Genomic DNA, 115,343 nt, shown 5'->3' with positions numbered 1-115,343 from the left:
GATTTTTTGAATGTGTACCGCTTCAGCTACAAAAAGCATCAAACATCCCGCAATCCCCACAATAATACTGAGATAGATTTTAGGATTTGCTTCAATAATGCGGGTTAAATTGAGGAAAAACTCTTTTTTCATTACGCTGACGTCCAAACAACCTTCAACAAAAAAGCCACCCATCGGTGGCTTTAAAGAATGGCTTATACCTTGAAGGCACTAAGCTTAACACAATTCAAGTCATTACTTTTGTACCTAATTAACTCGAATCGCCAGTGCTCGTTGTACTGCAGGGCGTGCTTGAATACGCTCCATATAAGCTTTGACATTAGGATAATCATTTAAATCAATTTGTTGCCATTCATAACGCAAAATCCATGGGAAAATCGCCATGTCTGCAATTGAATACTCTCCTGCCACATAATCTTGCCCAAAAAGTTGCTTGTCTAATACAGCATATAGACGTTTGGTTTCATTAACATAGCGTTCAGTTGCATAGGCAATACGTTCAGGAGCAAATTTACTAAAATGATGGTTCTGTCCAAGCATAGGGCCAAAACCACCCATTTGCCACATTAACCATTGCTCAACTTCAACACGGAACTGCTCATCCCGTGGATAAAACTGCCCTGTTTTACGCCCTAAATACTGCAGAATTGCTCCTGACTCAAACACCGAAATAGCTTCACCTTTGGGGCCATCTTGATCCACAATAGCAGGAATTTTATTGTTAGGTGAAATACGAAGAAAATCAGGTTGAAATTGGTCATTTTCTAAAATATTAATGGGAAAGACTTGATACTCCAAGCCCATTTCTTCTAATGCGATGCTAATTTTATGTCCGTTGGGTGTTCCCCAATAGTACAAATCAATCATTCTTATTTCCTAAGTTTATTCGCTTATTTTGGATACACGATATCATAATTAAACGTGATTATTTTTATGTAATTTTATATATTATTTAGCACATATTTGAATAAAAACCACCCAACAAAATGAATAAAATCATTGATATTCCAAGCCCGATCAATTTAAAAGACCCGCTTGAAGCGACTCAATGGGCAAAAGAAGCGAATATTAAACGTCCTTACCGGTTGGAGTTCTTCAAACACTATATTTCACAAATTCTAAGTCACCCAAAGCCTGATGTTCGTATTTTAGAACTAGGTTCAGGGCCAGGTTTCTTGGCGTATGAACTTCTAGATAGACGCCCCAATATCAATTATACCGCCGTCGATTTTTCAGTAGCCATGCATAGCTTAGCCAAACAACGTTTAGCTACTATTGCTTATACGTCTGTAGATTTCATCATCGCTGATTTTAAACAGCAGGACTGGTATACCGCCCTTCTTAATCAACGCTTCGATTATGTTGTCATTCATCAGGCTTTACATGAACTTCGCCATAAAGCATATACCAACGATTTTCATAAAAGCATTGCGCAACATGTAATTCAGCCTAATGGTACATATTTCATCACTGACCATCTTGCTGAACCCGATGGACAGATGGGTAATCGAGAATTATATATGAATAAACATGAACACATTGAGAGCCTAAAGAATAGTGGCTTTGGTAATGTTGAAATTGCACTTGAAATAGATGGCTTATGTACTTTTCAAGTTACTTTATAGCTAGATTAGATGCAGTTTATTAAAAATGGTTCATCGTTAGGTAATAAAAAAGCACTGCATAGGCAGTGCTTTTTTTAATCAATAGATTATTACTTTTTCTTTTTAGGACCAAGCAACATACCCATTTGACGACCTTCCATTTTCGGTGCTTGTTCTACAACACCCACTTCAACCACATCTGCTTCAACTTTTTGTAATTGAGCCAAACCAAGTTGTTGGTGTGCCATTTCACGACCACGGAAACGAAGGGTAATTTTTACTTTGTTGCCTTCTTCAAGGAACTTAGTGATTGCACGTAGTTTTACGTTGTAATCACCAACATCAGTACCCGGGCGGAGTTTGATTTCTTTCACCTGTACTTGATGCTGTTTTTTCTTCGCTTCTTTCTGCTTTTGCTTTAGATCAAACAAATGCTTGTTGAAGTCCATGATTTTACAAACAGGCGGTTCAGCGTTGGCTACGATCTCAACAAGATCAAGCTCAACACTTTCAGCAGCGCGTAATGCTTCTGCCAAGCTAACAATACCTTTTTGCTCACCATTTTCGTCTACAAGACGGACTTCTTTCGCACGAATTTCATCATTCAACGCAGGACGGTTTGATTTGTTACCGCCCTGTTGATTACGGTCAGGCTGTTTAATCGCTGTTACTCCACAATGTACCGGCCGCGTTCGGCAACGGCTGCTTTTACTAAGTCAACGAAAGCGTCGATTGACATAGTACCCAAATTTTTCCCAGAGCGGGTACGGACATTTACTGTACCTTCCTCTACCTCACGGTCCCCAAGTACCAGTAAGTAAGGAATACGCTCTAATGTACGTTCACGAATCTTAAAGCCGATTTTCTCATTTCTCAAGTCTGAAATCGCACGGAGACCGTTTTCTTTAAGTTTAGCGACGACTGACTCACATGCTTCCGCTTGTGAATCGGTAATGTTCATCACACATGCTTGGATTGGTGTCAACCAAGGTGGCATAAAGCCCGCATAGTGTTCGATTAGTATACCAATAAAACGTTCAAAACTGCCAAGTATTGCACGGTGCAACATCACAGGCTGATCACGATCATTGTCTTCAGTGACATATGACGCATCTAAACGTTCTGGCAGATTGAAGTCACATTGGATTGTACCACATTGCCATACACGGCCTAAGCAGTCTTTCAGTGAGAATTCAATTTTCGGACCATAGAATGCGCCTTCACCCGGTTGAAGTTCCCACTCCAAACCAGCAGCATCTAAAGCATCTGCTAAAGATTTTTCAGCCATATCCCAAAGTGCATCATCCCCGACACGTTTTTCCGGACGAGTAGATAACTTCATCTGCACTTCTTCAAAACCAAAATCTTTATAAACATCTAAAGTCAGTTTAATAAAGTCTGCCACTTCAGGCCCAATTTGTTCTTTGGTACAGAAAATGTGTGCATCGTCTTGAGTAAAGCCACGAACACGCATAATCCCGTGCAATGAACCCGATGGTTCGTTACGGTGACATGAACCAAATTCAGCTAAGCGAATTGGTAAATCACGGTAAGATTTCAAACCTTGGTTGAACACTTGCACGTGACATGGGCAGTTCATTGGCTTCACTGCATAGTTACGACTTTCAGAATGCGTCGTAAACATGTTGTCTGCATAGTTTGCAGCATGGCCTGATTTTTCCCACAGCGTAAAGTCTACGATTTGTGGTGTTTTAATCTCAAGATAACCATTGTCTTGCTGCACTTTACGCATGTATTGTTCAAGTACTTGGTAAATCGTCCAACCATTTGGATGCCAGAACACCATACCCGGTGCTTCTTCTTGCATATGGAACAGGTCTAAAGCTTTACCGATTTTACGGTGATCACGCTTTTCAGCTTCTTCAATACGTTTGATATAAGCCGCAAGCTGTTTCTTGTCTGCCCACGCTGTACCATAAATACGTTGAAGTTGTTCATTCTTCGCATCACCACGCCAGTAAGCGCCTGAAATTTTAGTCAGCTTGAACGATTTTAAGAATTTAGTGTTTGGTACGTGCGGACCGCGGCACATATCCAAATAATCTTGATGGTAGTACAAGCCCATTTGTGTTTCTTCAGGCATGTCCGCAATCAAGCGTAATTTATACTCTTCACCACGTGCAGTGAATTCTGCAATCACTTCGTCACGTGGGGTCATTTTTTTGATGACATCATAATCTTGGTCGATGAGCTTTTTCATACGCTCTTCGATGGCCGCCATATCATCTAAAGTAAATGGACGTGGCATCCAGATGTCATAGTAGAAACCTTCTTCAATGACAGGACCAATCACCATTTTCGCTTCAGGGAACAATTGCTTAACCGCATGCCCCACCAAGTGAGCGCAAGAGTGACGAATAATTTCGACCCCTTCTTCGTCTTTAGGCGTAATAATTTGAAGGCTTGCATCCGTGGTAATCAGATCAGATGCATCGACTAAACGACCATCGACTTTTCCTGCAACTGTATTTTTAGCAAGACCTGGACCGATGCTCAGTGCAACGTCCATCACAGATACGGCTTGATCAAATTGTTTTTGATCGCCATTTGGCAAAGTGATAATTGGCATAAAAAATCCTTAAGGAGTGATGCCCCGTACCATGGAGCATGTCACCGCGAGATTATGATCGAGGTAAAACCTCAAAAGATAAAAACGGTGGATAAATAAAATCAGTCGAATTTTACACGTGTTATCCACAGGATTAAACCTTTTCGCCTAGAAAATTCGCTTTTCGGCGCATTTTGAATTCATTTGCCAGTCCATCACATCCCTCAAATAAGGGATTTGCTGTTAAACCTGCATATCACCACAAGGCTCAGAATAACGATTGCATCTATTTTTATTAAAAAATACCGTAACACAAGGAGACACACACCGATCAAAAAGCAAGCTAAAATCGAACTACAGATGGATCAATTCCGTAAAATTAATACATTCAGTTTAGATAAACTAAACAAAAAAGTTCAATAAATTCATCTAAAAAGAACAACTCGACTAAAGCATAAATGCAAGATGGCTTGAAAATGCATATCTTTTAAGCAATGGAAAAAATAATACCAAATTCAGGAGTGATCAACATGGTGAGTGCGTATGATGAGTTACCAAGAACCCCCGCAAACTTTGTGGCTTTGTCACCATTACGTTATTTAGAACGAGCTGCTTATATTTACCCTCATCAAGATGCCATCATTCATGGGCACCGCCATATTTCATGGCGTGAAACTTACCTTCGCTGCCGCCAATTTGCCTCACAATTACAAAAACTGGGAATCACAAAAAACGATACTGTCTCTGTTTTGCTGCCCAATGTCCCTGCAATGATCGAGACACATTTTGCAGTCCCAATGGCAGGTGCTGTGCTCAACACATTGAACACGCGCTTAGATGCCAAAACCATCGCATTTATGCTGGATCATGCAGAAACCAAAGTCTTATTGGTGGATCCAGAGTTTGCATCGGTTGCACAAGAAGCCTTGGCTTTGGTCGGACGCGATATTTTCGTGATTGATGTAGATGATGCTGAGTACGAAAACTGTTTTGCAGCCCCGATTGGGCAAATCGAGTATGAAGACTGGTTAACCGAAGGCGATGAGAACTTTGAATGGCATTTACCTCAAGATGAATGGGATGCCATCAGCCTTAACTACACCTCTGGCACCACAGGCAACCCAAAAGGTGTGGTTTATCACCACCGTGGCGCTTATATCAATGCGGCCAGTAACATCATTGCTTGTGGCATGACACCACGTGCGACCTACTTGTGGACCTTACCTTTATTCCACTGTAACGGCTGGTGCTTTGCATGGACCATGGCAGCCAATGGGGGCACCAATATCTGCCTGCGTAAAATTGATCCTGAACTCATTTTCAAATTGATCGCTGAGCATAAAGTCGATTATTTCTGTGGTGCGCCAATTGTGTTATCCATGCTGATCAATACCCCTGAAGAGCAACGGGTTCACTTTGAACACCGCGTTGAAGTAATGGTGGCAGGTGCTGCGCCTCCTGCTGCAATCATTGAAGGCATGCGCCATATTGGTATCAATGTCACTCATGTCTATGGACTGACTGAAACCTATGGGCCTTCTGCGTTGTGTGCCTCTCAAGCGGGTTGGTCAGACTTATCTATTCAGGAACAAGCGCAGCTGCACTCACGCCAAGGTGTACCTTACCCACTGCAAGATGGTATGAAAGTGCTGGATCCAGACACGATGCAACCTGTACCGCATGACGGTCAAACTATGGGTGAAATTATGTTCCGAGGTAACATTGTGATGAAAGGTTATCTCAAAAACCCTGAAGCCACGGCAGAAGCCTTTGCTGGTGGTTGGTTCCACACAGGTGATCTTGCCGTTTGCCAACCTGATGGTTATGCCAAAATTACTGATCGCTCTAAAGATGTCATCATTTCTGGAGGCGAGAATATTTCATCACTCGAAGTGGAAGAAATTCTGTATCAACACCCTGCTATTTTAACGGCTGCAGTGGTCGCGAAACCCGATCCACGTTGGCAAGAAGTACCCTGTGCATTTATTGAACTCAAAGCAGGTAAGGAAACCACACCTGAGGAAATCATTGAGTTTTGTAAGCAACATCTGGCACGTTTTAAAGTCCCGAAAGATGTGGTAATTACTGAAATTCCAAAAACCTCGACAGGCAAGTTACAAAAATTTGTCTTGCGCGATTGGGCGAAAGAGCGTGCAATGGGTGAGTTTAGCTAAACATTCAGCAGTCTGCACAAGCAAAAATTCTCACATAAAAAAGCGACCTCAAAGGTCGCCTTTTTACATCTAAATGACTTAATTATCTGAAATTAAAGCCACTTGCTGAATGTAATTAAACAACTTTAAACGTGAAGCTTTAAGTTGTTCTTCATCCGCCTGTTGTTTCATATCACGGTGAATACGCAAAACATGTTGGCGAATGGTATGACGCTCAGCCGCATTATAGGTTTTGGAAAACTCATTAATCACAGGGTCACCATCTTTGATCATACGATCAACCCAACGTAGCAATTGAGCGGTTTTTTTCGCGCCTTGTTGCGGTGTCAAATAAGACAAAATCACTGTTTCGTCTTCATTACGCAGCAACTTGCCGATGCGTAAAAATTGGCGACGACGAGCTTCATTTGATGTAATCAGTTTCACATCCAAAAGGGCTTCAATCAAACGCTCTTCAACAGGTAAGTTTTGAATTTGTTTAGTGTTCAACTCTGCCAGTTGCGCACCCAAAGATGCCATACGTTGTACGGCTTTTTTCTGTTCGGTTTTACTTGCACGTCCTTCTAAAGATTCAAAGTCTTCTTCAGTAAAACTATGCGGTCGACGTGCCACGATTAATCTGCCTCGTAAAATTTTGCTGCAAAAAGTGCCTGAATTTCAGATAAAGCTTGTTCTTCATCTGCACCATCAAGCACTAAGCGTAAAGTGGTGCCCTTCCCTGCGCCTAGCATCAGAAGGGACATAATATTTTTGGCATCCACCAATTTGTCTGCTTTCCCAATTTGGATAGAAGAACGGAATTTTGTGGTCACTTCAATGAGCTTGCCAGATGCACGCGCATGTAACCCTAGTTTATTAATTACGTCAACAGTTGTGTCAATCATGACCAGTGCTTCATTTCTCGATGGAGGACCTGAACAGACCATTTTGCCTCAAGAGCTTTTTTTAGTCTATCCACAATATATACAGAACGATGCTGCCCGCCCGTACAACCAATAGACACAGTCATATAATGACGATGCCCCTCAGCAAAAGCAGGTAACCATTTATCTAAAAACTTATAAATATCTTGGAACATTTCATGCGTTTGCCCACTTTGCTCCAAAAACTGTTGCACGGATGCGTCTAGCCCAGAGTGCTTACGCAGTTCCAAATCCCAGTGTGGATTGGGTAAATGGCGTACATCAAAAACATAGTCTGCATCCAGTGGAATACCATGTTTAAAGCCAAAAGACTGTAAAATCAGGATCAGATTATCTGACTGTCCTAACTTTGAGAGTAAGGTGTGCTTTAAATCGTGCACACTTTTATCGGTGGTATCAATATGCACGGTAGAGCGCAAGTTAATCGGCAATAAAAGTGTTTTCTCTTCCTGAATACACTGATTCAGGCTTTGAAAGCGCGTTGCTAATGGATGTGGACGACGTGAAGCACTAAAACGTGCAATCAACTCTTGGTCACGGGTGGTCAAATAAATAATATCGACCGTACCATGTCTTTGCAATTGTTCAAACACCAAGTCAAATTCTTGCAAATCTGCACGGGTACTGCGGACATCCACACCCAAGGCTAATTGTTCAAGATTATTTTCTCGATCCAGTTTCGCCACGATTTCAGGAAGTAAAGCCAAAGGCAAATTATCAATACAGTAATAACCTAGATCTTCCAATACTTGTAATGCAGAGGATTTACCTGAACCAGACTGTCCTGTAACAATTAAAATGCGCTTCATCTTAATCCTTTGTCATCAAACCCGAACTAAATGTGTTTCACTTTCAAGTTATCAATTAAACGTGTTACACCAAGCTTTGCCGCAACAAACAACACTACATCTTGATCAAACGCATCTACTTTTTGTAAAGCTGGGGTACGTGCTTCCACATAATCCACAACAAAACCCGCTTGTGTCAATGTCGCCTTTATATTTGTTAACACATCAGCTAAAGCGATACCCGTTTGTAGTGATTGCTCCGCTGCTTTTAAGCTTTGATAAATGCTTGGTGCTTTTTGGCGATTTTCTTCACTTAAGTATCCATTACGTGAACTCAAAGCCAAGCCATCTTCTGCTCGTGCAATCGGAACGCCAATCACTTCAAGTGGCATATTTAGATCACGGACAAACTGACGAATCACCGCCAGCTGTTGGTAGTCTTTTTCACCAAAGAAGGCAAAATTTGGTTGCACAATATTGAACAGTTTTGTCACCACCACCGCCACCCCATCAAAATGTCCTGGGCGTTGTAAACCACACAAATCATTGGTGATATCAGATACAGTAATGTTGGTCAAACGTGGATTTTTACCATACATTTGTTCAACCGATGGTGCAAAAACGATGTCACACCCTACATCAGCCAACAAACGCTGATCTTGCTCTAAGGTACGTGGATAGCTATCAAAATCTTCATTTGGACCAAATTGAATCGGGTTCACAAAAATACTGACCACAACCACATCACAAAGCTTTTTGGCTTCACGTACAAGGTTTAAATGCCCTTGGTGCAAGTTCCCCATGGTCGGTACGAAACCAATACTCTTTCGAGCCGTTCGCGCAGGGTTCAATGATGCTGAGAGGCCTTGGATCGTGGTTTCAGTTTTCATGTTTTACAGCTCGACTTGAAATGTTTGTTCTTTAGCTGGGAATGAACGATCTAGTACTGCTGTATGGTATGCCTTGAATGCATCCAAAATCGCAGTTTCCCCTGCTTGTTCTTTCATAAAGTTACGTACAAATTTTGCAACACGACCAAAAGTCAGTCCAAGCATGTCTTGTACCACCAAGACTTGACCATCGGTATCCACACCTGCGCCAATGCCAATAACGGGTACATGCGGGAACAACTCACTAATTTCTTTACCGAGCTGTGCAGGCACACATTCCAATAACAACATTGCAGCACCCGCATCCACAACCGCCTGACAGTCGGCAATCAACTGGTCTGCGGCTTCACGTGTGCGCGCTTGTAATTTATAACCGCCTAGCACATGAACAGACTGTGGGGTTAAGCCCAAGTGTACACATACAGGAATACCATTTCGTGTCAAAACCTGAACTGTTTCAGCAAGCCATGCACCGCCTTCGACTTTGACCATTTGCGCACCTGCCTGCATCACAACTTTTGAGCTTTGCAGAGCATCATTTAAAGTGGCATAGCTCATAAAGGGCAAGTCTGTCAAAATGAAAGCATGTTGATTACCACGACATACTGCTGCTGTATGGTAAGCCATATCCTCAACCGTAACAGGCAAAGTGGAATCACGACCTTGAATGGCCATCCCTAGCGAATCACCAATTAAAATAGTATCAATTTCAGCTATTTGCATTGCTTTTGCCATACTTGCATCATAGCAAGTTAGGCAGGAAAATTTGCGACCTTCTGCTTTAAATTTTCTTAAGTCATTTAAACTAATCATCAAACTATTCCTTTTCAACATTTTGAGCATTGCTCAATTCAATCGCTGCCCAATTACCTGCATCAAGCACACTTAATGTCGCTTGTTGTACAACAGGCAACTGCTTCAACGCAATACCATCAATGTGTAAATCAGGATCTAAATCCAACAGTGGGATAAGCACAAAATCACGCTCCATTACCCCTACATGTGGTACAGTTAAACGTTCATGCTGAATTTTTTCTTCGGCATAAAGCAGTAAATCTAAATCTAAAGTGCGTTCACCCCAATGGCGTAAACGTACACGTCCTGACTCTTGTTCAAAACGTTGTAGCTCATCCAGCAACGCCAAAGGTGCTAAATCTGTACTGAGTTGTAATACGGCGTTTAAATAGTTGGGCTGATCTTGCGGTCCCATCGGTGGACTTTGATATAACTTGGAGATCTTCACATCGCCGAGACTGGCCAACTTATGCACTGCTTCAGTTAAAATCAATTTAGAGTCGCCTAAATTGCTCCCTAAACCGATGTACGTAATGATGCTCATTGTGTTGGCCCAAAAATGACGCTGCTCAAGTCACGCTTCACACGCTTGCGTTTTAAAATTGGATGATCTAAACCTATTTCCGCAGAGCCAGTTGTAGTCACCGCGCCCACTTGAGATCGAACTTCAGACTGCTGTTTGGTCTTACGCGTGCGACGACTGCGTGGTTCTTGTTCTTTTACCAGAGGCTCTATTTCATGGCTTACTGTTTTAGCAACAGCAGCTTCTTCAGCACTTGCTTTGCCACTGCGACGTGCTTTTGCACGTTGGCGATTATATTGACTAATGGCACGCTCTTTTTCATCGGTGCTCATTAATTGATATGCATCCCACCATTGACCCATACCTTGCGTACTATCATCACCCGATTTTTCACGCAGCAATAAAAAGTCAAAGCCTGCACGGAAGCGTGCATGGGTTGATAATGCTTGAATTTGCTGTGCTTTCGGGTTAAGTAAACGCGTTTGCATTTCCCACACTTCACGAATAAACGTTTCAGCAAAGCGCGGAATAATCGTCCGAGTGGCTTGGCGTTTTAATACATCAAGTCCCGCTTGTGCACGAGCTTCAGCAGCAACCACACCTTTACTGCTATAAAACTCACAACGCTCTAGGAACGGTTTCCAGAGCAACACCGCATAGAAAAAGGCAGGGTTAATGGTTTTGCCGACTTGAATACGCTGATCCGTATTTTTAGCCGCACGCTCAATAAATGGGCTGATATTCGGCTGAATGTCCGCAAATAGTTGTTTCCAAATTCCGAAGTCAATCAGCATTGGCAATACACGATTCAGATGACCCATTGTAAACAGCTTCTGAGATTCATCATACAGGCGGTGCGGAGAAACATCGCGAAGCAGTTGTGTCATTTCAAGACTGAAAACATCTAAAATTTTCTGATCAATTGAAAAACCTAATTTTGCAGCAAAACGTAAAGTACGCAACATGCGCACAGGATCTTCTTCAAAACGCGTTTGCGCATCACCCAATAGACGTAATGTTTTATCTTTAATATCGTCTACGGCATGACAAAAATCCAATACAATGCCCTTGCGTGGCTGATAGTACATTGCATTAATTGAAAAATCACGACGCGCAAAGTCTTGCTCAATCGTTCCCCAATTGTTATCACGCAAAATCATGCCTTGCGCTGAGGTGACTTCTTTCTTCGGCGGTGCACGGAAAGTTGCAACTTCAACCAACTCACGACCTGAATAGACATGAGCCAGCTCAAAACGGCGCCCGATAATACGGCAACGTCGTCCGAAAACTTCTTTTACCTGTGACGGTGTTGCATTGGTCACTGCATCAAAATCTTTAGGATTTAGGCCGAGCATCATGTCGCGGACACCGCCTCCGACGATATAAGCCTCATAGCCAGCCTTAGTTAATGCATCGATCACATCTAAAATGTAAGAAGGTAATTGAGCGGTTGATAAACCACATTTTGACGCGCGCAAAGTTTGCAAAAGCCGCTGTCTCCTACGCCTAAACGTAAAATTCTAAGATGACGCTAATGATATCTCTAACACAATCAAAGGGCAATTTGATTCTCGAAAGCAAAACAGAATTCTGAGCAATTCATGAAGAAAAGTTTTCCATTTGACTATAAACTCAAACGTGCTTTATTTTTCAGAAAAATGGCAGGCCCAATCCCTGTCACCTGCTGTAATTCATCTATGGATTTGAATGCACCCTGTTTTTGTCGATAGGCTACAATTGCTTGGGCTTTCTTTAGACCTACACCCTGAAGCTGTTGTAATTGTTCAACACTGGCTTGGTTTAAACTTATTTTATCCGCATCAGTTACAGACTGAGGCTGAACTGGAGACACAGCACGTTTCACGCTCTTGGGCACTTGAATACGATCATCCCACGCTTGCTGTTCAGCTTTCCAGTTCAGGTAGTTCTGATCAAAAGACTGTGCATAACTGGTCGGCACCCAAGCCAATAAACTCAGTAATAACAAAGCAATGATCAACAAACTTACTTTTATTTTTATCAATTCAAACCACCATTTTTATTATTTCAATTGTAATTTGGCTTGCTCCCACAGATGATCCATTTCAGCTAAAGACATTTGCTCAATATTTTTGTTTTGTTGCAAAGCTTGATCTTCAATGAAAGCAAAACGAGTCCGAAATTTATGAATCGTACTCAAAAGCGATATTTCGCTTGAGACGCCCAGTTTACGTCCAACATTGATCATTGAAAATAAACAATCGCCAAATTCATCTGCTATTTCATCGGAATTTTGCTGCTGAACCGCATGTTTCAATTCAGCTAATTCTTCTTCAAGCTTGGCATAAGCACCTGCCACATCAGGAAAGTCAAAACCGATCTGTGCTACATTTTTTTGAATCTGTTCCGCCTGCTGTAAGGCAGGCCCGTGTTTGATACTGTCAAGTCTAGACTGTGCCTTACCTTGCTTTTCCTGTTGTTTAATTTGCTTCCAAAGTGCTCCCACCTCTTCAGCAGACAACGCCGAAAACTGCTGTGCTTGAAAAACATGTGGATGACGACGAATCAACTTTTCGGTGATGGCATGCACCACATCTTGAAAATTAAAAGCCCCTTGCTCAGCATACATCTGCGACTGGAACACCACCTGTAGCAGTAAATCCCCCAACTCATCACGCACCTCATCAGCCTCACCTGAACGCACGGCATCTTCAACTTCATAAGCTTCTTCAATGGCATAGCGGGTTAAACTTTCTGGGGTTTGCTGTTGATCCCATGGACATTTTTCACGTAACTCACGCATCACGTTCAGCAATTGTTCCATGTTTATCTCTCTTCAAAAATCATATTGATAATAATTACATTATGACGGCATACATTTGTTATGCTCAATCCAATCACAACAATAACATTAAGAAAAAGAGCAACAAGGAGCCATTTCAATGCGCAGTATTTTGATTAGCGGTGCAGCTCAAGGGATTGGTGCAGCCATCGCCCGCTTATTTTATACACATCATTACAAAGTAGGGATTTATGACATCAATAGCGCTCAAGCCGAACAGCTGGCAGCGAGTCTCGGCCCAAATGCCAAAGCAGGACAGCTCGATGTTTCCAACTATCAAGACTGGCAAACTGCTTTAGCCGAGTTTGTCACATGGGCAGGCGAGCTCAATGTCTTGGTCAATAATGCAGGAATTCTATTCTCAGGGCCTTTTGAACAAACAGAGATCGGCGCACATCACAAAACCATGTCGATTAATGTCAATGGCGTACTGAATGGCTGCCACGCTGCATTGCCCTATCTCAAACAAGCAAATTTTGCTCGTGTCATCAACCTTTCATCGGCTTCAGCCATCTATGGTCAAGCTGATTTGGTCTCGTACTCTGCCAGTAAGTTTGCAGTACGCGGTATCACCGAAGGCTTAGATACCGAATGGCAAAAATATGGCATTCGCGTGCTCGATGTCATGCCACTATTTGTACAAACTGCTATGGTGCAGGATATGCAAGCGAAGAGTATTCAAAACATGGGAGTACACTTAACTGCGGAAGATGTAGCACAACACGTTTTTCAACGCGCTGTTGAAAAAGATACGGCTTTAACTCCAACCCATCAAGCCGTGGGCGCTAAAGCCAAGCTTCTATTTCAACTGAGTAAAATCAGTCCCCAATGTCTGAATCGCCTGACCAACTTATATCTTTCTAAATAAAAAAAGAGCCTGCAATTGCAGGCTCTTTTTTTCAACTCTCTTAGTTACCTTGCACCAAACGACGCGCACTAATGATGCCCGGTTGTTGCTCTAACCGCGCCAACAGTTTCGATAGTTGCGATAAGCCTTTCACTTCAATCAACAATTTCATATTGGCAATACCATCTGCTTCAGAAATCGTATTAACCTGACGAATATTGATTTGGTCAGAAAAAATCACTTGGGTCAAATCTTTGAGCAAACCACGGCGATCATAAGCTTCCACCACAATTTGCACACTCTGACCACGTGTTGGCTGCATTTCCCAATCGGCTTCTACTGCACGTTCAGGTTCATTTTGAATCATGCGCAAGTAATCTGGACATGCAATTTTATGAATGCTCACCCCACGATTCAAGGTGATATAACCTGCAATCGACTCGCCATGCACAGGCTGACAGCATTGAGCTACATGCAGCTCAACGTTATCCAAACCATCAATCAGAATGCCATGTGCTGACAAAGTATGGCTAGCACGTGGGTTCAAGGTCGGCTTCAGCACCAGCTCAGGTTCATCCTGATCCAAATGCATATGACGATTCACCTGATTAATCAGCGCATGTAGACTAATGTCACCATTCACCAGTGCAATCAGGATGTCCTCACCCGCTTTGACATTGAAATGATTGCAGTAATCATTTAAATCAATACTTTTCGGATGAATCGCTAAACGTGAAAGCTCTTTATTGAGTAGCTCACGGCCTACTTCCAAGTTTTTACTACGATCTTGTTGGCGGAACCAATGACGCAACTTGTCACGCGCACGTGCCGTCTTGATATAACCTAAAGAGTTCACCAACCAATCGCGGTTTGGCTCACGGTCTTTCTTGGTTAAAATCTCAACTTGCTCGCCCGTTTTTAAGGTATAAGTCAGCGGAACATAGCGCTGATTCACCCGTGCGGCATAGCATTTGTTACCAACTTGGGTGTGTACATGATAAGCAAAGTCAAGCACGGTCGAACCACGTGGAAGTTCTTTGATATCGCCATCACGACTAAAGACGTAAATCTTCTCAAAATCTTCAAAATCCTGAATTTGTTCAAAATTTTCAGAATCATCATCTGACTTATGTACATTGGCATCATTCCGTTCTTGATAATGCTCAAGCACTGCACGCAATGAATGTAAACGGTGGTTAAAAGAGCGGTCGGTATTCTTGCCGCCTTCTTTATAATTAAAGTGTGAACATACCCCTAGCTCAGCTTCTTCATGCATATTTTTGGTACGAATTTGTACTTCAAGTGATTTATTTTCCGCAATCACAGCGGTATGCAATGAACGATAACCATTGGCTTTCGGGTTGGTAATATAATCGTCAAATTGATGCGGAATATGACGCCAAATTTGATGTACGATCCCCAAAGAGTGATAACATTCAGGGACTGTCTTCACCAAAACCCTGACGGCACGTATGTCATAAAGCTGATCGAAACTCAGGTTCTTACTTTTCATTTTTCGATAAATCGAATAAATGTGTTTCACCCGACCACTGATTTCAGCCTCTATACCATGTTCAGCCAAAGCTTCACGCAACTTATCTATGACAAACTGGATATACTGCTCACGCTCCAGTCGCTTCTCATTCAGTAGCGTCGCAATTTCTTTATAACGATCAGGTGCTAAATAGCGAAAGGCCAGATCTTCAAGTTCCCACTTTAACTGCGCAATCCCTAAACGGTGTGCTAGTGGTGAGTAAATGGTTAAGATCTCGCGTGCTACACGCTCTTGACGTTCTTTAGAAGAAGTCGCCAATTCACGCAGTGCATAGGTTCGCTCTGCCAGTTTGATCAATACAACACGTACGTCTTCGGTCACAGAAATCAACATTTTATAAATGCCGTTTAAGTGCTCGCGCTGGTTGTTATTAAAATGATCTTCGAGGCGTTTATTCTGCTCGATGAGATCAGACAACTTCCCCATGGACAAAGTGCCTTTGACCAAGGCATGTACTTGTTCACCAAAGTGCTCTTGCACTTCTGCCAAAGGAATGACCCCTTCACGTACACCACGATAGAGCATCGCAGCAGCTAAAGTATCTTCATCGACATGCAAATGGGCCAGAATATCCGCCATCTCAATACCTGTATAAAAGATATTGGAACGGTGGTTTACTGTGGTTTCTAACTCTTTTTGTAAAGTCAAATTGGCAACTTCTTCGAGTTGCTCAAGCTTCGCATCATCTAATATGCTTCGAACACGATCTAACCATTCAGCCAAATCATGTTGAGCTTGTTCGGCATGCTCTACAGTCGCCTCCTGAGACAACTCATTAAGTCGCCCAGGTAGTTGCTCACGTACTGTGACCATACCCATCTCCTACATTTTTACGCTTCATATTCTTTAATCGTTTATCTCATTATCTTTTTCAAACAATGCTATCGACTCAACATGACCAGTGTGCGTAAACATGTCCATCACACCAGCTTTAACCAACCGATAACCCTGCTGTACCAACAGCCCCGCATCCCTTGCGAGTGTCGCTGGATTACACGACACGTAAACGATTCTTTTTGCACCAAAGTTAGGCATATAATGCATTATTTCCTCTGCGCCTGCACGTGGAGGATCTATCAATAATGCATCAAATCCTTGATTTGCCCAAGAATGATGCGAAAAATCTTTTGTTAAATCTTGTGAAAAGAACTTCAACTGACTCAATGCATTGTACTTTGCATTTTCCGCACCACGCTGAACCATCTCCTCACTACCTTCAACCGCAATCACCTCTCCCATCGCACCAACACATCGAGCCAAAGGCAAAGAGAAATTACCTAAACCACAGAACAAATCGAGCACACGCTCTCCTTGTTGTAATTCTAGCAAGTCACATGCCAATTTCACCATTTGTGGGTTGATGGTTGAGTTGACTTGAGTAAAGTCCTGAGGATTAAAACCAAATTCCACATCAAAATCAGTTAAACGATAATGTAAACGCATCGCTGCATGTTCATCATCGACACGCTTTAAACTTTCTGGGCCCTCAGCCTGTAAATACAACTGCCACCCTTTGTCTAACGCAAATTGTTTTAATCGGTTGACATCCTCTGGGTTTAATTTTTCAGTATGTCGTACCGTAAGGGCAATATCACTATCCCCCATCGCTAATTCTATATGACCAATCGCGGCTTTGACTGTTAGACTTTGGAGTAACTGCTTCAGTCGTGTGATCGAACCAAACGCTTGATCCAACACCAAACAGCGGTCAATTGAAGTCAGTTTATTGGTTTGGCGCTCGCGAAAACCGACCACCAACTTATCTTTATTGGGAATATAGCGCACCCCAATGCGTGCTTTACGGCGGTAGTCTTCACGTAAAGAGCGCAAAGGTGGCAACCATTCTTCAGGTTGAATACCTGCAAAATGCTGCAAATGCGATTGCAGTACATTTTGCTTTAAACGAATTTGCTCATCGGGATGAATGTGCTGCATATTACAGCCACCACAGCTTTTAAAATGCAGACACTTTGGTTCGACACGAAAAGCAGAAGCTTCACTGAGGAGTTGAACAGCATCGGCTTCCTCTAAACGCTTTACCGCGTGGGTAATCTGCGCTTTCACCGTTTCCCCAGGCAGAGCATAGCTAATAAAGACTTTTTTGCCATGCTTTTCTACAGGATGATCAGGATGTGAACCATAGTGTGCTATACCACGCCCTTCATGCGAAAGAGACTCAACCTGAAAGATATAACTCGGCTGTTGAGTGGGACGAGGTTTGGCTCTATGTTTCATGTGTACCTAAATATGGGAAGAAGAAAAATCAGCAGCGGTAAAAGCTGTATGTTGCGAGGTCTCACGCCACACCGTTAAGAAATCTTGATGCTGTGGCTGGGTTTGTAAAAACTGAATGGTTTGGTGAACCAAATGACGATGGTCTTGCGTCAACAACTGCCCTTTGAGCAAGAGCCAACGCAAATACACCAGCCATGTATTCAGCACATCACCTTCACAATAACTAGTGAGTTTAAGCCATTCCTGCGCCCGAACATATTCAGGCACATGATAAGCCCCATCGCCTCGTTTGCCGGGATAACCCAACAAATGTGCAACATCATCCAGTTTTTGGAAATGACGTCCATTAAACATTGCCATCACATCCATAAGGTCGATGTGGCGCTGATGATAACGGTTCTGATAGTTATTATAGCGCTTTTGTGTGTCAATTTCGCCTTGATCGAACAAAGCAGGTGCAGTTAAACCATGATACATGGCACGAAGCATGATCACTGGTAAGTCGAACTGCGCACCATTCCAGCTCACTAAAGTTGGTAAGCGCTTATCAAATATAGATAAAAACTTACTCAGAATTTCTGCTTCAGAGTATTGTTCGCGACTAAAAGAAAAGAGTTTCATCTGGCCTTGATCATCCAACCACAAGCCTGAAATACACACAATTTCATGCAAAGCCAAACGTTGAAAATCCATGCCTGACTCTTGGCGACGCAATTTGGTCAGTGCAGCCTCCAAATCAGCCTCAGGCAAATCCAAACCATATAAATGCGCCCCAGATCTCAAATCAGTCATGGTTTCAATATCAAAGGTGAGCACAGGTAGGCGCATATATCAGACTCTATTTTCGTTTTATTCAGGATCAACCACAGAGAAAAGTCCCGTCGATAAGTAACGGTCACCACGGTCACAAATAATGCATGCAATGATAGCACCAGGGTTTTCTTCAGCAATTTTAATTGATGCCCACACCGCACCACCTGAAGAAGTTCCTGCGCTAATGCCTTCTTTTTGTGCCAATTTACGCATGGTTTTTTCTGCTTCAATTTGCGGAATATCAATAATCTGATCAATCCGACTGCGGTCAAAAATCGTCGGCAAATATTCTTCAGGCCAACGGCGAATCCCCGCAATACTTGAACCATCCGATGGCTGTAAGCCAATAATTTGAATCTCAGGGTTCATCTCTTTGAGGTATTTCGATACGCCCATAATGGTACCTGTCGTGCCCATTGAACTGACAAAGTGAGTAATTTTCCCACCTGTTTGCTGCCAGATTTCAGGCCCTGTCGTTAAATAATGCGCTTCAACATTGTCAGGATTACCAAACTGGTTGAGTACAAGCCCTTTGCCTTCCTCTTGCATTTGCAACGCTAAATCACGTGCACCTTCCATGCCCTGCTCTTTCGTCACTTCAATCAGCTCAGCGCCATAAGCACGCATTGCATCTTTACGCTCTTGGCTCATGTTATTTGGCATGATCAGTTTCATTTGATAGCCACGCATCGCGGCAACCATCGCCAGTGCAATGCCTGTATTTCCACTGGTCGCTTCAATCAAGGTATCGCCTGGCTGAATTTGCCCACGCTTTTCCGCTTGCATAATCATGTTATATGCGGGACGGTCTTTAACAGAACCTGCAGGGTTGTTGCCTTCTAACTTTGCCAATACTGTTGCTTGAGTATGACGAGCCAAACGCTGTAAACGCACTAGTGGAGTTTTTCCAACATAGTGATCTAACAAAAATTCGTCTGCTTGAAAATCAGTGGATGTAGTACTCATTGTTTGCACCTTGATCGAGGTGCGCCTATTGTATGGAAAAATGCCTGCCCCTGCACCCATTTAGCGTGCTTTTTCGTGAAAGTGATTAAAGCACCGTCGATTTTTTATAAAGCATGCTACACTTCAAAGCATAGGGAATAAATCGCTTGCATCATGTCAAATATCAATAAAAAGTTATTTAATCGTCTGCACTTAAATCATGCTTATGGACAGCTCATTGCCCTTATTTTCGTGCCGATTATGATTTTGGCATGTGTCGGTGCATTGTTGGTGATTACCGAAACTTCAAATGCAGCCAAAGCTCAGCAACGCCAAATGGCGATTGCAATTTTAACGCGCTATCAACTCGATGCCGAAGCAGCCATTAATTTATTGAATGCTTCGCCTTGGCAATATGAAAATGCACGTTATCTCATGCAAAAAATGCTGGATGAAAAGCATCTGATCCGTGCCGCAATTATTGATGACAAAGGCAATAATAAACTCAGCATTGGTTATCAAGATCAGGCGCCATGGCCTGCGCTGAAAAAAGGTACCGATTTTTTTGGCCCCTTGTCTTTTAACGGCAATACGGTCTATGGTCTTCCCATCAACCAATTTGCTGGCTCACCTGCTCAGTTAGTGATTGAAGTTGACAATCAACCCTTACAAATTGCACGTTATCGTGTGTTGATTGTGTTGATTGCGACAGGCTTGTTAACACTCTTATTGCTTTTATTGTGTTTGAATTTTTACTCGCGTCGTTGGATCGCGCCCATGTATGAAATTCGCATGCAGTTACAACGTTTAAATGCCGACACCCTTGATCAACACATGATCATCAACAGTACGGGTGAATTACGTTTATTGCAGCGCGACATTGCCAATGTGGTGAAACGCTTACACTTTAGTTTTTTAGAACTAAAGGAACACACTGAGCAGACAGAAGACGATTTGCGCCGAACTCTTGACACATTAGAAGTGCAAAACATTACCTATCGCCAAGCACGTGACCAAGCCATTTCAGCAAGTCAGTCTAAATCTGTTTTCCTAGCCAACATTAGCCACGAACTGCGCACCCCACTAAATAGTATTGACGGTTTTATCCATTTGCTGTTGCGTCAAGACAACTTGAGCAACGACCAAAACCTATATTTACAAACCATTCGCAAGTCTTCTGCACACTTATTGGCACTGATTAATGATGTATTAGATTTTTCAAAAATTGATGCAGGTAAGCTAGAACTCGATACGGCCACTTTTGACCTTGAAGAAGCCATTTTTGATGTAATGGATATGCTGTCCCCACTCGCAGCACAAAAGCATATCGACATGGCTTTTTATTATGCAGACAATGTGCCGAAGCATGTGGTTGGCGATACCTTACGTTTTAAACAAATTTTGACCAACCTAATTTCCAATGCGATTAAGTTCACCCCTGATGGTGAAATTATTGTGCGCGCAAGACTTGAACAAGATGATATTGGACAGTGTTTATTACATTTTAGTGTACAAGACAGTGGTATTGGTTTGAGTGGTACCGACCGTAAGAAATTATTTGAATCCTTCTCCCAAGGCGATGCATCTGTCACTCGCCAGTTTGGAGGGACAGGATTGGGCTTAGCGATTTCTAAACAACTCGTGCACCTGATGCAAGGCCAAATTGGCTTTGAAGACAACCAAGAACGTGCTCCAACAGAAAAAGGCTCCACTTTCTGGTTTACAGCCATGTTTATGGTCAATGAGGAAGATGAATTCATCGAACATCCTCAATTTAGCAATATTCAAGTCGTATCTTATTTAGCGCATCCTGCAACTGCCAATATTTTACGCCACTATCTAGAAGACTATGATGTCAAACACACTGAATCCAGCTCAATTTTGGATTTGTTTAGCCATCTGAATAAACTGCCTCTAGATGTCGAAAACACCTGGCTGATTGTAGATCATAGCGGAGATACTGAGGCCTTATTGAAAGAAATCCGTCAACGCTATAATGGTAATCTTGCAGTTTACGGCTATCAAATGTCACTTGATCTAAACATGTTGAATGACTACCGCGCACGGCCTTTATACCAACCACTCAGCCGCAGTGCCTTGATTCAACTACTCAGCAATCACCCCTTGTTTGAAGATAACGAAATGGAGTCTTTCAATGGTCAAGGTTTACATATTTTGGCAGTCGATGATCACTTACCTAACCTCATTGTACTTGAAGCATTATTGGGTGAATTGAATGTCACTACCACCAAGGCCTTGAGTGGGCAACAGGCTTTAGAAATTTTACAAGAACACTTTGAACAGGACAGCAAGCCTTTTGATTTGATCTTTATGGATATTCAAATGCCTGTCATGTCAGGTGTAGATACTACACGCGCTATTCGTGCCTTAGAGTCAACTCTAGAAAATAATAAACGCTTACCGATTATCGCACTAACTGCACATGCTTTAGCTGATGAAAAGCAAAAACTCCTGCAAGTCGGTATGGATGACTATGTCACTAAACCAATTCAAATTGATCAAATTATCCAAATTTTGACTCACTGGACTACAGAACGTTTCAACAAAACCTCCGCGGTTGAAAAAGCCATCATGATCGAGGCGCTGGATCCGAAAGTACTGGACTGGCAACAAAGCTTACAATTGGCAGCAAACAAAGAAGATCTTGCTGTTGATCTGCTACGCATGTTGATGGATAGTTTCGACACGGAACTAAATGAAATGAAACAGTTGATAGAAATGGAAGACTTTCCGCAACTTGAACACGTTCTACACCGCTTATACGGGGCAACGCGCTATGTCGGTGTACCGAACTTGCAAGAAGCAACCGGCACATTTGAGCAGTTTGTTTCGACCTTGCGTAAAGAGCGACGTAAAGCCGATGAACAGTTCATTCAAGAAACCATAAAACGTTTTAATGAACTCAAAGTTGTCATTGAGCAAGTGCAACATGCTGCACAACAAATTTTAATCAAACATAATTCTTAAAAACGGTCGAAACACGACTAAAGTCAGTACTGTCTATCTTTTGATATGACTGCACTGTCATGTATCCTAACAAGGTGCATGTTATGCTCCATGCAAGCAAAAAATAAGAGTTTTCATCATGGCTTTACTTCGCATTGAAAAAAATAATGGCATCGCGACTGTTTCACTCAACCGACCAGACAAGCGTAATGCCATGAGCTTCGCTTTATTGCGCGAACTGGTGCAAACCGCTGAAAAAATCAAAAAAGATCGGAGCATTCGCTGTGTGATTCTGACTGGTGAAGCCCAAGTATTTAGTGCTGGTATTGACCTTGCTGATTTAAACAATCCCAAAAATCGCGCCTATGCCGCATGGGAACTGATTAAACCTGGGCAAAGTCTATTTCAAAAAGCGTTTCTTATTTGGCAAGAACTGCCTGTTCCTGTGATCGCAGCAATTGAAGGATTTTGTTTTGGTGCAGGCATGCAATTGGCTTTGGCTGCTGACATTCGTGTCGCTCACCCTGCAACTAAAATGTCGATTATGGAAAGTCGTTGGGGACTTGTGCCAGATATGGGGCTTACTCGCTCTTTAAAAGGCTTAGTGGGACTTGATCTTGCGAAAGAACTCACGCTTACAGCCCGTATTTTTGATGCTCAATATGCCAAAGAAGTCGGTTTAGTCACACACTTAGATGAATCCCCTCTTGCAAAAGCACAGTCTATTGCAGAAGAAATGCTACAGCGTTCACCTGATGCGCTCATGGCCTCTAAATACGTACTTGATGCCATGCAACATGAACCAAAAAAATCTTTGCGCATGGAAAAAATTTGGCAACTCAAATTACTGTTAGGTAAAAACAGCCAAATCGCGCGCAAAAAAGACAAACAACCCGATGTCCAATTTGTACCACGCCAGTACAAATAACAGCATTTAACCGCATTCAGTTTAGAAGAGAGTCCCATGAGTTTCGATCGACACACTAAAATTGCATTTCTTGGTATGGGGCTCATGGGAAGCCGAATGGCGACCCGATTAATTCAAGCAGGTTTCGAAGTCGCGGTCTGGAACCGCACTCCAAATGCCAAGGATGCACTCATTGATTTGGGAGCAACAGACTTAGCCCTGCAAGACATAGCCCTCTATCCCGTTATCCTCACCTGTTTAGCTGACGACAAAGCGGTTGAAAATGTTTATGAACAAATAGAGCCGTTTTTAACAGCCAATCAAGTACTTGTCGACTTTTCCAGTCTTTCGGTTGAGCAAACGATTAAACTTGCTGCACGTGCTGAGCACAAACAGGTGCAATGGATTGATTCGCCTGTGTCTGGAGGAACTGTAGGTGCAGAGCAAGGAACGTTGGTGATTTTTGCTGGCGGTGATGTTCAAACCATTCAGGACTTGTCTTTAATTTATAATATTCTGTCGCAGCGCGTTACTTGCATGGGCGCTACAGGCACAGGACAAGCCACTAAAATTTGCAATCAACTGATTGTGGCTGCCAATAGCACCTTGATTGCTGAAGCGGTGGCTTTAGCTGCTAAAGCTGGCGTAGATACTCGTCTACTTGCACCAGCACTCGCAGGTGGTTTTGCAGATTCTAAACCCTTTCAAATTTTAAGCCCACGTATGGCCACACACCAATTTGAACCCGTACAATGGAAAGTACAAACCCTCTCTAAAGATTTAAACAATGCTGTGCAACTCGCAACCCACCATCAACTCGATATCCCCGTTGCAGCACGAGCACTTCAGCAATTGCAAGCACATCAACAACAAGGCTATGCTGAAGCTGACCTTGCCTCGGTCATATTACAAGTAGAACAGAAAGCCAAATAACAAAAGGAGAAAATCATGACCAAACTTGCTGTAAATTTATCCATGATTTTTACCGAAGTACCGCTGCTTGAGCGTTTTGCTTTAGCTCAAGCCGCAGGCTTTAAACATGTTGAGATCCAATTTCCCTATGAACTGAGCATTGAACAAGTTCAAACTCAGCTAACACTACATGACTTAAGCCTCTGCTTGATTAATGTTCCTGCAGGCGACCTCATGACAGGTGGTAATGGTCTAGCAGGTGTCCCTGGCAAAGAACTGGAGTTTCATCGGGCCCTACAGTTGGCTGTGCAATATGCCAGCGCACTCAAAGTACCAAGCGTGAATATCCTTGCAGGCAAACAGCCATTGGACGCTGACCTCCTGCCTTGTTTAAACACCTTGGCTAAAAACTTAAAGTTAGCCTGCCACATGTTCACCGAACATCAAATTCAACCTGTCTTTGAAATGATCAACGGCACCGATATGCCACGCTTTTTAGTACAAAATATTGCCCAAGCACAAGAAATGTTAGAAGCCGTAAAACACCCTGCACTTAAAATGCAATACGACTGCTATCACATGGCAATGATGGGTGAGGATGTCCTTCAAGGCTTACAAGAAAATATTCAAGATATTGGACATATCCAGTTTGCCGACTGTCCGGGCCGGCACGAGCCAGACACTGCACAAATAATGTATGCAAATATTTTTGAATGGTTACAACACAGCAACTATGATGGTTTTCTTGCGGCTGAATATCGACCAAAAACTGTTTCAACTCAGTCCTTTGCATGGAAGGCAAAATACTTTGCCACGCATCCTCAAAGCTAAGCCTTGTCAGATTTGAATTTTTCGGCCAAAAACTCTATACTATAAGGTGAGTTATTGTCCGGAAAAATTCCCTTTATGAATTTAGAACCATCGCCCAGCGCTTCTAATTCTCACGATCTCGCAATGAATACACAAGCTGCCGACGTACAAGCTTGCTTAAAAGTTGTACACGAAGCCCTTGAAGATGTAAAAGCAAAAGATATTTTAGCGCTTGATGTCAGCTCAATCAGTAATGTTGCTGATGCAATTGTAATTGCAAGTGGTACATCTACGCGTCACATTAAAGCACTTGCAGATAACGTTGCTGAAGAAGCACGTAAAGCAGGCTTCCGCCCTCTCGGTGTCGAAGGCGAACGTGATGCTGAATGGATCTTGATTGATCTTGGCTTTGTTGTTGTGCATGTGATGTTGCCAACAGCACGTCGTTTCTACGACCTCGAAAGCCTATGGCGTGCAGCCCCAGAAGAAACTGTAGCCTAATCAAAAAAAGCGACCTAAAGGTCGCTTTTTTATACGCTATATTTTCTAAATGAGCCAATGCAAATCCACTGACGGATACTGTGTTTTAACCTGTCTCTTGATACTGGCATAAACCTGATCAGCTTTTGCAGGGCCGTAAAATTCACAGTACTTTTCATAGCAGGCTGTCAACATCTGAGCATACTGAGCCATCAGTAAAGTATTTAGAAGCATCCGATCATCCAACCTTTGGCTTGCAGACATCAAAATAGATAATGCTTCCAACTCCACCTTTACTTCACTTTCAAAATCCTGCATATCAACATCTTTTACCGACTGACAAATACCTTGCATAAAAAAGATGAAAGCATCCAATAATTGCTCTTGCGTCTGTTCTGCTCGGAGCTCTTGGGCTGTAGGCTTGAGTAATACTTGTTTTTCAACTTGTGCCATCTCTGCTAAGACATTTCTAAGCATATCTTTGCGGTGATAACGCAATTCTTCAGTAGTGCAAATTTCACTCAAAAAACGATTTAAAACAAAGGATGGTTGGTCACCATATTTGGCTTCCCAGTGATTCAACACTTGCTCCAAAAGTGTCCCCGGTAAGTATTGACTGAGGCCTCGTTCAATCGCTTGACGTTTTTGCAAAATACTTAATGTTTCAGTCGACATGAGCTATCCTCTTCATTTAATGACGTTTAGTCATATCATCTGTTTCAAAAGTCACATCATGCTGAAACTCTGGATAGGACAGTTCGGCATGTTCGGTATAGTCTAAACCACGTTGTTCATGTTGTTTACTTACACGTAGACCACCCAATACTTTATCCAAGACTTTGAACACAATAAAAGCCACACCAAATCCCCAAATAAATGCAGCCATAATACCTAAAATTTGTACTGCAATTATTTCTGAATTAAACATTCGCCCTTCAAAAAATAGCCCTGCTGCCAACGTCCCCCACGCACCACAAAAGCCATGCACAGTCACGGCATCAACCACATCATCCAAACGAAGTTTTTCCATCAATACAGGTAAAATACTGACCAGAATTCCAGCAAAGGCTCCACTCATCACTGCAAAAAGTGGGCTCATGGTTGCACAGCCTGCGGTGATTGCAACCAACCCACCTAAAGACGCATTAATCGTGCCTCGCATTAAAATCGCTTTACCTCGAATCAGGGTATAGACCATGTAGACAACGGCCGAAGCACACGCCGCTAAATGCGTGTTTAGGGCTATACGTCCAATACTCACTTCAGCTTTAACGGTAGAAGCAGCATTAAAACCAAACCATGCTAACCATAAAATAAAACCACCTAGTGCCACCAGCGGTAAATTATGTCCAGCCAAATAGTGAACTTGCCCATTGCGACCAAAACGTCCGAGTCGTGGCCCAAGCACAATAATACCCGCCAGAGCCACCCATCCACCAATCGAGTGCACAACAGTTGAACCTGCAAAGTCGATAAACCCTAGAGCCTTCAACCAGCCCTCGCCGTCAAACAAACTTCCCCAAGCCCATGCCCCAAAGATCGGATAAATCAAACCGCTCACTACGGCCGCACTGACAATATAGGCTACAAAGTGAATACGCTCTGCCATTGCGCCACTGGCAATAGTGGTGGCCGTTGCAGCAAACATCATTTGGAAGAACAATAAATTCCAATGCCATCCATCCATTTCATTGGGTGCAAAATAAGAAGTTCCGATCCAGCCAGTTTGGTTTACCCCAAACATTAAGCCAAAGCCAATCAACCAAAACACCAAGCCCCCCAAACATGCATCCATATAGTTTTTCATGAGTACATTAATCGTGTTTTTAGAACGAACTGAACCACTTTCAATCAGTGCAAAACCCGCTTGCATAAAAAACACCAAGATACCACCTAGCACCACCCAAACACTGTCTAAAGATAGGCGAATTTCTTGTATATTGGCTGCACTCACCACAGGTTCAACTGCCCAGGTTGAGCTAGAACACAGTAAATATAGCCCTGCTAAAATTTGAAGTTTTTTCATCATTATCCCCCAAAGAATCGAAATAAAAATTGCAACAAATATGCCAATTTCTAGGGATATACTTAATTTTCTATATATATTTCAAAACATTTATTTGATCAAAAGTTCCAGTAACTCAACCTTTTTCAACCTTATTTTCACATAAACAATCTTTCTAAAATTTAAAACCCATTTCTCTTCTTGCATAGAAAACACATACATTCTGCCTTACATCACGCGTACTCGAGCTAATGTCATTCAAATATTAAAACGATGTTGCTTTGAGACCCTTTTCAGAAAGACGCCAAACCTCTCACATAAAAAAAGTGACCCGAAAGAGTCACTTTTATAAAACAACGAACCCATTCAATTTTTTATTGCGCGTCAGCCCCCCCGCCTAAGACCTTATATAAGGTGACACGATTGGTGGCTTCCTCTAGAACCAACGTAACAAGTTCTTGCTGTGCACTATAATATGTTCGCTGCGCAGTCAGGGCCGTCAAATAGCTATCCAAACCTTCTTTGTACCGGGCAGTAGATAAACGATAACTACGTTCCGAGGAACGGACTAGGTCTTTTTGTGCATCAAGTTGCGCTTCAATATTCTGACGCACAGCCAAAGCATCTGCTACATCAGAAAAAGCAGTTTGAATGGCTTTCTCATATTGTGCAATATAGATATTTTTCTGAATTTTGGCTGAATCTAAAGAAGCTTTAAGCTCCCCTCCTTGGAAAATAGGCACAGAGATCGTTGGTATAAATGACCATGTACCAGTTCCAGCACTAAACAACTTTTCTAAATCGCTACTGCTTCGCCCAGCCGTGGTGGTTAATGAAATGGTTGGGAAGAAAGCTGCTCTTGCGGCTCCGATGTCAGCATTTGCTCCCTTTAAGAGATGCTCTACATATAAAACATCGGGGTGGTTTTGCAGCATGCTCGAAGATAAGTTTGCAGCAATTGGAGCCAGACGTATGGATTGCAAATCTATATCATTTGAGGGAAGAAACTCAGCTGGTACAGCAGTGCCTACGATTAAGTTCAATGCATTCTGCGCTTGAGCCAAAGCCTTTTTGTAACTGGCAATATCAGCCTTGGCACTATCGACACTGGTTTTAATTTCCTCATAGTCTAGGGCAGAAGATATACCTTCTTTATATTTGGCATAAGTGAGTTTGAGTGTTTTTTCCTGACTGGCCAGCGTGCTTTCTGCAATGCGCAATTGTTGCTGATAAGCTGCGATCGTCAACCAATCACTGGCAACCTCTGCAACCAAGCTCATACGCGAACTGCGTTGTGTTTCAGCGGTTGCAAAATAGCTTTCTAAAGACTCAGTATTCAGACTTCGAATACGACCAAACAAATCAAGCTCCCAACTGGTAAATCCTACAGAAAACTCACTAGAGCGACTGATTTGGCTTTGCCCCGATGAGGATTGTGCTTTAGATGCAGATTGAGATACAGATGCACTTACACTTGGATATAAGTCTGCTTTCTGAATGCGATATTGTGCTCTAGCTTTATCAATATTCAACATCGCCATACGCAAGTCACGATTATTATCTAAAGACATCGCAATGACTTTTTGTAAGCGAGTATCAAGAAAAATAGTGCGCCACTGTATATCTGCAACTGGTTGAGAAGAGCTCCCCCCCACAGCCTGATTATTAAATGACGTTGCGACAGGCGATGTTGGTTGACTATATTCTGGATTGAGATTCATGCACCCCGTCATTCCCAGAAAACACAGCCCCACTGCGCCATATTTATAGTTCAACAACATTATGAATGCTCCTGTGGTAATTCAGCTGTTTTCTTTTTGGAAAAAATGCTACGGATAAGAACATAGAATAAAGGGACAAAGAAAATACCAAGTGCCGTAGACAATAGTGTTCCACCAAAAACACCTGTTCCTAGAGAGTGGCGTCCGCCTGAACCTGCTCCCGTACTAATCACCAAAGGCAATACCCCGAGTAAGAACGCAAATGATGTCATTAGAATTGGACGCAGACGCATTTTGGTTGCATGTAAGGTTGCAGCTATTAAGGTTTCACCTTTTTCTTCTAACTCTTTAGCAAATTCCACGATCAAAATCGCATTTTTCGAAGCCAGACCGATGGTTGTCAGCAAGCCAACTTGAAAATAAATGTCATTAGATAAGCCTCGTAACGTTGTAAATAATAAAGCGCCCAACACACCAATCGGCACGACAAGTAAAACAGAAAAAGGAATCGACCAACTTTCGTATAAAGCCGCTAAACACAAGAATACAAACAGGATTGAAATAGCATATAGCAGGGGTGCCATATTGCCCGACTGCTGTTCTTGATAAGACAAGCCAGACCATGCATAACCAAAACCATTTGGCAATTGTTTGACTAAGTTTTGCATTTCTGCCATCGCCGTTCCAGAACTCACTCCTTCTGCGGCTTGCCCTGAAATTTCCATTGCGGAAGAACCATTAAAACGAGCTAAAGAAGACGGCGCAAAGTTCCATTTACTTTCAGTGAAAGCAGAAAATGGCACCATATCATTATCATCATTTCGAACGTACCAGCGATTAATATCGCTAGGTAACATACGCGCAGACGCTTCACCTTGCACATAAACCTTTTTAACACGCCCATTATTTACAAAGTCATTGACATAGCTACTGCCCAAAGCAGTTGATAAAACATCATCAATATCACTTTGACTGACTTTTAAAGCACCTGCTTTGGAGTCATTAATTTTCAAGGCAAATGTAGGTGCATCTTCTAAGCTGCCATAGCGAACAGCCGTAAGCTTTTCATTTTGCTGAGCGAGTTTTAGAAGCTGATCACGGGCCGAAACCAATGCATCATGCCCAGCTCCACCCAAATCTGTCAGCTCCATGGTGAAACCTGAGCCTTGTCCCAAACCCGGAATCCCAGAGGGTGCCATGGCAAAAATCTGCGCATCTTTAAACTTAGAAGCCATATCTTTGGTAATACGGTTCCCAACACTTGTAGCATCGGTAGAACGTTCAGACCAATCTTTTAACTTAATGAATCCCATTCCTGAGTTCTGCCCACTACCTCCAGTACTAAAACCAGCAACACTCATCACCGATTCCACTTCAGGTTGCTTTTCTACATAGTCAGCAACTTGATCCATAACACGCACAGTTTGTTGTTGCGTCGCACCTGATGGTAGTTTGATTGACACCATCAACATGCCCTGATCTTCTTCAGGTAAAAATGCTGTTGGAAGTTTCCAAAACAGCCCCGCAATAGAAACAACAATGAGTAAATAAGCCACCAGACCTAGACGTTTATGAGCAAGTATCCATTTCACACCACGGTTATAGCGCTCGGTATTGGTATTAAATGTCTGGTTAAACCACTGAAAAAATCGAGAAAGCACGCCTGTTTTTTTCTCAGTTCCATTTTGATGAATTGGCTTCAACAAGGTTGCACATAATGCGGGGGTAATCGTCATTGCAACAATCACCGAGAGAATCATCGCAGAGGCAATCGTAATAGAGAACTGGCGATAAATGGCTCCTGTAGAACCACTAAAGAATGCCATCGGAATAAATACCGCCGTCAGTACTAAAGCAATACCAATAAGCGCACCTGTAATTTGCCCCATTGATTTTTCAGCAGCAGCCTTAGGTGATAGTCCCTCCTCTTGCATGATCCGTTCAACGTTTTCCACCACAACAATCGCGTCGTCCACCAAAAGACCAATCGCCAACACCATGGCAAACATTGATAAGGTATTAATGGAATAACCCAAAATAGACAACACGCCAAAGGTCCCCATGAGCACAACAGGAACGGCAACTGCAGGAATTAAAGTAATACGCCAGTTTTGCAAAAACAGATACATAATAATGATGACCAGCGCAATTGCTTCAAATAAGGTCTTCACTACTTCTTCTATCGAAATTTTGACAAAGGGTGCTGTGCTATAGGCAACCTTATAGTTCACACCCGTAGGAAAGAACGCTTTGAGCTCTTGTAATTTTGCTTCTACCGCATTTGAAACATCTAAAGCATTTGCACCAGCTGCAAGCTCAATCCCCATGCCTGCTGCATTCTTACCATTGAACTTACTCAAGGCCGCGTAGTCCTCACTGCCGAGTTCAACATTTGCCACATCAGACAGCCGAACCTCCGCTCCACTTTCATCTGACTTTAAAATAATATTTTTAAACTGATCCACTGTTTTTAAGCGACTACGTGCCGTTACCGTGGCACTCAGTTCCTGCCCATTTACAGCAGGTAAAGCGCCAAGAGAACCTGCCGCAACATCGCTGTTTTGTGCTTGAATAGCCGTTACAATATCACTGGGTACTAAAGAATAGGTTTTGAGTTTTTCTGGATTTAGCCAGATTCGCATGGAATACTGCGAACCCATCACTTGAACATTACCAACACCACTGACTCGACTCACTTGGTCTTTTACACTAGACACCATGTAATCTGCCAAGTCCGTACCATTCATACTGCCATCTTCTGAGATAAAACTCAGCACCATAAAGATACTACCTGAAGACTTGGTCACCGTCAGACCATTGTCCTGCACGGATTCTGGCAAAGAGGATTCCGCTTGCTTCAACTTATTCTGGACTTGAACTTGTGCCGTATCTGGGTCTGTCCCTGAAGCAAACGTTAAGGTTACCGAAGAGCTCCCCGAGGATGAACTACTTGATGACATATACAGTAAATTATCCAACCCCGTCATACTTTGCTCAATCACTTGCGTCACTGAGTTTTCTGTCGTTTCAGCTGAAGCACCTGTATAAGTTGCGCTGATACTGACTGTTGGAGGAGCAATGTCAGGATATTGCTCAATAGGTAAAGTATATATAGAAAGTGCACCCGCCAAGGTGATCACAATTGCAATGACCCATGCAAAAATAGGTCTGTTAATAAAGAAACGAGCCATTGTTCATCCTATTTTTGATCTGAGGTCACTGAATTACTTGCAGTTGCTTGCTGTACCACTTTCACGGTATTCCCCGAAGAAACAGTACTCACACCTTCAACAATCAACTTCTCCCCAGCTTTTAGACCAGAGGTCACCACCCACTGGTTGCCTTGTGCATCCGAGGTTTCGACGGTACGTTCAACCACCTTATTGTCTGCACCGACCAACTTCACAACAGGATCTCCCTTATGATTTCGGGTCACTGCCTTTTGTGGAATCAGAATAGCCTGATGATTAACTGCTAATGGTAGCTCTGCCTTGACATAAGCACCTGGAAGCAATAGATATTTAGGATTTGGAACAATAGCTCTTAAATTTACCGTACCCGTTCCAGTATCAACGGACGTTCCAATAAATTCGAGCGTTCCCGTATGTTCATAAGTCGAACCATCTTCCATAATAATACTGACAGGCACCTTACCATTAGGGGCATTCAATGTTCCCTTATCAATTTGCTTTCTCAGATTAAGTAACTCAGTGCTCGATAGCGTGATATCAACATAAATTGGGTTTAATTGTTGGATCGTTGTCAATGCGGTCGTTTGCTCAGCCGTCACCAGTGCACCAGGAGTATATGTAGACGTGGCAATCCGTCCTGAGATCGGGGCACGTATTGAGGTATAGCCCAAATTAATTTTGGCTGTATTTAACGCCGCTTTTGCAGAAATAACGGCTGCTTCTTGTTCTTTTAAAGTTGCTTGAGCATCAAGGGCATCTTGCTGACTAACCGCCTCAATTGCGAGAAGGTTTTTATAACGTTGCGCTTTGGGCTTTGCGGCAAGCAAACTCGCCTCAGCTTCAACTAAATCACCACGCGCACTTTCATGTGCTGCTTGATACAGTTTAGAATCGAGCTGATACAACACCTGACCAGCTTGTACATAATCTCCTTCCTTAAAAAGCCGCTTTTCAATAATACCACTCACTTGAGGCCTGACATCTGAGGTCAAATAAGCCGTTGTCCGACCAGCCAAGGTTTGTTTCATGTCCATAGACTGAGGTTGGATCGTCATCACCTCTACTTCAGTTACAGACTTTTGTGGAGCGACCTGCTCTTGATCACAAGCAGATAAGGTAAGACCAAGACAGCATAAAATCATTCCTGTCAGAAAAGCCTTTTTGAATACTACCGATTTTTTCATTGCACACGCACACCTAGATTTGAAAAAAGACTGAACCCACCACATTAAATTTAAGAAATAAAATATTGTATTTATTGAATATTATTTTCTTTCTCTTTCACTTCACCAAATAAGGAATCCATTGCTGTTAACATCGTTTCATAAATACGCTGTAAAATAGCCTGATCAACATCTTGCGAATACCCTTTCGCCGTTCTCAAAATGACGCCCTCCGTTAACGTGGCAACCACCTCAGCAATTGCTCTTATTTCTTGTGGAGACGCGGTTTTGTAATATTCTTTTAAAATATACAAACCTTGCTCCTGCATTTTTTTTTCTGATTTTTCAATAGTTTCGATTATTTTATTATTGCCACTAATATTGAGAACTTCATATAACAAAGATAATTCTTCAGAACTCATATTATTAGGATGCCCACTGGCAAGCTCCTGAGCCTTTATATGTACATCGTGTCGGTGAAAGCCAGGAGTGCAAATGCGCTTGTCCGTAATACTCAAAATCATATTTTCTATGATTTCATCTTTATCTTGAAAACAGCGATAAATTTGTCCGGGACCTAATCCACTGGCCTTTGCAATGTCTGCAATTGAAAGTTGATCTAAACCATGTGCTACAGTTAACTCTATAGCTTTATCAATAATAAGTTGTTTTCTTTTGTTCTGTTTTTCCGTGCGAGATAACGGGTGCAAGTCCATAATAGGGTTTAGCCAAATTGAGAATAACAATTCTCAATTTAAACACCTAAATACAAATCAGCATGCTGATTTCTTATACAAAATGTGTCTTTGTGAGGTTTTTTTGTAACTAAAGAGCTTTGGCCCTAAAACAAAAAAACCACCCGAAGGTGGTCTTTATACAATCCAGGAGGAGGATTAGTGTCCACCACCATTAATTGCTTTGGTCATATCTTCAACCACTTTTTTCGCATCACCAAAGATCATCATGGTTTTTTCATTGTAGAACAAGTCATTGTCTAAGCCCGCATAACCTGTTGCCATAGAACGTTTGATCACCATGATGGTACGTGCTTTATGTGCTTCAAGAATTGGCATGCCGTAGATTGGAGATGTCGGATCATCTTTCGCCGCAGGGTTAACCACGTCGTTTGCACCAATTACCAGTACTACATCTGTTGCAGGGAAATCTGAGTTGATCTCATCCATTTCTAAGATGTCTTCATACGCAACATCTGCTTCTGCTAACAATACGTTCATGTGACCCGGCATACGACCAGCCACTGGGTGAATCGCGAAGCGAACTTTTACGCCCTGCTCTTTTAAGATTTCACACAATTCTTTAACTGCATTTTGTGCACGACCTTGCGCCATACCATAACCCGGCACGATCACAACGCTGTCTGCATTTGACATCAAGAAGCCTGCGTCATCTGCTGAACCAGAACGGTGATTACGCTGTGCTTGTTCACCTTTGTTCGCAGAAGCCACTGCTGCACCGCCCATCGCACCACCAAACAAAACGTTGATGATCGAACGGTTCATCGCTTTACACATGATGTAAGACAGAATCGCACCAGAAGAACCCACCAGTGAACCTGCAACGATCAACATATTGTTTTCAAGCGTGAAACCAATACCTGCTGCTGCCCAACCAGAGAATGAGTTCAACAGTGATACCACCACTGGCATATCACCACCACCAACAGGCGCAATCCACACCCAACCGAATGCAAGTGCAAGTGCAGTCATTGCCCAAAATGCAGTCATGTTACCCGTGGTGAAGAAATACACACCACATGCCAACATTGCAAGGAAAATCAGCGCTTGTACAGGTTTAACCCATGCACCAGAAATGGTTTTTGCCCATTTTTTCGCAGCCAATTTACCATAAGCAAATACAGACGCTGTAAAGGTAATCGCACCAACGAAACAACCCACGAACAATTCAAACAAATGAACCTTGCTCATGTGGGCATGTTGTACACCCGCAGCAGTTAATGCAGCTTCATTTTGTGCAAATAAAGCAGTGAGTTGGTTATTGTGTAGAATTGCAGCAATCGCAATCAATACCGCAGCCAAGCCCACCAAAGAGTGCATCAATGCAACCGTTTCAGGCATTTGTGTCATAGGTACAGTACGTGCACGGGCAATACCCACAAGTGCACCCAGTACCATTGCCCCGCCAATCATCCAAATCACTGGATGATCTGCCACAAAGAAAGTAGTGATCACCGCAATCGCCATTGCGATCATGCCGTAACGGTTACCTTGAATGGCAGTTTTAGGACCTGACAAACCACGTAAAGTTAGGATAAAGAGGACAGCACCAATCAGGTAGAACCAATCCGCATAGTCTCGAATGAATTCCATATATTAGCCCTCTTTTTTCTTTTGCTTTGGCTTGAACATTTCAAGCATACGCGCTGTTACTGCAAAGCCACCAAAAATGTTGATACTTGCTAAGAACACCGCAATCGCACCTAAGATGCTCACCACGTTAACGCTTTGGAATGCGACATTGGCATCAACTCCAATCGCAGGTAAACCTACAGTTTGGATCATCGCCCCCACAATAATGATGGATGACAAAGCATTGGTTACTGCCATAAGTGGTGTATGTAATGCTGGCGTTACGCCCCACACCACGTAGTACCCTACAAAGATGGCAAGGACGAAAATTGTAATTGTTTCAACCATGATCTATCTCCTTAACCACGCTTGAGCAGTACTTGACCGCCATGAGTTACTAGAAGGGCTTTTTGAATTTCTTCTTCAGGGTTGAGTGCAAAGTTTTTCTCAGCATCAAACAAGGTGTCAAGGAAATTCAATACATTACGTGCATACAAAGCAGACGCTTCTGTTGCAACTGTAGATGGAATATTTGGAATACCTAAAATGGTCACACCATTATCAGTGACAACATTTTCACCATTCTTCGAACCTTCAACGTTACCACCCGTTTCAACCGCCATATCAAGGATGATTGAACCTGGTTTCATTTTGGCAACAGTTTCTGCTTTGATTAAGCGTGGTGCGTCACGACCTGGTAATAGTGCAGTAGTAATCACGATGTCGGCATTCGACACAGCTTTATCTACAATGATGGCTTGATCACGGATATAGTCTTCACCCGGCATCCAACCATAACCATTTTTCGCAGCATCGGCTGCTTTTTGTTGTTCTTCTGCTGACATCGGTACGTCTAACCATTTGCCACCTAAAGACTCAACTTGGTCCTTCGCTGTTGGACGTAAGTCCGTTGCTTCAACCACAGCACCCAAACGTTTTGCAGTTGCAATCGCTTGTAATCCTGCAACGCCGACTCCCATGATCACCACACGTGCAGGTTTTACTGTACCTGCAGCCGTCATCAACATAGGGAACATACGTTGGTATTCAGCAGCAGCCAAAAGCACTGACTTATAACCCGCCAAGTTCGCTTGTGAGGACAACACGTCCATGTTCTGAGCACGAGACAAAGTACGTGGCAATAGCTCTAAAGCAAATGCAGACACGTTTTGCGATGCAAATTGATCAAGTTCAGTGTTGCGGTGCGGATCAAACATGGCAATAACCGATGTATTTGGCGCAAGCTTTTGAATCTCAGCACCCTGAGGGGCACGTACTTTCAAAACGATTTGGCTACCGGTATAGGCATCATCTGTAAGCGTGGCACCAACTTGTTCATAGGCACTGTCAATATAAGCAGCTTTTACACCTGCTCTACGTTCAATGACTACACTGTGACCAGCATTGATCAATTTTTTTACCGTTTCTGGCGTTGCGGCTACACGATTTTCACCAACAACCGTTTCGGCTGGAATTCCGATCTGCATGAGCGTCCCTCAAGCTAATTTTTCTTAAAGTAAACATCACGAGTTAGGCGATGTTTCCCCCAGGATGTTCTTATGAATTTTTGGATTCTAATGAAACTTTTTTAAAATACCACCCACTATTTATTTAATAAATACCCACATACTGAACTCGTGATTCATAAAAAATATTGTGTGATATATCGTTTATTTGCTGAAAATGACATTCAAAATTGATTTATTTCTATTCAGCACTTTCCCCTCATCGCCATTTAGCATAAAAATCGCACTTTTTTTGTACAAGACTGAGTGCTTTAATTCTTCCCTATTGATCTTTTTGACCAATTCACAAATTTAAAGCATCACATCCACATAAAACCAAACCTATCATTCATAGACCTTTTCCACATCTTGTCATGCAAACTTTGCAGACATTGACCCAAGTGACAGTTTCACGGCAATGACTCTGGCTTCAAATTGAATAACATCTATGTTGAATAGATCAAAAATACCCGCACTCCAATTTCAGTCAGATGAAAAAGTGTATTTGAAAATGATTCTGTAAAAACCCTAAACAAAATTTGTCCTGTTCAATCTGATTTCAAGCTAGAGTTGGCTAACAAAAAACTTTTTTCAATATTTTATGGAGTGATAGTAAAGCCAATTGTGAGTCTGTACTTAAACCTAAATGCACCATAATCGACCACAAAAGCATCTACAAGGTCAATATTTCAACAATTTGATTTGGCTGTTTGCTGATGATTCTGATGAAGAATGATGGAATGCAACAATTACTCACAATTTTTCCCCATCAATTCAGAATTTTTTTCATTTTTCTCGGTGTTTTTTGACAGAAAATTAGAAATATCACTTTTTTTTGATTATATCTCAGTAAAGCATATCAAAAGAACATAAGAATGCGAGGTTATTACTCAGCCCTATAGCGATCCACTCGTACTTTATTTTCTGCACCATTTTTATGCTTTTAACCTCGCTTCGTATACAATTTCCCAAACGCTACATCATGATCATTCAACAGTGATGTTGTCGTTGTTTGCTCCTATCTCCCCCAATCAAAGGCTTACTATGAATACTTCCTTCGACATCAGTCGAGATAAATCACTGCTTTGGCTCATGGCAATTGTGTGTGGTTTATGTGCAGGGGCAAACTATTATTGCCAGCCTTTGATTTCATCAATACAACAAAGCCTTCAAGTTCCAGAAGAACAAGTCGCTTTAACAGTAACGTTTGCACAAGTGTCTTATGCACTAGGTTTGCTATTTATTGTGCCTTTAGGCGATATGCTCAATAAAGCCAAGCTTATTCCACTCCTGATGTTTGGTGCATCTGTAGGGCTTTTTATTTGTGCAATATCGACCAACTTAGCGATGCTCTGGATCGGGACAATTATTACAGGGTTATTCTCTGTCGCAGCTCAAGTGCTGATTCCTTTAGCTGCGATGGCAGTCAAACCTGAACGTACTGGCGAAGTGGTTGGTTTTCTCATGAGTGGATTACTGGTCGGCATCTTACTGTCTACCAGTGTGGCAGGCTTACTTTCTGATCTATGGCACTGGAAGATGATTTACATCCTCAGTGGCATTGCCATGTTTGTTCTAGCTTTCATTATGAAAGGAAAGTTGCCGCAACTACCAAAATTTAAAATCACTTATTTCACAATTTTTAAGTCCATGGGAAGCCTACTGAAACAAGAGCCACGCTTGGTGTTTCGTTCAATGACTGGTGGATTTGCTTTTGCTGCCATGAGTATGCTGTTTTCAACCATTGCCCTGCTGCTAACCTCTAAGCCATTCGAACTCTCCGATGTATGGGTGGGTATAGTGACCCTTGTTGGCGTTTTTGGGGCACTCTCGACCCAGTTCATTGGGAAATGGGCAGATCGTGGTTATACCCTAGTCCTGACTTGGGCAGGCTGCGCCATTTTAGCCTTGAGTTGGGTGTTTTTATATTTGGGTGCCAGTTCATTGCTCAGCTATGTCCTAGGCTATGCACTAATTAACCTTGGTTTAGCCACCACACATAGTTGTAATCAAAATGTGATTTTCCGTTTACGTCCCGATGCAAAGTCTCGGGTGAACTCAATCTATATGACTTTATATTTTATTGGTGGGGCGTGTGGTTCTGCGCTGGGCGTGTATGCATGGCATCATGGTGGCTGGAGCAGCACCTGTCTGGTCGGAATTTCATTGGTCATCTTGGCCAGTGTCTTTGCACTGATTGACACACTATATAGTAGAAAATATGGTATTGCCTAATACCGATAATCAGACAGCTTGCTTTAAAACTGTCTGATTTTTTATTCGTAAATTAGCTGACCTGTGCCACTGGATAATAGGGTTTCCCGTTATCTAGAGCATCTGCATTTTCCAGTAAAATATAAATCAAAGCAGGCAATAACGCGGATAAAACAAGACATGCGTCTTGGAGTTGCTCTCGGTTTAACGCGCTTTTATAGGAGCAACCACCCTGCATGAACTGATCGTTCAACGTGCATAAACGGCTAAATAAGATCAACAAAATATCTTCTGTATGTTTATTCTCTATGGCTTCTGTGACTTTCTTCTTCTCGTGTCCTCGTTGAGCTTTATACGCCTCTAGGCTAATTGCCTGATTTTGATAGTCCCAATAACTTTGCATACTATACGAACTGTTCAATAGGCGATAAATAGGCTGACTCGACCTCTCCAATAAAATTATCTCAAATTTGTGCTCAACATCATGCTGAAGCATTGTCTGTAAGAACTGGCTCAGATGCTGTTGGTTTTGAAGGTGTTCTAATTCTTGGGCATACAAAGCATGAAAAGAAATCCATAGCGTGATGAACTTCAAATCAAGATCATCATCCAATTGTGTGGCTTTTTTAAACCAGCTTAGGCCACGATGAATTCTTAAATTAAAGGCATCAGAATGCACTGCTTTTTTATCCTTAAAGACTTGCTCAAGTACAAACATATTTCCTCCATTTTTTTATTGTTATCTTCTATTTACCATAATCAATTTGAAGTCGAGGCTCAATCAAAAACAAAGATTGATGCGTTCAATAAAAATAGGTTGAAAAAAATGATGCCATATTAATAAAAAAGGCAACTCAGAAAACTGAGCTGCCTTATTCATCCAGAATGCTTTTATTTTTTCGTTGCCTGCATATTTTTAATCAGCTCACTAAAATCTAGTGTTGCTGCTTTTTGTACAGGAGGATAATCCATCAAGGATTTAATATGTGATCCAATCAAAGCCTGCAAAGGTTCAGAAATCCATTGTTTACTTTGGATAATTTCAGAACGGTCTCTTACACTATCAAAGGACTCAAATGGGTCTTGACGGAGATTGTACATGATGGGGAATTTTTGCTTTTGATAACTATCATAATAATTTTCACTGGTTTCAAAGTGAACTTTCCACTGCTTAATTCGAACAGCTCGCAGTGTTGATTCATGATAATAAAGAAAATTATTGCGCTTGCTTTCCTCTGATTTCCCTGTCCAGTAATCTAAATTATTCACCCCATCAATATATTGCTTACGATTATTTTTCATATCTTCGACAACATTTGGATTACCTGCAATCGTTGCCAATGTCGTGAAAAGATCCATGTTGGCTTGAATACCCGTTCTCACCTGCCCTGCAGGAATATGTCCTGGCCAGCGTACCATTGTCGGAACACGTACCCCACCTTCATAGGTCGTCATTTTTTCACCACGAAATGGTGTCGTACCACCATGATTTTTTGCGCTGTGTTCAGGACCATTATCGGTGGTATACACAATAATGGTATTGTCCAACACACCCATTTTCTTCATATCATCCAACAATTGACCGACTTGCATATCGTGCTCAATCATCCCGCTGCCATACAAATCATCTTCTGAGGTTGCTTTTGCAGCCAAATAGCGATGAGACGCACGTAAATGCGTATACATGTGCATGCGACTTGGATTTAGCCAAACAAAAAATGGCTTATCCGATTTTTTACTACGTTTCATGAAGTCAACACTGGCTGTAATAAACTCATCGTCTACCGTTTCCATGCGTTTGCGCGTCAATGCCCCTGTATCTTCACATTTTTGCTTCCCCATTTTTCCAAAACGAGAATCTGTAGTTTCATCATCTGTTGAAGAGGCATAGCAGTGTAAAACACCACGTGTGCCATATTTTTTATGAAATTCTGGATCTTTGGGATAATCAAATTGTTCTGGTTCTTCTTCGGTATTTAAGTGATATAAATTACCAAAGAACTCATCAAAACCATGCACAGTCGGTAAGTGTTCATTACGATCGCCCAAGTGGTTTTTCCCAAACTGACCACTCATATAACCCAAAGGTTTAAGCACTTCTGCCAAGGTTGGGGTCGCAGCTTGAATACCTAGTGGAGAACCTGGACGTCCTACTGTGGTCATGCCTGAACGAATTGGATATTGCCCCGTAATAAATGCTGCACGTCCCGCTGTTGAACTGGGTTGCGCATAATGATCGGTGAACATGATGCCTTCTTTGGCAATTCGATCAATATTGGGCGTGTTATAGCCCATAACGCCATGACTATATGCACTAACATTTGTGAAACCTACGTCATCAGACATAATCACCAAAATATTCGGTGGCTTTGCCATTAGACTCGTTGAAAGTAGTGCTCCACCCAGTACAGCGATTGAACTCGAAATCCTTTTTTTGTGCATATTCTTTTTCCTTTTATAACATTTTGCAAATTTGTCTTTCGCCTGAGCAACATTGACAAAATTCGAGATAAATCCGTTTATTTAAAAGACTATTTTTAGTCTTTATTCGCAGCAAATTTCTTTAGGGTTTAAGCTGTTTCATAATTTCACTTTTGGATAAAAGTGCAGTATGAAAAAAGCGCTTTAAGCCAGAACATAGATAATGTAAACCTGCTTCTCCATCGGGTGTTTTCAAAAAGCGATCTTTGGGACAGTCGCCCCAGCAATATTGTAAATAGGGGCACTGGCGACAGTATTGAGGCAAGCTATTCGACTTCGCATAAGCAAACTTTTTCTGTTCTTCTGAAAAGACTAGATCGCCTTGATGTATCTCTTGAATGTTACCGAGCTTGTATTCGGGATAGACAAAATGGTCACAGGAAAAGAGATCACCGTTATGCTCGATTGCCAGTGATTTCCCGCAAATCTGACCAGAAACACATTTCTGCGCGCCATAGCCAAGCATCATGGACACTATATTTTCAAACTGGTCGACAAATACCCGTCCAAAATCTTTCTTGATCCATTCCCCCCAAACCCGTGAGAGAAAATAACCCCAGTCATCAGCAACAATAGACCAATCAGTGACAACAGCGTCGTTGGTTCCTGGTTGTGCGGCAGAGCTGCCAAGTATGGGTAAATCATCAAGATTCCAATGCCCAGGCGCAGTGCTTTGGAACTGTGCACTTTCCATTCCCGGAATAAACTGGATCATCCGTGGCTGCACCTGATCACGGATAAAACGATATACATCGTTTGGGCGTTTCGCATTGTCTCGATTCACGACACACAGTGCGTTAAATGGAATCTGGTAACGATGAAGTAATTCCACGGCATGCATCACTTTGGCATGCGTAGGTTTGCCACCTTTGTTATAGCGATGTTTGTCATGAAATTCAGCTGGGCCATCAATAGATAAACCAACCAAGAAATTGTGTTGACTCAGAAACTCACACCATGCCTCATCAAGCAAGGTGCCATTGGTTTGTATGTCATTTTCAATACATTGCTTCGGCTTCTTATATTTATTTTGTAGCTCAACCACACGCTGAAAAAATTCTAACCCCATCAGGGTAGGCTCACCACCCTGCCAGCTAAAAACCACTTCATTACCTGTTTGTGCTTCAATATATTGCTTGATATGCAACTCAAGCATCGACTCCGCCATACGTGGGGTTTTAGGTTGACGCAATAAGTCTTGTTTATGCAGATAGAAACAGTAACTACAGTCCAAGTTACATTGGGCACCAGAGGGTTTGAGCATCACATGATAACGATACATTTGCCCTTGAAGCTGTATACTTTTTAAAGATGGAGACTCGGCTTGAGTAGGGATAATGCGCATGCTGATTCTATCCAGATTGTAATCATTGTTTTAATTTATATGAGAACACCCAGCCCCATAGCAAACCATGCTGACTTGGGGCTAAAAGAATAGGTTCTCGATTCGTCCATGTGATTTAAGTTTGATCGTCCACAAGAATGATACGATCTTCATCGCAATTTAAATTTCACTAAGCACAGCACCAACGCCGCCAGCATCCCCTTTGCATCTAAAACAGTTGATCCAATACACAAGGGACAGAACTTTTATAGTAAGCAATAAAATTGAATTGGCATTAACATCCATGAGAGCCATTAAGATTAAAACTTAACGATAAATTTTCCTGTATTTTCACCTTTAAATAGCTTCATTAAACCTTCAGGCAAGGACTCGAAACCTTCAACCGTATAGGTTTTATATTGGATTTTGCCTTCTGCGAGATAACAACCCAACACAGACATAGCCTCGTCTGCAAAAGACGCATAATCCGTTACAATAAAACCTTGTACACGCAGGCTTTTTAAATTGATATCTACCCAACTTGGACCCTTTGCTGGCACCTCATGGTCATAATCAGCCAACACGCCACAGACGATGACACGTGCATACCGATTTAACTGATTAAAAATAATTTCTTGGATTGATCCACCCGTATTTTCATAAAAAACATCCACACCATTTGGCGCGGCAACACGAAGTTGAGCTTCAAAATCCTCCGCTTTATAGTTAAGCGCGGCATCAAAACCCAGCTCTTCAACCAACCATTTACACTTTTCATCAGAGCCAGCAACACCTACGACTCTTAGACCTTCGGCTTTCGCCAATTGCCCGACTAATGAACCGACTGAACCTGCTGCACCTGTCACCACCAAAGTTTCACCCTTTTTAGGTTTTCCAACTTTCATTAAACCTGCATAAGCGGTCAGACCTGTGAAATAAAATAAAGCCAATATGGCCTCTGCTGGTATCGAGGCATCAATCACTTGCATGTCGGCATGACCTAAAACATATTCACTCCATCCAGTGACACCGACGACATGAGTACCGACTGGAAATTGAGCATTCAAGGAATCGACTACCACGCCGACTCCGTAAGAGCGCATGACTTCGCCTATTTGTACTGGGGGTAAATAACTGTCTTCTCTTGGTTGAAGCCAGGTGCGCATAGCAGGATCAAGTGACATATGTGTCTGCTTAACGAGAAACTCACCTTCTTTTAAAGTCGGTTGTGCCAAAGTGACTAGCTCAAAAATATCTGTAGTGATATGTCCTTGCGGATATTTTGATAACGTAAAGGCTTTATAAGTCATGATCTTTCCTACCATCATCCAAATTTGCTTTAACTCACCCTTGTGCAAACATATTTTCTCCATCAATTTAAAATTCAACGGAGCAAAATAAGGACCCGCTTACACAAGGGCATCGTTGGATTCAGAAAGTTATCAAAATTTAAATGCAGAAAAACCACTCTAAAGAATGGTAATTAATCTTTTCTCAAGAAACATGAGCGCTCAACAGTACATTAAACGGCTGTACAGAATAATCATTTACAAGAAAGTAAATAAGTACAGAACAGAACTCAAATTTCACAAAGTATAGGCAGCCCCCCACTAAACGTTGCACTTAGCAAAATGTGCGAATTTTATTTTTATGTTACTATTACATTCTGTTGGAAATTTCTGCGTGAACGTAAAGGCCTCCGCTTTACTCTTTCTTATCTCTCCAAAATTATCTCGAACATTTTTAGAACTCTTCAACGTCATCTGTTGTCGCCAATAAAAAGTTTGGCTTTGGTTTGATGGCTACTCGTTTACAGATAATTTCCTAAACATTTATTTGCATTCCATCTGCTTTAAAGTAACGAAGCCCTTTGTATAAAAAGCAGATAAACACTGATAAAGAGCCTGATTTTTAATGAATACTGACAAAACCATTGAAACCCCTCAATCTCCACGAATCAGTGTTGCGCCGATGATGGATTGGACCACAAAAGACTATCGTTTTTTTGCACGTCTCTTCAATCCGAATGTAATTTTATATACCGAAATGGTGACTACAGGTGCCATTCTATTTGGTGGTGCAAATCGTCATTTAGACTATAACAATGAAGAGCACCCAATTGTTTTACAACTTGGTGGCTCAAATCCTAAAGACTTAGCTACATGTACCAAAATGGCTCAAGACTGGGGCTATGACGAAGTTAACCTCAATGTTGGCTGTCCAAGTGACCGTGTACAAAACAATAAAATTGGTGCATGTCTTATGGCAGAGCCAGACCTCGTCGCAGAATGTATCGCTGAAATGCGCCATGCTGTGGATATTCCCGTGACCGTGAAACACCGTATCGGCATTGATGACATGCATTCTTATGAAGAAATGCTACATTTTGTTGATACCGTTGCCAAAACGGGTTGTGATAATTTCATCGTACACGCACGTATTGCCTTGCTTCAGGGACTTTCTCCGAAAGAAAACCGTGAAGTGCCCCCCCTACGCTATGAAGATGTCTATCGTTTAAAGCAAGAGCGTCCAAATCTATTGATTGAGATTAATGGCGGGGTCAAAACCTTTGCAGAAACGCAAGAGCATCTCAAACATGTGGATGGTGTAATGATCGGACGTGAGGCATATCACAATCCCTACTTTCTGGCTGAACTTGGTCAGTTGTGGAATTTAGAACTTCCAGACCGCTTTGACATTATCAATCAAATGCTGCCGTATATTGCCCAGCGTATGGCTGAGGGTGCTCCGTTATCAATTATCACTCGTCACATTTTAGGTTTATTTCAAAACCTTCCGGGTGCTCGCAAATGGCGCCAGGCCTTAAGTGGTGGTAATGCTAAGACTTTTGCTGATGTTGAAAATGCAATTCTCAACATTAAAGACGCGATGCAACGCACCGAAGATTATTTAAAAGAACAGACTCTAGCTTAGTAATTTAGAATATTAATCTAAAAGAAAAAAGCGAAGCAGATGCTTCGCTTTTTTCTTTTATAGTCTGATACAAGGCTTTACTAAAGAACGTTTTCAATATTGGTCACACACACATTTCATTTTAAATTCATTAGGTGGTTAACCCGTAAATTTACTCAGAGCGCGCCAGTATTTATCTTTGAACAGGCTGACTTCTATTTCAAAGTTGTCTTTATATTTTTCAATCACTTGATCAATGACTTTAGATGGTTTCCTAAACTCTTTACACGCAAAATATATGGTTCTTAAGTGATTACCCGTTTCACGTCCTATATTTAAATAGCCATCCATATCTTTCAACTCTTGCAATAATTCGTCTTCAATCAGATTCAGCAACTCATAATCTGTAGAAACAGGCATGCCATTTGAATGATGACCGTCATAGGAGATTTCTATCAGCAGCATCCACGGATGTGAGGCTTTTTGATCCCATGTTAAAAGTGTACGATTTAAAATCGCCAGTAAAGGTAGACTTTCATTCGTTTCTCCCTCCAAACTGACAAATTCATCGGCATCCGTATTTGAGCGTGTAATTTTGTCTAATCTTGAAATTTCACTGTTTTTTAAAATTAAAATATTTTTGAGCAAGTGAATCGGTAGCAATTCGTTTTCGGCATCTTGCTTAGACTGGACAGAAACATTGTCCAATTTGGTAACCGCATCGTACTCGCCCAAATAGTTGTCGAGGAAAATATACACAGCCTGTAAAAACGCATCGTTTTCAGCTGCATTATATTCATCATGTACCACAACCAGATCAATCTCATCGGGATACTCGGCTTGCTGGTTAAAATAAAAAGACAAAGTCTCCTGACTAAACTCATAACCATGCATATTAATCCCAACACGTTCAATATCACTTTCAGGTTTAAGCGCAGTGAACTTCCACCCTGCAATCTCAGGTGCAGCCACAATCAACTCTTCCACAAAAACAATATTTGGAATGATGCCATCAGGGGTAAGAATTAATTCAGCTGTTTGTGGGGTTAACATGCCCGTCAGAAAAAAGATACCGCTATGGACTTTTTCCAATTCAGGCGTCAGTCGATCAAAGAAATCTCGCTCGATTTCAGTTTTACTGCCTTGATCCACAATGTGGTGAAAATGCTGTTGATGCTGCTGAAACCATTGCCAAAATGCAGTATATACATTTTCATTCGCAGGCATTTTTTGCTTTTGAGAACCCCATAATTTTTTTAAAAAACTCATTTTTCTTTTCTCTTTTTTCTATTGATTTCAATATTTTTTGTGGTCTATGGACTGTATCAATATACCGATTTATACAGTCCAATTAAACCTAAAACAGTCTTATTGTTTCGCTTTCATTCCATCTAATTTTTTCAGCACTTCCGCGACTGCCACCATCGCAAAGCTTGAAGTCACTACCACCGCAGAACCATAGCCACCACAGCGTAGGCCTGCACTTGGACACACATCTGCACTGGAAAATGGATTATCAATCGAATAGACACAGCTAATGCCAAACTTTTCTTTTGGTTTTTTACAAATCCCCATTCCACGCAACTGGGTTCGAAGTTTTGCTAACATTGGATCTTGTTCGGTTTTAGACAGATCAGCCACTCGGATTTTCAATGGGTCGAGCTTGCCCCCCGCTCCCCCTGAAACAATCAATGGGATCTTATTAAAACGACAGTGCAACATCAGGGCTAATTTAGCTTTGACGTCATCAATACAATCTAAAATTAAGTCTGGTCGATGTTCTAAAATTTCTTTGACGTTTTCTGGGGTCAAATAGTCATCAATCACATTCACTTTCATTCTTGGATTGATCTGACGGCAACGCTCCGCCATGACTTCGATTTTTTCTTGTCCAAGTGTCGAACTCAGCGCAGGCAATTGACGGTTAATATTCGAAGCCGCAATCGAATCCATATCAACCAGTGTTAATTCGCCGACGCCTGTACGCGCTAAAGCCTCGACTGCCCACGAACCCACACCACCAATCCCGATCACCATCACATGACTTTTTTCATAATATGAAAAGGCCTCGTCTCCATAAATTTTGGCTACACCAGCAAAACGGCGGTCATATTCATCATGTTGCAGATCAGTCATGCGTACATCTATATCGGTAAAATCGTGTTCATTTTACCTGAATACGACCGTGGATTACATGCAGACTGAGAGATTTCATTACTACAAACAATAAAGCCCTGCTGCTGACAGGGCTTTATTCCATAGAGATTATGCTGCAATTAAATGACGCAGTACATAATGCAAAATACCGCCCGCTTTAAAGTATTCGACCTCGTTCAAAGTATCAATACGGCACAACACTTTAAACTGATCTTGACTGCCATCTTCTCGAAGCACCAGAATATCCAAACTTTGATACGGTTGAATATCATCGGATAATCCATGAATTGAGAGCACTTCACGACCTGTTAAATTTAAGGATTGGCGGGTTTGTCCATCGACAAATTGCAATGGCAATACTCCCATACCAACCAGATTGGAACGGTGAATTCGTTCAAAACTTTCGGCAATCACCGCTTTAACCCCCAGTAAGTTCGTGCCTTTGGCAGCCCAATCACGCGATGAACCTGTGCCATACTCTTTCCCAGCAATAATGATTAATGGCGTATGTTGCTGCTGATAAAGCATAGAAGCATCATAAATCGGCAAGGTTTCACCTGTTGGAATATAGATCGTGTTTCCACCTTCTTCACCGCCCAACATTTCATTCTTAATGCGGATATTGGCAAAGGTTCCTCGCATCATCACTTCATGGTTGCCACGTCGAGATCCATAAGAGTTGAAATCTTTGACTTCAACGCCTTGTTCTTGTAGATAGCGTCCCGCAGGGCTGTCTTTCTTGATATTACCCGCAGGTGAAATATGATCGGTGGTAACCGAGTCTCCAAGCACAGCCAAAATACGTGCTTGTTCAATATTGGTAATCGGTTTCGGTGGCTGACCAATCGCTTCAAAAAATGGCGGATGACGAATATAGGTTGAATTTTCTTGCCAAGCGTAGGTCTGACTTTGAGGAATCTGAATCGCCTGCCATGCTGCATCACCATCAAATACGGCTGCATACTCTTTATGGAACATCGCAGTATTGACGCTCTGTAGCGCCTGATCAATCTCCGCCTGACTCGGCCAAATATCTTTCAAATAGACCGCCTGCCCATCTTTGCCTAGACCAAGCGGTTGTGTCGTTAAATCTGTACGGATATTGCCCGTCAGACCATAAGCCACCACCAAAGGAGGCGAAGCCAACCAGTTGGTTTTCACGAGCGGATGCACACGCCCTTCAAAGTTACGGTTACCTGAAAGTACTGACGCGACATTAAGATCATGGCACTGAATGGCTTCTTCAATCGGTTCAGGCAGTGGTCCAGAGTTACCAATACATGTGGTACAGCCATAGCCAACAAGGTTATAACCCAACTCATCCAAATACGGCGTTAAACCTGCCGCTGCCAAATAATCGGTCACCACTTTAGAACCAGGCGCAAGCGAACTTTTCACCCACGGTTTACGCTGTAGACCCTTTTCAATCGCTTTCTTAGCGAGCAGTCCTGCGGCTAACATCACACTCGGATTGGAAGTATTGGTACATGAGGTAATAGCTGAAATGACCACATCACCATCATGGAGTGGATAAGATTTTCCATCAATCATACAGGAAGGGCTTTGATTGGATAAATTTGCGGTTTTGACTTCGACCGCTGTACCGCCGCCTTCATTCTCCAAACGTTCTTTAGCCTCTTTGGCAGGTTTTAAATTCAGCTCCATTAATGCAGTAAAGGTTTTTGGTACATCGCTCAACAAAACCCGATCTTGTGGACGTTTAGGGCCTGCCAAACTTGCCTGCACTGTACTCATGTCCAAGCTTAATGTATCGGTAAATATTGGCTCATCACCTGCATTGCGCCATAAGCCCTGCGCTTTACTATAGGCTTCAACCAAATCAATTCGATCTTGTTGGCGACCTGTCAGCACCAAGTACGCTAAAGTCACCTCATCAATCGGGAAGAAACCACAGGTTGCACCATATTCAGGGGCCATATTGGCAATCGTGGCACGATCCGCTAAAGGTAAATCAGCCAAACCATCACCATAAAATTCGACAAATTTACCCACTACGCCTTTTTGGCGTAACATTTGAGTAATGGTTAATACTAGATCTGTTGCGGTAATCCCTTCATGCAGTTTACCCGTCAATTTAAAGCCAATCACTTCTGGAATCAACATCGACACTGGCTGCCCGAGCATTGCCGCTTCAGCTTCAATCCCCCCAACACCCCAGCCCAGTACACCTAAGCCATTGATCATAGTGGTGTGTGAGTCTGTTCCAACCAAAGTGTCAGGAAAAGCAAAAGTTTGTCCCTCATCTTCGCCTAGCCATACCGCTTGAGCCAAATACTCTAAATTGACTTGGTGGCAAATCCCTGTCCCTGGCGGAACAACACTAAAGTTATTAAATGCAGATTGCCCCCAACGTAAAAATTGATAGCGCTCACCATTACGCTGCATTTCAATTTCGACATTTTCAGCAAAGGCATCTTCATCGGCAAAATGATCCACCATCACCGAATGGTCAATCACCAAATCGACTGGTGATAAAGGATTAATCAAATTCGGATCACCCCCTGCTTGAGCCATCGCAGCACGCATAGCGGCAAGGTCAACCACGGCGGGAACCCCTGTGAAATCCTGCATCAATACACGTGCAGGTCGATATTGGATTTCCTGATCTGAGCTTCTATTTTTTTGCCAATCGACTAAGGCTTGAATATGCTCTACTTTTACACTTTTTTGATCTTCAAAACGGAGTAAATTTTCAAGTAAGACCTTTAAAGACTTGGGTAATTGATCAATATTACCCAATGTTTGAGCGGCTTGTGGGAGATTAAAAATTTGATAGGATTTTGTACCTACCGTAAGTGTTTGTAAGGCATTAAAACTATTGATTTTGCTATATCTGGCCATTCGGTTGCCCTCCCAGTATTGGCGAGTTTATTTATTATGATGTTCTTCCTTTAATGTAAGCCTGTTTAGAAAAGAGTGTGTTCCCTTTTGGTTATCTTATTTTTATCGAGATTATTATCTTATTCTTCTAAAATTTTAAATGCAGAGCAGCCAATGAGTTTTGCCAAAGTTGAGTTGCAAGCGACTGTGTAGATTGACCTAGTGTCTGTGCCAACCCCTCCAACACATAAGGCAAATTGACAGGGGTATTACGGGTTCGATGCTCAGTCGAGGTTTGACAGCACAACGGCGTCATATCAGGGCAATCTGTTTCAATCACCAAATGTTCAGTACCAATCGCCTGTACCACTTGATGCAATTTTTTGGCATTCGGATTAGTAATTTGTCCAGTCACCCCAATTTTAAAACCCAGTTTAACCAATGCTTTGGCTTCTTCTACACCACCACTAAAAGCATGGGCGATGCCACCTAATTTGAATTTTTGTGCTTTTAAAATGGCAATAGTTTCCGCATGCGCTTTGCGAATATGCAGTAACACTGGTTTCTGATATTGCTTGGCGAGTTCAAGCTGCTCAATAAAATAATGCTGTTGTTTGGCAAATAATTCAGGGTGTTTGTGCTGTTTTAAAAAAGTATCTAAACCGATTTCACCCACCGCCACACAGTCATGTTGTTGCAAGATCTGCTCAAGTCGCTGTAAATGTTCAGTTTGATGTTGTTCGATATAAAACGGATGTAAGCCTGGCGCTAGATAAGAGGACGGAACATTATCCCAGTTTGTTAATTGCTGATGGATCTGAATCAGTTCATCAAATCGCGACTCAAGAAAACCAATCAGTACCAGTGCATCAACCCCTACTCGTTTTGCTTGCTCAGCCAATTGTTGCCGATCAGCATCAAAATCGGCAACATCAAAATGAGTATGGGTATCAAACAGAGGTAAGCTCATGCTTAATTAACTCTTGGCTTCTGAAGCAGCCTGTGCGCTCTGTTTGGCTTTGGGTAAATACTCAGGCTTTAATATTTTCTGGAGCTGATCATACCCAATGGTTAAGCGTGGTAAGCCCACCACATAAGGGCCAATTTCATACTCACCATATTGCAAAATCAGCCCTTCAGTACCCAAGTAATAATTGTTACTCAAGCTAAACTTCCATGCTTGCTCATATTCATCGACATTGGTCGCTAACTTCGTGTCCACAACCCAAGTACGAAAGGCTTCATGCGCCACTCTATTCAACGCTGCTTTTTGATTGGGCAACAATAGATCATCCAAACTCACGAGCTTCTGCTGTTTTAAATCAAAATTGTAATAATGCTGTGATGATGAACCATGTGCACCACCTAAGTAGCTACTGGTATTCAACACCACCGTCGCCAGAGGATCTTTGGCATTTAAGATTTTAGGTTTAATCATCAAACTGATTTGATGGTTAGAACTTAGGTCTTTTAGTTCCTGATCTAAAGCAAGAAAGGCGGCCAAATAGGGTTGAACTTGTTTCTCTAATTTCAGTTTCGGCGTGAGGACTTGGCTCACTGTTGTAGGCTCTGAACTGGCAACAGTTGAACTTGCTACTGTTGCATCATGACTACTATGAACAGGTGAGATATCAATAATCTGTGATAAATCGTCAATGATTTTCTGATCAATAAAAGCATCAATAAATGCCTGATTACTTTGTAAACGATCAATATTTAATTCAGGGCAAGCATTACCATCACATTCAGGCAATTCAAATTGTAATTTTTCAGTATCCCCCACCAGTTTCAATACCGTTTCTGCCTCAGAAGCGGCTGTGGTTTGGGTCGCAGGCGTTTGTGGTTCTTTGTCTTTCGGTTGGCAGGCCGTCAGACCGATTAAGGCTGCAAGTACGCTGATTGTCAATATTGTTTTGCTTTTTAACATAAATAACCTATTAGCTGTTGAAGCCAACTCTTGCTTAGACCAATGCTTTAAAATAACTGGGTGTAGACATCGGCTTTTAATACCTGTTGAGTTTGTGCTTTCGTCAAATAAATATCAAGCTGAGTCCCATCTTTTACAATTTCATGGGTTCGATAATGTAAACCTATGCCCTCTTGGTCAAAGAACCAATCTGCTTGCCCCCAGTATAATTTTGCAGGTGCAACGTTTCTGACTTCTGGTTCTTGCTTCTTCAACCAATTTTGATACGCTTTTTGCACCAGTACATTCATCGCAATTTGCTGTTTAGGATGAATTAAATCTAATAATGCCACCGCCTTTTGACTTTTGCGATCCGCAACAAAGAAATAATACCGTTCCTTAACATTAACATTCTCTTGATTGGTATCCACCCCAATTTGCATCAACACAAACTGATTGCGCTGATACGGTATACGCGTATACATCGCTAAGCTATAGGCTTTGTTTCGGCTAAATTCAGCCTGCCAAGTATCTGACTTTTTCACGTAAGCATTGATGGCTTGTTGTAAACTCATATCTTGTTTCAAGCCAATTTGGTCTTGAATGACCCGAGCCTGACTTTTGGCAATCCATTGGTTTAACCAAGCATCTTCTGTTTTTAAAGTCTGAATGTCTAATTCGATACAGTTCTTAGTCTCACAAAAGGGCTGTGCGATATCCGCTGCTTGTTGTTGAATATTTAAATACGGCAAGACTTCAGCCTGCTCTGTTTTAAACACCGAGCTTTTGGCATCTGTATCTGTTTCAGATTGTTTAGAGGAGTCACATGCTGTCAGTAAGACAGTCAAACTCACTAATGTTGTATAAATAGCCTGTTTGTGCAACATGCGCTTTCCATGAATTTCATGATTAAAATAAAGTGTCTTACTTAATAAAACAGCTTCATGAAGAAGCTGTTTTATTTTTTTAAATTCCGATTAGTGTTCGCGAGTATTGCGGAACACGATGTCTGGATAACGCTCTTGCATGAGTTGTAAATTGACACGACTTGGTGCCAAGTAGGTTAAGTGACCACCACCATCAACTGACAACTGGTCATGTGCCTTTTTCTTAAACTCATTGAATTTTTTGTCGTCATCACAAGACACCCAGCGCACCGTATTAATGCTCACAGGCTCGTAGACGCAATCGACTTTGTATTCTTCTTTCAAACGGTATGCCACTACTTCAAACTGAAGCACACCAACAGCACCCACAATCAGATCATTACTATTCTGCGGCATGAAGACCTGTGTTGCACCTTCTTCTGAAAGTTCTTTGAGGCCTTTTTGTAACTGCTTCGACTTCAATGGGTCTTTCAAACGTACACGGCGGAACATTTCAGGAGCAAAGTGTGGAATACCTGTAAATTGCAGTTTTTCACCTGAAGTAAAAGTATCACCAATTTGAATCGTGCCGTGGTTATGTAAACCAATAATGTCACCCGGCCATGCTTCTTCTAGGTGCTGACGATCACCCGCTAAGAAAGTCAACGCATCACTAATACGTACATCTTTATCTAGACGCACATGCTTCATTTTCAAACCTTTTTCATATTTGCCTGAACAAATACGCATAAAGGCAATACGGTCACGGTGTTTCGGATCCATATTGGCTTGAATTTTAAAGACAAAGCCCGTAAAACCTTCTTCTGTGGCTTCAACCAAACGATTTTCTGTTGGGTGGGCTTTAGGTTCAGGCGCATAATTACTAAATGCATCTAACACATGGTCTACACCAAAGTTACCCAAGGCTGTACCAAATAAAACTGGGGTTTGTTTGCCTTGTAAGAATAACTCTCGGTCAAGTGGCTCATTGGCCATTTGCACCAGTTCTAAAGACTCTTCAAATGCAGCCCAAGCTAGCTCACCGACTTTTTCACGTAAGTCAGCATAGTCATAGCCATCACGAACTTCAATATCGGTAATGGTTGAACCAAAACCAGCTTTATAAACATAGAACTTTTCTTCGATTAGGTTAAATACCCCAGCGAAGTCACGGCCCGTACCAAGTGGCCACGTAATCGGCACACATTTGATTTTGAGAACGTTTTCAATTTCATCCAACAGTTCTAAAGGCTCACGGATTTCACGGTCCATTTTGTTGACGAATGAAATAATTGGGGTGTCACGCATACGACACACTTCCATCAATTTGATGGTACGGTCTTCGACCCCTTTTGCACCGTCAATCACCATTAAAGCCGAATCGACCGCCGTTAAGGTACGATACGTATCTTCTGAGAAGTCTTCGTGCCCTGGTGTATCCAGTAAGTTGATCATTTTGTCTTTAAATGGAAACTGCATTACAGAGGTGGTAATCGAGATCCCACGCTCTTTTTCCATTTCCATCCAGTCCGATGTCGCGGCACGGTCAGATTTACGGCTTTTTACCATCCCCGCAACCTGAATCGCTTGTCCCCATAACAATAGTTTTTCGGTCATGGTGGTTTTACCCGCATCGGGGTGGGAAATAATCGCAAAGGTGCGACGCTGCGCAACTTGCGCGGCTAATTCATTTTTAAACATAAATTAAATCTGCAATTGATACATAGCCTGAATGATCGCCCCGATCAATAAAGGCTATACAGGAAATTCTAAATTGGGCTAATTGTATCCGAATACCGCTTGGGCTTCTATTGTCTTTTATCAAGCCCTGTTAGAAAGCCCCCTAACCGAACTGCAAATGCCAAAACAGCTAATTAAAATAGGTCGAGGATGCATACTCAAACTCTTCCAAGCGCTTCACATCCATAGGCATACCCAAGAGATAGCCTTGCAACTGCTGGCAACCTAAACGGGATAAAATTTCCATTTGCAAAGGGCTTTCAACACCTTCTGCTGTTACGACCAACCCCAACCGAATCGCCAAATGGACAATACTTTCTAAGATCATTTCATCTTTAGAACCAACAGAAAGCTCATGAATAAAACCACGATCAATCTTTAACTCATCTACAGGCAAATCTTTCAAATATAAAAAGCTAGAATGACCTGTACCAAAATCATCAATCGCCAAACGAATCCCCATTTCACGTAAGCGCTGAAGCGTACGAATACTGCCCTCAATATGGTGCATAGCCGTGCTTTCTGTAATTTCTATAATTAAATGATTCGGGTTAACTTTGTACTTATCAAAAAGATGTTCTAAATTATTAAATAAATGCTTATGCTCAAACTGTACTGCTGATAAATTCACAGCGATTGGATACAGTTCAACTTTATCTCGCTCCCAAATTTGCAGTTGTTTACAAGCCTGCTCTAAGGCCCAATAGCCCATCTGAATAATCAGCCCAGTCTTTTCTGCCCCTTTAATAAACATATTTGGAGTCAGTAAACCTAAACTTGGATGCTTCCAACGAATCAACGCTTCCACACCACAAATTCGCTGATCTTTAATGGTGAATTTCGGCTGGTAATATAAAACAAACTGTTGCTCTTCGACCGCTTTGTATAAGTCATTAATAAGTTTGGTCTGACTTTTGGCTTCTTGTTGGTCAATACTGTAATTGAAAATAGAAAAAGTATTTCGCCCTTGATACTTTGAAGTCAGCATCGCTGCATCAGCATTGATCAATAAATCCTGTAAATTATTGCCATGTTCAGGATACATGGCTATACCAATACTAGCAGAGACATTGATTTCCTTACCCGCAATCAAAAAGCTCTCTTGAATTAACTCTAAAACTTGTTCCGCCATATCACATGCATGGTCAGGCGTTGCTTGTTCAAGTACCATCAGAAACTCATCGCCACCAATTCTCAACATTTTTTCATTTTTGCCGAGGTGGTGATGAATACGCGTGGTGAGTTGGACCAATAATTGATCCCCGACATGATGTCCAAACACATCGTTTACCGCTTTAAATCGGTCTAAATCAATATATAAGAAAGCAATACTTTCATCACGAAAGCGATGGTCTGTAAATAGAAAATGCGCATATTCAGCCAAATACAGACGATTTGGCAATTTGGTTAAATTATCTTGTACAGCCTGATTTGCTAATTCTCTATTCGCTTGGGATAGCTGTTTATTGCGTTCCTCTAACCGTTGTTCCAAGACCGCCACAACAAAAGCCGCAACCAAAACTAGGCTTGTGATGAAGATCACTACAAATAAAATAATACTTTGCCCAGCCTCTAAGGTCATGACCAAACGATCACTATCCGCTGGATAAAAAGAGACCGCCAGCATGCCTGTATAATGCATGCTCACGATAGTCAAAGCCATCATTCCTGCGACATACCATTGGAATAATGATTTTTTATTAACCGCATTTTTATATTTAAAAATCAACCAAAAAGTCAAACCAGAGCCACTGATAGCCAGTAGAATGGAAAAAATCGTGAGTAAAGGATCATAGACACTATGATAGCCTTCAATCATTAGTCCCATCATCCCCGTATAGTGCATCCCTGAGATACCAAGTCCCATCAACACAGCACCTAAAACCAGTCGGAGAAAAGGTAAAGTATTACGCGTGGTCAACCAAATTGAAAAAATAGACGCAAGAAATGCGATAAAAAAAGAAAGAATAGTCAGTGCTGGATCAAAATAACTATGTATTGGCAAATCACAAGCCAACATACCCACAAAGTGCATAGCCCAAATGGCACAGCCTAAGAAAAAACCACTGAGTAAAATTAGCCCTGCTTGAAACTTTTTTCGCCATGCACGAAACAATAGACGTTCAGTTGACACTGCAAAAAAACAAGCCAACAATGCCACAATAATTGAACCTAATACCAAACTAAAATCGTAATGCACATGCATCATATAAAGTGTCCGTATTAATTGCTCTTTTTCTTCATTTATATATCCTTTTTATCAAAGGCGAAAAGCATTGTTACCTGATTAAGAATCTTATACAAATAGTTTCAGGTCAAGAAAAAAACGTAAAAATCTTATTAGAATTTATAGATTTATTTTACAGTTCAGATCGGTTAGATTGTAGATAAAACTGACATTTGTGTCTTAAGTCACACTTAAAAATAAAAAGCCAGTTGAAACTGGCTTTTTATTTTATTTGTCCAAAAAAGAACTACTTCACTGTACCTTTTTGCAACTTCGCATAATCTAACAAAACGTTCGCTGACTCTGTGACGAACGCTTCATCTTCAGGTAAAGCTGGTCGTTGATTTGCCTTCATTTTGGCACGTTCCTCAACTAAGGCTTCCATCGCGGCTTGATAGCTTTCCCAGTTTGCATATGGTTTTTGCCCTGCAATCTGACGGCGCTTATTTTCAGCATCCAAAGTTTGCTTTTCAAGTGCAATCAATTCAGCTTTACGTTGATCAATATCTAATACAACACGCTTTTGCTCTTCAGTCTTTTTCGAAATTTCTTTGCGTTGTTCCAAATAGTTAAACTGCGGATCCACTTTAACCCGTGCTTGAGACAACTCACCTAAACGTTTCACATAAGGAATAATACTGCCTTCACGTTTAAATGGTGCTGTCGGAATGGTATCCCACTCCAACGCATTTTTGGCTTTACGCTCACCAAATTCGTCATTATAGATATCCACCAGTTTAACGTCTGGAATCACTCCTTTGTTTTGGGTACTGCCACCCGTGACGCGATAGAACTTGCGCTGCGTCAATGTCGCTTGACCATGTGCCAAATTATCGAGCTGAACTTGAGCCGTTCCTTTACCTGTGGTGGTACTACCAATCACAATCCCACGCTCATAATCCTGAATCGCAGCAGAGTAAATTTCACTGGCAGATGCCGATGCCAAATTCACCATGACTGCCAATGGACCTGCATAGGTTTGCGCACCATTATCATCGTCTTCGAAAACGCTGACATTGCCATTACCATCTCGAATTTGCACTACAGGGCCTGACTTAATCACCTGTCCAAGCATACGAGCCACTTCTTCCAGTGACCCTCCAGGGTTATTACGCAAATCAATAATAATTCCCGATACATTTTTAGCTGCTAAGGATTTTAAAGCATTATTGGTATCTTCAGACACTGAACGATATTCTGTACCCGCACGGCGTGCACGATAGTTCAAATAGAATGATGGAATTTCAATTACGCCAAAGGTGTACTGCTGTCCATCACGAGTTATATTCACGGTACGTGAACGTACACCTGCATCTTCTTCTTGAATCACATCTCGAGTAATGGTCACACTACGTGCTTGGCTCATAGCAGCGCCAGCACCCAATAAACGGATCGTGACTTTAGTACCACGTTTACCACGAATAAGCCCAACAATCTCATTGCTTGGCCAGCCGATAACATCCACCATTTTTTCGCCGTCTTGCGCCACACCAATGATGCGGTCACCAGACTTCACTTGTCCTGACTTACTTGCAGGACCACCTTCTACAATGGTTTCAATCTTGGTGTAGTCTTCATTGCCCCGTTCAGGTCGAATCGACACCCCAATCCCTTCAAGTTGTAACGTGGTTTGACGGTTTAACTCCATCGCATCGACAGGCGGGAAATAGTTACTGTGCGGGTCATAGGTTAAAGTCATTGCATTGAGTGTTTTATCTAACACATCATCACTTTTCACCCGCGAAATACGTTCTAACTGTCGGGTATAACGCTTGGTTAAGGTTTGTACCGGGGTTAAATCTTCAGGACTCGTTAGGTCTTGACCATTGGCCAATTCTGGATTGGCTTTCAGTGCTTTTTGCTTCGCTAACTCTTCTTCTTTACTAATCGTCAAGTTAATCAACTGTGAAACCAGCATTTTGTTCCAATGCTGACGCTGCGCTGCTTCATTGGCAAAATACGGTGCTTTTTCACGATCCGTTTCAATATAAACATCAGCTTGTTTCAAGTTCTGTGGTTTTTTCAGCTCATCCAGCATATAGGTATAAAACTGGGTTAAACGTTCCCGGTATTGTGCATGAATCGCATAGGGGCCGCTTAAATCACCTGCCTTTAAAGCCACACCAAAGGTTGAGCCATATTGACGTTTATAATTTTCTATTTCAGGGGCAAGAAAGAGCGAATGATCTGGATCTAGACTGTCTAAGTAAAAATCAAGAATCCGTGCCGATGTCTTCGCATCTAAACGCTGATTAAGATAATGTTGACGGTCAACCAAGGTCGCCAGTTGACGAGACACCAAAGCCTGTTCCTGCGACGGAACAATAGCTTGTTTGGTTACAGCACTTGGTTCAGTCGCTGCAATGGCTTCATTAATGGCATGAGTGAAAAAGAATCCACCCGTTGCAATTGCAACCGCACAAGCAATGGTTTGAAGTTTCATAAATAATTCTTAGTTCCTTGGTTTTTGACCAAAATTACAATGTCATTTTTCGACATGAATTGAGAATATTCAAAATCTTAAACAACTTAATCTGTTTATGTCGTGTAGTTTTATCATAATCTGTGCTGACAAAATGTAGCAAATCATTGCAAAATTCGGGTATTGTTTTCGACGACCTGTTTCGCTCTCCTTTCAGAGCCAAAACAGTCACTGACCAAAAAATCAAATACGGACACCCAATATGATTGGCGCATTGATGCTCGACATCGCAGGCACAGAACTTACTCAAGAAGATATTGCACTATTACAAGCACCGCAAGTCGGTGGCATGATTTTATTTGGACGAAATATTGAATCTCCTGCCCAAGTTCGCGCTCTGACCGACCATATGCGTCGAATCCGCCCTGATATTTTGATTGCAGTCGATCAAGAAGGTGGACGTGTGCAACGCTTAAAACAGGGTTTTAGCCTACTCCCTGCTATGGGCAAGTTTGGCGAGCTATTCTTAAGCGAACCTGAAAAAGCTTTAAACTTGGCAGAACAATCTGGCTGGCTGATGGCGACAGAAGTACTCGCAGTTGGCATCGACTTTAGCTTTGCCCCTGTGCTGGATTTAAATGACATCAGTGATGTGATTGGTGACCGTGGCTTTGCCAAAAATATTCAAGATATCGTGCCACTGGCTAGTGCTTTTCTCAAAGGGATGAAAACCGCAGGCATGGCGTCGACAGGCAAACATTTCCCTGGTCATGGTTCAGTCAAAGCAGACTCGCATGTCGCAGCAGCCATCGACTCACGCACGTATGATGAAATTTATGCCAAAGATATGCAGACCTTTATCCAACTCATGCCACAGTTGGATGCACTCATGCCTGCACATGTAATTTATGACCAAGTTGATTCCAACCCTGCGGGTTTTTCACCGTATTGGATTCAAACTGTTTTACGCCAACAACTAGGCTTTGATGGTGTCTTATTCTCAGATGATTTAAGCATGCAGGCCGCATGTGTCGCAGGTGGAGCCAATGCACGCATTCAAGCCGCACTCCATGCAGGCTGTGACATGGGGTTAGTGTGTAATGACCGAGCTGCAGCATGTGTGGCTTTGGAAGGGATTAGTCAGCTTGCCCTACCAAACCAAGCTCGCTTAGAGCGCATGCGTGGTCAGATTCCAAACATCAACGTTCCATCGACGCTACATCTAGGTGAGAGTTGGGCCAAAGTCCGTGACCAAGTCGAGCTGTTCCGCTTAGGTTAAACACTTATATCCTAGACCATGTCTAACACGATATTTCGGACAAAGGGACATCACAAGATGTCCTTTTTTCATTATGATAAACGCTAAATAAATAAAATGGCTTGCACTGCATTGCCCACACAACAGTACGAAAACAATAAAATCTCAGGTACGGATACCATGACAGACGCCCTATCGGTTCACCGCCACATCTCTTTTACTGCACATTATACGGGTTATATTTGGTATAGCATGGGCATCTCACATCCTGTATTTGCCACCAGCAAAGGGAAGTTTCTGGCCAAACTGGTACATCCACTTGAAAGTTGGGCGGAGAAACATGTCGGTGGCAGTATGCGCACCACCTTGAAACAGCGTCACCAAATGATAGATGAGCAACTTGGGGCACTGATAAAACAACACCCGAACTTACAAATTTTAGAAATTGCCAGTGGCCTATCGCCTCGGGGTTGGAGTTTCCGCCAACAGTATCCCGACATTGACTATCGAGAACTTGATTTACCCGATATGGCACAAATCAAAACCCAAGCCTTAAAACAGATTGATCAGACCAGTCCAGCCGTGCTTTCTGCCGACTTGTTTAGCGCAGATTTTGCTCGTGCTTTTGAAGTGTTTGATCCAAACCGTCCATTGGTGGTGGTGAGCGAAGGTTTAATCAACTATTTTAATAAAGACATGTTGACTCAATTGCTACAAGGCATCGTAGAATATGGGCAACAGTTCGATCAGTTATATTATCTAACTGACCTCTACCCAGAACCTGTGAAAAATAAGCTCGCTAACTTTATCTGGAGCAGTAGCAAACTGTTAAAATGGATGTCACGTAGCGCCTTTGGCTTTCACTTTGTCAGTCCACCTGAAGCTGCTCAGTTTTTTAAACAAGCGGGCTTCCATACGGTTGCCGTTCACCAACCAACCTTAACACTGCATATCGCTCAGAAGACATATCAACATTTGGATGCACAAGAACACTTAGGCGATTTGGTCTGGATCATTCATAGCAAATGGCAAAAACCGAATTCAGTCTAAGACAGAGGCTAAAATCATCCATAAAAAAACAGCGCTCTAACGCTGTTTTTTTATTTTAAACAAGAACTAACTTACAGCTTCAAGCAATGCCAGTTCTTGTTTTTGGCGCGCAACGAAACGAAGTAAACGCTCAGCAAGTTCAAAACTGCCATGTTTAAATAAGGCTCTGAGATACGGGCCATCTTCAGCAAAAATTAAACATTCGATCTGAAACTCACCTTCTTCATCACTTAAGTGTAAAGCCAAATCACGTGGATATTCAGCCGCTACAGCAGCCAAGTCTGACCCAAAGCGTAAAAGCACCCCAAAATAGTTTAAGTCCACCACTTCCGTTGAAATTACCAAATCTGAATGGCGATAGCTTAAAAAGGTTTCAGGTTGTTGAATTTGAATTCGCGCTTCGCCCCGACGTTCCATCGTCAGCAGTTGTGCTCGACTAAATGGAATAATGCCCTCTAAATTTTGAATCGACTCATCCTTTAGGAAGGTCGCAAACAAGTGCATGGTTTCTTTACGCCGTTGCAACTGTGGCACATGGTCTGCATTGGCAATCTGTGCATATTCCATATTAGGACATTGCAAAGCAAAATTGGCATTTTCATGCGGTAAGGTAAAGCTGTCATATTGACCGCAGGCCACTAACACTTTGCACTGCGGAATTGGCACATCCGTTAAACGGAGTAAACGATTACAGTTGATTTCATAGCGCTCTTGCTCAGTTCCAGTAAAGTCAGCCATCTGCCTAAAGAACAAACGTTTGGCGGTAGGTGACATTCGGGTTTTATCCATTTGAGCATGGTTGACCAAATACAAGATCACTGCTTGACCAAACTCATCCATGCGTTGTTCACGCATCAGGTGTAAGGATTCTTCTAGCAACATCCGCCAGCTTTTACGGGTCTTTTGCATCACACCCATCAAAATCATGCGATCTATCAACTCAGGGCGTTGATCCGCTAGGCAGGATGCCACCACCGACCCCAGTGACATGCCCATCACTGACACTTTATCTAAGCCCTCAATATCTAACCAAAGTCCGAGCATTTGTGCGAGATCACGCAGTTCTAAGGTACCCGCAGACAGACTGGTATCAATATTACGAATTTGTTGATTTGCCCCCATCGACGGCAAATCAATCAGAATAATTGGACCTGCATCTAAAAGCTGTTCCACACAATACTTATAAGAGTTAAAATTTTGAAATGCCCCACCAATGATTACAATAGGTGTGCGATGGAATGACTCTGGTCGAGCAATCGCCATATATTCAATTTTCCAGCCCTCAATCCATGTGGTTCGCGCAGGATCTTTAAAACTATTCCGATGGTAAATATCAAAAAAACCTAAACGTAAATTAGATTCATCTAGCTCGGCATCCATTTGAATAATAGAATTCATGTTCCTTCCCTCTTACTCTTGCCTATACTTTTTGTTTTGCAAGAAATTCACTGGCACCTTGACCATGATCAGTAAGGTTTCAATGTTGTAATAATTATACGAGGACTTCATGTCCTAAAATTCATTCTATACAGAGCACTCTTTTACGCGCAACAGGTTGTGCAACCGCTCATCATGTTTTAGATAAAAAACAATTTCAAAATATGTATAGGTTCCCTTATCTGCTGGATTTTTCATGTAGAGACTATGCGGTCGGGTATTAGACTGTTACTATCTTTAGTGAAATTTCTAAGTGATCAAACCGCTATGCAAGAGTCGATTGAACAATACATGCACACGGTAGGACAGCAAGCACGTCAAGCTTCTCGTATTTTGGCGCGCGCCTCTACCGAAACTAAAAACAATGCTTTGTCAGCTATTTATACTGCTTTAGTCAACAGTGAGCCCGCAATTTTAACGGCAAACCAAGCAGACATGAATAAAGCCCACAGCAACAACTTAGACAGTGCCTTACTTGATCGCTTAGAACTTACCCCCGCACGCTTCAAAGGCATGTTACAAGGTCTCAAAGATGTCATTAGCCTGAAAGACCCAGTCGGTGAAATCACTGATATGGCCTATCGCCCTTCTGGGATTCAGCTCGGTAAAATGCGCGTTCCTTTAGGCGTGGTCGGCATGATTTATGAATCTCGCCCTAACGTGACTCTAGAAGCAGCTTCATTGGCACTGAAGTCTGGCAATGCCATTATTTTACGTGGTGGCTCTGAAGCACTTGAGTCAAACAAAGCAATAGCTGAAGCTGTTCAACGCGGTTTAAAACTGGCAGGTTTACCTGAACATGCGGTTCAAGTCATTAACACCGCAGACCGCGCAGCAGTGGGTCAACTGATTACACTCACTGAATTTGTTGATGTGATTGTTCCACGTGGAGGCAAAAGCCTGATTGAACGTATCAGCAATGAAGCCCGTGTCCCTGTGATTAAGCACTTGGATGGGAACTGTCACGTTTATGTTGAAGCACAAGCTGACCTACAAAAAGCCCTCCCGATTGCACTCAATGCAAAAACTCACCGTTACGGTGTATGTAATGCAATGGAAACTTTGTTGGTCGATGAAAAAGTCGCGGATGAGTTTTTACCCCGTGTCGCTGAGCTCTATACAGAAAAACAAGTGGAATTACGTGGCTGTACTGAAACACAACGAATTTTAGGTTCAGACGTCAAAACAGCGACAGAAGAAGATTGGTACACCGAATATCTTGGTCCAATCTTGGCCGTGAAAGTGGTATCGGGTATGGAAGAAGCGATTGAGCATATCAATAAATATGGCTCACATCATACCGATTCAATCATTACCGAAAACTACTCTCTAGCTCGTGAGTTCTTGGCCGCTGTTGATTCAAGCTCTGTCATGATCAATGCCTCGACCCGTTTTGCCGATGGTTTTGAATATGGCTTAGGTGCTGAAATTGGCATTTCAACTGATAAAATCCATGCACGTGGACCTGTTGGATTAGAAGGCCTGACTTCACAAAAATGGATTGTATTTGGTGATGGTCAAATTCGCCAATAATCACTCCGACTGATATTTAGGCAAAATGTTCAGCCCTCCTCGAAGGGCTGAACATTTTTTTATATCTGAATAATTCCCTAAAATATAAAACTCAAAAGCACCATCTATATCAGAAGTGCCTCTCATTCTTTGTCGTTGACTAGAGCTTTGGAACTGAGGAGAACCATGGTTGAGATATGACATGGTCTAACTAAAGTGATGTCATGACTTTTTATGATTGCACTCATTGTATTGAAGTTGTGCTGATCTTCGATGCAATATCAAAAACAAACAGGAATGCCACAAACTATTTAACTGCTTTGGGTATACAGCATGCTATTTTTGAAAGGCTGAACGTGAATAATATTTCGGCATCATTTCATGAATAAATGAAAATTATGAACCGATAAATTTTAATTATTATTCATCAGACGGTCGATAGTGCTTAAGTCTAATCACCTAAAGTCTATCTAGGACTAAAAATATACACATGATACAACATAAAAAATGATCAAGATTGCATAAGAACGTACTGCATGAAGATCAGTTCTAGGACGGATAATTCAATTAGAATCGGGTATTAAAACGTGTCTACATCAGTATTAGTAATTAACTGCGGATCTTCATCAATCAAATATGCACTCGTTTCTGAACGTCGTGAAGATCGTATTTTTGGTTTAGCTGAGAACTTAGGTTCTGCTGAAGCTCGTATCAAAGGCATTACAGCGGGTGGTCAACCCCTTGAATTGTCGATTCCACACGCCGATCATGAAAAAGCATTGGAAACGATCTTAGAACGTCTTTCACACTATAACCCTCAAGCCATTGGTCACCGCGTCGTACATGGTGGTACATTGACCAAAGCTGAGCTTTTAACAGAAGAAATTGTAGAACGCATTCGTGCAGCGACACCACTTGCACCACTCCACAACCCAGCTCACTTGGTTGGGATTGACGCAACTATGCGTTTATTTCCAGAGCTACCTCAAGTGGCTGTGTTTGACACGGCTTTCCATCAAACCATGCCTGCGCATGCATACCGCTATGCTGTACCGAAGTTCTTATATACTGAGCACAATGTACGTCGCTATGGTTTCCACGGTACGAGCCATGCTTATGTGTCTGAACGCGGTTCAGAACTGGCAGGTAGCTTTAAACAAGGGGGCTGGTTAACAGCACACTTGGGTAATGGTAGTTCTACTTGTGCAATTTGGAATGGGCAAAGTGTTGATACCTCAATGGGCTTAACGCCACTTGAAGGTGTCGTGATGGGCACCCGCAGCGGTGATGTCGATCCAAGCTTACATAGTTTCCTTGCCAACAACTTAGGTTGGGATATTTATAAAATTGATAAAATGCTGAATAGCCAATCAGGCTTACTCGGTTTGTCTGATCTTTCAAATGACATGCGTACGTTGATTGAAGCCTCTGAACAAGGTGATGAAGATGCAACTTTAGCCATTGAGGTGTTCTGTTATCGCCTTGCAAAATCGTTAGCTGCACTGAGCTGTGGTTTACCACGACTGGATGGCCTATTCTTCACTGGCGGTATTGGTGAAAACTCTGCATATATTCGCGAAAAAACGATTGCTTACCTCCCACACTTTGGTTTCAACTTTAGCAAAGAAGCCAATGACAATCTAAAGCGTGGTACTGAAGGTCGTATTGATGCAGGCACAGGTCCACAGATCTGGGTTGTACCAACTGATGAAGAAGGACGTATTGCGAAAGAGACTGAGCATGTTGTAGCCAATGAGGTGATTCAAACTGCTGCAAAAAAGTCTGAAGACAATGTAGCGATCGCTTAAGCGGTCGTTACATTCGTTCAAGTCTGTTTTAATTTCTTGTATGACGAATAAATATATGAAAACAATTTTACTTGTGCCGACTGGGGAAGGTGTAGGCTTAACATCAGCCTGCCTAGGTTTGGTTTATGCACTAGAATGCCAAGGTGTTAAAGCTGGCTTTTTAAAACCATTTTCTCAAGAACTGACCACAGGTGCAGACCGTACAACGGCGCTCTACCACCATGTGTCTAAAAACGAAACTGTTGAACCCATTAATTATCACACTATTTTGCAGCAACTTAGCGCAGGTGAAAATGATGAGTTACTTGAAGATGCAGTTCGCCTACACCGCACCATTGCACGTAAGCATGACCTGATTATCGTTGAAGGTTTAGTCCCAAACAACCGTGATTCTTTTGCGTCTGAACTAAACGCGCAACTTGCCCAAGCGCTCGATGCTAAAGTGATCATCGTCAGCAATGCAGACATTAATAAACCAAGTGCGACGGCTGAGAAAGTTGATAGTCAACTCCGTTATTTTGGTGGTGCAAGTTCAGAGCGAACCGCAGGTGTGTTATTAATGCGTACCAAGGGTTTACCTGATGACTCGGCACATATTCCTGTGACGATTGACCCAAGTCTCCGTTTAGTTAGCGATACCAATAAGTTCATTATTGAACTCCAAAAGACCCATCCAAAACTCGGTTCAGACAAACTGCCAGTAATTGGTTTAGTTCCGTTTAGTAACACGTTAAGCGTACCGCGTATGTCGGACTTAGCTGCGCATATTCAGGCAGAATGGATCAATCAAGGCGATGCAACACAACGTCGTGTATTACATAGCAGTTTAATTGCATCGAATATTGAGCACGAACTTCATAAGTTTGTCGCAGGTGAGCTCATCATTAGTGCATCAGATCGTATTGATGTACTATTAGCTTCAAGCTTAGCCAGCAGTAACGGTATACCATTAGCAGGGCTCGTACTGACCGAGCACCATACGCCAAACGAGCAAGTGCTCACGTTCTGCCAAACAGCGATTAAACAAGGCTTGCCGATTTTACATACATCACTCAGCACGTTTGACACCGCGCAGAGTTTAGCCAATCTCAGCAACGAAATTCCGGTCGATGATACTGAGCGTGCAGAACAAGTTACCCGTTTTGTATCAAGCCATATCAATGAGGCATGGCTCACTGAGATGTTGAACGGATCGTACCAACCACGCCTTTCCCCTTCAGCTTTCCGCCATGAATTGGTTCAAAAATCAATTGCTGCGAAGAAACGTATTGTTCTACCCGAAGGTGATGAACCACGTACAGTTCAAGCTGCTGCCATTTGCCAATCTCGTGGTATTGCCCACTGTATCTTATTGGCGAAACCTGAAGCCGTGGTTGAAGTGGCGAAAGCACGTGGTATTGAACTTCCACATGACTTAGAAATTATTGACCCAGATTTGATTCGTGAAAACTATGTTGAAAAAATGGTGGACCTACGAAACGGCAAACTGAATGAGCTACAGGCACGCGAACAACTGCAAGACACGGTCGTTCTCGGTACCATGATGCTAGCACTCAATCAAGTTGACGGCTTAGTTTCAGGTGCAATACACACCACTGCAAATACCGTACGTCCAGCATTTCAGCTCATTAAAACCGCGCCTGAGTATTCATTGGTCTCTTCCGTGTTCTTTATGCTGTTACCTGATGAAGTCTATGTCTATGGTGACTGTGCCATTAACCCAGATCCAAACGCAGAACAACTCGCTGAAATTGCGATTCAATCGGCTGACTCAGCAAAAGCTTTCGGTTTAGACCCTCGTATTGCAATGATCTCATACTCAACGGGTACCTCTGGTGCTGGTGCTGAAGTAGAGAAAGTCGCTGAGGCAACACGTATAGCGAAAGAACGTCGTCCTGATCTGTTGATTGATGGGCCACTTCAGTACGATGCAGCATCGGTTGAAAGTGTCGGACGCTCGAAAGCACCTGATTCTAAAGTTGCAGGTCGTGCAAATGTATTTATTTTCCCTGACTTAAATACAGGAAATACAACCTATAAAGCCGTACAACGCTCTGCAAATGTTGTGAGTGTGGGCCCAATGTTGCAAGGTTTGAATAAACCTGTAAATGATTTGTCTCGTGGCGCTTTGGTGGATGACATCGTGTTTACGATTGCACTCACTGCAATTCAAGCGGAACAGCAAGCAACCGCTTAAATCGAGTTGATGTGATCCAAACCATCCAGCTAAAAAGTTGGGTGGTTTTTTTATTTTATAGCGCATAACAATATGAAGCCAAAGCTTAACTGCTTTATATTTATGGGCATAATCAAAACACAGAAAAATGGTAAGGCTTTACTTTTCAGATACTTAAACAATATACTCAAGCCATATAATTAAATTCTAAATCATTGGTCTCATAATGAATAAAAAATGGCTTCCAATTCTACTGACAGCAACATTTTCTCTGACAGCATGCAGTGAGTCTAATCAACAGCAACAAATATCATCAGACTCAACACCAACACATAAAAACTTAAGTACAGCCAATCCAACGGATATTAAAACTGATCTTGATGCATTGGATCAGATTGCGAATAAAAACTCTCAAGCCATTTTGAGTGCACAAGACGCACTTAAAGCAGCTCGTCAAAATAAACAAGTCGATGCCCTACCTGCTCTACTTGAGCAACTGAAAACCCACTCACTTGAGTTTAACGCTACACTAGATGCAACACACTTCAAAAGCCATGAGGTTGCTGCGCTCAGTGAAAAATTTAAGCAAGTTCATCTTCTGGGAGTTGAGCTCGCACAAGAAAATACTAAAAATCCACCACAGATGGATCGCATCACTGGATTAGAAGCGCAAATCAGCGTGATACAACAAAGTTCTGTCAGTGAAATGAGAGCCTTACAACACATGATTTACCCTCAACTGAATTCAGGGGCATTAAACAACACGCGACAACAGGTAAAATCAGACCCTGAGCTCAATGTTACAGCTCATACTCCACCCCATAGCACCTCACATCTGAGTCAAGATAATGCCGCAGACATCAAACATGACCTCATTGCACTCAGAGCACAATCAAGAGCAACCAAACAAGAAGCTGAAAGCTCAATGATGGAGATAAAACATGCCTTGGAAACGCATGATATGAATGCGTTGACAACTGCAATTGAAAAATCAAACAAACGCATTCAAAGTCTGAATCAAAATTACGATGCTGTGTCTCTAAAAAGCTCAGAAGTCACAGCCGCTCGTGAAAGGCTAAAAAAGGACAATAATCTTCAAATTGAAATGGGTAATATCATCCTATCGGACTCACCAGATCGACAGAGGTTTGCTGAGTTGAGTAATAAACATGACAATTCTCAAAAAATGGTTGAGATTGAGATGGAAGCACTTCGGCTTAAAGCCAATACAGCGTCATGATGCATTCATGTATATTTGGTGAATGCTATTTTTAGTCGAAAAACGCCCTAATAGCTTTTGATAACCAGATGCTCCAATATAGCCCGCGACCATATCCATGACCTTATCTACCTTTTAAGTAGTGTACAGACTTGCCTCTTGGATAAAATTCAAAAATGATATTAATCGAAAAAGTCGTCCCAGTTATATTTCGAAATATCAATCAAAAAACAGAAATATTAGTGTTTAAACATCCAATTGCGGGTATTCAAATCGTAAAAGGTACAGTTGAAGTGAATGAAGAGTTAGAAACAGCGACTCTGCGGGAGCTTTACGAAGAGTCTGGTATTTTATCTGCACATATTCACTCATATTTAGGTTTACATCATCCATCTGAGCAAGGCCCGAACTGGCATGTATTTATCTGCCATAGCACAAAAGCTTTAAAAGAGCATTGGACACATTTTTGCAATGATGACGGTGGATTAGAATTTAATTTCTTTTGGCACCCTCTGTTTGAGTCACCAAGCGCTGAATGGCATCCATTATTCCAAGAATTACTAACGTTTATTAAATCAAAAATTGAACCCTAATTTGGAAAAGATTTTATATTCGTTAGAACTAAAATAATGTTTATTAACAAAGACTTTATGTCTATTTTTTAACGGTGATAACTATTCTGTTTAATTTACTGACGGTCTTAGATCAACATATACACCATATCAATCTCTGGACATAGATAGCCCATTGAAGTTAAAGCTGCTGTGACTTGCCCCCGATGATGCGTTGCATGGTTAAACACATGCAATAATGTAGCAGCATAGGGTAGGCTCATTTCTAGTCCAGCCGATGTTTTGTAGTGTAAATCATGTCCAAATTTTTCCACATCAACATGTTTTAAAAAGTCTATCCAATGGTGAGCTCTGCTTTCTAACTCAAACATGAGTTTATCTTTTCTACGATGGTATTTAACTTCAGTAGAGGCGATGGTTTCGATGAAAACCGAGGAAACCATAGATAATGCTCCCCCACAAGCAAATGATTCAACGTTCCAGAAATAGTTTTGAAGAACAGTCCGCATTCAGCATTAAAATCTTCATCAGAGACATTTTTTAAAGCTTGGTTTAATTTTTGAGTAGACCATACGTTGTAACGAGCGAATAATTCAAACGTTTTTAAATCCATTTATAAAGCCATACATGAAGTTCTCTAAAATGAGCATAATACACAGGATGAAAAACACCTAAGCCTTTCATTTATAGTGCAGAATATCTTTTAATTTTCTCATACACTCTCAGCTTCACTTCAACATTTGACTCAGCCTCAACTTAGGTGCCTTGATAAAGAAAATTGCATTACCACATAAAATCAAAATCACCCCAATCACCGCATTCATATGCCATTGATACCCTTCCCAAAGAGTCGAAATCACCAAAGCCACCAACGGAAATAACAAGGTACTATAAGCTGCCTTGCCTGCCCCAATCCTTCCGACCAAATAGAAATAAGCAGTAAAGCCAATCACTGAACCAAAAACAGCCAAATACAATAAAGCACTCACTGCACTAAATTCCATAGCGGGGAAAAACTCGTCGTGTTTAAATCCAGCAATCAACGCCATCAGAAGTGAACCATATAGCATGCCATAAGCATTGGTGGTGAAAATATCCAGACCGTATTTTTGATGACGCGCACTGATCATATTGCCCAGTGAAAAACCATAAGTGCCCAACACACAAAGACCAATCCCTATCAGCGTATGGTTGTTTAAGGTACTTCCCACCACATCATGCCAAAATAAGGCAATAATGCCCAACCCTCCCAACAAAGCCGCAGGGTAAAAACGTGTAGAAACCTGTTGTCCAAAGAATAGTTTGGCATTGAGGGTATTAAAAATGACCGCCATCGAAAAAATAACGGCCTCCAAACCGCTACTAATATATTGCACCGCATAGTAAAAACAGACAAAGTTAAAACCAAAAATACAGCACGCTTGTAACATACAAAACAGATGATCTTTTACAGCCAATTTTTGCAGTTTTCGGCACAACACAACAAAAGCAAAGAGCACCAGAGCTGAAATAAAGAAACGCCAAAACACTGCCACATTGGTCGATATTCCACTTTGTTGTTGCAGACTTATCGCAATCCATGTCGTTCCCCAAATCACGACCACCAAAGCATATAACAGCGCATTCATACTCTTTCAATCCAACTCAAACCACTCACGCTATTGTGCTTGGTTTAGCTGTCCCATTGCTTGCACCTTCTTGTGGTCACTATCATGAACTTGTGGTTTTTTTTACTGGTTTTCGGATATAGATGACAAAATGAAATCAAAGTCCTACACTCATTCTTCCATTCGGCACTCCGTATAGATGATGAAATATCAGATTCTAGATCAATTACAACAGCATAAAGCCCAACTCCTCGACTCGGTCGAGTTAGGTTCGGGCATGCAGTTGGCCATGTGGCAAAACAACCAAGACCGCGTCAGTGTTTGCAGTAACCACCATACCCTTAGCATGTACATTCAAGGGGGATATCACAGTTATCAAAAAACAGCACAAGGTTGGCATAATGGCGGTGGGCCAGATCATATGTGCCTGATGCCACAAGATTTTGAGTCAACTTGGGATTTGCGTGACCCCCTGACTTTTGTGCATCTGTACTATACTGAGCAACATCTACAACGCGTCGCCGAACAGGTGTGGGATCGTGAGCCGAGCCAAATTATTTTAAATCCACAAAGTTTCGTGGCCGACCCACAGATTTCGATGATCTACCGACACTTTTTACTCAATGGGGCTTGGCAGAACCGTGAAAATCATTTGCAGATGAGTACTGCCACGACACTTCTGCTCAATCATTTGATTAAAAATTATAGCCATACCGAGTGGCAAGCCCCTGAAGTCAAAGGCGGGCTGTCTCCATATAGCCTGAAACAGTTATTAGAATGGATTGATCAACATATTCAGCAAAGCTTGACCTTGTCAGATTTGGCCGAGCAAACGCAGCTCAGTGAATACCATTTTGCCCATATGTTTAAGCAATCCATGCACATGCCACCACACCAATATGTAATGCAACGTCGACTTGAACTGGCACAGCAAGCGCTACAGCAGACGACTGCCAATATGACGGAGATTTCGGAACAGTATGGATTTAGCTCCAGTAGCCATTTTAGTCATCGCTTTAAAAAGCACTTTGGCTATTCTCCATCCCAAATGCGGAAAAATTAGAACCCTTCGATAGGATAAAGCGCAGATTTGAAGCTGGGCAACAGCAAGATTTGTCTAAATTTCAATCTTTTTGTGTTTTTAGTAGTTCAGTTAGCCTATATTTAAATAACAATCAGAGTTCGGCATTAAATTTATGTATGTTATATGAGACACGGAAACGTCATCCACAACCTACGTGGTTTTTTATAAGATATTTTTTTTGCGAAATAATGAATAGATTCCAAGAATTAAAACAGGTTTTGTGGATGACAATGGTTTTGCTTACTTTTCCCGAAAGAAAAGTAGGTCGAACCGAAGGTTAATCCTGCTATATGAATTAAAACGGTAAGACTCTGATATAATTATTCTTTTATTTGTAATATGTTAGATAAAAATCATCGAACTCAGGTTAATATAAAAATAGTGATTATTTATGATGCAAAGTATGTGGTTGCCCTGAGATTTGAAGAAAGCTTAAAACAAAAAAAGAAGATAAAGCTTAAGCCTGATCTTCTTTTTGACCGTACATCCAAGTCGCTGCGATATATACACAAAAGCCCGCAGCCATCACTAAACCTGTCAACATGTTCGATGTCCTATAGTTTGATAAGTGCATTATGCGAAAGTTTTATGACAAATTTATGACAATATTGTCATATTTTAAATGTTAGTATTTTTTCAATATATTCAAAATCTTAATATAAAAATCATACCTATTGATTCACTTTTAGCATGAAATATTTCATTCAACTTAGGCAATTTTGTCATATTTACAACCTTATATGACCTCACTTTCTCGTCAATTTTGTTCAACTATTAAACTTTCGCCCAAAGGCTGCGTAAAACATCCACAACCTCGACATTTTGTCTTATAATTTAGCCCGCTAGCTATCAGCCCGCTCAAGAGATATTTGTATGACCACTATTATCAAGCAAGATGATTTGATCACATCGGTCAAAGACGCGCTTCAGTTCATTTCTTACTATCACCCACAAGACTTTATCCAAGCGATGAGCCGTGCGTATGATCGTGAAGAGAACAAAGCTGCGAAGGATGCGATCGCGCAAATCTTAATTAACTCGCGTATGTGCGCAGAGGGCCACCGCCCAATCTGTCAAGATACAGGTATCGTCAACGTATTCGTTGAAGTGGGTATGGATGTTAAATTTGATTTAACCATGAGCTTAGACGATGCAATCAACGAAGGCGTACGTCAAGGTTACTTAGAAAACTCAAATGTACTGCGTGCTTCTGTATTGGCTGACCCAGCTTTTGGTCGTAAAAATACCAAAGACAACACCCCTGCTGTGATCTATCACAAACTTGTTCCAGGCAACAAAGTGGATATTACTGTTGCAGCAAAAGGTGGTGGTTCAGAAAACAAATCTAAACTGGCTATGCTCAACCCATCAGACTCAATCGTGGATTGGGTACTAAAAACTGTTCCAACCATGGGTGCAGGTTGGTGTCCACCAGGAATGTTGGGTATTGGTATTGGTGGTACTGCTGAAAAAGCCATGATGCTTGCAAAAGAATCGCTCATGGAAGAAATCAACATGGACGAATTACTTCGTCGCGGCCCTGAAAATAAAATCGAAGAACTTCGTATGGAAATCTTCGAAAAAGTAAACGCACTCGGCATTGGCGCGCAAGGTCTAGGTGGCTTAACCACAGTTCTAGACATTAAAATTAAAGATTACCCATGTCACGCTGCGGGCAAACCAGTCGGTATGATTCCAAACTGTGCAGCGACTCGTCACGCACACTTCCAACTTGATGGTACAGGTGTTGCACACATTCAAGCACCAAAACTGGAAGACTACCCATCTGTCACTTGGGATTCATCAACTTCTAAACGTGTTGACCTCGACAACATCACCCAAGAAGAAATGAACGCTTGGCAACCAGGCGACACCTTACTTCTGAACGGTACCATTTATACGGGTCGTGATGCTGCACACAAACGCATGGTCGACATGCTGAACAATGGTGAAGAACTTCCTGTCGACTTAAAAGGTAAATTCATTTACTACGTGGGCCCTGTAGATCCAGTCGGTGATGAAGTGGTTGGTCCTGCTGGCCCAACAACAGCAACACGTATGGACAAGTTCACACGTCAAGTGCTTGAAGCAACCGGTATGTTCGGCATGATCGGTAAAGCAGACCGTGGTCCTGCTGCTGTTGAAGCAATCAAAGACAACAAAGCGACTTACTTGATGGCAGTGGGCGGCGCAGCTTACCTTGTGTCTAAAGCGATTCGTGAAGCTGAAGTGGTTGCTTTTGCTGACTTAGGTATGGAAGCGATTTACAAATTTGTAGTGAAAGACATGCCTGTATCGGTAGCAGTTGATGTGAATGGTACCTCTATTCACGCAACAGCACCAAAAATTTGGCAAGCCAAAATTGGTAAAATTCCAGTAGTCGATGCTGCAGCGGGCTAAAACTTAAGTTTTACTTTTTTGGATACCCTTAACATGCTAAGGTCATGTTAAGGGTATTTTTTTACCTATTTTTATAGACTTAATCAAAAGATATAGACCAACAATGAAAAAATTAAATCACATGCTTTACGGTATCGCCTTATGTGTCCTCAGCACAGCTTCTTTTGCAAAACCCGCGACCGAAGCATCGGTAGAAAAGGCGCTTAAACTCGGCGATATTAAAGGCACTTTAGCGCAGTCTCAGCAAGAGATGCGCCCTGTCTATGACCAACAAGCCGAAGAAATTATTAAGAATATTTTTAAAACATCTACACTTAATCCTGAACAACAAAAAGCTGCCAAGCAAATCGCTGAAATCACCGCATCGTTTAGCAGCAAATTGATTTCAGATCCAAAATTTATGCAAATGCTAAAAGATGTCTACATGCAGACCTTTACCGAAGAGGAAGTGTTGGCCAACATTCAGTTTCTCGAAACACCTCTAGGCCAGTCTATCAATAAAAAAAGCAGTAAAATGATGAGCGAAATCATGCGCAATAGCATCGCCATGTCTGCGGAAATGATGCAAGATCCTGCTATTCAGCAGGAAATGAATCGTCAAATTGAAAAGACCCTTACACCATTATTTGATCAAGCAAAAAAAACAAAATAGTTTACTTACCAGGTTAAAGGATTCCACAGCTTAAACGGCTTCATCAGTTGAACATCTTCATTTGGGTCATATTTTGCAGGTTTAAGTTTTTGCGCTTTCTTTCGTAACTCACCCGTGTGTTGATCTTCAGCTACAAAGTTATAACTGTTGGACTTTAACTGGGTAAATGCAATTTCCTGAATCGCAATTTTTTCAGGGATAACCGCCAAAGGCCCTGCAACCTCTCGTCGGGTAGCCAAGTTCTCTTCATCATACTTGATGAAATAAGACTGCCCCGCTTCTACACTAAAATCGAGATATTTTGGCTTTTGGAAATGATTAATGCCCAAAGGCCTACTGCTCGATAAACGATAAGTTCCCGCGGGCAATTCGACCCAATAGTAATGATTGTTAAGCAGGCTTGGAATACGTTCTTTATTAATAAATAAGCTCGAAGCCACAATTTCTTGACGGTTCCATTTTGAATCTGGACGGTATAGATAGACGATCGCAGCTTGTTCATGTTGAGGTTGAACACGCTGAAAACGCTGTCCTAATTTTTGATTGACCCAACCACCTACGCTAAACACCCCAATACGATACTGCTCAATCATGCCAGGGTCGTGATCAAAATCGACCTCATGACTGAGGGTTGATGTTAATTCGGGTTGCTCTACTGCAACTTTCCCATGACAACCCAATAAAATTAAACTGCTTAAAAGCGTAATCGTCATTGCACGCATGACTATTCCTCACGGCATATTTTTTATTTTGATACTGAATTTTTAGTTTTAATCTAGGCATCCCAGCCTATGATGCAGAGTAGCATTCCCTCTTTTTTTTGAATACAAAAAAACGTGTGAAAACACTCGTTTTTCACACGTTTCAGATGAATAACAACTTAAGCGGACTTTGAGTTAATCACTTTTAAATCAACTTTAGCTGTATCTTTCTGTTCAATTCTTGGTAAACGCTCTGGCTTAAATACTGGTGCAGCCGTGCCGTTAATCACGTCCTCATTCACCACAACCGTGCCAACATCGGTACGACTTGGTAAATCATACATGGTTTCAAGCAGCGTATTTTCCAAAATAGAACGTAAGCCACGTGCACCCGTATTGCGGTCTAAGGCTTTTTTCGCCACAGCGCGCAGTGCCGAGTCTTCAAAAACCAGATCAACATTTTCCATATCAAACAAATGTTGATATTGACGTGTCAGCGCATTCTTCGGTTCAGTCAGAATTTGCATCAAAGCTTCTTCGTCTAGCTCTTCCAAAGTCGCAATTACAGGTAAACGACCAATAAATTCTGGAATCAGACCAAATTTCACCAAATCGGTCGCTTCAACTTGACGGAACAAATCAGACAATTTCTTGCCTTCATCTTTCTTCTTCACTTCAGCAGTAAAGCCAATTCCGCCTTTTTCTTGACGCTGTTGCACGATTTTCTCAAGACCAGAGAATGCCCCACCACAGATGAACAAGATATTTGAAGTATCAATTTGAATGAATTCTTGCTGCGGATGCTTGCGACCACCTTGAGGAGGAATAGAGGCAACCGTACCTTCGATCATTTTTAGTAAAGCTTGTTGTACGCCTTCACCCGACACATCACGCGTGATCGACGGGTTTTCAGACTTACGGGTAATCTTGTCGATTTCATCGATGTAGATAATACCCTTTTGTGCTTTTTCTACATCGTAGTCTGCTTTTTGTAGAAGCTTTTGTACGATATTTTCAACATCTTCACCCACATAACCTGCTTCAGTGAGTGTCGTTGCATCTGCCATTGCAAAAGGCACATCGAGAAGGCGTGCCATGGTTTGCGCAAGTAAAGTTTTACCCGAGCCTGTTGGTCCTACCAATAAGATATTACTTTTCGCAATTTCAACAGCCTCATCGTGCTTATGCCCACCATGGGTCGCCTTAAGGCGTTTATAGTGGTTATAGACAGCAACAGACAAGGTTTTCTTTGCCACATCTTGACCAATCACATATTGATCCAGTGCCGCACGAATCTCGTGAGGTTTAGGCAGTGGTTTTGCCGCCCAGTCACCCGACTCAACTTGTTGACTGGTTTGCACCAAGTCTAAGCATACGTCCACACATTCATTACAGATGTACGCGTCCTCGCCTGCAATCAGCTTCCCGACCTCAGACTGCGTTTTACCGCAAAATGAACAATGCTTTTGTCCTTGAGGATGTTCGGACATATTCACTCCAATTCTAAACTTTTAAAACTTATGGACGTTTAGATAACACTTCGTCCACGAGACCATATTCTTTCGCAGCTTGTGCTGTCATAAAGTTGTCACGGTCAGTATCACGTGCCACAGTCTCAAAGTCTTGACCACTGTGCTCTGCCATTAAACGGTTTAAACGTTCTTTAATGAACAGAATTTCACGTGCATGAATTTCAATATCAGATGCCTGACCACGGAAACCGCCTAACGGTTGGTGGATCATAACACGTGCATTTTCAAGGCAATAACGTTTACCTTTCGCACCAGCATTCAATAAGAATGCACCCATTGATGCTGCCTGCCCCATACAATAAGTCACAACGTCTGGCTTAATGAATTGCATGGTATCGTAAATCGCCATACCTGCAGTCACTGAACCACCTGGTGAGTTGATGTAAAGGTGAATGTCTTTATCTGGGTTTTCCGCTTCTAAAAACAACATTTGCGCGACAATCAAATTTGCCATGTTATCTTCAACTTCACCAGTCAAGAAGATGACGCGCTCACGCAATAAACGTGAATAGATGTCAAATGAACGCTCACCACGAGATGACTGTTCTACAACCATTGGAACTAAAGCATTTTCGATAGTTGGAATATACATACGTTTATTTATTCCTAAATTTTTTGTTACTCAACTCATAGTCACAATATGAGGGATAATTGCTGAAAATGCAAAATATTCCCAAGTAAATAACAGATATTTTTTGCATAAGCTTTGTGAACCCAGGGCCTTTTACCACCCTAAATCATAATAAAAAAGGCGCTCAAAGCGCCTTTTTTACTTTAGCTAAACTTAGCCTTGTTGACGAGCTTGTTGCTCTTTCAATAAGTCTTCGTAGCTTACAGCTGTATCCGTTACTTTAGCAGATGCCAAGATGTGATCAACCACTTGGTCTTCTAACACAACAGCTTCAATTTGTGAACGTTGTTGTTTGTCATTTTTGAAGTATTCAATCACTTCAGCTGGATCTTCATAAGAAGAAGCCATGTCTTCGATGTAAGCGTCAACACGTGCTTGATCTACTTCGATTTTAGCATCCGCTAAAACTTTGCTGACAAGTACGCCTAATTTTACAGATTTTTCAGCTTGTTCTTTGAACAATTCATCTGGAAGCATGCTTGAATCAAATGCTTTCGCGCCTTGAGCACCAAACTGCTGCGTGAACTGTTGAATCATTTGTTGACGTTGACGGTCAACTTCTTGAGCAACCATAGACGCAGGAAGCTCAACTTCGTTTGCAGCAACAAGCGCATCAAAAGCTGCACCCTTTACTTGGTTACGTAGACCATTTTTCACTTCACGCTCCATGTTTTTGCGAACGTCAGCTTTTAATTTTTCAACGCCTTCTTCTTCGGTTAGACCAAAGATTTGAAGGAATTCAGCATCAACTTCAGGAAGTTTTTGCTTTTCAACAAGCTTCACAGTGATTTTGAATTGTGCAGCTTTGCCTGCAAGGTTTTCAGCTTGGTAGTCTTCAGGGAAAGTAACATCAATCACTTTCTCTTCGCCTTTCTTCATACCAACGATGCCGTCTTCGAAGCCAGGAATCATACGACCTGAACCTAAAACAAGTTTAAAGTCTTCAGCAGAACCGCCTTCAAACTTCTCACCATCTACAGAACCTTCAAAATCAAACGTCACTTGCATGTCTTTTTTAGCCATGCCTTTTGTTTCAGTCCAAGAAGCACGTTGCTTTTGAAGGTTTTCAATCATCTGGTCAACGTCTTTGTCGTTCACTTCAGATGCTTTACGTTCAACTTCTAAACCAGCAAATTTAACTTCAACTTCTGGATAAACTTCAACAGTCGCTTCATATACAAGCGCGTCGTCTTTTAATTCAGATTTTTCAATGTTTGGCATACCAACAGCATTGATTTTTTCTTGTTGGATTGCTTCGAATACCGTGTCACGAATGATGTCGCTTACGACTTCTTGGTAGATACCTGCGCCATATTCACGACGAACAACATTTACTGGCACTTTACCTGGACGGAAGCCGTTGATCTTCACAGTTTTAGCAGTGCGTTTTAAGCGAGCTTCGAACTGCTCGTTAACACGGCTCGTCGGTACAGATACATTTAAACGACGGGTAACACCCGAAACCGCTTCAGAAGTTACTTGCATGGCTTCCTCAATATTTTGGTAAGAACAATTTTAAAAAGTGCCACATTATATGACAACATTGAACGATATACAAAACACCTGATTGAAACCATATATTTTTTAATTCTTTTATCCGTTTTTTATTTTCCACGCATCTCCACATTTCCACTAAATTAAGTACAAAGTATTATATTTTTTATAGTTTTTGTTGCAAATGATAAATACTACCATTAAGATTTGCACCATAATTGAACATTTTTGCTTTTTTTCTCGTCCGTCATTGGAACTCTAGTTATGAGTAAGTTTAATCTACACCCTCTTTCACTGGCATTGCTCGGGGCAATAGCCACGCCTGTTTTTGCAGAAACAACAACTGAAGGTTCAGCCACCCACCAGCTTTCCACCATTGTGGTTTCAGCTGCTGGCTTTGAACAAGATATTAAAAATGCACCAGCTTCTATTAGTGTCGTAACTAAAGAAGATATAGAAAAGAAAAATGCGACCAGCATTGCCGACCTATTGGCTGATGTGCCGGGTATTGACGTTCGTTCTGGTGTGGGAAAAACATCAGGATTGAATATCAAAATGCGTGGCCTAGGCAATGACTATAGCCTGATTTTAATTGATGGTCGCCGCCAAACCACCTCTTCAGATGTCACTCCTAACGGCTTTGGCGAAACATCAAATGGTTTTTTGCCACCTTTAGCCTCTATTGAACGTATTGAAGTCATTCGCGGACCAATGGCAACACGCTATGGTTCCGAAGCGATGGGTGGTGTGATTAACATTATTACCAAGAAAATAAGTAATGAATGGAATGGTAACGTCACTGTCAGTGGCAATGTCATGGAAAGTAATGCTGAAGCCGACTCATGGAAAACCAGTTTTGTCTTGAATGGTCCAGTCATCCATGATCGTTTAGGCTTACAACTCCGCGGGAGTTATTTAGACCGTCAACGTTCAGAACGCATTGTGGCGGGTTCAACCTCTCGCGACCCACGCCCGAGCAAAGCTGAAAACTATGATATCGGTGGAAAATTACAATTTACATTAGATGATAAAAACTCTTTCTGGGTTGATGGTTTTACTTCAAACCAAACCTATGACAACTCTGACCAGCGATTAGGTAACTTTTTTAGCCGTGGTGGCATTGCAGGCTATGAAGATGAGTTAGAGTTCAATCGTGTGCAAATCTCAGCAGGACACGATGGTAACTACGATTTTGGTCAATGGAAAACGTACATTAGTCAAAATAAAACTGAGACCAAAGGTCGTACTATTCCAACTGATGCCTTCCCTACTTTAGCAGGCCTACCACGCACCTTAGAAAATACAGATTTAGTTTTTGATTCACATTTGGTTGCTCCAATTGCGAACCATAAACTCACTGTGGGTACAGAATATAAAGATGTCACCATTGCCGACGATATTGCAGGTATGGGCAAAGAATTTACCCAAGATACATGGTCAGTCTATGCAGAAGATGAATGGAATCTATTAGATAACTTACATTTCACTTTCGGTGGTCGTTATGAAGATCATTCAGGATTTGGGGGTCACTTTAGTCCACGTGCATACCTAGTATGGAATACAACGGATGCTTTAACGCTTAAAGGTGGTGTAAGTACAGGTTATAAAACACCATCAGCCAAGGACTTATACAACGGTATTATTGGCTATAGCGGTCAAGGTACAACACCAAGCCTTGGTAATCCAGACTTAAAACCAGAAACATCTGTTAACTACGAACTCGGTTTAAACTATCAACCTACAGATACTTTAGACTTTAATGCTACTGCATTTTTTAATGTCGTCGAAGACAAGATTGTGTCTAGGAATTTTTCATGTGCAACCAATGATTGCTCAAACTTCAATAGCAATGTGACTTCTTATAGCAAAAGTTTCAATGCCGATGAAGCAGAAATTTATGGCTTAGAAACATCGCTTAAATATCAAATCATTCCAGAATGGGATGTCAAAGCGGCCTATACTTTTACCGAATCTGAAATCACTAAAGGTGCAAATAAAGGCTATGCGCTTGAGTCAACGGCTAAACACTTATTTAACCTAACATCGACTTGGCATATTAATGATCGTCTTGATGTCTGGTTGCAACACGAATATCAGTCAGGACGTCCTCGCTATCTAGCAACACCAACTGGTGGCGAAATTAGTATTGAACGACATACAGACAATCAGTTTTCTGCTTATAACCTATTCAATTTAGGGACAAGCTATCAGTTAAATCATCATGTCCGCATTAATGCTGCTGTAAACAATCTATTGGATAAAGACTTTACTGAGTATATGGATTATGTAGATACCAACGGTAATGTTCAGCAAGCCTATAAATATTTATCTATTGGCAGAAGCTCTGAAGGAACCTATTTACCCGGTCGTAACTATTGGTTATCCATTTCTTATGATTTCTAATGATACCTAGCACCATGTAAAAAACCTGCTTCGGCAGGTTTTTTGAAGAGCTACATGGAGCATATAGATCCAACACAATTCCTCCATATTCATCAGACATTTTTGAAAATGCTACTGATAAAAATATAGATTCTAAATTTCAATAATATTACAAAAATACAATCTACTTTTCCAATAGATATAAAAATCAAGTAAATATGTTGTTTTTATTACATTATTACATTTATTTTTCCAGTTTAATTCATTCTTAACATCTAAAATTTCAATGTAACAATTAGGAAACAAAAAATAAGAATCATTATTATTCGCATACTAATTTACAACGCTAGAACTAGACTCGTTATGGCCTTCATCAAAACACGTAAAAAGCTGGTTTCTTCAGCAATCGCTTCAACACTTTCAGTGATTGCAGTCAATGCTGTTGCGCAAGATCAAGTTACGCAACTAGAAACAATTCACACGGAAGCGGCAGCAGAACAAAGTTTGAAAGTCGATAAATCTGCAAACAGCAAATTTGTTGCTCCCCTACTGGATACTCCAAAGTCTGTTGCTGTTATTTCTAAACAGTTGATTGAAGACACTCAAGTTACAACGTTAAGCGATGCTTTACGTACCGTACCAGGTATTACCCTCGGTGCTGGTGAAGGCGGAAACCCAAATGGAGATCGTCCATTTATCCGTGGTTATAACTCAGAAGGCTCTATATATGTAGATGGTGTAAGAGCAGGAACTTCTCAAAATCGTGAAATGTTTGCAGTAGAGCAAGTCGAAGTAACGAAAGGTTCTTCTTCAATGTTAGGTGGTGGTGGTAATGCCAGCGGTAACATCAACTTAATTTCTAAAGTGGCTAAAAAAGGGGATTCTTTAGAAGGTTCTGTGCAAGCAGGTACTGATGATTACCAACGCATCACTTTAGATGGTAACAAAGACTTCGGCAATGGTATTGCTGCTCGTGTTGCAGTGATGGGACACCACAATAATAAAGCAGGTCAAGGTGATGATGGTTCAGAATACAAACGTGCAGGTATCGCACCAAGTATTACTTTTGGCTTAGATACACCAACTCGTGCCACTTTAAGTTATTATTATTTAAAAACAGATGATACACCTGATGCTGGTGTTCCATACAATAATCCTAACAATTATGCTGCTGGTTCTGGTAAACCAATTGATGTTAAGCAAGGCATTTATTATGGTTGGAAAGATCGTGATTTCCAGAGACAAGAAAACCAAATTGGTACATTTAAATTAGAGCATGATTTAGCAGATAATTTAACAATAACGAATGTTGCAACTTACAGCAAATCAAAAAATGACTATGTATGGACACAGCCCGATGACAGTCAAGGTAACTTTATTAACTCAGCAACAGGCGAATTAAAAAATAAAGGTATCTGGCGTCGTGCCAATACTCGTACAACGGATATTGACACTTTCAGTGACCAGCTTTTTTTAAATGGTAAATTCAATACTGGTGCATTAAAACATAGTTTTATTGCAGGTGCTGAATACTCAAAACTAGATGGTGACAAAGGTACTTATGTCGTTACTGACCCAGCGACAGGAAACAGCACTGCAATTGGTGGTAGTACTACAGCTGGTGCATGCACCCTTGCCAACTCAAATGGTTGGTGTACATCTACATTTAACCCAAATTCAAACGATCCTTTCCTTGGTTCTATACAAGCAAATAAACGTGTAACAAATACAACTACCGAAACTACAGCATTTTACCTCAGTGATCATATTGAGATTACGCCTCAATGGTTGGTAGATTTAGGTGCTCGTTGGGATAAATTTGAAACAGAATTAACAACATATAAAAATGGAACAACTGTTCTTGCAACACCAACTAAAGTAAATAGCGATTCTGATTATTGGAGTTGGAATGGCGGTGTAACATTTAAACCAACAGAAAATGGTAGCATTTATGCAAGCTACTCAACATCTGCAATTCCTGTAGGTATTGATGCAAGTGAGAGCAGTGAAACTACTCCATCTAATGCGATTAAAAATTTAGACCCAGAAAAAGCACGTACATATGAAATTGGAACTAAATGGGATCTATTGAATGACAAACTGAATTTAACCGCATCAATTTTCCGTACTGAAAAGCAAAATACACGTATACAAATTGATCCAACCACATATACAAATGGTGGCGACAGTAAAGTCGATGGTATTGAACTTGGCGTAAATGGCAACCTTACCGATAAATGGGCTGTTTCAGCTGGCTACACGTATTTAGATAGCGAACAGACTAATCCTGGCCCGTCTTGTACTCGTGCTGGTGTCTGTACATATCCTAATGCTGCTAAAGGTAAACGTTTACCAAATGTACCTAAAAACTCTGCAACTCTTTGGACAACCTATGCTTTCACTCCTGCATTCACATTAGGTGCTGGTGCAGTTGCTATGGACAAAGTCTATGGTAATACCACCAATACCAAATATGTTCCAGGTTACGTTCGCTACGATGCTATGGCACGTTATAACGTTAACAAAAATGTGAATCTTCAGTTAAATATTAATAACTTGACTGATACACGTTACTTCACTAAAGCGTATGCTTCTCACTATGCAACTGAAGCTGAAGGTCGTAGCGCAGTACTGTCTTTGAACTTCAAATACTAAGTGAACCGACTGAATCTCATGCATTCATGATCGAATTATATAAAAATAGCCTCTCTTTGAGGCTATTTTTATATATGCTTAAATATTAAAGATGTTTTTCCTTTTCAGCAGGCCGTATTGTGATCCACCATATTCCCCATGTGTTAAGCAAAGAACAAGTACAATACTTTCGCCATGAAATGGCAAAAGTCGAGTGGATTGATGGTAAAAAAACCACAGGATCACTCTCAAAAAATGTAAAACAAAACCAACAACTCCCTGAAGATCACCCTCTCACTCAACACTTAGGCAATATCATTCTAGAAGCACTCGGAAAGCATCCATTATTTCTATCCGCCGCCCTACCCTTAGATATTTTACCACCTTACTTTAACCGCTATGAACAGGGGGAAACCTTTGGCTTCCATGTCGATAATGCCATTCGTTGGATTACTGGAAGCAAAGATCGGATTCGTACCGATTTATCCTGTACTGTTTTTTTGAGTGAGCCTGACGAATATGAAGGCGGAGATTTGGTCGTAGAAGATACTTATGGTTATCATGAAGTAAAACTACCTGCTGGAGATATGATTCTATATCCATCGACTAGCGTACACGAAGTCACCCCTGTAACTCAGGGTTGCCGCGTGGCTTCATTCTTTTGGGTTCAAAGTATGATTCGTGATGATGCTGATCGTCATATCTTGTTTAATCTTGACCAAACTATCCAAAACCTACGTGTGCAACTGAGCGACCAACATGAAGAGGTGGTAAAGCTCACTAGCCTGTATCATAATCTGATGCGAAAATGGGCTGAGCTTTAAGTAAAACTAATAGAATTAGTCCATTTTGAAGCATGGATTGACTATGCTTCAATGGAAGCCATACACTTTTCATATAATTATAAGATATTGGTTTAACTATATTTTTACCATTTGTTTTAATTCACCATTATATTTAGTTTACTTTTCACCAATCATTATTGTTTTCCTTAATTAATAAAGATTTATTAAACATTATTTCCATACATACAAGTGAATTTTTCAGCCTAAAAACCATTGTTAACGATAATTATTATCAATAGAATTCGCAACCACAGTTACATAGCTTAACAATACCTCCATGATTACTGCACTTTATGGTTCGACCCGAACTGAACAGTGATGGAACTCTGTCGTATATTATTTGGGACACCGACAATGGCAAAAATCAAAAGCCGTAAACATAACCGTACTGCACAATTTGTTGCATTAGCAGCTTCTCTCCCACTGATGGCACATGCAGCAACGCCAACAAAAGATGATTCAACTGTGCTACCTACCATTACAGTGAAGTCGGAAGTCGAAAGTAAATACAAAACAGACAAAGTTAGTTCTGCAAAATACACCCAACCTTTAGTTGATACACCACAAACGATTTCTGTAATTAAAAAAGAATTACTCAAAGAACAAGGTGCAACATCTCTAACTGAAGCATTACGTAATACACCAGGAATTACGTTACAACTTGGGGAAAATGGTAATACCAGTGCAGGCGATTCTTTTCAAATGCGTGGATTCGACACCAAAAACTCAATTTATGTCGATGGCATTCGTGATATTGGCGCCGTGAGCCGTGATATCTATAATCTTGAGCAAATTGAAGTCGTTAAAGGACCATCAGGGGCAGAAGCTGGTCGTGGTGGTGCGGGTGGATATATTAATCTCGTCAGCAAATTACCGCATTTAGAAAACAGCCAAGAAGTTTCTGCAACTTACAATACAGCAGAACATGTACGTCTTACTGCAGACATCAACCAAGCCCTTTCTGAAGGGTCTGCACTTCGTCTAAATGTAATGGGTCAGCAAGGCGGGGTAGATGGTCGTGACTATGTAGAAAATAATGGTTATGCCATCGCTCCATCTATTGCTTTTGGCTTAGATAGCGATACACGTTTTTATTTATATTCACAGCATATAGTACAAAACAATATCCCAGATGGTGGTATTCCAACCATTGGCATGGACGGCTTTTACTACAACAACACGGATACAAAACTAACCCAAGCTCAAAGAGACATCATCAATACTGCTGTGAATGCAGCAGAACCTGTTGATCGCGAGAACTTCTACGGTAGCGTTAATGATTATGAAGACGTTGAAGCCCACATGTTTACAGCCAAAGTTGAAAGTGATCTAAGCAAAGGTGTGAAACTCACCAATATTTCAAGATTTGGTAAAACTGAAATGAATCGCGTCTTAACGGGAGTGAATGCTTTAGTCATTAGCAATCTTGCAACACCTAAAGATCCAGACTCATGGTCTGTAGCTCGAACTCGCCAAGGGGTCGATCAAGAAAATAAGATTTTGACCAACCAAACTACACTCAACATCAACACTCAAACGGGTGCGATTGAACATGACATCGTTGCTGGTTTAGAGCTCTTACGCGAAGAACAATACAATAAAACATTAAGCACACAAACCCCAGGGAAAGCTGCTCCAAGCATTACATCTGCAAGTTTATACACACCTAACCCTTATCAAAATTTACCAGACCTCGTCTACACGGGGGCATATGCCAATGGCCAAACAGATACTGTCGCGGCCTATTTATTTGATACTTTAAAATTTGGCGAACGTTTCCAGCTTAATGGTGGGGTCCGTGTCGATTATTACGACACCCAATCCGATGCTTTAACCGTCACGACGAATTCTTCTACTTTAGCCGTGACCCGCACACCAAGCCAGTTGAGTACGCATGGTACACTGGTCAGTTGGAAACTCGGTTCTGTGTTTAAACCAACCCCTGCAAGTAGTGTGTATGCTTCTTATGCGAAATCATTGACACCACCAGGTACGGCATTCGTTCTCAACAATAGTGCCAGCTCAGCCGCAAATGCTGCGAATGATCCAACTGTTAAGCCACAGGGAACCCATCATTATGAAATTGGGACAAAATGGACATTCAATGAAGACAAACTCATTTTAACTGCTGCGGCTTACCATACAGAAAATGAAAACCAAATTACTCAAGATCCGATTAGCTTACTGTACATTCCTGAAGGAAAAACAACAGTTAAAGGTTTAGAGTTAGGTGCTGTTGGTCAATTGACACGTGCGTGGAATGTCTCAGCAGGTGTTGCCTTTATGGACACAGAACAAGAAAACCAGCAAACCTATAATGCAACGACTAAAGTGTGGACTGAAAATGATTCAGTTCGCTGGTCGCCTGACTGGACTGCAACGTTGTGGACGACTTATAGCGTAGCTGGTTTTAGAGCGGGTCTTGGAGCACGTTATGTAGATGAACAAAAGCGTGCAATTAGCACAGGTTCAACCGCAACAACAACCATGCCTGTTATTCCAAGTTATGTGGTATTTGATGCCTTACTGGGTTATACCTTTAATGAACATGCCTCATTAAATCTAAACATCTACAATCTTGCAGATAAAGATTACATTAGTACGCTTAATAATAGCGGTGCACGATTAGTAATGGGACAACCACGCTCTGCGGCACTGACCTTTAACTATAAGTTCTAAGAACCAAACTAAAACGCGTTTAGACCTCAAACAAATGTAGTGTATTATCCCAATACACTACATTTTTACATTCAAATCTATCTTAGCCAATGGCCAGCTTGTCCCAAGGGGAGCCTAAAACGATATGATGCTACATATTCCAGCTGTGTTAACCAAACAACAAGTAGCGCAAATTCGACACCAACTGGATCATAGCCATGCATGGGTTTCAGGACAGGATAGCGCAGGTGCACAGGCACAAAAAATTAAAAGTAACTTACAAATTGATGTACATAGTGCAATTTATCAAACACTTCACCCTATACTTTCACAAGCCATCCAACAAAACACTTTAATTCGATCTGCAACTTTGGCAAAACATGTGTTAACCCCGATGTTTAATTGCTATCAATCCCTTGGCGCATACGGCAACCACGTGGATAGTGCAATACAGTTTAGCTCGGATGCAGGACAAGCAATTCGTACCGATGTTTCCATCACCGTTTTTCTGTCAGAACCGCATGAATATGAAGGCGGTGAATTAATCATTGAAGATCATTATGGTAGCCATGAAGTCAAACTCGACGCAGGCGATGCGATTATTTACCCTGCAACCAGTCTACATCGTGTTGAACCCGTGACCCAAGGGAAACGGATTGCTTCATTTACGTGGATGCAAAGTATGGTCAAAGATGATTGGCAACGCAGTATGCTATTTAACTTGGACATGACCATCTTAAAACTACGCCAACAGCTCGGGGACAGTGAAGAAGTGCTGAATCTCACTCACCATTATCATAATTTATTACGTCAATGGGCTGACTTATGAACACTGCATCAATCTTAGCACCACTCACCCAAATTCCTGCCTCCCTGCAAACCGTTGCAGACTATGAGCGCCAAGCAGAAAAACATCTGCCAGAAATGGTTTGGCACTATTTGCAAGGTGGTTCAATGGATGAGCTCAGTGTTCAGAATAACCTCGCTCAATTCCAAAACCTGCACTTAATACCACGCATGTTAAGAGATCTCACTCAAGGCAATACGAGCTGTGAAATCTTAGGACAAAGCTTTCCACATCCTATTTTTGTTGCACCGATTGGTCATCAACAGCAGTTTCATCCTGACGCAGAAGCTGCAACCGCGTTGGCGGCTGAAGTACTCGGCAGTAATATGATTTTGAGTACTTTTACCAATACCGATATGCGCACATTCAAATCAGAGAATCCCTACAAATGGTTTCAACTGTACTGGCAAGGTGACCGCGATAAATCTTTGGCTTTGCTTAAACTCGCTGAGGGACAAAATTTCACCGCCATTGTCATCACTGTAGACTCACCACATACAGGGATTCGTGACCGTGAACGTCGTGCATTTTTTCACTTACCTGAAGGCATGCAACACCCACATACCCCTGCTCATATTCCGCTACCTGAACTGCAAGAAGGTGATCATCCCGTGTTTAATGGCCTAATGAAAATTTCCCCTACATGGGAAGATATCGCGTGGATAGTTCAACAGACTGATTTACCCATTCTGTTAAAAGGCATCGTCAGTCCACTCGATGCGCAACTGGCCATTCAACACGGCGTACAAGGCCTGATTGTCTCCAACCACGGTGGTCGCGTTTTAGATACCTGCATTCCCCCATTAAAAGCCTTGCAGCTCATCAAAAAGACCGTACCTAGTGACTTCCCGCTTTTATACGATGGCGGTATTCGTCGCGGTTCAGATGTATTTAAGGCGATTGCCTTAGGTGCTTCCGCAGTTTTAGTTGGGCGACCGTGTATTTATGGTCTGGCCACCGCAGGTGCTTTAGGCGTTGCCCACGTGCTTAAAATCTTAAAAGAAGAGTTTGAAATCACCATGGCTTTGATGGGCACTGCAACCCTTGCAGATATACAGACAGATATGATTATAGAGTTTTCATAACCCTCTATAAATAGCGAATGAAATGAATCAAATTCGTTATTTATAGAAAAATATCAAACACATTGAAAACATATGCGGAAATATTTCCCCTATAGCGCCCAATAGCGGGAAATATTTTTTCAGATACGACTAAAAGCCATAAAAAAAGAAAAATCTTTTCGACTTAACTGCATTAAACTCTTCAATATAAGCTTACAAGGTTACTCACGGTAAATCTAAGTCGTATCAAATATTTACGTTTACAAACACCCTGAAGACTCCCTTGTAAATAGAGCACATAGACACAATCTATATAAATAGTAGGTTGCTTTTTCTTACCCACTCAAATGCAACCCATACTATGTAAGGAGTTACCTCATGATGTTAGCTGATCCAAGTAAAAAATATCGTCGCATGTACCAACGTGTTGACTTGCCAGACCGTCAATGGCCAAACAACGAAATTACAAAAGCGCCTATTTGGATGAGTACTGACCTACGTGATGGTAACCAAGCAATTTTTGAACCGATGGATATGGAACAAAAATTTAAAATGTTCCAAATGTTGGTCAAAATTGGTTTCAAACACATTGAGATCGGTTTCCCTTCTGCATCTCAAATTGACTTTGACTTTACTCGCAAATTGATCGAAGAAAATCACATTCCAGACGATGTCTATATCGAAGTTTTGGTTCAAGCACGTGATCATTTGATCCAACGTACTTTTGAATCTTTAGTCGGCGCAAAACGTGCGATTGTGCATATTTATAATTCAAATGCCCCAACCTTCCGTCAAAAAGTCTTAAATGTCGATGTTGCGGGTGCGAAAAAATTAGCAGTTAATGCAGCGACCAAAGTTAAAGAATATGCAGCACAATATCCTGAAACGGAGTGGATATTCCAATACAGCCCAGAGTGTTTCTCTGCAACCGAATTAGACGTTGCAAAAGACGTGTGTGATGCAGTCACGGAAATTTGGGAAGCATCTCCAAGCAATAAAGTAATCTTAAACTTACCTGCAACAGTTGAAGTTTCAACACCGAATGTTTATGCAGACCAAGTCGAATGGATGCACCGTAACATTGAACGTCGTGATGGTGTCATCATTTCGGTACACTGTCACAACGACCGCGGCTGTGGGATTGCGGCATCAGAATTGGCGATTATGGCCGGTGCAGACCGTGTCGAAGGTTGTGTGTTTGGTAATGGCGAACGCACAGGTAATGTCGATGTTGCTGCAATTGCCTTGAACATGTATACCCAAGGCGTTGCACCAAACTTAGATTTCTCAAATATTAATGAAATTATTGCAACGGTAGAAGAATGTACAGGCTTGCCTGTTCACCCTCGCCACCCTTATGCAGGTGACTTGGTCTTCACAGCGTTCTCTGGTTCACACCAAGATGCCATCAAAAAAGGCTTCGAGTTCCAAAAGAACGAAGAAATTTGGGATATGCCGTACTTACCTATCGACCCGAAAGACTTGGGTCGCGACTATGATGCTGTAATCCGCGTCAACTCACAGTCTGGTAAAGGCGGTATTGCTTACTTGTTAGAAGCAAATTACAACGTGGTCTTGCCACGTCGTATCCAAATTGAATTCTCTCAAACCGTACAAAAACGTACCGATGAGGAAGGCACTGAAATTACCGCACAAGAAATTTGGAAATTGTTCAAAGAAACCTATGTGAATACCAAAGATACACATTATTCAACCAAAAACTACCGTTTATATGACAACAACGGCAAGCAAGTGGTTGAACTTGATGTTGAAGTAAATGGTGAAACGCAGCAATTACGTGGTGAAGGCAACGGCCCGATTTCTGCAATGTTAGATGCTTTACAGTTACCAATTGATGTCTTGAGCTATGAAGAGCGTGGTATTAGTTCGGGTGCCAATGCAAAAGCACTGGCTTTGGTTGAATTACAAGTCAAAGGCACAGGCAAATCAGCATTCGGTGCGGGTATTCACGACAACATTGTGACCTCATCAATTGAAGCGATTATTGCGTGTACCAACCGCTTAATTGATCAAGGTGTGTTAAGCACAGATCAAGTCATTGCTGCTGCGGTATAAGTATTAGCAATAATAATTAGCACTAAAATGACTTTAGAAGGATACCCTCAAGTGGTATCCTTTTGTTTATTAATCCCAAAGATTTAAGGCGTATTATTCCTGTGTCTTTTCCTGCTGACTCCGTGGGTATCGTTACTCCACAAAAGTTTACTTTTGAAGAGCCGTTAGAGCTCGAATGCGGTCGTATTCTTCCTCGTTATGAATTGATGGTTGAAACCTATGGGGAACTCAATGCAGATAAATCCAATGCGATTTTAATTTGCCATGCGCTATCAGGACATCATCACGCCGCGGGTTATCATCATGCCGATGATAAAAAACCGGGTTGGTGGGATGCTTGTATTGGCCCAGGTAAAGCGATTGATACCTCGAAATTTTTCGTGCTTGCACTGAACAATATTGGCGGTTGTAATGGTTCTACGGGTCCAACTTCGCCAAACCCTGAAAATGACAACCGCCCTTATGGCCCAGACTTTCCTTTAGTCACCGTCCGTGACTGGGTTAAAACCCAAGCCATTTTATCTGATCATCTGGGCATTCATGTCTGGAGCGCGGTGATTGGCGGTTCATTGGGTGGTATGCAAGCCTTGCAATGGTCGGTTGATTATCCTGATCGCTTGCAAAAATGCGTGATTATTGCCAGTGCGCCGAAATTATCGGCTCAGAATATTGCCTTTAACGAAGTCGCACGCCAGTCAATTTTGTCTGATCCAGACTTCCATGATGGTCGCTATCTTGAAAATGACAGCTATCCAAAACGTGGCCTAATTTTGGCACGCATGGTCGGTCATATTACCTACTTATCTGAAGAAGCCATGAAGCAGAAATTTGGTCGTGACCTAAAGTCAGGCAAATTTATGTATGGTTTCGATGTCGAGTTCCAAGTCGAAAGCTATTTGCGTTATCAAGGTGAGCAATTTAGCCGTAACTTTGATGCCAACACTTACCTGATTATGACCAAAGCTTTGGATTATTTTGATCCTGCACGTGAGTATGAGCAGTCTTTAGTTAAAGCCATGTCACAGACCAAATGTCAGTTCCTCGTGGTGTCCTTTACCACCGACTGGCGTTTTACCCCGCAACGCTCACAAGAAATTGTGGATGCGCTGATCACCAACCACAAACCGGTGAGCTATTTAGATATCGATGCTGAACAAGGCCATGACTCATTCCTGTTCCCGATTCCTTTGTATGTAAAAGCATTACGTGCATTTCTGGGCGGTTCTGAACACCTTCAAGCAACATCTCAGGGGGCTGTGTAATGCGTATTGATCATCAACTGGCAGAAAAATGGATCAAACCTGATTCCAGCGTACTCGATTTGGGCTGTGGTGACGGTGAATTACTGGCCCATATGAGCAAAAAGCACAATATTCGCGCATATGGACTGGAAATTGATCAAGAAAAGATTGCAATTGCGGTCGGTCGCGGGTTAAATATTATCCAACAAGACTTAAACTTGGGTTTAAGCCGTTTTGCAGACCAGTCTTTTGACTATGTCGTTATGGCACAAGCCTTGCAAGCGGTAGATGCACCAGATGTTTTATTACGTGATATGGTGCGCGTAGGGAAACAGGCAATCATTACATTTCCTAACTTTGCCCACTGGAAGACCCGTTCTTTCTTGGCACTGAAAGGAATGATGCCCGTTTCTGAAGCTTTGCCGTACATGTGGTATAACACACCCAATATCCACTTATGTACTTTCCGTGATTTTGAAGCACTTTGTGCGGAAAATAACATCAGAATTATTAATCGACTCGCTGTAAATGGGGATCAACAAGATAGTTTACTCAGTAAACGTCTCCCGAATTTGTTTGGTGAAGTCGCAATTTATCGAGTGAGCGCTCTATGAAAAAACTATTCTTAAGCACGACGCTACTGGTTGGACTTTTGAGCATTCAAGCTCATGCAGATTATGTTTCCCCAACCACGTCTGTTGCGAGTCAAGCTGCACAATATTCTGTTATGGATATCAATAGCTTAATTAAAGCAGCAAAAGCAGGCCAGCCTGCTGCACAGTTCTATCTTGCAACCAAGTACCAACAAGGCAAAGACATTGCTGCAGATGAACGACAGGCTTTTGCTTGGTATAAAGCTGCTGCTGATCAAGGTCTTTCGGCGGCTCAGCTGAATGTGGGACGTATGCTTGCAGATGGTCTAGGCACCAAAAAAGATGAATCTTTAGCACGTCAATACTTTGAAAAAGCAGCCAGCCGTGGTGATAACCGCGCAAGCTTTAACTTAGCCATGATGGAAGAGCAAAAGAAAAATTACATGGGTGCTTACCAATGGTATGAACTTTCAACCCGTGATGGCATGCTCGACAATAAAGTAATCACGCTTTCTGAAGGCAAGAAAACAGCCTTGGCAGCAAACTTAACCCAAGATCAAATTCGTCAAGCACGTGACCGTGCAGACAAATGGATTCAAGCCCAATAAGCTTTTATTTCCATACTCAGCACCTTCGGGTGCTTTTTTATTGCCTATCCATGAGTAGGACTTGTTAAAATAACCGCATAATTTTTAAAGCACGGATCTTTCACATGGCATCAACTGATTGGTTATCTCAAGGCACGTTAGTCCTCGCAAGCAATAACAAAGGCAAAATTGCTGAATTTGAAAAATTATTTGCAGAACTCAACTTACCTGTCGAAGTGATTGCTCAAGGTAAATTGAATATTGAAGATGCCATTGAAGATGGTTTGAGCTTTATTGAGAATGCCATCATTAAAGCACGCCATGCCTCTAAAATTTCAGGAAAACCTGCCATTGCAGATGACTCAGGGATTTGTGTTCCAGTGTTAGGTGGTGCACCTGGGATTTACTCTGCGCGTTATGCAGGTGAACACGGCGATGATGCTGCCAATAACCAAAAACTATTGGCTGAGCTCAAGCCATTGCGTAAAGAAAGTGAGGCCATTGAAGGCATGTTTGTATGCGTTTTAGCCTTAGTACAACATGCCGATGATCCCCTTCCTCAAATTTTCCAAGGCATTTGGAAAGGTGAAGTACTCGAAGCTGCTCGCGGTGAAAATGGGTTTGGTTATGACCCACTGTTTTGGTTACCGAACTTAGGGCTCTCAAGTGCAGAAATGAGCAAAGAAGAAAAAAATAAAATCAGCCATCGTGGTCAGGCGATGCAACTGTTTAAAGCCAGTTTGAAACACTAAAATCTAGCTTTACAATAGATCCCTCTCCTGCTTTTCAAAGATCAGGATGAGGGATTCTTTATAAACTCGGAATCAAAGCATGGATCAGTAAACCATACGCACCAATCAATATCGCACTGGCAATCGTACCTGATGCAATGTATTTCGCAGAATGTCCTGTACCTTGATAATATGTTTCTAAAGCCACAATATTTGCCGCTGGTGGCAATAAAAAGAACATCAACATAATGGCATAAGTCAAAACCACATGCGGAATGGGTAACCAAAAATACGCCACAGTACACAATAAAACGGCAATTAACATCCGACTAAAAATCAAAATGAGGCTCTGTTTTAAGTCGATCCAATGAATCCTGACTTTACTGAGCCACATGCCCAAAACACACATCCCTGAAAACGTCACCAAAACTTTATTTAACTGATACAGAAACTGAATCACTGGATGATGTTCCCACAGACTTAAATCCCAAACTGACAGTACAGCTGCGACACAAAGCGCAACTACAGGCGGAGAAAGCAGGACATTTTTTAAAATAAACTTTGGATCTTGCTTGGTTTCACTCACTGCAATTACGGCGCAAATATTACCAAAAAGTGACCCTCCAATATACAAAGCGACAATCGTGCTACTGGCTTCAGGGCCAAATATCGCCAAGGCAAATGGAAAACCCAACCATGCACCATTTAAATAACTCAAACACAGTACACGTAATTTATCTTTAAGCATGGCATAAAAGATAACAAAGAAAAAAATAGAGCTAAAAAAGCTAAATGCAATCAGCCACAGACTTCCCTCTTTGTAAAACACCATGTTGTAGATAATGACAACAGGAATCAGCAAACGTGCCAATAATGAAGCTAAAAGTGCACGAAACGATTTTAGCTTTTCGGCTCCCCAGTACCCGATCAGAAATGAAATGAGAGGAAGAATGAGCGCCATTGAGTTATTTTTTCATATAGAGAAAGGCTAAATCCTAGCACAGTCATAACGATCCAATAGGTGAAAGTTCACTTTTCTAAATGTCTTTTTTATCGCATGTTGTCTTGAAACTGAAATATGACCGTCACCTCCATGTCATACAAGCCTGTTGATATAGGGAAAACGAAAAATGATGAGGAACGACCCATGGCGGGATTATCAATTTGGCATGTACTAATTTTTGCAATTGTTGTGATTCTTCTTTTTGGTACAGCCAAACTCAAAAACTTAGGTAAAGACGTTGGTGGTGCTGTAAAAGACTTTAAAAAGTCGATTCGAGATGATGAAACAGAACAGGCACAGTTAAATGAGCCAAAAACAATTGATGCTCATGTCAAAAGTACAGAAAGTACGATCAAAAGCTAAGCGAGCATTGCCATGCTAAATGTCGGTATGACAGAACTATTATGCTTCGCTATTGTTGCATTATTAGTTTTAGGTCCTGAAAAGCTACCTGAAGCGGCACGCTTTGCAGCCAAATGGTATGGCAAAGCCAAACGCTTTATCAATAGTGTTCAAACAGAAGTCGATCGTGAGCTGAAGCTTTCTGAATTTCGTCAAGAAATCCAAAAAGAAATTGAACGCATGACTGAGTTGGAACAGCGTCTACAAAAGCAGCTTGATCATCTCAGTCAATCTGCTCCAATGGTCAAAGTTGAAAATGCAATAACCTATAAATATCAGTGGCTAGCCCCTTCTCCTTTAGCCCCATTTTCAATCAACCATCTTAAACAACATGCTACACCTATGCCCAACGCAGCAAATGTACCTATCCAACCTGAATTGAAGATCGCAGTATGAATCAAGTGTCAACAAGGCCCGACTCAAGCACAGGCCAAGATGAACAATTAGAACAAATGCCTGTCATGCAGCACTTAATTGTACTGCGTAAGTACCTATTTAAAATTGTTGGTATTACCCTGTTGTTGTTTTTTTGCCTACTGCCATTTCGTAATACAACCTATCAATTGCTATCAGAGCCATTACGCCAACAACTCCCCGTCAACTCCACCATGATTGCGACAGATGTCACAGCAACATTTATGGCGCCATTTAAATTAAATTTATTTGTTGCGCTGATGTTGGCTATGCCAGTTATCATCTATTTACTTTGGTCATTTGTTCGACCCGCACTCTATGAGAAAGAGCGTTTTTTGGCCATTCCTTTGCTCGTAGGGAGTATTGCACTGTTTTATATTGGCGTAGCCTTCGCCTATTTCATTACCCTTCCAGCCATATTACATTTTTTTATCAGTGTCTCACCTGAAAGTGTTGCACCGATGACAGATATCAATAGTTATCTCAGTTTTTGCCTGAAACTTTTTTTAGTGTTTGGACTCACTTTTGAAATTCCAATTATTACCCTCATCCTGATTTTAATTGGTGTGGTTAGCACTCAAAGTTTGGCTGAAAAGCGTCGCTTTATCGTAGTCGGATGCTTTTTCATTGCCATGTTTGTCACACCTCCTGATGCACTTTCGATGATTATGCTTGCAGTACCAATGTGGTTATTATTTGAAGTTGGTTTATTTTTCGGAAAACTATTAGAAAAAAGAAAAACTATAAGCCACTAAAGCTTAAAAAGAATCAATTTCTCTTCCCTTTCCTCCAACACTGTATGGAGGATTTTTCATTTGTAATTTAAAGCATCATCCTATCAACTTCTGTCTTTAAATTGACCCAAAACTGTAAATAAAACGTCATTTGCGCTTCCTACAATCTAGCTCAACTTACTTACAATTATTGATATGGACTTACTATGACAGCCACAACAAATCAGCCAAGTCGTCGTGATCTTTTAAAATGGTTTGCGGGAATTCCTTTTTTACCGCTTGGGGCAATGACAACCGCAGCAGCATTAAGCGGTTGTAATGACAGCGACAACGAAACCAATGTAACACCACCAGTGACAAAACCTGCAAACTTAAAAACAGCAACATTTACAGCAATGGCAGCACCGATTGTAATTGCTGACCGTGCTAAAACTTCGGTCAGCTCAAAACTCAAAATCGACTGGGATGACTCGACCAGTTCAGAGTACCAACTCGGCTATCAAAGCTTTTTTGAAACGGGTAATACAGTGCCTAAATGGGGCGGTGGTGAAATCATTGCTGGGGGCTATTTTAATGCCAAAGGTGAAGCCATTATGGATACATCTGTTCCAAGCTCACCACGCCAATTCTTTTCAGACTGCCCAGATGGCTCATCACTGATCCATTTAGAAGGTGCTCAGGTTGAAGGTGTAAGCAATCCAGTGTTCCATGTGGTGCAATTTGAATATGCATCCCTAAACTTAGCTGGCGTGAGCGAGTATGGCAACTTACCCTCCCCAATCGCGATTTTAACGCTAGACCAAAATCAAACGACAGGCCATTTAGAGCTTAAAAAATACTTTAATGTTGATACATCGGCAGTTCATGGACTATGGATCACGTGTGGTGCAAGTCTGTCGCCGTGGAACACACATTTATCGAGCGAAGAATATGAACCTGATGCATTTGAACAAGGTATTGGCGGGCCAAGTCCAAAAGGGATCAGCAAAAACTTCTTTGGGGATGAAACAGTCGCTAAACCATATAACTATGGTCATTTACCTGAGGTGATTGTCAACAAAGATGGTAGCGGTAGCATTGTAAAACACTTCTGCATGGGGCGTATCTCGCATGAGCTTGTACATGTTATGCCTGATAACCGTACCGTGATTATGGGCGATGACTACACCAATGGCGGTTTCTTTATGTTCATTGCCGATGTCGCAAAAGATTTGTCGGCTGGTAAGCTTTATGTCGCTCAATATGTATCTGAACTGACAGAGAGTAGCACAGGTCAAATCAAATGGATTGAACTTGGTCATGCAACCAGTCAAGAAATTGAAAACATGGTGAATGTTAACAATATTCAACCTAGCGATATTATGGAAAGTTTAACCACCAATCCAAATGACACGTCATACACCGAAATTATTTTAGCCAAGAAGAAACTTTGGGTAAAAGTAAAACCGGGTATGGAAAAAGCAGCAGCCTTCCTTGAAACCCACCGTTATGCAGCACTCAAAGGTGGCAGTATGGCCTTCACCAAAATGGAAGGCACCACCATCAACATTAAGGATAAAGTGGCGTATTCTGCTTTAGCCAACATTCAAGATTCAATGATCAAAGACAATGCGGCATGGGTTGCTGCGCACAATGTTTCATTTACGAAAAAAATCACCGCAGGTGGCGTGCTGGCACATGATTTAACAGCAGGCCAGAACACAACCGATGGTCAACCAATCGACAGTGAGTGGGTTCCACATCAATCTAAAATGTTATTGATGGGTGAAGACATCACAGTAGATAGTTTAGGCAACACTGCAAATCCAGATAAAATCGCAAGCCCTGACAACTTAAAGTTCTCTGAAACGCTACGTACGTTGTTCATTGGTGAAGACAGTGGGAACCACCCAAATAACTTCCTATGGGCATATAACGTTGATACCAAAGCAGATCCTGTACGTTTACTCTCGACCCCTGCTGGTGCAGAGTCAACTGGTTTACATGCGGTAGACTCTGTAAATGGTTGGACTTATATCATGAGCAATTTCCAGCATGCGGGTGATATGAAGAGCTTATCAGCAGATTTGAAAGCCGCAACTTTAGCCAATTACAATAATGGCTATAGTGCAAGTGTGGGTTATTTAACAGCAGACTTGATGCCATCTATTGAAAAGAAAAAGACTGAAACCAAAGCCTCTTAAAACCGACCTTAAAAAAATGCCGACATCGAGTCGGCATTTTTTAAGTCTTAACAACTACCCTCTGCTCAGTAATAAGCCCTTTCAACTCGCCCTGTTGCTGCTTTTCCAGCCAAGAGCAATGTTCATGAGTCATGCGCAGGAAGTTAGAGCAACGTGTACCATAAATTGGGCTTTGAATAAAAGTCGAAGACAATAACTCCTCCATGTCCTGACTAATCCCCGTTTGTGGTAACAAGTCGGGGATAATCTTACGCTCATCTTCCAAAATATCCCATGCAGCCATCTCCACATCACTTTGTAAAATATGGCTTTGTTGCAACATTGGTAAAAACTCTTGAGTAAAGCGTTTGCGTAAATGTTTGGTCTTCTCCCAATGTTCGGTCATTAAACCATTTGACACTACATATACGCCTTTAGGCAAAATCTGTGGTGCCTCACCACGATTACTCATATAAACAGCTTGATGACGATCACCCATAAACAAGTTAAAGCCCGCATAGTCACATTGTTGTTTCTCTAAGTCTTGTGCAAAACGAATTGGCGTTTGTTCCGACTCTAAAAAAGATTGAATCAAATGCCCACGAGATGTGGGATAACAGGTTTGATCACGACCATCGCGAAAGTTAGTCAAAACCGCCCAGCGCCCTGTGGGTGTAATACCCATCCACGTACCACCAGACTGCAAATCTTGCCCTGCAATAATCGGACTATTTTCCCACTGTTTTAAAGGACTCGAAGGACGCTGATAGAACTCATCTCGATTTGAAATCAAACACAATGGCAGATCATCCAAGACCTGCCATGCAATTGCCACAATGCACATAAACGATACTCATCATCTTTACACATTGAATGTACAACATTTTTCATCTCTTTCAGCTAAAATCTGTTCAAAACATAATGACTAGGAATATGCATGCTGACCTATCCAAATATTGACCCCGTCGCAATAGCACTTGGCCCTTTACAAGTCCATTGGTACGGACTGATGTATTTATTGGCCTTTTTGTTTGCTTGGGGACTGGCAAGCTATCGCGCTAAAGAGCGTGGCTGGACACCCGATATGGTCTCTGATCTAATTTTTTACGGTGCTCTCGGTGTAGTGATTGGTGGTCGTGTCGGTTACGTCCTCTTTTATGGTTTTGAGCAGTTCCTTGCCAATCCGATTTGGCTATTCCAAGTCTGGACAGGCGGCATGAGTTTCCATGGCGGCTTCTTAGGTGTAATGCTTGCCATGCTGTTCTGGTGTAAGAAGTACGCCATGACATGGTTCCAAACCCTCGACTTCATTGCTCCCTGTGTACCTACAGGTCTTATGTTTGGACGCTTTGGTAACTTTATTGGTGGGGAACTCTATGGACGCCCTGTAAGCGACCCGAACTTTGCGCTCGGCATGATCTTTCCAACCGACCCATTACAACTGGTTCGTCACCCCTCTCAACTCTATCAAGCCTTTTTTGAAGGCTTACTGCTGTTCATCGTCTTGTGGTGGTTCAGCTCAAAACCACGTCCACGTATGGCTGTGTCTGCCCTATTCCTGATTGGTTATGGTATAGCGCGTTTCATCGTCGAATTCTTCCGGGAACCAGACAATGGCCAACTGTTCATCGCATGGATGAGTAAAGGTCAGTTCCTTAGCCTACCAATGATCTTGGTCGGAATCTGGATGATGTGGTATGCCTACCAAAAGAAAATCTATGATTGGGGTCCACAAAAGAACAATGGTTAATTAACCGCTATGATTCAATATTGGGGGCATCATCGCCCCCTTTTTTATGGCTAAATTATGCTAAAGTGGTACTTATCTCAGTTTAAAATACATCATCCCCATGCTTGAATTTTGGTTTAATCCCTCGATTTCTGTTCTAAAAAAATTATTTATTTTTGTCGCGATTGCGATCGTAACAGACCTATTGTATTGGATGGAACCATTGCGTCTTGATGCGGTCTTGATGTTCTTAGGCACAGGGATTATTTTTCTGATTTGTCGTTATTGTAAAATTCATTTTGCAGGGAAAAATCCTACAGGTTTTTTATATCGCTTACTCACATGGATTCCGATTGCTCTACTCTTAGCATTGATTTTTATGAATATTAAAGATGGCGAGCTCCTTATTCCTGGTGCACAAGGTGTGGGCTTTATGGCATTAGGTATTTGCTTATTCTCCCCCTTATCTCTTTTGCATAACAACACTGCATCTGAGTCCAAATAAACCATGTTGAAATTTTGGTATTCTGAACGCTGTACCCGTCAAATTAAACTGATCGTGTCTATTGCAACTTGTGTGATGATTTTTATGGCAGCACAAGTTCAGCAGCTTGGCACGATTTTTATTGGTTTGAGTCTAGTGATTGGTATTACAACGCATCTGTTACGCCTTATCCCATTGAGAATGGTACCAGATCACCCTTATCGTGAAGGTTTTTCACGCTTAGTGACATTCTTTCCCGTCATTGCACTGATTTGCTTAATCGGCTATTTACCTCATCAGCATAAAATCGTGCTTGCGCTTCAGTGTATCGGCTTTAGCGGGATTGGTTTATTTTTAGTGTCAATCTATGCACAACGCGAAAGAAGATTTTAAGCAGAATATTGGAGGGATATTTATATCCTTTAATCCATTCGATAGTAACTATAGTTCACATTTTGATTACGGTAAACTGCATAACCACTTTGTTTAAAGTCTGAAACCCAGCCGTTACCTGAATAAGCGGCAATATGTCCATAACGATTTTTTGCAGTCCGGTCAATAATATAGATATCGCCTTTTTTAGGCTGATCAAAAGACAGGTTGATTTTGCGGTAGCCAATACTGGTTAAGGTTCTCCCCCAATCCGCCGCAGCAACGGGATGATTTTTAAACTGAGCACCCGCAGACTCTAGACCTAAGCGAATGCTTTTCGCACATTTCTGAGTACTGGTTTGACGAGTAATATTTTTTAGAAACCCCGTAAATTTTTCAATATCTACGCGTTGATTACTATTGATTGCTCTTTCTCTTGCCTTCTTCGAGGTCAGGATTTCAGCAGCGGTAACGTTTCTCTCTGACTGGGAACGTATTATGATATTGGTTTGCGCAGGCGCATAGACTTCGTTCATATTCACGTTTTGATCATAAGGCATACTAAAACCAACACTCCTCCCAATCATCAGGGTCTTACATCTTTTCGAGTTGGAAATACTAACCGCTCAGCATTGAACTTTCATGTTCTAAATGTAATATTTTTTTTCAAAGAACCAAGCCACTTTTCTAAAGTTCTATTTTCACTGTATTTTTTGAAATAAAGATTCATTTAAAAAATTAATTATCAAACAATCTATCAGTTAAAAGTCTCCTGTGGGCTATCATTTTTCGCTCAAATTTCCTGCATATTGAACTCCATATAGATCCAAATGAGTACGTCTTGCGGCACAAAAATAGCTATATTTTTTGGTTTCAACCCTGAAGAAAACCTCACATTGAAGCATCAGAATCCTTTTTAATGGCAAAAAGTGAAGCATGCCAAAACAGCAAATAATCGCACTAAGCTCAAATCCCGCGAAGTTCCATCCTCAGTAAAAAACAGCTAGAATGCGCATAAGTGATTACCCAAAAATATGAGAGAAATATGCGTCAATATTTGGACCTTTTACAACACATCCTCGACAACGGTGGCGATAAAGGCGACCGTACTGGTACGGGAACGCGGTCTGTCTTTGGTCATCAAATGCGCTTTGATCTTTCTAAAGGCTTTCCTTTATTAACCACTAAAAAAGTGCACTTTCGTTCGATCGTAATTGAACTGTTGTGGTTTTTAAAAGGGGATACAAATGTTCAGTATTTAAAAGACCATAAAGTTTCTATTTGGGATGAATGGTCTACCGCAGAACAAACTGCACGTTTCGGTCGCCCAGAAGGGGAATTGGGGCCTGTCTATGGTCATCAATGGCGTAACTTCGGCGCAACGAAAAAAGCCGATGGTCTATATGAACAAGATGGTTTTGACCAAATTACTTGGTTAGTGAATGAAATTAAGACCAATCCCAATTCACGCCGTCTGATTGTATCGGGTTGGAATCCACAAGAAGCTGGGCAAGTTGCTCTTCCTCCGTGCCATACCCTCTTCCAGTTTTTTGTCCATAACGGCAAACTGTCTTGTCAGCTCTATCAGCGCAGTGCAGATGTATTTTTAGGTGTGCCTTTTAATATTGCCAGTTATGCGCTCCTTACCCACATGATCGCGCAAGTCTGTGGTTTAGAGGTTGGTGACTTTGTCTGGACGGGTGGTGATACGCATTTGTATACCAACCATTTTGAGCAAGCGAAGCTTCAGTTAAGCCGTGACCCTTTAGGACTGTGCCAACTGCAACTCAATCTAGAAGTTAAAGATATTTTCGACTTCAAGTTTGAAGATATTGAAATCGTTGGTTATGAGTCGCACCCAGGGATTAAAGCTCCTGTTGCTGTTTAAACAGACTCATTGAATCTCGCTCAATCAGCGAGATTCGCATTTATAAAGAGATATTCTTCCTCGGCTTGAGGAAAAATAAATAATAAAACTTCACATTCGAGCAGCTTATGGCCTTTCAAAACTTAGAAGTTGTACATGTCGTTGCCATGGATCAACAGCGTTGCATTGGTAAAGGCAATGACCTTCCTTGGCACATCTCAGCCGACCTCAAACACTTCAAAGAAATTACGCAAGGCGGTGTCGTCATCATGGGACGTAAAACACTGGAGTCTATGGGGCGTGTTTTACCTAAACGTGTCAATTGGGTGATTACTCGCGACAGCACTTGGTCATTTGAAGGAACCAAAGTGGCATATAGTATCGAAGAGGCTTTAACACAAGCTGTTGCGGATGTTCAAGCATCAGAAAAGCCGAATAGCCTTTACATCATTGGAGGTGGTGAAATTTTTAAACAAACCATCGACATTGCTGATCGTTTAGAACTCACGCATGTTGAGCTCAATGTGCAAGGTGATGCGTACTATCCAACCATTCCGTCAACATTTAAAAAAGTCGCGTCAGAACAACATATTGATGACAAAACAGGGATTGCATTTGAGTTCGCAACCTATCAAAAATAAAGCATATTCTTCTTGCTAAAACATGATGCAGAACATGACAAATAAAGAATTTTGGCGAACGCTAGGTTTTGGATTAATTCACACCCTGTTTAGTATTTTTGTTTTGCTCAGTTCTATTTGGCTATGTTTTGCACTTTGGATTCAAGAGCCTTTCGGCTGGCTCATTAGTCGTATTTTGATTGGAACATGGATTGCTTTTGCACTCAGCGTATTAGGCATCTACATTAGTCACAACTTTTTTGGTCGCCGCCGCGATATTGTTATTTATATTCTTAGTTTTTTACTAAGCCTATCTTGGTATTTTGGTTTAGAGGCCCGCCAAGATCGTGACTGGAACCCAGAAGTCGCTAAAATTTTGTCCTATGAAAAACAAGGCGACCTTGTCACCTTACACAATGTTCGTAATTTCACTTGGCATTCAGATGGCTCATATACGGAACAGTGGGATACACGTAGTTTTGATTTGAATCAAATTACAGGTGTCAACATCATCACCTCCTACTGGATGGGACCGCAAATCGCGCATACTCTCGTCAGTTTTGACTTTGCCAATACTGCACCACTCACATTTTCTATTGAAATTCGTAAAGAAAAAAATGAAGAATTTTCAGCCATCGGTGGTTTTTTTAGAAAATATGAGTTGAGTTTAATCGCCTCAGACGAACATGATATTGTGTATACCCGCAGTAATATTCGTCATGAACAGGTTTATTTTTTTCCCATTCGCCTTGGACAGTCTGAAAGCAAAGCACTGTTCGCCGAGTATTTACGTAAGGCGGATGAGTTAGCCGAACATCCTAAATGGTATAACACCCTCACCAGTAATTGCACAACCTTGGTGTTTGATATGGTTCAAGCCATTTCCCAAGAGCAATGGCCAACAGACTATCGTATTTTAGCCTCGGGTTATTTGCCGAATTATCTATATGATTTAGGGGCGATCAGCCCACAATGGGATATGAAAACGTGGTATCAAAAAGCCCATATTAATCCACGTGTAAACAGTCATACACCTTTAACCAGTTCACAGTACTCTCAACTGATCCGCCAAGGTTTACCTGTTGACCAAACAGGTAAATAGATACAACCAAAAGTCATCAAGTTAAAACTAGCAATTCAAAACAAAATTTGCTTTGATAGTTCTCAGCATACATCACAATAAGAGTCTGACCCATGTTAAAAAAACTGATTGCAAGCAGTCTTTTAGCGAGTAGCTTAATTATGTCTGGCTGCCAAACTACACCTGCCCCATCCGATACCATTGAAATAGCCAATATTCAACAACTCCAGCAAAGGGCTTGGATTTTGACACAGATTGGCAATACTGAAATTAAAACAGCGCCAAATGAACGTAACATCCCAAGCCTTCAATTTTCAGCAGATAACCGCATCAGCGGGGCAGATGGCTGTAATCGTATTATGGGTAGCTATACCGTAGGACGCGATACGCTCACCTTGAGCCAACTCGCAACTACACGTATGGCTTGTTTAAACAACAGTACAGTTCCACAACAATTTCAGGAGGCACTTGCAAAAGTGACTCATTACCAAGTGTTTGGCAAGACGCTGAAACTACTCGATCGACATGGCAACTTGTTGCTACAGTTTGGTTCAGCGATTCAACCACGTTAAATCGTTGCTAAGAAAAGCCTGTAAACACAGGCTTTTTTAATCCGTAACGAACAACATTGTAGTGAACCAATCTGCCCTGATATCAACAGATATAAACACAATTAGGATTTTAAAATGCAACAGGCACTTTTTGGCGGTGGATGTTTTTGGTGTGTAGAAGCTGTGTATTTAGAGCTTCAAGGCATACATAAAGTGACCAGTGGTTATGCAGGTGGACATACCAATAACCCAACCTATGAAGACATTTGTCGTGGCGATACCAATCATGCAGAAGTCATTTTGATTGACTTTGATGAAACGCAAATCAGCTATGCGCAATTGCTCGATGTGTTTTTTGCCACCCATGACCCAACAACACTTAACCGTCAAGGTAACGATATTGGAACACAATACCGTTCTGTCATTTATTATTTTGACGATGTTCAACGTGCTGTAGCGGAACAGGCGATTGCTGACTTAAAAGCTGAAGGTCTCGATATTGTAACGGAACTCAGCCCAGTACCAACCTTCTATGCCGCAGAGGATTATCATCAGAATTTTTATGCACGGAATCCATCCCAAGGTTATTGCAACTTTGCTATCCCCCCAAAACTCATGAAACTCCGTTCTAAGTTTCAGGCTTTATTGAAAGACAGCAAATAACTCAATAACTGACCATAAAAAAAGCGACTTCAAGAGTCGCTTTTTTTATCATCTACATTTTTAGTTATCGCTAACAAAAGCAATATCTGCCAGTCCAGCCTCACTTGCACGAGACATCACTTGCGCGACCATATCGTAACGAGATTCTTTATCTGCACGAAGTTGAACTGTTGGCTTGGTTTCTAACGCACCCGCTTCATTAAAGCGAGTTTGCAGCTCTTCCAAGCTAATCACTTGATTATCCCAAGCCACTTCACCCTTCGCATTAATACTAACAGTAATCGCTTTAGGCGGCGGGTCGATAATATCCGCTGTCGTTTTTGGTAAAGTTAATGGAATTGATGGGTTGGCAACGGTCGCTGTCACCAAAAAGATGATCATCAATACCAACATAATGTCGATCAGCGGAATGAGGTTCATCTCATTCATGCCAGCATCGTTATCGTCACCCAATTGAAAAGCCATTAAGCTTGACCTCCAACTAAACCTGATTGAGTTGTTTTCGCCTCAGCACTTGCTGGTGCTGAATCTTGCTGCAACATAGTGTCAATCAACAAACCATGAGCTTGATCTTGAAGTTCATGTGCTAAGGTACGGTTCACACGTGCGCAGATGTTGTACGCTAATACAGCAGGAATCGCAACAGCCAAACCTAAGCCCGTCATAATCAGTGCTTCGCCCACAGGTGTTGCCACTTGTGCTAAGCCTGCTTGACCACTTTTACCGACTGCAACAAGGGCATGGAAAATCCCCCATACGGTCCCGAACAAACCAACGAAAGGCGCAAGTGATGCGATAGTTCCTAAAATAGAAACACCTTTCTCAGCATTTGCTTTTTCTGCAGAAATCTGACGAAGCAAAGCTTGTTCAGCAACAGCTTTGCGTTGATCAAAGTTTAGTGTAGCAATCTTTGATTTTAACTTAGCTAAAGCCTGTGAAAGTTGAGCATAAGCTTGTTGTTTCAATTGACGTGTACCCATAATACGTAAAACAAAAATGGTCCACGTTGCAATCGACATTGCCAACAAGATGAAATACAGTGTTTTACTGACTGCATCAGCATGTTGCCAATAAACTGAAAAGTTCATACTCGAACTCCTGATAAAGTTAGCGTTTTGTATTCAATTCTAAATCAAATGGTTGTACGGCCCGAATTGGGTAAGCCACACCATTCTCTTTATAAGGTTTAAACTTAGCGCCTTTGACAGCTCTTAAAATCTTTTCATCTAAAGCAGGAACGCCACTTGAACGCGTAATGCGGGCACTTACAATGACCCCTTTCTCATTTGCTTCAATCTGTACGACTACTTGACGGTTTTCACCTTGTAAATCTTGATTACTATAAACTGGTTTTGGAGAGCGGCTCCATTGCACACCTGAACCACCAATCGACACCGACTTAGGTGAAGTATCAGCAGGTTCAGCTTGCGTGACAGGTTTCGCTTGTTCTGGTTGTACGACAGGTTTTTCGACTTTTTTCTCTGAAATGGTCGTGGTAACTGTCGGCTTAATAGGAGTCTCTGTTGGTTTAACAACAGGTTTGACTACTTCCGCCTTTTTAACTTGTTGAACCTTTTCTACCTTTTTCGGTGGAGTCGGTTGTGGTTTTTCCACAATCTTCACTTCCTTCGGCTTAGTCGGTTCCTTTTTAGGTTCTTCCTTCGGCTTAGGCGGTAGCGGTTTTGGTGGTTCTTGAATTTTAACGAAACGAACCTTCATGGGTTCTTTTTCGATGGGTCTGAGTTCAGGAGCTTTCATGTGGCTCACCGCCCACAATACACCCATATGCCCCACCACAACCGCAACCAAAGCAGCAACAACTTTCTTTTTCATGGGGTTAGGTGTTTGCATAGGAGAAGTAACTGTTGAACTCATTAAAATCTGTTACCTAATTTAAGCTTAGCAGAGACATTGTCGGTTTCCACTATCATGCTTATCGGTTAGTACAATAAAGTAGCGCAATGATAAATGAGAAGTGTTTTCATTTGCAACTATTAATTTATCACTTTTTATGGTTTTTTCTAATCATACCTAAACAAAAAAGGCATACTTAATGTATGCCTTTTCTAATCATGTCCGCAATCTATTTTTATTGGAAAACGACTGTTTTGTTACCATCCACAATAATACGGTCTTCTAAGTGCCATTTCACTGCGCGTGCCAAGACATTACGTTCAACATCCTGACCTAATTCACGTAATTGATCTACCGTAAAGTCATGATTTACACGTTCTACGTCTTGTTCGATAATTGGGCCTTGATCCAAATCCGCAGTGACATAGTGCGCAGTTGCACCAATCAGTTTGACACCTTTTTCATGGGCTTGCTTATATGGATTTGCCCCCACAAAAGCAGGAAGGAAGGAGTGGTGAATATTGATTACTTTCATTTCCCACTTTGCCACAAACTCTTCATCTAGAATTTGCATATAACGCGCAAGTACCAATAAATCGTTACCCTGCATTAATTGATCTATTTCTGCATAAGCTTCGCGTTTATTGTCTTTGGTCACAGGCACCACTTCAAATGGAATACCAAAGTTTTCAACGGCTTCACGTAAAGTCTCGTGGTTAGAAACCACTTTGGTAATTTCACAAGGTAAACCACCGCGTGAATGTCGCCATAAGAGCTCCAATAAAGCATGGTCGACTTTAGAGACCAAAATCCCAACTTTCTTGACATCACTCACTAGCGCCAAACGCCATTGCATTTCATAACGCTCTGCAACATTTGCAGCAAAGGTTTGGGTGATACTTTCTTTACGCGACTGCAAATTGTCTAGTTCAAACTCAACACGCATGAAGTAACGTCCGCCCTGAGCTTCGGTCGCGTATTGATCAAGCGCAGTAATATTCGCGCCTTGATGATACAAAAAGCTCGATACAGCTTGCACGATCCCTGGCTTATCTTCACAAGTAATCAGTAACCGTGCTGTGTTAGCAGTTGTCATATTCATGTCAGTTTAAATCAGTAAAATGAAAATCAAGCCGAGTATTCTAGCGCTTTTTACTCGGCTGTCAAAACACCTTATGGCTTATCATCTGATTTAAATGCGGCCAAACTCGAAAACAGCTCCGAAGGTCCCATGGTATCTAATAAACGCTCATAGGTTTCACGACTCTCACCACGTAAATATGCCCCTTCTAAGAACACCATTTGACGTAGCGCCTGCCAGACCCACTTTTCTTCTAAATGGTTTGAGTCAGTAATATGCCCTGACATATAAAGGAAGTTAGTCCAGTTGGTCAGTACAATCCATAAATTGATAATCAAGGCTTCAATTTCAGAGGCGGTCATTTGCATCAGACCTGCATCCACAAAGGCTTGATAAATCTTTTGCCCTTGCTGCATTACTTGCCCTGCAAAACGCGGGTACATCTTACGAAAATCTTCATTATTTTCAACCAAATGATAGACATCTCGATGTAAAAAGCGATATGCCCACAATTGGCTACTTAACACCTGAAAATAACGAATTTTATCATTCGCATCCAATGCTCGGTCATCAGGAAGTGCAAGCATTTGCAAGGTCTCACCCTGATATTGCTCCATTAACTCTTTGATAATTTCACTTTTATTACGAAAGTGATAATACAAATTGCCTGGACTCATATTCAATTCAGCAGCAATATGGTTAGTCGTAACAGAACGTTCTCCACGCTCGTTAAAAAGCTGCAAGCTGAGCTGCAAAATACGTTCTTTGGTTTTCAACGTTTTAGTTTGGGACATCCTAAAATAACCATTCATTCAGTGCATTAGAAGACTAACACATAAAGTAACTTGACTAATTAGAGTAATTGCTCTAAAAATTAAACATAAATTGAAATGTGAAATGGTAGTGCGGTATGAACAGTCAAACAAAAACAACTTCATTGACACCACATTCTTATGATATTCAGCATCTGCATGATGTGCTTGAACAGCAAAAGTACGCTTATTTACGCTACCCACTGCCAACTGCAAAAGAGCGTATTGACCGTCTAGCACGACTTAAGCGTATCTTAGTTAAGTATCAAGATCAATTTGCAGAGGCAATTAATCAAGACTACGGCAACCGTTCAACCAGCGAGACTAAAATTGGCGAATTACTGACGTGCCTTGAGCATATTAAATATTATAGCAAGCATTTGAGCTCATGGATGAAACCATCGAAACGTCATGTTTCAATCATTCACCAACCAGCAAAAGCGTGGGTGCAGTATCAACCTTTAGGGGTGATCGGCATTATTACCCCATGGAACTATCCTTTATTACTCTCGATTGGACCCCTGATTTGTGCTTTGGCTGCAGGCAACCATGCCATGATCAAAATTTCTAGCTCATCGGCTAATTTTGGTCGTATTCTTGAAAAAGCACTCTCTGAAGCTTTCCCTCAAGAATTGGTTTCAGTGACCAATGGCGGGGGCGCAGTCTCCGATGCATTTTGTCGTTTAGCTTTTGACAAACTGATTTTCACAGGTTCAACCAATGTCGGTAAAACGGTCATGGCTGCTGCGGCTGAAAATCTGGTACCGCTAATCTTAGAGCTTGGCGGTAAGTCACCCGTATTAGTGCATCCTTCTATTCATTTAAAAGATGTTGCGCAACGTATTGCTGCAGGCAAACTCTGGAATGCAGGTCAAACTTGCGTGGCACCTGACTATATGTTCTTGCCTAAAGGTAAAACCGCAGAGTTCATTGATTACTTCCAAGCATGCGTAGAAGAAATGTACCCAGACATTCTGCATAATCCTGACTATACCTCGATTATTAATGCACGGCAGTACAATCGCTTACAAGGCTATCTTGAAAATGCCCGTGAACAAGGTGCACAAGTGATTGAAATCAATCCAGCCAATGAAATATTCACAGAGACACGTAAAGTTCCCCCTACCTTGCTAACAGGGGTCACGCCTGAAATGCGCATTATGCAAGAAGAGATCTTTGGCCCGCTGCTTCCCATCATGGAATATGATCAAATAGACGATGTTATCGAGTTTATTAATAGCCGTCCGCGTCCACTTGCTTTATACTACTTCGACTTTGATCAGGCGCGTGCAGATTATGTTGCACAGCGTACTCATTCAGGGCATTTCGGACAAAACACGGTTTTAACCCATGTCGCACAGGACGATTTACCATTTGGTGGTGTCGGTGCATCAGGTATGGGGAAATATCATGGTCCAGAAGGTTTCTTCAGTTTGTCGCATGAACGGTCAGTGATGTCGAATCCCAAGTTATATAGCTTGAAGTTCATTCTTCCGCCGTTTAACAAGCCAATTCACAAGTTGATTTCAAAGACCCTTCTTCGTTAAATGATCAAGGCATGATCTATCACACTCGATCATGCCTAGTTTTAATGAAAATCGCTTGTCTTTTAAGCGCATTTTTGGTATAAAACGCCCCTTGAATGATTTCATCCGTTTACTTTTAATGACTAGCCGCACAATCGGTGCTGTCTAGCAATGGAGTTCACCATGTCTAAGGTTTGCCAAGTTACCGGCAAGCGTCCAGTCGTTGGCAACAACGTCTCGCACGCCAATAACAAAACCAAACGCCGGTTCGAGCCGAACCTGCATCACCACCGTTTCTGGTTAGAAAGCGAAAAACGTTTTGTACGTCTTCGCCTAACTACAAAAGGTATGCGTATTATCGACAAATTGGGTATCGAAAAGGTTGTTGCTGACCTACGTGCTCAAGGTCAAAAGATCTAAGGAGTCTGAACCATGCGTGATAAAATTCGCCTAGTTTCTACTGCTGGTACAGGTTATTTCTATACCACAACTAAGAACAAACGTACTATGCCGGAAAAAATGGAAATCAAAAAATTTGATCCAAAAATCCGTCAACACGTAATCTTCAAAGAAGCTAAAATTAAATAATTTTAGTTTTTTGGAAAAAACGACCTGTATCAGGTCGTTTTTTTTTTC

General features: G+C 41.7%; 99 protein-coding genes and 1 pseudogene (1 of these 100 running past the window's edge). 46 read left to right on the top strand and 54 right to left on the bottom strand.

Features of this window, described 5'->3' with window-relative positions; all coding sequences use genetic code 11:
* A protein-coding gene (locus tag ACE01U_RS09920; RefSeq protein WP_086210013.1) for a hypothetical protein crosses the window boundary here: on the bottom strand, positions 1-132 show its beginning. Its footprint begins 162 nt before the window's first position; the window shows 132 of its 294 coding nt (coding positions 1-132); the start codon lies at positions 130-132; its stop codon lies beyond the left edge, outside the window.
* 114 nt (positions 133-246) lie between these two features.
* Complete coding sequence (locus ACE01U_RS09915) at positions 247-867, bottom strand: glutathione binding-like protein (RefSeq protein ID WP_110975526.1); 621 nt, start codon at positions 865-867, stop codon at positions 247-249.
* Positions 868-986: 119 nt separating this feature from the next.
* On the opposite strand from ACE01U_RS09915, the gene ACE01U_RS09910 reads away from it, so the two are divergent.
* On the top strand, positions 987-1,625 hold the full coding sequence (locus tag ACE01U_RS09910; protein ID WP_395579356.1) for a class I SAM-dependent methyltransferase: 639 nt from the start codon (positions 987-989) through the stop codon (positions 1,623-1,625).
* An 89-nt stretch (positions 1,626-1,714) separates the two neighbouring features.
* Here the strand turns inward: ACE01U_RS09910 and infC are convergent, their stop codons facing one another.
* Both infC and thrS read right to left on the bottom strand, forming a co-directional pair.
* On the bottom strand, positions 1,715-2,266 hold the full coding sequence (infC, locus tag ACE01U_RS09905; RefSeq protein WP_086209844.1) for a translation initiation factor IF-3: 552 nt from the start codon (positions 2,264-2,266) through the stop codon (positions 1,715-1,717).
* A gap of 5 nt (positions 2,267-2,271) precedes the next feature.
* Positions 2,272-4,194, bottom strand: a complete 1,923-nt coding sequence (gene thrS / locus ACE01U_RS09900; RefSeq protein ID WP_086209845.1) for a threonine--tRNA ligase — start codon at positions 4,192-4,194, stop codon at positions 2,272-2,274.
* A gap of 509 nt (positions 4,195-4,703) precedes the next feature.
* Between thrS and ACE01U_RS09895 the strand changes: the two genes are divergently transcribed.
* Entirely contained in the window at positions 4,704-6,347 is a 1,644-nt protein-coding gene (locus tag ACE01U_RS09895; protein WP_395579354.1) for an acyl-CoA synthetase, read from the top strand.
* 78 nt (positions 6,348-6,425) lie between these two features.
* On the opposite strand, the gene yjgA is transcribed toward ACE01U_RS09895, so the two are convergent.
* The 9 genes from yjgA to mazG all read right to left on the bottom strand — a co-directional run bounded on the left by yjgA (position 6,426) and on the right by mazG (position 13,069).
* Complete coding sequence (gene yjgA / locus ACE01U_RS09890; RefSeq protein WP_086209847.1) at positions 6,426-6,959, bottom strand: ribosome biogenesis factor YjgA; 534 nt, start codon at positions 6,957-6,959, stop codon at positions 6,426-6,428.
* A 2-nt stretch (positions 6,960-6,961) separates the two neighbouring features.
* A complete protein-coding gene (locus ACE01U_RS09885) occupies positions 6,962-7,231 on the bottom strand; it encodes an HPr family phosphocarrier protein (RefSeq protein WP_110975219.1) in 270 nt (89 codons plus the stop codon).
* Positions 7,228-8,079, bottom strand: a complete 852-nt coding sequence (rapZ, locus tag ACE01U_RS09880; protein WP_086209849.1) for an RNase adapter RapZ — start codon at positions 8,077-8,079, stop codon at positions 7,228-7,230. Before rapZ ends, ACE01U_RS09885 begins: the two co-directional genes overlap by 4 nt.
* Before the next feature lie 26 nt (positions 8,080-8,105).
* Positions 8,106-8,948, bottom strand: coding sequence for a pantoate--beta-alanine ligase (panC, locus tag ACE01U_RS09875; RefSeq protein WP_119064916.1), 843 nt, complete (start codon positions 8,946-8,948; stop codon positions 8,106-8,108).
* A 3-nt stretch (positions 8,949-8,951) separates the two neighbouring features.
* Complete coding sequence (gene panB, locus ACE01U_RS09870) at positions 8,952-9,761, bottom strand: 3-methyl-2-oxobutanoate hydroxymethyltransferase (RefSeq protein ID WP_395579353.1); 810 nt, start codon at positions 9,759-9,761, stop codon at positions 8,952-8,954.
* Positions 9,762-9,765: 4 nt separating this feature from the next.
* Positions 9,766-10,287 carry a 2-amino-4-hydroxy-6-hydroxymethyldihydropteridine diphosphokinase gene (folK, locus tag ACE01U_RS09865; protein WP_086209852.1) on the bottom strand — a complete coding sequence of 174 codons (522 nt, stop codon included), beginning with the start codon at positions 10,285-10,287 and terminating at the stop codon, positions 9,766-9,768.
* Complete coding sequence (gene pcnB / locus ACE01U_RS09860; RefSeq protein WP_119064914.1) at positions 10,284-11,753, bottom strand: polynucleotide adenylyltransferase PcnB; 1,470 nt, start codon at positions 11,751-11,753, stop codon at positions 10,284-10,286. Before pcnB ends, folK begins: the two co-directional genes overlap by 4 nt.
* Positions 11,754-11,890: 137 nt before the next feature.
* Positions 11,891-12,289, bottom strand: a complete 399-nt coding sequence (locus tag ACE01U_RS09855) for a ComEA family DNA-binding protein (RefSeq protein ID WP_291374248.1) — start codon at positions 12,287-12,289, stop codon at positions 11,891-11,893.
* A gap of 18 nt (positions 12,290-12,307) precedes the next feature.
* Entirely contained in the window at positions 12,308-13,069 is a 762-nt protein-coding gene (mazG, locus tag ACE01U_RS09850; RefSeq protein ID WP_395579351.1) for a nucleoside triphosphate pyrophosphohydrolase, read from the bottom strand.
* A 118-nt stretch (positions 13,070-13,187) separates the two neighbouring features.
* Here mazG and ACE01U_RS09845 point away from each other — a divergent pair, with 118 nt between their 5' ends.
* The gene (locus ACE01U_RS09845) at positions 13,188-13,955 is read left to right on the top strand and encodes an SDR family oxidoreductase (protein ID WP_086209856.1); all 768 of its coding nucleotides are present in this window, start codon (positions 13,188-13,190) and stop codon (positions 13,953-13,955) included.
* A 40-nt stretch (positions 13,956-13,995) separates the two neighbouring features.
* Here the strand turns inward: ACE01U_RS09845 and ACE01U_RS09840 are convergent, their stop codons facing one another.
* Genes ACE01U_RS09840 through cysM form a run of 4 tightly spaced genes read right to left on the bottom strand, consistent with a single transcriptional unit; the run spans position 13,996 to position 19,503 of the window.
* Positions 13,996-16,302: a RelA/SpoT family protein gene (locus ACE01U_RS09840; RefSeq protein WP_086209857.1), complete on the bottom strand. Its 2,307-nt coding sequence runs from the start codon at positions 16,300-16,302 to the stop codon at positions 13,996-13,998.
* Between the two features lie 33 nt (positions 16,303-16,335).
* Complete coding sequence (rlmD, locus tag ACE01U_RS09835; RefSeq protein ID WP_395579350.1) at positions 16,336-17,724, bottom strand: 23S rRNA (uracil(1939)-C(5))-methyltransferase RlmD; 1,389 nt, start codon at positions 17,722-17,724, stop codon at positions 16,336-16,338.
* Positions 17,725-17,730: 6 nt separating this feature from the next.
* The gene (locus ACE01U_RS09830) at positions 17,731-18,552 is read right to left on the bottom strand and encodes a 3'-5' exonuclease (RefSeq protein WP_086209859.1); all 822 of its coding nucleotides are present in this window, start codon (positions 18,550-18,552) and stop codon (positions 17,731-17,733) included.
* A 21-nt stretch (positions 18,553-18,573) separates the two neighbouring features.
* Complete coding sequence (gene cysM / locus ACE01U_RS09825) at positions 18,574-19,503, bottom strand: cysteine synthase CysM (RefSeq protein WP_086209860.1); 930 nt, start codon at positions 19,501-19,503, stop codon at positions 18,574-18,576.
* A 153-nt stretch (positions 19,504-19,656) separates the two neighbouring features.
* Here cysM and ACE01U_RS09820 point away from each other — a divergent pair, with 153 nt between their 5' ends.
* The 5 genes from ACE01U_RS09820 (at position 19,657) to rsfS (ending at position 25,579) form a co-directional block, all read left to right on the top strand.
* On the top strand, positions 19,657-22,470 hold the full coding sequence (locus ACE01U_RS09820; protein WP_395579349.1) for a GacS-like sensor histidine kinase: 2,814 nt from the start codon (positions 19,657-19,659) through the stop codon (positions 22,468-22,470).
* Positions 22,471-22,588: 118 nt separating this feature from the next.
* Positions 22,589-23,377, top strand: a complete 789-nt coding sequence (locus tag ACE01U_RS09815) for a crotonase/enoyl-CoA hydratase family protein (protein ID WP_086209862.1) — start codon at positions 22,589-22,591, stop codon at positions 23,375-23,377.
* Between the two features lie 36 nt (positions 23,378-23,413).
* Positions 23,414-24,289, top strand: a complete 876-nt coding sequence (locus ACE01U_RS09810) for an NAD(P)-dependent oxidoreductase (RefSeq protein WP_395579347.1) — start codon at positions 23,414-23,416, stop codon at positions 24,287-24,289.
* 15 nt (positions 24,290-24,304) lie between these two features.
* Positions 24,305-25,099 carry a hydroxypyruvate isomerase family protein gene (locus ACE01U_RS09805; protein ID WP_086209864.1) on the top strand — a complete coding sequence of 265 codons (795 nt, stop codon included), beginning with the start codon at positions 24,305-24,307 and terminating at the stop codon, positions 25,097-25,099.
* A gap of 75 nt (positions 25,100-25,174) precedes the next feature.
* Positions 25,175-25,579 (top strand): ribosome silencing factor, encoded by a 405-nt coding sequence (gene rsfS, locus ACE01U_RS09800; RefSeq protein ID WP_086209865.1) that lies wholly within the window; start codon positions 25,175-25,177, stop codon positions 25,577-25,579.
* A 45-nt stretch (positions 25,580-25,624) separates the two neighbouring features.
* On the opposite strand, the gene ACE01U_RS09795 is transcribed toward rsfS, so the two are convergent.
* The 9 genes from ACE01U_RS09795 to ACE01U_RS09755 form a co-directional block, all read right to left on the bottom strand.
* Entirely contained in the window at positions 25,625-26,233 is a 609-nt protein-coding gene (locus ACE01U_RS09795; protein WP_395579346.1) for a hypothetical protein, read from the bottom strand.
* A 16-nt stretch (positions 26,234-26,249) separates the two neighbouring features.
* The gene (locus ACE01U_RS09790) at positions 26,250-27,584 is read right to left on the bottom strand and encodes an ammonium transporter (RefSeq protein ID WP_395579345.1); all 1,335 of its coding nucleotides are present in this window, start codon (positions 27,582-27,584) and stop codon (positions 26,250-26,252) included.
* Positions 27,585-27,937: 353 nt separating this feature from the next.
* Complete coding sequence (locus tag ACE01U_RS09785; protein ID WP_171327399.1) at positions 27,938-29,344, bottom strand: efflux transporter outer membrane subunit; 1,407 nt, start codon at positions 29,342-29,344, stop codon at positions 27,938-27,940.
* Positions 29,344-32,475 carry an efflux RND transporter permease subunit gene (locus ACE01U_RS09780; RefSeq protein ID WP_395579344.1) on the bottom strand — a complete coding sequence of 1,044 codons (3,132 nt, stop codon included), beginning with the start codon at positions 32,473-32,475 and terminating at the stop codon, positions 29,344-29,346. Before ACE01U_RS09780 ends, ACE01U_RS09785 begins: the two co-directional genes overlap by 1 nt.
* An 8-nt stretch (positions 32,476-32,483) precedes the next feature.
* Positions 32,484-33,659, bottom strand: a complete 1,176-nt coding sequence (locus ACE01U_RS09775; RefSeq protein WP_162622342.1) for an efflux RND transporter periplasmic adaptor subunit — start codon at positions 33,657-33,659, stop codon at positions 32,484-32,486.
* Positions 33,660-33,730: 71 nt separating this feature from the next.
* Complete coding sequence (locus ACE01U_RS09770) at positions 33,731-34,354, bottom strand: TetR/AcrR family transcriptional regulator (RefSeq protein WP_086209870.1); 624 nt, start codon at positions 34,352-34,354, stop codon at positions 33,731-33,733.
* Between the two features lie 177 nt (positions 34,355-34,531).
* Positions 34,532-35,986 (bottom strand): NAD(P)(+) transhydrogenase (Re/Si-specific) subunit beta, encoded by a 1,455-nt coding sequence (locus ACE01U_RS09765; RefSeq protein ID WP_086209871.1) that lies wholly within the window; start codon positions 35,984-35,986, stop codon positions 34,532-34,534.
* A 3-nt stretch (positions 35,987-35,989) separates the two neighbouring features.
* Positions 35,990-36,313, bottom strand: coding sequence for a proton-translocating transhydrogenase family protein (locus tag ACE01U_RS09760; protein ID WP_086209872.1), 324 nt, complete (start codon positions 36,311-36,313; stop codon positions 35,990-35,992).
* Positions 36,314-36,324: 11 nt separating this feature from the next.
* Positions 36,325-37,452 carry a Re/Si-specific NAD(P)(+) transhydrogenase subunit alpha gene (locus ACE01U_RS09755; protein ID WP_086209873.1) on the bottom strand — a complete coding sequence of 376 codons (1,128 nt, stop codon included), beginning with the start codon at positions 37,450-37,452 and terminating at the stop codon, positions 36,325-36,327.
* Positions 37,453-38,514: 1,062 nt separating this feature from the next.
* Between ACE01U_RS09755 and ACE01U_RS09750 the strand changes: the two genes are divergently transcribed.
* Positions 38,515-39,705, top strand: a complete 1,191-nt coding sequence (locus ACE01U_RS09750) for an MFS transporter (protein ID WP_086209874.1) — start codon at positions 38,515-38,517, stop codon at positions 39,703-39,705.
* 52 nt (positions 39,706-39,757) lie between these two features.
* Here the strand turns inward: ACE01U_RS09750 and ACE01U_RS09745 are convergent, their stop codons facing one another.
* The 4 genes from ACE01U_RS09745 to ACE01U_RS09730 form a co-directional block, all read right to left on the bottom strand.
* Entirely contained in the window at positions 39,758-40,402 is a 645-nt protein-coding gene (locus tag ACE01U_RS09745; protein ID WP_086209875.1) for a HEPN domain-containing protein, read from the bottom strand.
* 173 nt (positions 40,403-40,575) lie between these two features.
* Positions 40,576-42,126, bottom strand: coding sequence for an arylsulfatase (locus tag ACE01U_RS09740; RefSeq protein WP_171264472.1), 1,551 nt, complete (start codon positions 42,124-42,126; stop codon positions 40,576-40,578).
* Between the two features lie 121 nt (positions 42,127-42,247).
* A complete protein-coding gene (locus ACE01U_RS09735) occupies positions 42,248-43,510 on the bottom strand; it encodes an anaerobic sulfatase maturase (RefSeq protein ID WP_395579342.1) in 1,263 nt (420 codons plus the stop codon).
* Between the two features lie 299 nt (positions 43,511-43,809).
* Positions 43,810-44,799, bottom strand: a complete 990-nt coding sequence (locus ACE01U_RS09730) for an NADP-dependent oxidoreductase (RefSeq protein WP_395579341.1) — start codon at positions 44,797-44,799, stop codon at positions 43,810-43,812.
* Positions 44,800-45,403: 604 nt separating this feature from the next.
* Between ACE01U_RS09730 and dusA the strand changes: the two genes are divergently transcribed.
* Entirely contained in the window at positions 45,404-46,423 is a 1,020-nt protein-coding gene (gene dusA / locus ACE01U_RS09725) for a tRNA dihydrouridine(20/20a) synthase DusA (RefSeq protein WP_395579340.1), read from the top strand.
* A 138-nt stretch (positions 46,424-46,561) separates the two neighbouring features.
* Here the strand turns inward: dusA and ACE01U_RS09720 are convergent, their stop codons facing one another.
* From ACE01U_RS09720 to ACE01U_RS09680, 9 genes are all read right to left on the bottom strand, one after another.
* A complete protein-coding gene (locus ACE01U_RS09720; RefSeq protein WP_395579339.1) occupies positions 46,562-47,671 on the bottom strand; it encodes a DUF695 domain-containing protein in 1,110 nt (369 codons plus the stop codon).
* Between the two features lie 99 nt (positions 47,672-47,770).
* Complete coding sequence (locus tag ACE01U_RS09715) at positions 47,771-48,538, bottom strand: tRNA threonylcarbamoyladenosine dehydratase (RefSeq protein ID WP_086209916.1); 768 nt, start codon at positions 48,536-48,538, stop codon at positions 47,771-47,773.
* Positions 48,539-48,667: 129 nt separating this feature from the next.
* Positions 48,668-51,421 carry an aconitate hydratase AcnA gene (gene acnA / locus ACE01U_RS09710; RefSeq protein WP_395579338.1) on the bottom strand — a complete coding sequence of 918 codons (2,754 nt, stop codon included), beginning with the start codon at positions 51,419-51,421 and terminating at the stop codon, positions 48,668-48,670.
* A 127-nt stretch (positions 51,422-51,548) separates the two neighbouring features.
* Positions 51,549-52,370 (bottom strand): TatD family hydrolase, encoded by an 822-nt coding sequence (locus tag ACE01U_RS09705; protein WP_395579337.1) that lies wholly within the window; start codon positions 52,368-52,370, stop codon positions 51,549-51,551.
* A 6-nt stretch (positions 52,371-52,376) separates the two neighbouring features.
* A complete protein-coding gene (locus ACE01U_RS09700) occupies positions 52,377-53,327 on the bottom strand; it encodes an RsiV family protein (RefSeq protein WP_291374367.1) in 951 nt (316 codons plus the stop codon).
* 47 nt (positions 53,328-53,374) lie between these two features.
* The gene (locus ACE01U_RS09695) at positions 53,375-54,193 is read right to left on the bottom strand and encodes a hypothetical protein (protein WP_395579336.1); all 819 of its coding nucleotides are present in this window, start codon (positions 54,191-54,193) and stop codon (positions 53,375-53,377) included.
* A 90-nt stretch (positions 54,194-54,283) separates the two neighbouring features.
* Positions 54,284-55,873, bottom strand: coding sequence for a peptide chain release factor 3 (locus ACE01U_RS09690; protein ID WP_086209921.1), 1,590 nt, complete (start codon positions 55,871-55,873; stop codon positions 54,284-54,286).
* 169 nt (positions 55,874-56,042) lie between these two features.
* On the bottom strand, positions 56,043-58,121 hold the full coding sequence (locus ACE01U_RS09685; protein WP_086209922.1) for an EAL domain-containing protein: 2,079 nt from the start codon (positions 58,119-58,121) through the stop codon (positions 56,043-56,045).
* A 265-nt stretch (positions 58,122-58,386) separates the two neighbouring features.
* Positions 58,387-60,582: a carboxy terminal-processing peptidase gene (locus ACE01U_RS09680; protein ID WP_086209923.1), complete on the bottom strand. Its 2,196-nt coding sequence runs from the start codon at positions 60,580-60,582 to the stop codon at positions 58,387-58,389.
* Positions 60,583-60,823: 241 nt separating this feature from the next.
* Here ACE01U_RS09680 and nagZ point away from each other — a divergent pair, with 241 nt between their 5' ends.
* Both nagZ and ACE01U_RS09670 read left to right on the top strand, forming a co-directional pair.
* Positions 60,824-61,840 carry a beta-N-acetylhexosaminidase gene (gene nagZ, locus ACE01U_RS09675; protein WP_086209924.1) on the top strand — a complete coding sequence of 339 codons (1,017 nt, stop codon included), beginning with the start codon at positions 60,824-60,826 and terminating at the stop codon, positions 61,838-61,840.
* Between the two features lie 159 nt (positions 61,841-61,999).
* Positions 62,000-62,869, top strand: a complete 870-nt coding sequence (locus ACE01U_RS09670; protein WP_291373077.1) for a class I SAM-dependent methyltransferase — start codon at positions 62,000-62,002, stop codon at positions 62,867-62,869.
* Between the two features lie 66 nt (positions 62,870-62,935).
* Here ACE01U_RS09670 and ACE01U_RS09665 read toward each other — a convergent pair whose 3' ends face one another.
* A complete protein-coding gene (locus ACE01U_RS09665; protein WP_291373075.1) occupies positions 62,936-64,267 on the bottom strand; it encodes an alpha/beta fold hydrolase in 1,332 nt (443 codons plus the stop codon).
* Positions 64,268-64,573: 306 nt separating this feature from the next.
* Here ACE01U_RS09665 and ACE01U_RS09660 point away from each other — a divergent pair, with 306 nt between their 5' ends.
* The 5 genes from ACE01U_RS09660 to ACE01U_RS09640 all read left to right on the top strand — a co-directional run bounded on the left by ACE01U_RS09660 (position 64,574) and on the right by ACE01U_RS09640 (position 71,614).
* On the top strand, positions 64,574-65,839 hold the full coding sequence (locus ACE01U_RS09660) for a glutamate-5-semialdehyde dehydrogenase (RefSeq protein ID WP_395579375.1): 1,266 nt from the start codon (positions 64,574-64,576) through the stop codon (positions 65,837-65,839).
* Between the two features lie 566 nt (positions 65,840-66,405).
* Positions 66,406-67,626, top strand: a complete 1,221-nt coding sequence (locus ACE01U_RS09655; protein ID WP_086209927.1) for an acetate/propionate family kinase — start codon at positions 66,406-66,408, stop codon at positions 67,624-67,626.
* 55 nt (positions 67,627-67,681) lie between these two features.
* Positions 67,682-69,823: a phosphate acetyltransferase gene (pta, locus tag ACE01U_RS09650; protein WP_395579335.1), complete on the top strand. Its 2,142-nt coding sequence runs from the start codon at positions 67,682-67,684 to the stop codon at positions 69,821-69,823.
* 205 nt (positions 69,824-70,028) lie between these two features.
* The gene (locus tag ACE01U_RS09645) at positions 70,029-71,042 is read left to right on the top strand and encodes a hypothetical protein (RefSeq protein ID WP_395579334.1); all 1,014 of its coding nucleotides are present in this window, start codon (positions 70,029-70,031) and stop codon (positions 71,040-71,042) included.
* Positions 71,043-71,197: 155 nt separating this feature from the next.
* Positions 71,198-71,614 carry an NUDIX hydrolase gene (locus tag ACE01U_RS09640; RefSeq protein ID WP_395579333.1) on the top strand — a complete coding sequence of 139 codons (417 nt, stop codon included), beginning with the start codon at positions 71,198-71,200 and terminating at the stop codon, positions 71,612-71,614.
* Between the two features lie 107 nt (positions 71,615-71,721).
* Here ACE01U_RS09640 and ACE01U_RS09635 read toward each other — a convergent pair.
* Positions 71,722-72,206: pseudogene (locus ACE01U_RS09635) on the bottom strand (DinB family protein).
* A 115-nt stretch (positions 72,207-72,321) separates the two neighbouring features.
* Complete coding sequence (locus ACE01U_RS09630) at positions 72,322-73,221, bottom strand: DMT family transporter (RefSeq protein ID WP_119064581.1); 900 nt, start codon at positions 73,219-73,221, stop codon at positions 72,322-72,324.
* 181 nt (positions 73,222-73,402) lie between these two features.
* Here ACE01U_RS09630 and ACE01U_RS09625 point away from each other — a divergent pair, with 181 nt between their 5' ends.
* From ACE01U_RS09625 to ACE01U_RS09615, 3 genes are all read left to right on the top strand, one after another.
* Complete coding sequence (locus tag ACE01U_RS09625; RefSeq protein WP_395579374.1) at positions 73,403-74,263, top strand: AraC family transcriptional regulator; 861 nt, start codon at positions 73,403-73,405, stop codon at positions 74,261-74,263.
* Positions 74,264-75,157: 894 nt separating this feature from the next.
* Positions 75,158-76,684 (top strand): fumarate hydratase, encoded by a 1,527-nt coding sequence (locus ACE01U_RS09620; protein ID WP_119064585.1) that lies wholly within the window; start codon positions 75,158-75,160, stop codon positions 76,682-76,684.
* Between the two features lie 103 nt (positions 76,685-76,787).
* Positions 76,788-77,336, top strand: coding sequence for a DUF2059 domain-containing protein (locus ACE01U_RS09615; RefSeq protein ID WP_395579332.1), 549 nt, complete (start codon positions 76,788-76,790; stop codon positions 77,334-77,336).
* Positions 77,337-77,341: 5 nt separating this feature from the next.
* Here the strand turns inward: ACE01U_RS09615 and ACE01U_RS09610 are convergent, their stop codons facing one another.
* The 4 genes from ACE01U_RS09610 to tig form a co-directional block, all read right to left on the bottom strand.
* Complete coding sequence (locus ACE01U_RS09610; protein ID WP_395579331.1) at positions 77,342-78,058, bottom strand: DUF2846 domain-containing protein; 717 nt, start codon at positions 78,056-78,058, stop codon at positions 77,342-77,344.
* A gap of 158 nt (positions 78,059-78,216) precedes the next feature.
* Positions 78,217-79,527, bottom strand: coding sequence for an ATP-dependent protease ATP-binding subunit ClpX (clpX, locus tag ACE01U_RS09605; RefSeq protein WP_395579330.1), 1,311 nt, complete (start codon positions 79,525-79,527; stop codon positions 78,217-78,219).
* A 28-nt stretch (positions 79,528-79,555) separates the two neighbouring features.
* Positions 79,556-80,161, bottom strand: coding sequence for an ATP-dependent Clp endopeptidase proteolytic subunit ClpP (gene clpP, locus ACE01U_RS09600; RefSeq protein ID WP_086209937.1), 606 nt, complete (start codon positions 80,159-80,161; stop codon positions 79,556-79,558).
* 192 nt (positions 80,162-80,353) lie between these two features.
* Complete coding sequence (tig, locus tag ACE01U_RS09595; protein WP_395579329.1) at positions 80,354-81,685, bottom strand: trigger factor; 1,332 nt, start codon at positions 81,683-81,685, stop codon at positions 80,354-80,356.
* Positions 81,686-81,958: 273 nt separating this feature from the next.
* Here tig and ACE01U_RS09590 point away from each other — a divergent pair, with 273 nt between their 5' ends.
* The 11 genes from ACE01U_RS09590 (at position 81,959) to rdgB (ending at position 97,373) form a co-directional block, all read left to right on the top strand.
* Entirely contained in the window at positions 81,959-84,097 is a 2,139-nt protein-coding gene (locus ACE01U_RS09590; protein WP_395579328.1) for a TonB-dependent receptor domain-containing protein, read from the top strand.
* A 342-nt stretch (positions 84,098-84,439) separates the two neighbouring features.
* Positions 84,440-86,731, top strand: coding sequence for a TonB-dependent receptor (locus ACE01U_RS09585; RefSeq protein ID WP_395579327.1), 2,292 nt, complete (start codon positions 84,440-84,442; stop codon positions 86,729-86,731).
* A gap of 119 nt (positions 86,732-86,850) precedes the next feature.
* Positions 86,851-87,534 carry a Fe2+-dependent dioxygenase gene (locus tag ACE01U_RS09580; protein WP_395579326.1) on the top strand — a complete coding sequence of 228 codons (684 nt, stop codon included), beginning with the start codon at positions 86,851-86,853 and terminating at the stop codon, positions 87,532-87,534.
* 375 nt (positions 87,535-87,909) lie between these two features.
* On the top strand, positions 87,910-90,234 hold the full coding sequence (locus ACE01U_RS09575; RefSeq protein WP_395579325.1) for a catecholate siderophore receptor Fiu: 2,325 nt from the start codon (positions 87,910-87,912) through the stop codon (positions 90,232-90,234).
* Positions 90,235-90,358: 124 nt separating this feature from the next.
* Positions 90,359-91,042 carry a Fe2+-dependent dioxygenase gene (locus tag ACE01U_RS09570; RefSeq protein ID WP_086209943.1) on the top strand — a complete coding sequence of 228 codons (684 nt, stop codon included), beginning with the start codon at positions 90,359-90,361 and terminating at the stop codon, positions 91,040-91,042.
* Positions 91,039-92,145: an alpha-hydroxy acid oxidase gene (locus tag ACE01U_RS09565; protein ID WP_395579324.1), complete on the top strand. Its 1,107-nt coding sequence runs from the start codon at positions 91,039-91,041 to the stop codon at positions 92,143-92,145. The genes ACE01U_RS09570 and ACE01U_RS09565 overlap by 4 nt, the downstream gene beginning before the upstream one ends.
* 357 nt (positions 92,146-92,502) lie before the next feature.
* Positions 92,503-94,200, top strand: a complete 1,698-nt coding sequence (gene leuA, locus ACE01U_RS09560; protein ID WP_110974985.1) for a 2-isopropylmalate synthase — start codon at positions 92,503-92,505, stop codon at positions 94,198-94,200.
* Between the two features lie 101 nt (positions 94,201-94,301).
* Positions 94,302-95,462, top strand: coding sequence for a homoserine O-succinyltransferase MetX (gene metX / locus ACE01U_RS09555; protein ID WP_086210021.1), 1,161 nt, complete (start codon positions 94,302-94,304; stop codon positions 95,460-95,462).
* A complete protein-coding gene (gene metW / locus ACE01U_RS09550; RefSeq protein WP_004979039.1) occupies positions 95,462-96,055 on the top strand; it encodes a methionine biosynthesis protein MetW in 594 nt (197 codons plus the stop codon). Before metX ends, metW begins: the two co-directional genes overlap by 1 nt.
* Positions 96,052-96,642: a tetratricopeptide repeat protein gene (locus ACE01U_RS09545; RefSeq protein ID WP_086209946.1), complete on the top strand. Its 591-nt coding sequence runs from the start codon at positions 96,052-96,054 to the stop codon at positions 96,640-96,642. The genes metW and ACE01U_RS09545 overlap by 4 nt, the downstream gene beginning before the upstream one ends.
* A gap of 104 nt (positions 96,643-96,746) precedes the next feature.
* Positions 96,747-97,373 (top strand): RdgB/HAM1 family non-canonical purine NTP pyrophosphatase, encoded by a 627-nt coding sequence (gene rdgB, locus ACE01U_RS09540; protein WP_395579323.1) that lies wholly within the window; start codon positions 96,747-96,749, stop codon positions 97,371-97,373.
* Between the two features lie 58 nt (positions 97,374-97,431).
* Here rdgB and ACE01U_RS09535 read toward each other — a convergent pair whose 3' ends face one another.
* Positions 97,432-98,313, bottom strand: a complete 882-nt coding sequence (locus ACE01U_RS09535; RefSeq protein ID WP_395579322.1) for an AEC family transporter — start codon at positions 98,311-98,313, stop codon at positions 97,432-97,434.
* Positions 98,314-98,499: 186 nt separating this feature from the next.
* On the opposite strand from ACE01U_RS09535, the gene tatA reads away from it, so the two are divergent.
* From tatA to ACE01U_RS09515, 4 genes are all read left to right on the top strand, one after another.
* Entirely contained in the window at positions 98,500-98,718 is a 219-nt protein-coding gene (tatA, locus tag ACE01U_RS09530) for a Sec-independent protein translocase subunit TatA (protein ID WP_086210022.1), read from the top strand.
* 12 nt (positions 98,719-98,730) lie between these two features.
* Entirely contained in the window at positions 98,731-99,153 is a 423-nt protein-coding gene (gene tatB / locus ACE01U_RS09525) for a Sec-independent protein translocase protein TatB (RefSeq protein ID WP_395579321.1), read from the top strand.
* Positions 99,150-99,926, top strand: coding sequence for a twin-arginine translocase subunit TatC (gene tatC, locus ACE01U_RS09520; protein ID WP_086209950.1), 777 nt, complete (start codon positions 99,150-99,152; stop codon positions 99,924-99,926). The genes tatB and tatC overlap by 4 nt, the downstream gene beginning before the upstream one ends.
* Positions 99,927-100,111: 185 nt before the next feature.
* Positions 100,112-102,088, top strand: coding sequence for a PhoX family protein (locus ACE01U_RS09515; protein WP_119064605.1), 1,977 nt, complete (start codon positions 100,112-100,114; stop codon positions 102,086-102,088).
* A gap of 40 nt (positions 102,089-102,128) precedes the next feature.
* Here ACE01U_RS09515 and ACE01U_RS09510 read toward each other — a convergent pair whose 3' ends face one another.
* Positions 102,129-102,911, bottom strand: a complete 783-nt coding sequence (locus tag ACE01U_RS09510) for an NRDE family protein (RefSeq protein ID WP_395579320.1) — start codon at positions 102,909-102,911, stop codon at positions 102,129-102,131.
* Positions 102,912-103,004: 93 nt separating this feature from the next.
* Here ACE01U_RS09510 and lgt point away from each other — a divergent pair, with 93 nt between their 5' ends.
* The 3 genes from lgt to ACE01U_RS09495 all read left to right on the top strand — a co-directional run bounded on the left by lgt (position 103,005) and on the right by ACE01U_RS09495 (position 104,673).
* Positions 103,005-103,817 (top strand): prolipoprotein diacylglyceryl transferase, encoded by an 813-nt coding sequence (lgt, locus tag ACE01U_RS09505; RefSeq protein ID WP_110974991.1) that lies wholly within the window; start codon positions 103,005-103,007, stop codon positions 103,815-103,817.
* Positions 103,818-103,917: 100 nt separating this feature from the next.
* Positions 103,918-104,301, top strand: a complete 384-nt coding sequence (locus tag ACE01U_RS09500; RefSeq protein WP_395579319.1) for a hypothetical protein — start codon at positions 103,918-103,920, stop codon at positions 104,299-104,301.
* Between the two features lie 3 nt (positions 104,302-104,304).
* On the top strand, positions 104,305-104,673 hold the full coding sequence (locus ACE01U_RS09495) for a hypothetical protein (RefSeq protein WP_395579318.1): 369 nt from the start codon (positions 104,305-104,307) through the stop codon (positions 104,671-104,673).
* Positions 104,674-104,702: 29 nt separating this feature from the next.
* On the opposite strand, the gene ACE01U_RS09490 is transcribed toward ACE01U_RS09495, so the two are convergent.
* Positions 104,703-105,212 (bottom strand): CHAP domain-containing protein, encoded by a 510-nt coding sequence (locus ACE01U_RS09490; RefSeq protein WP_110974993.1) that lies wholly within the window; start codon positions 105,210-105,212, stop codon positions 104,703-104,705.
* A 485-nt stretch (positions 105,213-105,697) separates the two neighbouring features.
* Between ACE01U_RS09490 and thyA the strand changes: the two genes are divergently transcribed.
* The 5 genes from thyA (at position 105,698) to msrA (ending at position 109,434) form a co-directional block, all read left to right on the top strand.
* Positions 105,698-106,540 (top strand): thymidylate synthase, encoded by an 843-nt coding sequence (gene thyA / locus ACE01U_RS09485; RefSeq protein ID WP_395579317.1) that lies wholly within the window; start codon positions 105,698-105,700, stop codon positions 106,538-106,540.
* Positions 106,541-106,647: 107 nt separating this feature from the next.
* Positions 106,648-107,160, top strand: coding sequence for a dihydrofolate reductase (locus ACE01U_RS09480; protein WP_086209958.1), 513 nt, complete (start codon positions 106,648-106,650; stop codon positions 107,158-107,160).
* Positions 107,161-107,185: 25 nt separating this feature from the next.
* A complete protein-coding gene (locus tag ACE01U_RS09475) occupies positions 107,186-108,241 on the top strand; it encodes an Lnb N-terminal periplasmic domain-containing protein (RefSeq protein WP_395579373.1) in 1,056 nt (351 codons plus the stop codon).
* A gap of 92 nt (positions 108,242-108,333) precedes the next feature.
* Positions 108,334-108,792 carry an META domain-containing protein gene (locus tag ACE01U_RS09470; protein WP_086209960.1) on the top strand — a complete coding sequence of 153 codons (459 nt, stop codon included), beginning with the start codon at positions 108,334-108,336 and terminating at the stop codon, positions 108,790-108,792.
* A 114-nt stretch (positions 108,793-108,906) separates the two neighbouring features.
* Positions 108,907-109,434, top strand: a complete 528-nt coding sequence (gene msrA, locus ACE01U_RS09465) for a peptide-methionine (S)-S-oxide reductase MsrA (protein WP_151706579.1) — start codon at positions 108,907-108,909, stop codon at positions 109,432-109,434.
* A gap of 60 nt (positions 109,435-109,494) precedes the next feature.
* Here msrA and ACE01U_RS09460 read toward each other — a convergent pair whose 3' ends face one another.
* From ACE01U_RS09460 to ACE01U_RS09440, 5 genes are all read right to left on the bottom strand, one after another.
* Entirely contained in the window at positions 109,495-109,899 is a 405-nt protein-coding gene (locus ACE01U_RS09460; protein ID WP_086209962.1) for an ExbD/TolR family protein, read from the bottom strand.
* Positions 109,899-110,522 carry a MotA/TolQ/ExbB proton channel family protein gene (locus tag ACE01U_RS09455; RefSeq protein ID WP_086209963.1) on the bottom strand — a complete coding sequence of 208 codons (624 nt, stop codon included), beginning with the start codon at positions 110,520-110,522 and terminating at the stop codon, positions 109,899-109,901. Before ACE01U_RS09455 ends, ACE01U_RS09460 begins: the two co-directional genes overlap by 1 nt.
* Positions 110,523-110,541: 19 nt before the next feature.
* A complete protein-coding gene (locus tag ACE01U_RS09450; RefSeq protein WP_086209964.1) occupies positions 110,542-111,309 on the bottom strand; it encodes an energy transducer TonB family protein in 768 nt (255 codons plus the stop codon).
* A gap of 214 nt (positions 111,310-111,523) precedes the next feature.
* A complete protein-coding gene (purU, locus tag ACE01U_RS09445) occupies positions 111,524-112,390 on the bottom strand; it encodes a formyltetrahydrofolate deformylase (protein ID WP_086209965.1) in 867 nt (288 codons plus the stop codon).
* 71 nt (positions 112,391-112,461) lie between these two features.
* Complete coding sequence (locus tag ACE01U_RS09440) at positions 112,462-113,163, bottom strand: TetR/AcrR family transcriptional regulator (protein WP_086209966.1); 702 nt, start codon at positions 113,161-113,163, stop codon at positions 112,462-112,464.
* A gap of 116 nt (positions 113,164-113,279) precedes the next feature.
* On the opposite strand from ACE01U_RS09440, the gene ACE01U_RS09435 reads away from it, so the two are divergent.
* The 3 genes from ACE01U_RS09435 to rpmG all read left to right on the top strand — a co-directional run bounded on the left by ACE01U_RS09435 (position 113,280) and on the right by rpmG (position 115,295).
* On the top strand, positions 113,280-114,728 hold the full coding sequence (locus tag ACE01U_RS09435; RefSeq protein ID WP_086209967.1) for a coniferyl aldehyde dehydrogenase: 1,449 nt from the start codon (positions 113,280-113,282) through the stop codon (positions 114,726-114,728).
* A 162-nt stretch (positions 114,729-114,890) separates the two neighbouring features.
* Positions 114,891-115,127 carry a 50S ribosomal protein L28 gene (gene rpmB, locus ACE01U_RS09430; protein WP_000048256.1) on the top strand — a complete coding sequence of 79 codons (237 nt, stop codon included), beginning with the start codon at positions 114,891-114,893 and terminating at the stop codon, positions 115,125-115,127.
* 12 nt (positions 115,128-115,139) lie between these two features.
* Positions 115,140-115,295 carry a 50S ribosomal protein L33 gene (rpmG, locus tag ACE01U_RS09425; protein WP_003654787.1) on the top strand — a complete coding sequence of 52 codons (156 nt, stop codon included), beginning with the start codon at positions 115,140-115,142 and terminating at the stop codon, positions 115,293-115,295.
* Positions 115,296-115,343: the final 48 nt, after the last annotated feature.

The sequence above is a fragment of the Acinetobacter halobius genome (assembly GCF_044130335.1).
GTDB lineage: Bacteria > Pseudomonadota > Gammaproteobacteria > Pseudomonadales > Moraxellaceae > Acinetobacter.
Note: the sequence above shows the minus strand (reverse complement) of the source record. Positions and strands in the feature narration are given on the sequence as shown.

Bases quoted from the DNA above. Each gene is read 5' to 3' on its own strand.
- ACE01U_RS09915 (WP_110975526.1), bottom strand. From the start codon at position 867: ATGATTGATTTGTACTATTGGGGAACACCCAACGGACATAAAATTAGC.
- ACE01U_RS09910 (WP_395579356.1), top strand. From the start codon at position 987: ATGAATAAAATCATTGATATTCCAAGCCCGATCAATTTAAAAGACCCG.
- thrS (WP_086209845.1), bottom strand. From the start codon at position 4,194: ATGCCAATTATCACTTTGCCAAATGGCGATCAAAAACAATTTGATCAA.
- ACE01U_RS09895 (WP_395579354.1), top strand. From the start codon at position 4,704: ATGGTGAGTGCGTATGATGAGTTACCAAGAACCCCCGCAAACTTTGTG.
- ACE01U_RS09885 (WP_110975219.1), bottom strand. From the start codon at position 7,231: ATGATTGACACAACTGTTGACGTAATTAATAAACTAGGGTTACATGCG.
- rapZ (WP_086209849.1), bottom strand. From the start codon at position 8,079: ATGAAGCGCATTTTAATTGTTACAGGACAGTCTGGTTCAGGTAAATCC.
- panC (WP_119064916.1), bottom strand. From the start codon at position 8,948: ATGAAAACTGAAACCACGATCCAAGGCCTCTCAGCATCATTGAACCCT.
- panB (WP_395579353.1), bottom strand. From the start codon at position 9,761: ATGATTAGTTTAAATGACTTAAGAAAATTTAAAGCAGAAGGTCGCAAA.
- folK (WP_086209852.1), bottom strand. From the start codon at position 10,287: ATGAGCATCATTACGTACATCGGTTTAGGGAGCAATTTAGGCGACTCT.
- mazG (WP_395579351.1), bottom strand. From the start codon at position 13,069: ATGGAACAATTGCTGAACGTGATGCGTGAGTTACGTGAAAAATGTCCA.
- ACE01U_RS09845 (WP_086209856.1), top strand. From the start codon at position 13,188: ATGCGCAGTATTTTGATTAGCGGTGCAGCTCAAGGGATTGGTGCAGCC.
- ACE01U_RS09840 (WP_086209857.1), bottom strand. From the start codon at position 16,302: ATGGTCACAGTACGTGAGCAACTACCTGGGCGACTTAATGAGTTGTCT.
- rlmD (WP_395579350.1), bottom strand. From the start codon at position 17,724: ATGAAACATAGAGCCAAACCTCGTCCCACTCAACAGCCGAGTTATATC.
- ACE01U_RS09830 (WP_086209859.1), bottom strand. From the start codon at position 18,552: ATGCGCCTACCTGTGCTCACCTTTGATATTGAAACCATGACTGATTTG.
- cysM (WP_086209860.1), bottom strand. From the start codon at position 19,503: ATGAGTACTACATCCACTGATTTTCAAGCAGACGAATTTTTGTTAGAT.
- ACE01U_RS09820 (WP_395579349.1), top strand. From the start codon at position 19,657: ATGTCAAATATCAATAAAAAGTTATTTAATCGTCTGCACTTAAATCAT.
- ACE01U_RS09815 (WP_086209862.1), top strand. From the start codon at position 22,589: ATGGCTTTACTTCGCATTGAAAAAAATAATGGCATCGCGACTGTTTCA.
- ACE01U_RS09810 (WP_395579347.1), top strand. From the start codon at position 23,414: ATGAGTTTCGATCGACACACTAAAATTGCATTTCTTGGTATGGGGCTC.
- ACE01U_RS09805 (WP_086209864.1), top strand. From the start codon at position 24,305: ATGACCAAACTTGCTGTAAATTTATCCATGATTTTTACCGAAGTACCG.
- rsfS (WP_086209865.1), top strand. From the start codon at position 25,175: ATGAATTTAGAACCATCGCCCAGCGCTTCTAATTCTCACGATCTCGCA.
- ACE01U_RS09795 (WP_395579346.1), bottom strand. From the start codon at position 26,233: ATGTCGACTGAAACATTAAGTATTTTGCAAAAACGTCAAGCGATTGAA.
- ACE01U_RS09790 (WP_395579345.1), bottom strand. From the start codon at position 27,584: ATGAAAAAACTTCAAATTTTAGCAGGGCTATATTTACTGTGTTCTAGC.
- ACE01U_RS09785 (WP_171327399.1), bottom strand. From the start codon at position 29,344: ATGTTGTTGAACTATAAATATGGCGCAGTGGGGCTGTGTTTTCTGGGA.
- ACE01U_RS09780 (WP_395579344.1), bottom strand. From the start codon at position 32,475: ATGGCTCGTTTCTTTATTAACAGACCTATTTTTGCATGGGTCATTGCA.
- ACE01U_RS09775 (WP_162622342.1), bottom strand. From the start codon at position 33,659: ATGAAAAAATCGGTAGTATTCAAAAAGGCTTTTCTGACAGGAATGATT.
- ACE01U_RS09770 (WP_086209870.1), bottom strand. From the start codon at position 34,354: ATGGACTTGCACCCGTTATCTCGCACGGAAAAACAGAACAAAAGAAAA.
- ACE01U_RS09765 (WP_086209871.1), bottom strand. From the start codon at position 35,986: ATGGAATTCATTCGAGACTATGCGGATTGGTTCTACCTGATTGGTGCT.
- ACE01U_RS09760 (WP_086209872.1), bottom strand. From the start codon at position 36,313: ATGGTTGAAACAATTACAATTTTCGTCCTTGCCATCTTTGTAGGGTAC.
- ACE01U_RS09755 (WP_086209873.1), bottom strand. From the start codon at position 37,452: ATGCAGATCGGAATTCCAGCCGAAACGGTTGTTGGTGAAAATCGTGTA.
- ACE01U_RS09750 (WP_086209874.1), top strand. From the start codon at position 38,515: ATGAATACTTCCTTCGACATCAGTCGAGATAAATCACTGCTTTGGCTC.
- ACE01U_RS09745 (WP_086209875.1), bottom strand. From the start codon at position 40,402: ATGTTTGTACTTGAGCAAGTCTTTAAGGATAAAAAAGCAGTGCATTCT.
- ACE01U_RS09740 (WP_171264472.1), bottom strand. From the start codon at position 42,126: ATGCACAAAAAAAGGATTTCGAGTTCAATCGCTGTACTGGGTGGAGCA.
- ACE01U_RS09735 (WP_395579342.1), bottom strand. From the start codon at position 43,510: ATGCGCATTATCCCTACTCAAGCCGAGTCTCCATCTTTAAAAAGTATA.
- ACE01U_RS09730 (WP_395579341.1), bottom strand. From the start codon at position 44,799: ATGACTTATAAAGCCTTTACGTTATCAAAATATCCGCAAGGACATATC.
- dusA (WP_395579340.1), top strand. From the start codon at position 45,404: ATGAATACTGACAAAACCATTGAAACCCCTCAATCTCCACGAATCAGT.
- ACE01U_RS09720 (WP_395579339.1), bottom strand. From the start codon at position 47,671: ATGAGTTTTTTAAAAAAATTATGGGGTTCTCAAAAGCAAAAAATGCCT.
- ACE01U_RS09715 (WP_086209916.1), bottom strand. From the start codon at position 48,538: ATGACTGATCTGCAACATGATGAATATGACCGCCGTTTTGCTGGTGTA.
- acnA (WP_395579338.1), bottom strand. From the start codon at position 51,421: ATGGCCAGATATAGCAAAATCAATAGTTTTAATGCCTTACAAACACTT.
- ACE01U_RS09705 (WP_395579337.1), bottom strand. From the start codon at position 52,370: ATGAGCTTACCTCTGTTTGATACCCATACTCATTTTGATGTTGCCGAT.
- ACE01U_RS09700 (WP_291374367.1), bottom strand. From the start codon at position 53,327: ATGTTAAAAAGCAAAACAATATTGACAATCAGCGTACTTGCAGCCTTA.
- ACE01U_RS09695 (WP_395579336.1), bottom strand. From the start codon at position 54,193: ATGTTGCACAAACAGGCTATTTATACAACATTAGTGAGTTTGACTGTC.
- ACE01U_RS09690 (WP_086209921.1), bottom strand. From the start codon at position 55,873: ATGTTTAAAAATGAATTAGCCGCGCAAGTTGCGCAGCGTCGCACCTTT.
- ACE01U_RS09685 (WP_086209922.1), bottom strand. From the start codon at position 58,121: ATGATGCATGTGCATTACGATTTTAGTTTGGTATTAGGTTCAATTATT.
- ACE01U_RS09680 (WP_086209923.1), bottom strand. From the start codon at position 60,582: ATGAAACTTCAAACCATTGCTTGTGCGGTTGCAATTGCAACGGGTGGA.
- nagZ (WP_086209924.1), top strand. From the start codon at position 60,824: ATGATTGGCGCATTGATGCTCGACATCGCAGGCACAGAACTTACTCAA.
- ACE01U_RS09670 (WP_291373077.1), top strand. From the start codon at position 62,000: ATGACAGACGCCCTATCGGTTCACCGCCACATCTCTTTTACTGCACAT.
- ACE01U_RS09665 (WP_291373075.1), bottom strand. From the start codon at position 64,267: ATGAATTCTATTATTCAAATGGATGCCGAGCTAGATGAATCTAATTTA.
- ACE01U_RS09660 (WP_395579375.1), top strand. From the start codon at position 64,574: ATGCAAGAGTCGATTGAACAATACATGCACACGGTAGGACAGCAAGCA.
- pta (WP_395579335.1), top strand. From the start codon at position 67,682: ATGAAAACAATTTTACTTGTGCCGACTGGGGAAGGTGTAGGCTTAACA.
- ACE01U_RS09645 (WP_395579334.1), top strand. From the start codon at position 70,029: ATGAATAAAAAATGGCTTCCAATTCTACTGACAGCAACATTTTCTCTG.
- ACE01U_RS09640 (WP_395579333.1), top strand. From the start codon at position 71,198: ATGATATTAATCGAAAAAGTCGTCCCAGTTATATTTCGAAATATCAAT.
- ACE01U_RS09630 (WP_119064581.1), bottom strand. From the start codon at position 73,221: ATGAATGCGCTGTTATATGCTTTGGTGGTCGTGATTTGGGGAACGACA.
- ACE01U_RS09625 (WP_395579374.1), top strand. From the start codon at position 73,403: ATGAAATATCAGATTCTAGATCAATTACAACAGCATAAAGCCCAACTC.
- ACE01U_RS09620 (WP_119064585.1), top strand. From the start codon at position 75,158: ATGACCACTATTATCAAGCAAGATGATTTGATCACATCGGTCAAAGAC.
- ACE01U_RS09615 (WP_395579332.1), top strand. From the start codon at position 76,788: ATGAAAAAATTAAATCACATGCTTTACGGTATCGCCTTATGTGTCCTC.
- ACE01U_RS09610 (WP_395579331.1), bottom strand. From the start codon at position 78,058: ATGCGTGCAATGACGATTACGCTTTTAAGCAGTTTAATTTTATTGGGT.
- clpX (WP_395579330.1), bottom strand. From the start codon at position 79,527: ATGTCCGAACATCCTCAAGGACAAAAGCATTGTTCATTTTGCGGTAAA.
- clpP (WP_086209937.1), bottom strand. From the start codon at position 80,161: ATGTATATTCCAACTATCGAAAATGCTTTAGTTCCAATGGTTGTAGAA.
- tig (WP_395579329.1), bottom strand. From the start codon at position 81,685: ATGCAAGTAACTTCTGAAGCGGTTTCGGGTGTTACCCGTCGTTTAAAT.
- ACE01U_RS09590 (WP_395579328.1), top strand. From the start codon at position 81,959: ATGAGTAAGTTTAATCTACACCCTCTTTCACTGGCATTGCTCGGGGCA.
- ACE01U_RS09585 (WP_395579327.1), top strand. From the start codon at position 84,440: ATGGCCTTCATCAAAACACGTAAAAAGCTGGTTTCTTCAGCAATCGCT.
- ACE01U_RS09575 (WP_395579325.1), top strand. From the start codon at position 87,910: ATGGCAAAAATCAAAAGCCGTAAACATAACCGTACTGCACAATTTGTT.
- ACE01U_RS09570 (WP_086209943.1), top strand. From the start codon at position 90,359: ATGATGCTACATATTCCAGCTGTGTTAACCAAACAACAAGTAGCGCAA.
- ACE01U_RS09565 (WP_395579324.1), top strand. From the start codon at position 91,039: ATGAACACTGCATCAATCTTAGCACCACTCACCCAAATTCCTGCCTCC.
- leuA (WP_110974985.1), top strand. From the start codon at position 92,503: ATGATGTTAGCTGATCCAAGTAAAAAATATCGTCGCATGTACCAACGT.
- metW (WP_004979039.1), top strand. From the start codon at position 95,462: ATGCGTATTGATCATCAACTGGCAGAAAAATGGATCAAACCTGATTCC.
- ACE01U_RS09545 (WP_086209946.1), top strand. From the start codon at position 96,052: ATGAAAAAACTATTCTTAAGCACGACGCTACTGGTTGGACTTTTGAGC.
- rdgB (WP_395579323.1), top strand. From the start codon at position 96,747: ATGGCATCAACTGATTGGTTATCTCAAGGCACGTTAGTCCTCGCAAGC.
- ACE01U_RS09535 (WP_395579322.1), bottom strand. From the start codon at position 98,313: ATGGCGCTCATTCTTCCTCTCATTTCATTTCTGATCGGGTACTGGGGA.
- tatA (WP_086210022.1), top strand. From the start codon at position 98,500: ATGGCGGGATTATCAATTTGGCATGTACTAATTTTTGCAATTGTTGTG.
- tatB (WP_395579321.1), top strand. From the start codon at position 98,731: ATGCTAAATGTCGGTATGACAGAACTATTATGCTTCGCTATTGTTGCA.
- tatC (WP_086209950.1), top strand. From the start codon at position 99,150: ATGAATCAAGTGTCAACAAGGCCCGACTCAAGCACAGGCCAAGATGAA.
- ACE01U_RS09515 (WP_119064605.1), top strand. From the start codon at position 100,112: ATGACAGCCACAACAAATCAGCCAAGTCGTCGTGATCTTTTAAAATGG.
- ACE01U_RS09510 (WP_395579320.1), bottom strand. From the start codon at position 102,911: ATGTGCATTGTGGCAATTGCATGGCAGGTCTTGGATGATCTGCCATTG.
- lgt (WP_110974991.1), top strand. From the start codon at position 103,005: ATGCTGACCTATCCAAATATTGACCCCGTCGCAATAGCACTTGGCCCT.
- ACE01U_RS09500 (WP_395579319.1), top strand. From the start codon at position 103,918: ATGCTTGAATTTTGGTTTAATCCCTCGATTTCTGTTCTAAAAAAATTA.
- ACE01U_RS09495 (WP_395579318.1), top strand. From the start codon at position 104,305: ATGTTGAAATTTTGGTATTCTGAACGCTGTACCCGTCAAATTAAACTG.
- ACE01U_RS09490 (WP_110974993.1), bottom strand. From the start codon at position 105,212: ATGCCTTATGATCAAAACGTGAATATGAACGAAGTCTATGCGCCTGCG.
- thyA (WP_395579317.1), top strand. From the start codon at position 105,698: ATGCGTCAATATTTGGACCTTTTACAACACATCCTCGACAACGGTGGC.
- ACE01U_RS09480 (WP_086209958.1), top strand. From the start codon at position 106,648: ATGGCCTTTCAAAACTTAGAAGTTGTACATGTCGTTGCCATGGATCAA.
- ACE01U_RS09475 (WP_395579373.1), top strand. From the start codon at position 107,186: ATGCAGAACATGACAAATAAAGAATTTTGGCGAACGCTAGGTTTTGGA.
- ACE01U_RS09470 (WP_086209960.1), top strand. From the start codon at position 108,334: ATGTTAAAAAAACTGATTGCAAGCAGTCTTTTAGCGAGTAGCTTAATT.
- msrA (WP_151706579.1), top strand. From the start codon at position 108,907: ATGCAACAGGCACTTTTTGGCGGTGGATGTTTTTGGTGTGTAGAAGCT.
- ACE01U_RS09460 (WP_086209962.1), bottom strand. From the start codon at position 109,899: ATGGCTTTTCAATTGGGTGACGATAACGATGCTGGCATGAATGAGATG.
- ACE01U_RS09455 (WP_086209963.1), bottom strand. From the start codon at position 110,522: ATGAACTTTTCAGTTTATTGGCAACATGCTGATGCAGTCAGTAAAACA.
- ACE01U_RS09450 (WP_086209964.1), bottom strand. From the start codon at position 111,309: ATGAGTTCAACAGTTACTTCTCCTATGCAAACACCTAACCCCATGAAA.
- purU (WP_086209965.1), bottom strand. From the start codon at position 112,390: ATGAATATGACAACTGCTAACACAGCACGGTTACTGATTACTTGTGAA.
- ACE01U_RS09440 (WP_086209966.1), bottom strand. From the start codon at position 113,163: ATGTCCCAAACTAAAACGTTGAAAACCAAAGAACGTATTTTGCAGCTC.
- ACE01U_RS09435 (WP_086209967.1), top strand. From the start codon at position 113,280: ATGAACAGTCAAACAAAAACAACTTCATTGACACCACATTCTTATGAT.
- rpmB (WP_000048256.1), top strand. From the start codon at position 114,891: ATGTCTAAGGTTTGCCAAGTTACCGGCAAGCGTCCAGTCGTTGGCAAC.
- rpmG (WP_003654787.1), top strand. From the start codon at position 115,140: ATGCGTGATAAAATTCGCCTAGTTTCTACTGCTGGTACAGGTTATTTC.